Annotated in this window: 96 protein-coding genes, 1 pseudogene and 2 riboswitches (2 of these 99 only partly in view); of the genes and pseudogenes, 44 read left to right on the top strand and 53 right to left on the bottom strand. The window is 35.4% G+C overall.

Annotated elements, in window-relative coordinates; genetic code table 11:
- The 13 genes from metF to ACAM30_RS10540 form a co-directional block, all read right to left on the bottom strand.
- Positions 1-186 carry the 5' end (the start) of a methylenetetrahydrofolate reductase [NAD(P)H] gene (gene metF, locus ACAM30_RS10600; protein ID WP_369618460.1) on the bottom strand. It extends 771 nt beyond the left edge of the window, so the window shows 186 of its 957 coding nt (coding positions 1-186); it begins with the start codon at positions 184-186; its stop codon lies off the left edge, out of view.
- A 69-nt stretch (positions 187-255) separates the two neighbouring features.
- On the bottom strand, positions 256-612 hold the full coding sequence (locus tag ACAM30_RS10595) for a four helix bundle protein (RefSeq protein WP_369618459.1): 357 nt from the start codon (positions 610-612) through the stop codon (positions 256-258).
- 155 nt (positions 613-767) lie between these two features.
- A complete protein-coding gene (gene metH, locus ACAM30_RS10590) occupies positions 768-3,443 on the bottom strand; it encodes a methionine synthase (protein ID WP_369618458.1) in 2,676 nt (891 codons plus the stop codon).
- Between the two features lie 440 nt (positions 3,444-3,883).
- Positions 3,884-4,888 (bottom strand): homocysteine S-methyltransferase family protein, encoded by a 1,005-nt coding sequence (locus ACAM30_RS10585; RefSeq protein WP_369618457.1) that lies wholly within the window; start codon positions 4,886-4,888, stop codon positions 3,884-3,886.
- 239 nt (positions 4,889-5,127) lie between these two features.
- Positions 5,128-5,242, bottom strand: a riboswitch (SAM riboswitch).
- A gap of 628 nt (positions 5,243-5,870) precedes the next feature.
- Entirely contained in the window at positions 5,871-6,923 is a 1,053-nt protein-coding gene (locus ACAM30_RS10580; RefSeq protein ID WP_017497280.1) for an NAD(P)/FAD-dependent oxidoreductase, read from the bottom strand.
- A gap of 96 nt (positions 6,924-7,019) precedes the next feature.
- Positions 7,020-7,601, bottom strand: coding sequence for a bifunctional precorrin-2 dehydrogenase/sirohydrochlorin ferrochelatase (locus tag ACAM30_RS10575; RefSeq protein WP_369618456.1), 582 nt, complete (start codon positions 7,599-7,601; stop codon positions 7,020-7,022).
- Between the two features lie 130 nt (positions 7,602-7,731).
- The gene (cobA, locus tag ACAM30_RS10570) at positions 7,732-8,505 is read right to left on the bottom strand and encodes a uroporphyrinogen-III C-methyltransferase (RefSeq protein ID WP_369618455.1); all 774 of its coding nucleotides are present in this window, start codon (positions 8,503-8,505) and stop codon (positions 7,732-7,734) included.
- The gene (locus ACAM30_RS10565; RefSeq protein ID WP_369618454.1) at positions 8,498-10,588 is read right to left on the bottom strand and encodes a nitrite reductase; all 2,091 of its coding nucleotides are present in this window, start codon (positions 10,586-10,588) and stop codon (positions 8,498-8,500) included. Before ACAM30_RS10565 ends, cobA begins: the two co-directional genes overlap by 8 nt.
- A gap of 111 nt (positions 10,589-10,699) precedes the next feature.
- Positions 10,700-11,944, bottom strand: a complete 1,245-nt coding sequence (locus ACAM30_RS10560; RefSeq protein WP_369618453.1) for a sulfate adenylyltransferase subunit 1 — start codon at positions 11,942-11,944, stop codon at positions 10,700-10,702.
- A 137-nt stretch (positions 11,945-12,081) separates the two neighbouring features.
- Entirely contained in the window at positions 12,082-12,999 is a 918-nt protein-coding gene (cysD, locus tag ACAM30_RS10555; RefSeq protein WP_369618452.1) for a sulfate adenylyltransferase subunit CysD, read from the bottom strand.
- Between the two features lie 36 nt (positions 13,000-13,035).
- On the bottom strand, positions 13,036-13,209 hold the full coding sequence (locus tag ACAM30_RS10550) for a hypothetical protein (protein ID WP_369618451.1): 174 nt from the start codon (positions 13,207-13,209) through the stop codon (positions 13,036-13,038).
- A gap of 76 nt (positions 13,210-13,285) precedes the next feature.
- The gene (locus ACAM30_RS10545) at positions 13,286-13,996 is read right to left on the bottom strand and encodes a phosphoadenylyl-sulfate reductase (protein ID WP_369618450.1); all 711 of its coding nucleotides are present in this window, start codon (positions 13,994-13,996) and stop codon (positions 13,286-13,288) included.
- A 27-nt stretch (positions 13,997-14,023) separates the two neighbouring features.
- Positions 14,024-14,926 (bottom strand): sulfite exporter TauE/SafE family protein, encoded by a 903-nt coding sequence (locus ACAM30_RS10540; protein WP_369618449.1) that lies wholly within the window; start codon positions 14,924-14,926, stop codon positions 14,024-14,026.
- Between the two features lie 309 nt (positions 14,927-15,235).
- On the opposite strand from ACAM30_RS10540, the gene ACAM30_RS10535 reads away from it, so the two are divergent.
- On the top strand, positions 15,236-16,018 hold the full coding sequence (locus ACAM30_RS10535; protein WP_369618448.1) for a sulfite exporter TauE/SafE family protein: 783 nt from the start codon (positions 15,236-15,238) through the stop codon (positions 16,016-16,018).
- A 107-nt stretch (positions 16,019-16,125) separates the two neighbouring features.
- Here the strand turns inward: ACAM30_RS10535 and ACAM30_RS10530 are convergent, their stop codons facing one another.
- The 11 genes from ACAM30_RS10530 to ACAM30_RS10480 form a co-directional block, all read right to left on the bottom strand.
- A complete protein-coding gene (locus ACAM30_RS10530; protein WP_008466594.1) occupies positions 16,126-16,536 on the bottom strand; it encodes an Rrf2 family transcriptional regulator in 411 nt (136 codons plus the stop codon).
- 207 nt (positions 16,537-16,743) lie between these two features.
- A complete protein-coding gene (locus ACAM30_RS10525; protein ID WP_369618447.1) occupies positions 16,744-17,274 on the bottom strand; it encodes an alpha/beta hydrolase in 531 nt (176 codons plus the stop codon).
- A 67-nt stretch (positions 17,275-17,341) separates the two neighbouring features.
- Positions 17,342-18,514: a PLP-dependent aspartate aminotransferase family protein gene (locus tag ACAM30_RS10520; protein WP_369618446.1), complete on the bottom strand. Its 1,173-nt coding sequence runs from the start codon at positions 18,512-18,514 to the stop codon at positions 17,342-17,344.
- Positions 18,515-18,651: 137 nt separating this feature from the next.
- On the bottom strand, positions 18,652-19,080 hold the full coding sequence (locus ACAM30_RS10515; protein ID WP_369618445.1) for an OsmC family protein: 429 nt from the start codon (positions 19,078-19,080) through the stop codon (positions 18,652-18,654).
- A 68-nt stretch (positions 19,081-19,148) separates the two neighbouring features.
- Entirely contained in the window at positions 19,149-21,563 is a 2,415-nt protein-coding gene (thrA, locus tag ACAM30_RS10510; protein ID WP_369618444.1) for a bifunctional aspartate kinase/homoserine dehydrogenase I, read from the bottom strand.
- Position 21,564: 1 nt separating this feature from the next.
- Positions 21,565-22,554, bottom strand: coding sequence for an alpha/beta fold hydrolase (locus tag ACAM30_RS10505; protein WP_369618443.1), 990 nt, complete (start codon positions 22,552-22,554; stop codon positions 21,565-21,567).
- A gap of 71 nt (positions 22,555-22,625) precedes the next feature.
- Positions 22,626-22,734: riboswitch (SAM riboswitch) on the bottom strand.
- A 188-nt stretch (positions 22,735-22,922) separates the two neighbouring features.
- Positions 22,923-23,123: a hypothetical protein gene (locus ACAM30_RS10500; protein ID WP_369618442.1), complete on the bottom strand. Its 201-nt coding sequence runs from the start codon at positions 23,121-23,123 to the stop codon at positions 22,923-22,925.
- A 602-nt stretch (positions 23,124-23,725) separates the two neighbouring features.
- Positions 23,726-24,814, bottom strand: coding sequence for an aspartate kinase (locus ACAM30_RS10495; RefSeq protein ID WP_369618441.1), 1,089 nt, complete (start codon positions 24,812-24,814; stop codon positions 23,726-23,728).
- Positions 24,815-24,992: 178 nt separating this feature from the next.
- On the bottom strand, positions 24,993-26,297 hold the full coding sequence (locus tag ACAM30_RS10490) for an O-acetylhomoserine aminocarboxypropyltransferase/cysteine synthase family protein (RefSeq protein ID WP_070905885.1): 1,305 nt from the start codon (positions 26,295-26,297) through the stop codon (positions 24,993-24,995).
- 68 nt (positions 26,298-26,365) lie between these two features.
- Positions 26,366-26,554, bottom strand: a complete 189-nt coding sequence (locus ACAM30_RS10485; RefSeq protein ID WP_369618440.1) for a hypothetical protein — start codon at positions 26,552-26,554, stop codon at positions 26,366-26,368.
- A gap of 417 nt (positions 26,555-26,971) precedes the next feature.
- Positions 26,972-29,818 carry a TonB-dependent receptor plug domain-containing protein gene (locus ACAM30_RS10480; protein ID WP_369618439.1) on the bottom strand — a complete coding sequence of 949 codons (2,847 nt, stop codon included), beginning with the start codon at positions 29,816-29,818 and terminating at the stop codon, positions 26,972-26,974.
- Positions 29,819-30,352: 534 nt separating this feature from the next.
- On the opposite strand from ACAM30_RS10480, the gene metK reads away from it, so the two are divergent.
- Positions 30,353-31,603: a methionine adenosyltransferase gene (metK, locus tag ACAM30_RS10475; RefSeq protein WP_369618438.1), complete on the top strand. Its 1,251-nt coding sequence runs from the start codon at positions 30,353-30,355 to the stop codon at positions 31,601-31,603.
- A gap of 342 nt (positions 31,604-31,945) precedes the next feature.
- Here metK and ACAM30_RS10470 read toward each other — a convergent pair whose 3' ends face one another.
- On the bottom strand, positions 31,946-33,412 hold the full coding sequence (locus ACAM30_RS10470; protein ID WP_369618437.1) for a M28 family metallopeptidase: 1,467 nt from the start codon (positions 33,410-33,412) through the stop codon (positions 31,946-31,948).
- 276 nt (positions 33,413-33,688) lie between these two features.
- Here ACAM30_RS10470 and ACAM30_RS10465 point away from each other — a divergent pair, with 276 nt between their 5' ends.
- Entirely contained in the window at positions 33,689-35,458 is a 1,770-nt protein-coding gene (locus tag ACAM30_RS10465) for a DUF4153 domain-containing protein (RefSeq protein ID WP_369618436.1), read from the top strand.
- A gap of 64 nt (positions 35,459-35,522) precedes the next feature.
- On the opposite strand, the gene ACAM30_RS10460 is transcribed toward ACAM30_RS10465, so the two are convergent.
- The 3 genes from ACAM30_RS10460 to ACAM30_RS10450 all read right to left on the bottom strand — a co-directional run bounded on the left by ACAM30_RS10460 (position 35,523) and on the right by ACAM30_RS10450 (position 41,469).
- The gene (locus ACAM30_RS10460) at positions 35,523-37,760 is read right to left on the bottom strand and encodes a hypothetical protein (RefSeq protein WP_369618435.1); all 2,238 of its coding nucleotides are present in this window, start codon (positions 37,758-37,760) and stop codon (positions 35,523-35,525) included.
- Positions 37,761-37,851: 91 nt separating this feature from the next.
- Positions 37,852-40,539: a carboxypeptidase-like regulatory domain-containing protein gene (locus ACAM30_RS10455; RefSeq protein WP_369618434.1), complete on the bottom strand. Its 2,688-nt coding sequence runs from the start codon at positions 40,537-40,539 to the stop codon at positions 37,852-37,854.
- A 30-nt stretch (positions 40,540-40,569) separates the two neighbouring features.
- On the bottom strand, positions 40,570-41,469 hold the full coding sequence (locus tag ACAM30_RS10450) for a GLPGLI family protein (RefSeq protein WP_369618433.1): 900 nt from the start codon (positions 41,467-41,469) through the stop codon (positions 40,570-40,572).
- A gap of 223 nt (positions 41,470-41,692) precedes the next feature.
- Between ACAM30_RS10450 and ACAM30_RS10445 the strand changes: the two genes are divergently transcribed.
- Together ACAM30_RS10445 and ACAM30_RS10440 are read left to right on the top strand one after the other, a co-directional pair.
- Positions 41,693-42,511 carry a hypothetical protein gene (locus tag ACAM30_RS10445; protein ID WP_369618432.1) on the top strand — a complete coding sequence of 273 codons (819 nt, stop codon included), beginning with the start codon at positions 41,693-41,695 and terminating at the stop codon, positions 42,509-42,511.
- Positions 42,511-43,125 carry a deoxynucleoside kinase gene (locus ACAM30_RS10440; protein WP_068845799.1) on the top strand — a complete coding sequence of 205 codons (615 nt, stop codon included), beginning with the start codon at positions 42,511-42,513 and terminating at the stop codon, positions 43,123-43,125. Before ACAM30_RS10445 ends, ACAM30_RS10440 begins: the two co-directional genes overlap by 1 nt.
- 108 nt (positions 43,126-43,233) lie before the next feature.
- Here the strand turns inward: ACAM30_RS10440 and ACAM30_RS10435 are convergent, their stop codons facing one another.
- The 6 genes from ACAM30_RS10435 to ACAM30_RS10410 all read right to left on the bottom strand — a co-directional run bounded on the left by ACAM30_RS10435 (position 43,234) and on the right by ACAM30_RS10410 (position 51,830).
- Positions 43,234-45,786 (bottom strand): sodium-translocating pyrophosphatase, encoded by a 2,553-nt coding sequence (locus tag ACAM30_RS10435; protein WP_369618431.1) that lies wholly within the window; start codon positions 45,784-45,786, stop codon positions 43,234-43,236.
- Between the two features lie 122 nt (positions 45,787-45,908).
- The gene (locus ACAM30_RS10430) at positions 45,909-46,439 is read right to left on the bottom strand and encodes an inorganic diphosphatase (RefSeq protein WP_017498356.1); all 531 of its coding nucleotides are present in this window, start codon (positions 46,437-46,439) and stop codon (positions 45,909-45,911) included.
- Positions 46,440-46,549: 110 nt separating this feature from the next.
- Positions 46,550-47,149: a DNA-3-methyladenine glycosylase gene (locus ACAM30_RS10425; RefSeq protein ID WP_369618430.1), complete on the bottom strand. Its 600-nt coding sequence runs from the start codon at positions 47,147-47,149 to the stop codon at positions 46,550-46,552.
- Positions 47,150-47,196: 47 nt separating this feature from the next.
- Positions 47,197-48,249 carry an acyltransferase gene (locus tag ACAM30_RS10420; protein WP_369618429.1) on the bottom strand — a complete coding sequence of 351 codons (1,053 nt, stop codon included), beginning with the start codon at positions 48,247-48,249 and terminating at the stop codon, positions 47,197-47,199.
- Between the two features lie 34 nt (positions 48,250-48,283).
- A complete protein-coding gene (locus ACAM30_RS10415; protein ID WP_369618428.1) occupies positions 48,284-50,785 on the bottom strand; it encodes a DUF5686 family protein in 2,502 nt (833 codons plus the stop codon).
- A gap of 67 nt (positions 50,786-50,852) precedes the next feature.
- The gene (locus ACAM30_RS10410) at positions 50,853-51,830 is read right to left on the bottom strand and encodes a pyruvate dehydrogenase complex E1 component subunit beta (RefSeq protein WP_017498360.1); all 978 of its coding nucleotides are present in this window, start codon (positions 51,828-51,830) and stop codon (positions 50,853-50,855) included.
- A gap of 493 nt (positions 51,831-52,323) precedes the next feature.
- Here ACAM30_RS10410 and ACAM30_RS10405 point away from each other — a divergent pair, with 493 nt between their 5' ends.
- The 4 genes from ACAM30_RS10405 to ACAM30_RS10390 all read left to right on the top strand — a co-directional run bounded on the left by ACAM30_RS10405 (position 52,324) and on the right by ACAM30_RS10390 (position 55,861).
- Complete coding sequence (locus ACAM30_RS10405; RefSeq protein ID WP_173966556.1) at positions 52,324-53,070, top strand: electron transfer flavoprotein subunit beta/FixA family protein; 747 nt, start codon at positions 52,324-52,326, stop codon at positions 53,068-53,070.
- 68 nt (positions 53,071-53,138) lie between these two features.
- Positions 53,139-54,107, top strand: coding sequence for an electron transfer flavoprotein subunit alpha/FixB family protein (locus tag ACAM30_RS10400; RefSeq protein WP_369618427.1), 969 nt, complete (start codon positions 53,139-53,141; stop codon positions 54,105-54,107).
- 165 nt (positions 54,108-54,272) lie between these two features.
- Complete coding sequence (locus ACAM30_RS10395) at positions 54,273-54,896, top strand: bifunctional nuclease family protein (protein ID WP_202700656.1); 624 nt, start codon at positions 54,273-54,275, stop codon at positions 54,894-54,896.
- A gap of 113 nt (positions 54,897-55,009) precedes the next feature.
- A complete protein-coding gene (locus tag ACAM30_RS10390; RefSeq protein WP_369618426.1) occupies positions 55,010-55,861 on the top strand; it encodes a thymidylate synthase in 852 nt (283 codons plus the stop codon).
- A 37-nt stretch (positions 55,862-55,898) separates the two neighbouring features.
- Here the strand turns inward: ACAM30_RS10390 and ACAM30_RS10385 are convergent, their stop codons facing one another.
- On the bottom strand, positions 55,899-56,195 hold the full coding sequence (locus ACAM30_RS10385; protein ID WP_369618425.1) for an isoamylase early set domain-containing protein: 297 nt from the start codon (positions 56,193-56,195) through the stop codon (positions 55,899-55,901).
- A gap of 236 nt (positions 56,196-56,431) precedes the next feature.
- On the opposite strand from ACAM30_RS10385, the gene ACAM30_RS10380 reads away from it, so the two are divergent.
- From ACAM30_RS10380 to ACAM30_RS10365, 4 genes are all read left to right on the top strand, one after another.
- A complete protein-coding gene (locus tag ACAM30_RS10380; protein ID WP_369618424.1) occupies positions 56,432-56,776 on the top strand; it encodes a 2TM domain-containing protein in 345 nt (114 codons plus the stop codon).
- An 11-nt stretch (positions 56,777-56,787) separates the two neighbouring features.
- On the top strand, positions 56,788-57,270 hold the full coding sequence (locus ACAM30_RS10375; protein ID WP_369618423.1) for a dihydrofolate reductase: 483 nt from the start codon (positions 56,788-56,790) through the stop codon (positions 57,268-57,270).
- A 569-nt stretch (positions 57,271-57,839) separates the two neighbouring features.
- Positions 57,840-58,571: a bifunctional demethylmenaquinone methyltransferase/2-methoxy-6-polyprenyl-1,4-benzoquinol methylase UbiE gene (gene ubiE, locus ACAM30_RS10370; protein WP_017498368.1), complete on the top strand. Its 732-nt coding sequence runs from the start codon at positions 57,840-57,842 to the stop codon at positions 58,569-58,571.
- Position 58,572: 1 nt separating this feature from the next.
- Positions 58,573-59,283, top strand: a complete 711-nt coding sequence (locus tag ACAM30_RS10365) for a porin family protein (protein ID WP_369618422.1) — start codon at positions 58,573-58,575, stop codon at positions 59,281-59,283.
- A 9-nt stretch (positions 59,284-59,292) separates the two neighbouring features.
- Here the strand turns inward: ACAM30_RS10365 and ACAM30_RS10360 are convergent, their stop codons facing one another.
- On the bottom strand, positions 59,293-60,021 hold the full coding sequence (locus ACAM30_RS10360) for a TrmH family RNA methyltransferase (protein ID WP_369618421.1): 729 nt from the start codon (positions 60,019-60,021) through the stop codon (positions 59,293-59,295).
- A 37-nt stretch (positions 60,022-60,058) separates the two neighbouring features.
- Here ACAM30_RS10360 and ACAM30_RS10355 point away from each other — a divergent pair, with 37 nt between their 5' ends.
- The 5 genes from ACAM30_RS10355 to ACAM30_RS10335 all read left to right on the top strand — a co-directional run bounded on the left by ACAM30_RS10355 (position 60,059) and on the right by ACAM30_RS10335 (position 65,941).
- A complete protein-coding gene (locus ACAM30_RS10355; RefSeq protein ID WP_369618420.1) occupies positions 60,059-62,620 on the top strand; it encodes a BamA/TamA family outer membrane protein in 2,562 nt (853 codons plus the stop codon).
- Positions 62,621-62,678: 58 nt separating this feature from the next.
- Positions 62,679-63,746: a class II fructose-bisphosphate aldolase gene (gene fbaA, locus ACAM30_RS10350; protein ID WP_369618419.1), complete on the top strand. Its 1,068-nt coding sequence runs from the start codon at positions 62,679-62,681 to the stop codon at positions 63,744-63,746.
- Between the two features lie 81 nt (positions 63,747-63,827).
- Positions 63,828-64,682, top strand: coding sequence for an acetyl-CoA carboxylase, carboxyltransferase subunit beta (accD, locus tag ACAM30_RS10345; RefSeq protein WP_070905905.1), 855 nt, complete (start codon positions 63,828-63,830; stop codon positions 64,680-64,682).
- Positions 64,683-65,112: 430 nt separating this feature from the next.
- On the top strand, positions 65,113-65,514 hold the full coding sequence (locus ACAM30_RS10340; RefSeq protein WP_369618418.1) for a helix-turn-helix transcriptional regulator: 402 nt from the start codon (positions 65,113-65,115) through the stop codon (positions 65,512-65,514).
- Between the two features lie 58 nt (positions 65,515-65,572).
- A complete protein-coding gene (locus ACAM30_RS10335; protein WP_369618417.1) occupies positions 65,573-65,941 on the top strand; it encodes a lipocalin family protein in 369 nt (122 codons plus the stop codon).
- A 248-nt stretch (positions 65,942-66,189) separates the two neighbouring features.
- Here ACAM30_RS10335 and ACAM30_RS10330 read toward each other — a convergent pair whose 3' ends face one another.
- Together ACAM30_RS10330 and ACAM30_RS10325 are read right to left on the bottom strand one after the other, a co-directional pair.
- A complete protein-coding gene (locus ACAM30_RS10330; protein WP_369618416.1) occupies positions 66,190-67,236 on the bottom strand; it encodes an NAD(P)-dependent alcohol dehydrogenase in 1,047 nt (348 codons plus the stop codon).
- Positions 67,237-67,337: 101 nt separating this feature from the next.
- Positions 67,338-68,585 (bottom strand): ABC transporter permease, encoded by a 1,248-nt coding sequence (locus ACAM30_RS10325; protein WP_369618415.1) that lies wholly within the window; start codon positions 68,583-68,585, stop codon positions 67,338-67,340.
- Positions 68,586-68,751: 166 nt separating this feature from the next.
- Here ACAM30_RS10325 and purH point away from each other — a divergent pair, with 166 nt between their 5' ends.
- The 6 genes from purH (at position 68,752) to rodA (ending at position 76,005) form a co-directional block, all read left to right on the top strand.
- Positions 68,752-70,278, top strand: coding sequence for a bifunctional phosphoribosylaminoimidazolecarboxamide formyltransferase/IMP cyclohydrolase (purH, locus tag ACAM30_RS10320; protein WP_369618414.1), 1,527 nt, complete (start codon positions 68,752-68,754; stop codon positions 70,276-70,278).
- Positions 70,279-70,332: 54 nt separating this feature from the next.
- Positions 70,333-71,361 (top strand): rod shape-determining protein, encoded by a 1,029-nt coding sequence (locus ACAM30_RS10315; RefSeq protein WP_017498379.1) that lies wholly within the window; start codon positions 70,333-70,335, stop codon positions 71,359-71,361.
- Between the two features lie 108 nt (positions 71,362-71,469).
- On the top strand, positions 71,470-72,294 hold the full coding sequence (gene mreC / locus ACAM30_RS10310; protein ID WP_369618413.1) for a rod shape-determining protein MreC: 825 nt from the start codon (positions 71,470-71,472) through the stop codon (positions 72,292-72,294).
- Positions 72,287-72,793: a hypothetical protein gene (locus ACAM30_RS10305; RefSeq protein ID WP_026110182.1), complete on the top strand. Its 507-nt coding sequence runs from the start codon at positions 72,287-72,289 to the stop codon at positions 72,791-72,793. Before mreC ends, ACAM30_RS10305 begins: the two co-directional genes overlap by 8 nt.
- On the top strand, positions 72,790-74,754 hold the full coding sequence (gene mrdA / locus ACAM30_RS10300) for a penicillin-binding protein 2 (protein ID WP_369618412.1): 1,965 nt from the start codon (positions 72,790-72,792) through the stop codon (positions 74,752-74,754). Before ACAM30_RS10305 ends, mrdA begins: the two co-directional genes overlap by 4 nt.
- 15 nt (positions 74,755-74,769) lie before the next feature.
- Complete coding sequence (rodA, locus tag ACAM30_RS10295) at positions 74,770-76,005, top strand: rod shape-determining protein RodA (RefSeq protein ID WP_369618411.1); 1,236 nt, start codon at positions 74,770-74,772, stop codon at positions 76,003-76,005.
- A gap of 210 nt (positions 76,006-76,215) precedes the next feature.
- On the opposite strand, the gene ACAM30_RS10290 is transcribed toward rodA, so the two are convergent.
- From ACAM30_RS10290 to xrtF, 6 genes and pseudogenes are all read right to left on the bottom strand, one after another.
- Positions 76,216-76,896 carry a DedA family protein gene (locus ACAM30_RS10290; protein ID WP_369618410.1) on the bottom strand — a complete coding sequence of 227 codons (681 nt, stop codon included), beginning with the start codon at positions 76,894-76,896 and terminating at the stop codon, positions 76,216-76,218.
- A 129-nt stretch (positions 76,897-77,025) separates the two neighbouring features.
- Positions 77,026-77,367, bottom strand: coding sequence for a heavy-metal-associated domain-containing protein (locus tag ACAM30_RS10285; protein WP_369618409.1), 342 nt, complete (start codon positions 77,365-77,367; stop codon positions 77,026-77,028).
- A gap of 164 nt (positions 77,368-77,531) precedes the next feature.
- Positions 77,532-78,898, bottom strand: a pseudogene (locus tag ACAM30_RS10280) (TonB-dependent receptor).
- 111 nt (positions 78,899-79,009) lie between these two features.
- The gene (locus ACAM30_RS10275; protein WP_369618408.1) at positions 79,010-79,408 is read right to left on the bottom strand and encodes a hypothetical protein; all 399 of its coding nucleotides are present in this window, start codon (positions 79,406-79,408) and stop codon (positions 79,010-79,012) included.
- A gap of 45 nt (positions 79,409-79,453) precedes the next feature.
- Positions 79,454-79,900 carry an exosortase F system-associated protein gene (locus ACAM30_RS10270; protein ID WP_369618407.1) on the bottom strand — a complete coding sequence of 149 codons (447 nt, stop codon included), beginning with the start codon at positions 79,898-79,900 and terminating at the stop codon, positions 79,454-79,456.
- Complete coding sequence (gene xrtF, locus ACAM30_RS10265; protein ID WP_369618406.1) at positions 79,890-80,426, bottom strand: exosortase family protein XrtF; 537 nt, start codon at positions 80,424-80,426, stop codon at positions 79,890-79,892. The genes ACAM30_RS10270 and xrtF overlap by 11 nt, the downstream gene beginning before the upstream one ends.
- A 71-nt stretch (positions 80,427-80,497) precedes the next feature.
- Here xrtF and ACAM30_RS10260 point away from each other — a divergent pair, with 71 nt between their 5' ends.
- The 13 genes from ACAM30_RS10260 to rpe all read left to right on the top strand — a co-directional run bounded on the left by ACAM30_RS10260 (position 80,498) and on the right by rpe (position 95,963).
- Positions 80,498-80,953, top strand: a complete 456-nt coding sequence (locus ACAM30_RS10260; protein ID WP_369618405.1) for a GAF domain-containing protein — start codon at positions 80,498-80,500, stop codon at positions 80,951-80,953.
- Positions 80,954-81,109: 156 nt separating this feature from the next.
- Positions 81,110-81,376 carry a 30S ribosomal protein S15 gene (rpsO, locus tag ACAM30_RS10255; protein WP_007804772.1) on the top strand — a complete coding sequence of 89 codons (267 nt, stop codon included), beginning with the start codon at positions 81,110-81,112 and terminating at the stop codon, positions 81,374-81,376.
- Between the two features lie 163 nt (positions 81,377-81,539).
- A complete protein-coding gene (locus tag ACAM30_RS10250) occupies positions 81,540-83,675 on the top strand; it encodes a polyribonucleotide nucleotidyltransferase (protein WP_369618404.1) in 2,136 nt (711 codons plus the stop codon).
- A gap of 212 nt (positions 83,676-83,887) precedes the next feature.
- A complete protein-coding gene (locus ACAM30_RS10245; RefSeq protein ID WP_369618403.1) occupies positions 83,888-84,280 on the top strand; it encodes a hypothetical protein in 393 nt (130 codons plus the stop codon).
- A gap of 293 nt (positions 84,281-84,573) precedes the next feature.
- Positions 84,574-86,115 carry an ATP-binding protein gene (locus tag ACAM30_RS10240; protein WP_369618402.1) on the top strand — a complete coding sequence of 514 codons (1,542 nt, stop codon included), beginning with the start codon at positions 84,574-84,576 and terminating at the stop codon, positions 86,113-86,115.
- Positions 86,108-86,854, top strand: coding sequence for a LytTR family DNA-binding domain-containing protein (locus ACAM30_RS10235; RefSeq protein ID WP_264532082.1), 747 nt, complete (start codon positions 86,108-86,110; stop codon positions 86,852-86,854). The genes ACAM30_RS10240 and ACAM30_RS10235 overlap by 8 nt, the downstream gene beginning before the upstream one ends.
- Before the next feature lie 199 nt (positions 86,855-87,053).
- Entirely contained in the window at positions 87,054-87,305 is a 252-nt protein-coding gene (locus ACAM30_RS10230; protein WP_264532081.1) for a hypothetical protein, read from the top strand.
- A gap of 237 nt (positions 87,306-87,542) precedes the next feature.
- A complete protein-coding gene (locus ACAM30_RS10225; RefSeq protein ID WP_369618401.1) occupies positions 87,543-88,262 on the top strand; it encodes a hypothetical protein in 720 nt (239 codons plus the stop codon).
- A 20-nt stretch (positions 88,263-88,282) separates the two neighbouring features.
- The gene (locus ACAM30_RS10220) at positions 88,283-91,018 is read left to right on the top strand and encodes a TonB-dependent receptor plug domain-containing protein (RefSeq protein WP_369618400.1); all 2,736 of its coding nucleotides are present in this window, start codon (positions 88,283-88,285) and stop codon (positions 91,016-91,018) included.
- A gap of 5 nt (positions 91,019-91,023) precedes the next feature.
- Positions 91,024-92,256: a DUF4249 domain-containing protein gene (locus ACAM30_RS10215; RefSeq protein WP_369618399.1), complete on the top strand. Its 1,233-nt coding sequence runs from the start codon at positions 91,024-91,026 to the stop codon at positions 92,254-92,256.
- Complete coding sequence (locus ACAM30_RS10210; protein WP_369618398.1) at positions 92,244-93,980, top strand: hypothetical protein; 1,737 nt, start codon at positions 92,244-92,246, stop codon at positions 93,978-93,980. Before ACAM30_RS10215 ends, ACAM30_RS10210 begins: the two co-directional genes overlap by 13 nt.
- Positions 93,981-94,101: 121 nt before the next feature.
- The gene (locus ACAM30_RS10205; RefSeq protein WP_007804760.1) at positions 94,102-94,965 is read left to right on the top strand and encodes an RNA polymerase sigma factor RpoD/SigA; all 864 of its coding nucleotides are present in this window, start codon (positions 94,102-94,104) and stop codon (positions 94,963-94,965) included.
- Positions 94,966-95,300: 335 nt separating this feature from the next.
- Entirely contained in the window at positions 95,301-95,963 is a 663-nt protein-coding gene (gene rpe, locus ACAM30_RS10200; RefSeq protein WP_369618397.1) for a ribulose-phosphate 3-epimerase, read from the top strand.
- Here rpe and ACAM30_RS10195 read toward each other — a convergent pair.
- Entirely contained in the window at positions 95,940-96,725 is a 786-nt protein-coding gene (locus tag ACAM30_RS10195; protein ID WP_369618396.1) for a DNA/RNA non-specific endonuclease, read from the bottom strand. The genes rpe and ACAM30_RS10195 overlap by 24 nt on opposite strands.
- A 121-nt stretch (positions 96,726-96,846) precedes the next feature.
- Positions 96,847-99,030, bottom strand: a complete 2,184-nt coding sequence (locus ACAM30_RS10190; protein ID WP_369618395.1) for a carboxy terminal-processing peptidase — start codon at positions 99,028-99,030, stop codon at positions 96,847-96,849.
- 365 nt (positions 99,031-99,395) lie between these two features.
- Between ACAM30_RS10190 and surE the strand changes: the two genes are divergently transcribed.
- From surE to ACAM30_RS10165, 5 genes are all read left to right on the top strand, one after another.
- A complete protein-coding gene (gene surE / locus ACAM30_RS10185) occupies positions 99,396-100,175 on the top strand; it encodes a 5'/3'-nucleotidase SurE (protein ID WP_369618394.1) in 780 nt (259 codons plus the stop codon).
- Entirely contained in the window at positions 100,168-100,440 is a 273-nt protein-coding gene (locus ACAM30_RS10180; RefSeq protein ID WP_369618393.1) for a hypothetical protein, read from the top strand. Before surE ends, ACAM30_RS10180 begins: the two co-directional genes overlap by 8 nt.
- 68 nt (positions 100,441-100,508) lie before the next feature.
- Positions 100,509-101,627, top strand: coding sequence for a lipid-A-disaccharide synthase (gene lpxB, locus ACAM30_RS10175; RefSeq protein WP_369618392.1), 1,119 nt, complete (start codon positions 100,509-100,511; stop codon positions 101,625-101,627).
- 12 nt (positions 101,628-101,639) lie between these two features.
- Positions 101,640-102,125 (top strand): C40 family peptidase, encoded by a 486-nt coding sequence (locus tag ACAM30_RS10170; protein WP_369618391.1) that lies wholly within the window; start codon positions 101,640-101,642, stop codon positions 102,123-102,125.
- Between the two features lie 157 nt (positions 102,126-102,282).
- Positions 102,283-104,319, top strand: a complete 2,037-nt coding sequence (locus ACAM30_RS10165) for a ComEC/Rec2 family competence protein (protein WP_369618390.1) — start codon at positions 102,283-102,285, stop codon at positions 104,317-104,319.
- 50 nt (positions 104,320-104,369) lie between these two features.
- Here ACAM30_RS10165 and ACAM30_RS10160 read toward each other — a convergent pair whose 3' ends face one another.
- The 7 genes from ACAM30_RS10160 to ACAM30_RS10130 form a co-directional block, all read right to left on the bottom strand.
- A complete protein-coding gene (locus tag ACAM30_RS10160) occupies positions 104,370-104,816 on the bottom strand; it encodes a thioredoxin family protein (RefSeq protein ID WP_369618389.1) in 447 nt (148 codons plus the stop codon).
- A gap of 272 nt (positions 104,817-105,088) precedes the next feature.
- The gene (locus tag ACAM30_RS10155) at positions 105,089-105,541 is read right to left on the bottom strand and encodes a thioredoxin family protein (protein ID WP_369618388.1); all 453 of its coding nucleotides are present in this window, start codon (positions 105,539-105,541) and stop codon (positions 105,089-105,091) included.
- A gap of 227 nt (positions 105,542-105,768) precedes the next feature.
- A complete protein-coding gene (locus ACAM30_RS10150; RefSeq protein WP_369618387.1) occupies positions 105,769-106,236 on the bottom strand; it encodes a thioredoxin family protein in 468 nt (155 codons plus the stop codon).
- Positions 106,237-106,289: 53 nt separating this feature from the next.
- Positions 106,290-107,774 carry a peptide MFS transporter gene (locus ACAM30_RS10145; RefSeq protein ID WP_369618386.1) on the bottom strand — a complete coding sequence of 495 codons (1,485 nt, stop codon included), beginning with the start codon at positions 107,772-107,774 and terminating at the stop codon, positions 106,290-106,292.
- Positions 107,775-107,788: 14 nt separating this feature from the next.
- Positions 107,789-109,447, bottom strand: a complete 1,659-nt coding sequence (locus ACAM30_RS10140) for a peptide MFS transporter (protein ID WP_369618385.1) — start codon at positions 109,445-109,447, stop codon at positions 107,789-107,791.
- A 79-nt stretch (positions 109,448-109,526) separates the two neighbouring features.
- Entirely contained in the window at positions 109,527-111,203 is a 1,677-nt protein-coding gene (locus ACAM30_RS10135) for a peptide MFS transporter (protein WP_369618384.1), read from the bottom strand.
- Between the two features lie 47 nt (positions 111,204-111,250).
- Positions 111,251-113,422, bottom strand: a complete 2,172-nt coding sequence (locus ACAM30_RS10130) for a S9 family peptidase (RefSeq protein WP_369618383.1) — start codon at positions 113,420-113,422, stop codon at positions 111,251-111,253.
- A 183-nt stretch (positions 113,423-113,605) separates the two neighbouring features.
- On the opposite strand from ACAM30_RS10130, the gene ACAM30_RS10125 reads away from it, so the two are divergent.
- Entirely contained in the window at positions 113,606-114,919 is a 1,314-nt protein-coding gene (locus tag ACAM30_RS10125; RefSeq protein WP_369618382.1) for a hydroxymethylglutaryl-CoA reductase, degradative, read from the top strand.
- A 184-nt stretch (positions 114,920-115,103) separates the two neighbouring features.
- Positions 115,104-115,343, top strand: partial view of a GYDIA family GHMP kinase gene (locus ACAM30_RS10120; RefSeq protein WP_369618381.1) — the 5' portion only. Its footprint extends 675 nt past the window's final position; 240 of the gene's 915 nt are visible here — the first part of the coding sequence; it begins with the start codon at positions 115,104-115,106; its stop codon lies off the right edge, out of view.

Genomic DNA, 115,343 nt, shown 5'->3' with positions numbered 1-115,343 from the left:
TCCTTTATCAATATAGATATATTCTTCACGCGAAGTGGTTACGTCAATAAATGGTGGTTTAAACTCCATCAACGGATCAATATTATCATACAATTCCTGAATGCTCTTCCCTTTTTGAGGCGGAATAAGTTCAAACGAGAATAATGTATTTCCTTTCGCGTTTTCTATATGTTCTGTTACTTTCATTCTTTTTTAGTTGATAGTTAATGGTTGATGGTTGATGGTTCTTTCCGGAACTCAACAACTACACCTCAACTATATTATTTTTTTATAGTAGTTAATAAACCCATTTAATAGCTTTTTACAAGTCTGAATCTGATCAAGCGCAATGTTAAAGCTGTTTTCTTCAATATATTGTTGATCAAACGCTAAATAAAATTGAGTTTCTAATTCAAATAGCGATCCTCTGGATATGTGAAGAAAATGTATCGTTTCTTTTGAAGTTTGTCTTCCACAACCTTCTGCTATATTGGAAGGAATTGAGATTGCTGCCCTTCTCATTTGATTCGTCAATCCAAACAATTCTTCTTTTGGAAATAATTTCGAAAAATCATACAATAAATTCACTAATTTCCTTGCTTCCAACCACACCTCTAACTTACTGTACTCCATTTTATTAATTATTTATTCATGGTTAATAATTTATTGGTTCTTGCATAAATATTTTAACATCAAAACCATTAACTATTTGATCTGCTTTAATCGGTTCTAATTAAAAGTTACAGACTTAAAATCTATCAACCAAAAACCATCAACCATCAACTAAATTAATCTGCTATATTAGGGTTCAGCCATTTCATTGCATAGTCAGTTGAAACATTGCGTCGTTTGGCATAGTCAACTACCTGATCTTCTTTTATTTTCCCCAGTCCGAAATATTTACTTTCCGGATTTCCAAAATAGTATCCGGAAACAGATGAAGCCGGCCACATTGCCATGCTTTCAGTTAATGTTACGCCTATTTCTTTTTCTACATTTAAAAGTTTCCAGATCGTTGGTTTCTCCAAATGGTCAGGACATGCCGGATAACCCGGAGCAGGACGGATTCCTTTGTACTCTTCAGAAATCATTTCTTCATTCGTTAAGTTCTCATCTGATGAATACCCCCAGATTTCTTTACGTATTCTTTCATGAAGATATTCAGCGAAAGCCTCGGCAAAACGATCGGCTAGTGCTTTCACCATAATCGAATTGTAATCGTCCAGATCTTTTTCAAATTCAGCTGCCCATTCGTCAACACCAAAACCGGTTGTTACGCAAAAAGCTCCCATATAATCCACTTTCCCACTTTCTTTCGGAGCGATAAAATCGGCTAATGCAATATTGGGTGCGCCTTTTGTTTTTTGAGACTGCTGGCGTAAAGTCAAAAATGTCTGTAACGGTTTTCCGTTTTCGTCTGTCAATTCGATATCATCATCATTGATCTGATTCGCAGGAAATATTCCGTAAATTCCTTTTGCAGATAATTTCTTCTCTTCTAAAATTACTTTAAGCATTGCCTGAGCATCTTTATAAACAGAAGTCGCTTCTTTCCCTACAACCTCATCGGTTAAAATTGCCGGAAACTTCCCGAACAATTCCCAGGTTCTGAAAAACGGAGTCCAGTCGATATACGGAACCAAAACGTCTAATTCTACCTCAACAATTTGTTCTCCAATTATATTTGGCTTCACCGGATTGAAATTTTCCCAATCCAATTGTAATTTGTTCTTACGGGCGTCTTCAATGCTTAAGAAATTCTTATCTCTGGAACGATTCAAAAATGTTTCTCTAAAAGAATCGTACTCTGCACGAATATCGCTTGCATATATTTTACGGTTATGATCTAACAGATTTCCGGCAACAGTAACGGCTCTCGAAGCATCGTTTACGTGAATAACTGTTTCTCTGTATTGTGGTGCAATTTTCACAGCGGTATGCGCTCGCGAAGTCGTTGCTCCACCAATCATAATCGGAATTTTAATTCCTTGTTTGTCCAGTTCTTTGGCCAGATACACCATTTCGTCAAGCGAAGGCGTGATCAATCCGCTTAGACCAATAATATCTACATTGTGTTCTATCGCAGCGGCAATAATTTTTTCCGGAGGCACCATAACTCCAAGATCTACAATCTCGTAGTTGTTACAGGCCAAAACTACCGAAACAATGTTTTTACCAATATCGTGAACGTCTCCCTTTACGGTAGCCATTAGGATTTTTCCATTTCCTTGTTTATCTCCGGCTTGTTTACTCGCTTCGATAAAAGGCAATAAATAGGCTACGGCTTTTTTCATTACACGTGCCGATTTTACTACCTGTGGCAGGAACATTTTTCCGCTTCCGAACAAATCTCCTACTACGTTCATTCCGGTCATCAAATTGATTTCGATTACCTCAATTGGTTTTGTAGCAGCCAAACGTGCTTCCTCTACATCTTCTTCAATAAAAGCATCTATTCCCTTAACCAATGAATGTGTAATACGCTCCTGAACGGTTCCTAAACGCCATTCCTGAACTGCTTTCTCATCTGTTTTAGCTTCTCCTTTTACGCTCTCGGCAAAATCCAGCAATCGTTCAGTTGCATCATCACGTCTGTCCAGAATTACGTCTTCAACATACTCCAAAAGATCTTTCGGAATATCATCGTAAATCGTCAACATCTCCGGATTCACAATTCCCATCGTCATTCCGTTCTTGATCGCATGGTACAAAAATACCGAGTGCATCGCCTCACGAACGGTATCATTTCCTCTAAAAGAAAACGAAACATTACTTACTCCGCCACTGATGTGTGCATGAGGCAAATTATCACGAACCCATTTTGTCCCTCTGAAAAAATCCAGAGCATTCAAACGGTGCTCTTCCATTCCGGTCGCAACAGGGAAAATATTCAAATCAAAAATGATATCCTGCGGAGGGAAATCAACTTTGTTGACTAAGATATCATAGGAACGCTGACAGATTTCAATTCTTCGGTCATAATTATCAGCCTGTCCCACTTCGTCAAAAGCCATAATGATGGCCGCAGCTCCGTAACGCTTGATTAATTTGGCATGGTGAATAAAAGCTTCCTCTCCTTCTTTTAATGAAATCGAGTTTACGACGCTTTTTCCCTGTACTACTTTAAGACCCGCTTCGATGATTTCCCATTTCGAACTGTCGATCATGATGGGCACTCTCGAAATGTCCGGTTCTGATGCTATTAAATTCAAAAACTTAGTCATTGCAGTAACACCGTCAAGCATACCCTCATCCATATTAATATCGATGATTTGTGCTCCTCCTTCTACCTGCTGCCTTGCAATATCAAGTGCCTCGTCATATTTCTCTTCCTTGATTAAACGCAGGAATTTTCTAGAACCGGTAACGTTTGTACGTTCTCCAACGTTAACAAAAACACTGGTAGGTGTAATAATTAACGGTTCTAATCCTGATAATACAAGGTCTCTTCTATTTTCTGCCATTTTTCTTTAAGTTACTGAGATTCTAAGATGCTTAGATTCTAAGTTTTTTTATTCTATCTTTTTACCTGTAAGTCTTTTAAAAACTTTTTCGGCATTTATATTTATTAATTTGGGCGTGTTCGCTAAGACGAACCGGGCTATCCGTTACAAGTCCTCGACCAATTTCGTTATCACTGCATTGGTCTGTGGGCTTTTCACTTTTATCCCTCACGCGGATTTGGTTTTACGACTCCCTTGCATTCTTCACGATTTCAATTATCGTTTATAAAACCTATATATGTCGTTCCTTCGGAACTCTTCTTTTTCAATGATACCTTTTTCAACGGAATAAATTCCGTTGCACAAAATATATCGTTCCTTCGGAACTTTTTAAGAGCCTTAGGCTCGGTCCATTTTGTAGGGATGGATTTTAATCCATTCCCAAAATCAATAAGATGATATTATACAAAAACCGGTGCCACTCTAGGTTTATAATCCTTCGCCACCTCAGCAATTAATCGAATATGATCCGGAGTGGTTCCGCAACAGCCTCCAATAATATTGATTAAATTATCATCTAAATATTCTTTAATTAAGGCCTGTGTCTGCTCCGGAGTTTCGTCGTATTGTCCGAAAGCGTTTGGCAAACCTGCATTTGGATGTGCCGAAACATTAAACTGTGTATGCTGTGATAAGGTTTTAAGGTATGGTTTTAGCAAATCGGCTCCTAAAGCACAATTGAACCCTACACTCAATAACGGAATGTGCGAAACCGAAATCAGGAATGCTTCAACCGTCTGTCCTGAAAGTGTTCTTCCTGAAGCATCTGTAATCGTTCCTGAAACCATGATTGGAATATCCAGATTGCGTTCTTCTTTTACCTCTTCAATGGCAAAAAGTGCTGCTTTAGCATTTAAGGTGTCGAAAATGGTTTCTACTAATAACAGATCACATCCACCGTCCATTAAAGCTTCTGCCTGTTGTTTGTAGGCAATTCGCAGATCATCAAACGTTACAGCTCTGTAACCAGGATCGTTTACATCCGGTGACATACTTGCCGTACGGTTTGTTGGTCCGATTGACCCCGCTACGAAACGTGGTTTGTCCGGATTTTTAGCGGTGAATTCATCCGCTACTTCACGGGCAATTTTAGCCGATTCATAGTTTAGTTCATAAACCAAATCTTCCAGGAAATAGTCGGCCATACTGATCGTAGTTCCTGAAAAAGTATTGGTTTCTACGATGTCCGCACCAGCTTCAAAATAAGCGGCATGAACATCGCGGATTGCTTGTGGTTGTGTTATGGATAGTAAATCGTTGTTTCCTTTTAACGGATGCGGAAAATCTTTGAAACGCTCTCCTCTGAAGTCTTCTTCTGAGAAATTATAGCGCTGCAACATCGTTCCCATTGCTCCGTCAAGGATTAGGATATTTTTTTTTATTGCTTCCTGAATTGTTATTGACATATCTTTATTCTTTTAGCTGCTAAGACTCTAAGGTACTAAGAGGCTAAGTTTTTATTAATTATACCTTTTTTAAATCCGACAAGTTTTAAAAACCTGTCGGATTTAAAAGTTTGTAACAAAAAGCGGGAAAGATTAAGCACAAAAAAATGCGTTAATAATTCGCTCATGATACTGAATTCAGTAAAATAAGATTGTAAGGTTGTCAGGAAAAGTTTTTGAGAAATACGTGTCATGTATTTGTGTTATCTATCTTGAATACAAAGATGTTGTATTAAGTAGAATGTAGCACCTTCTTTATGATAAAGGGTTGCTAAGGTTTCATTGGGTCTTTCCCTCCGCCTTTCGTGATAACTTTCAATAATTTTAAGAACAGTGCAAAGTAAAGACATAGTCTCAACAATTGCAAGTGTTTTTTAAAGTTTCTGAAAAGCTGAGATTCTGAGGTTTTAAGTTTCTTTTTTAAGGACCTAAGAAGCTGAGATACTGAGAGACTAAGTTTGAAATTACTTTGTGCTTTTCTAATATCTTATCAAATGGCTTTAAGCTCCAACGAACAACATTGCTATTCTGGTTTTGAATTATATGTCGCCCCGTTGGGGCTTTTTTACAAATACCATCAATTCTATAAAGATGGCATCCCTTCGGGATTAATAAAAAATTCAAAATAGCTTAGCTCCGGAGGAGCGTAATATCTTTAGCTAAATAATCATCTTTCCAAGTAAAAGCTCCAGCGGAGCGATATTATCTTTCCTTTAGCAATATTGTATGTCGCCCGTTAGGGCTTTTTTACAAACACCATCAATTCCATAAATGCATCAGCTATAAATATATCATCCCTTTGGAATTAAAAAATGTTTAAAATAGTTTAGCTCCGGAGGAGCATAATATTTATATCAAAAAAAAAGCCCAAACTAAAAAAGTTTGAGCTTTCTCTATATAAAATCTTAGAACCTTAGCACCTTAGTACCTCAGCCCCTTAAAATTAAACTATCGCTTTAACAACTGCTTTTGGAGCTTCTTTACGAGTTCCGTCGAAACCGTCTACACCAGAAACAGTAGTATATTTTAAAACGTATTTTTTACCAGGATTAATGATCTGATAAGCAGCCTGACACATTAAAGTAGCTTCGTGAAATCCACAAAGAATCAGTTTTAATTTTCCCGGGTAAGTGTTTACGTCTCCAATAGCGAAGATTCCCGGAATATTAGTTTGATAATCCAATGCATTATTTACTTTAATAGCATTTTTCTCTATTTCTAATCCCCAGTCACCGATTGGCCCTAATTTAGGTGTTAATCCGAAAAGCGGAATAAAATAGTCTGTTTCGATTTTACGGTGTGCTCCGTTTTCTTCGATATCTAATGATTCAACATGCTCAGCACCATTGATTCCGATTACCTCTGCCGGTGTGATTAATTTAATTTTTCCGGCTGTCTTCAATTCCTGTACTTTTTCTACAGAATCTAAAGCTCCTCTAAATTCGTTTCTACGGTGAATCAACGTAACTTCTGAAGCTACATTCGCTAAAAAGATACTCCAGTCTAAAGCTGAATCTCCTCCTCCGGCGATTACCACTTTTTTATTTCTGAATTTCTCCGGATTTTTGATGAAATATTTTACTCCTTTATCTTCGTAAAACTCGATATCTTCAATAAGTGGTTTACGTGGCTCAAAACTTCCCAAACCTCCTGCAATAGCAATAACCGGTGCATGAAATTTAGTTCCCTTATTTGAAGTCACAATAAAACTTCCGTCTTCTTGTTTCTCAATCGTTTCTGCACGCTCTCCTAAGGTAAAACCAGGCTCGAATTGTTTGATTTGCTCCATCAACCCATCGATTAAATCTCCTGCCAATACTTCAGGGAATCCAGGAATGTCATAAATAGGTTTTTTTGGGTACAATTCTGAAAGTTGTCCTCCTGCTTGTGGTAAAGCATCTAAAATATGGCATTTTAATTTTAATAATCCTGCCTCGAAAACGGCAAATAATCCTGTTGGGCCTGCTCCAATTATAAGTATATCTGTTTTAATCATTATGTTGTTGTTTATAATCATTCTTAATAATGCAAAGGAACGAATAATTTATTCTAATTTCAATGATTTTTGTCATTGATTTCCTTGCGGAATTTTTTACTCTTTATTTTTTAATGAAGCGGTTATTTCGTTCATCTTTCTAACCTTGTCTTCAAAATTACCTTTCAATGTCTTTCGATATTCATTAAGGTTTTCGACCATTTTATTGATATCCTCCGGAATTACCTCTTCAAAAAACTCACGAAGTCTTTTGGCTGTTGTTGGCGATTTTCCGTTGGTCGAAATGGCAATTTTCACATTGCCTTTAGTTACGATTCCTCCTAAATAATAATCACATAAATCCGGTGTGTCTGCAATATTGCAAATCAAATAACGCTTTCGGGATAATTCATAGACCTTTTTATTGACTTTTAAATCATCCGTACAGGCGATTACCATGTGACGTCTTTTAAGCATTCTCTTTTTAAACTTCGATTGGGTTAAGGTAATCGAAGGATGTTTCTCAGCCAAAACCTTTATTTCCAGATGAAAATTTGGGGCTACTACCTCAACATTTGCATTGGGGCTCGACTTTAGTAAAAAAGAGAGCTTTTCTAACCCTACATTTCCAGCGCCAACAATCAGAACATTTAAATTGTGAAGCTTCAGGAATACGGGATATAATTCGTTTTGTTCCATTTTAATTCAGTTTCATCCAATCAAAATTAGATGATTTTTTGCTTGCATCAGGTTAAAAACCCAATTTTATACCCGAGACATTTTACGGATTGAAAATCAACATTATGATAGAGTCCATTATTACTGCTCTCTACCTCACCATTTCTTTGGACAGAAATTCTTCGTAAAATCCTTTTAGTTTATTGCTTTCGCGGACAACTTCTCCAAGCACAATAATTGCCGGTGAGCTCAGTTTCTTCTCTTTTACAATTTCCAAAATCGAATTTACAGTTCCTACACCCACTTTTTCATCGGGCATTGTTCCGTTCTGAATGATCGCAACGGGCAAATTTCCTTTGTTTTCTTTTTGAAACAAATCAATAATCTGAGACAATTTATGCATCCCCATCAAAATTACGACGGTTGCAGAGGACCGTGCGGCCAAAGCAACGTCTGAAGATAATTTCCTGTCGGAAGTTGTACCGGTAATAGCCCAAAAACTTTCGGAAACACCTCTTTTGGTGATTGATATTCCCTGACTTGCCGGAACTGCCACTACCGAAGATATTCCGGGAACTACGAACGTCTCGATTCCAAAACTTTCGATGAATTCAATTTCTTCACTTCCACGTCCGAAAATAAACGGATCACCACCTTTTAAGCGGACTACATTTCCGTAGGTCAAAGCATTATCCACTATCAGCTGATTGATCTGATCCTGCGTATAAGCGTGATTGCCTATTTTTTTCCCGACAAAAATCCGAATCGCATTTTTAGGAGCATACGCTAATATTTCTTCATTGGCCAATGCATCATACAAAACCACATTCGCTCCAGCAAGTGCTTTTACAGCTTTCAGCGTAAGCAAATCCGGATCGCCGGGACCCGCACCAACTAAAGTTACTTTTGGTTTGATATTAAGCATTTTCTAATTGTTGAGTTCTATATTTTTCGATCGTATCAAAAAATGCAATTCCTTCCTGAATGTATTGTTTTGCAAATGCTTCTGAAGGTTGTATTGCATTGATTTGATACACTAATTCTCTGAATGATGTTTCTAATTTAATTTTACCTGCTGCAATAAAAACCGTGTCAAACAAATCAACAATTCCTGCGTGATTGTTTGTTTTTTCGTTTTCAGAAAGCAATAAAGCTTTTGCACCATTTACAAATCCGGCGTACGCATGGTAAATAGCATCTGACCATTTGCTTTCGTCAAAAGATTCCTGTGCGAATACTAACTTTTCTTTGGCTTCCAACAATAAAGTCGCCACCAAATCAATTACTACTCCGGCACATTCTCCCACTCCAACTGCTTTTACGTAGTTGTCGGCATTACCCCAATCTACAAAATCAGCTTCGGTTAAATTGGTTACATCAGCAAAAGGTTTTAAGATTTCATAGAAATACTTCTCTCCTTTTGAATCATAATAATCCAAAAACTTTTGTCCGCTTCCATTGGCATCAAAATCATTTAAGATGGTACGCAACGCATCCGGCCCTCTACGGCTAGGCACTTTAATTACCTTATCGGCAAAACGACCTGCTCCGTTTCCTAATCTTCCTCCACCTAACAGAACCTGTAAAGCCGGAGCGACCAATTTTCCGGAATTAATTGACATTCCCTGGAAACCAATTGCCGACATATTATGCTGTCCGCAAGCATTCATACAGCCACTAATTTTGATTTCAATTTCGCGGTTGTTCAAATACTGAGGATACTCAGCACTTAATACTTTTTCTAATTCTTCTGCAATTCCGGTACTACTTGCAATCCCCAAATTGCAAGTATCTGTACCCGGACAAGCTGTAATATCTGCCGTTGAATTATATCCTAAATGAACAAAGTTCAGTTTAGCCAATTCCTGATAGAAGAAAGGTAAACTCGCTTCTTTCACATGACGTATTACAATATTTTGACGCAATGAAAAACGAAGTTCATTTGCAGCGTAATTTTTAATTAAATCGGCTAATAATCGGGCTTTATCGGTGTAAAAATCTCCTAATAAAACTTTGATTCCGATAGCATAATAACCTTCTTGCTTTTGAGCAATTACATTTGATTTTTTCCAAGCTTCGTATGCTTCTGTATCTTCAATTGTAACTTGTGGCACTTCTAACAACGGTTCCGGAATTGGTCCGTCAAAAGCCGTAGTGTCAATTTCGTATGTTTCAAAAGCGATGGCTTTTTTCTCTTTTTCAACCAAATCAAGGAAAACATCTCTTCCCATTTCTTTGATTAAGAATTTCATACGAGCTTTCATTCTCTTTGCACGTTCACCGTATCGGTCAAAAATACGAATGATTCCTTCTGCTGTTGGAATGATCTGATTTGCCGGAACGAATTCAGAAAGTAATTCAGCATGAGCCGGTTGAGAACCTAAACCTCCACCAAACATGATTTTGAAACCACGCTCACCATTTACAATTTTTGGAATAAATCCTAGGTCATGCAAATAACTCAAAGCGGTATCTTCATCAGAGGACGAGAACGAAATTTTGAATTTACGTCCCATTTCCTGACAGATAGGATTTCTTAAAAGATATTGAAACAGCGCATGTGCATAAGGCGAAACGTCAAACGGTTCGTTTACATCTACACCTGCCAATTCGCTTCCTGTAATGTTTCGAACAGTGTTACCACAAGCTTCACGCAAAGTAACATCGTCTTTGGCCAGATTTGCCCAAAGCTCCGGAGTTCTGTCCAGACTTACATAATGAATCTGAATGTCCTGACGTGTCGTAATGTGCAGACGTCCTGTAGAATATTCATCAGAAACTTTTGTAATACGAATCAATTGTTCGCTGGTCACTTTACCATAAGGCAGTTTAATACGAATCATCTGAACACCTTCCTGACGTTGTCCATAGATCCCACGTGCTAAACGAAGACTACGAAAACGCTCATCGTCAATTTTTCCTCCACGGAACAAATGAATCTTTTTTTCTAACTCGATAATCTCTTTCTGAACTACCGGATTTTCTATTTCTGTTCTAAAACTTTCCATTTTTTTTTTTGATGCTTTAGGCTTTAAGCAATAAGCTTTAGGCTTCGTTGCTTACCTTGTTAAACATTTTGCAAAAAGCTTAAAGCCTATAGCCTAAAGCTTACAGCAGTTTTAACGAATGAATCCTACTCCTGCTGTTGTATTCGTTGCAGTATCAATTAAGATGAATGCACCGTTTGATTTATTATCATTATAGGCATCAAAATATAAAGGCTTGCTTAATTTAATGCTTACTTCTCCTATCTCGTTAATTGCTAACTGTGATGCCGGTGTTGTTCCTGAGTAATCTGTTGCAATTGTATTTTTGATACTTTCTACTTTTGCCAAAACCGAATTGGTGTTGTGCTGCACAATATATTTTGTACCCGGAACCAGTTTTTTACTGTCCATCCAACATACAGTTGTGTGTATTTCTTTTTCAATTTTTGGAAGTTCTGACGATTTTACAATCATATCACCTCTCGTCACATTGATGTCATTTTCTAATTCGATGGTGATCGAAGAACCTGCAACGGCTTCATCAAATTGCTTGTCGAAAAAATGAATTTTAGTCACTTTTGATTCTGTCAATGAAGGAAGTACAGTTACAGCATCCCCTACTTTTAAAGAATTCCCATACAACTTTCCGGCATAACCTCTAAAGTCATGATACTCTTCTGTTTTAGGACGAATAACAGTCTGAACTGGAAAACGCGCTTTCCCTGGCTCATACACATCATGAGAATGTAATCCTTCTAAATGCTCCAGAACCGTTTGTCCATCATACCACTTCATGTTTTCTGATTTGTCTACAACATTTCCTCCATTGATAGCACTTAACGGAATGTAACTTACGTTTTGCTCTTTGAAAGTACTTTTGGCATTTAAAGCCTGGAAATCGGCTTTGATTTTATTGAAAACTTCTTCTGAATAATCCACTAAGTCCATTTTATTGATCGCCACAATCACCTCTTTTACCCTCAATAAATTATTGATAAAAAAGTGACGGTACGTTTGTTCGATTACTCCTTTTCTGGCATCAATTAAAATAATGGAAACCTGAGAAGTTGAAGCCCCCGTAACCATGTTCCTGGTATATTCAACGTGCCCCGGAGTATCGGCAATAATGTAACTTTTCTTTGCTGTCGAGAAATAAATGTGCGCCACATCAATTGTAATTCCCTGCTCTCTCTCCGCTACTAATCCGTCAGTTGCCAGTGAAAAATCAAGATAATCATATCCTTTTTGTTTACTGCTTTTCTCTATTGCTTCGATTTTATCTGTGGTCAATGATTTTGTATCGTACAGCAATCTCCCGATCAAAGTACTTTTTCCGTCATCTACACTTCCTGCTGTTGCTATTTTTAAAACGTCCATCTTATATTTTGTTTCAAGTTTTAAAAGTTTCAGGTTTCAACCCTACTTTTAAAAATTTTGTTTTTTTGAATCTTTGATTTTTACTTTTACTGCTCCCTTATTACAGCTCACATCTTACATCTAACTTTTTACAAGAATTAAAAATACCCTTGTTGTTTTCTCTTTTCCATTGCGGCTTCAGAACGTTTGTCGTCAATTCTAGCTCCTCTTTCAGAAATCGTGGAGCTTCTGATTTCTCCAACTACTTCTTCGATGGTTGCTGCATAAGATTCGACAGCTGCTGTACAGCTCATATCTCCAACGGTTCTAAAACGAACAATTCTTTCTTCGATTTGTTCGTCTTCTTCCTGGTACACAAAAGGAGAATGTGACCAGATCAAACCGTCTCTCAAAAAAACTTTTCTTTTATGTGAGAAATAGATCGATGGAATTTCGATTTGTTCCTTCTCGATATAACTCCATACATCTAATTCTGTCCAGTTTGAAATTGGGAAAACACGAACGTTTTGACCATTCTCTATTTTTCCGTTCAAAATGTCAAATAATTCCGGACGCTGATTTTTTTCATCCCATTGACCAAAATCGTCACGAACTGAAAAAATACGCTCTTTAGCTCTTGCCTTCTCCTCATCACGACGTGCTCCTCCGATACAGGCATCAAACTTAAATTCTTCAATTGCGTCTAAAAGTGTAGTTGTCTGCAAACTGTTTCTGCTGGAATATTTACCGGTTTCTTCTACGACTTTTCCTTCGTCGATAGCATCCTGAACATTACGCACAATTAACTCTAACCCTAACTCTTCTACCAGTTTGTCTCTGAAAGCAATAGTCTCCGGAAAATTATGTCCGGTATCAACATGTAAAAGAGGAAACGGAATTTTTGCAGGGAAGAATGCTTTTTGTGCCAAACGCACCAATGTTATTGAATCTTTTCCTCCGGAAAAAAGTAAAACCGGTTTATCAAACTGTGAAATTACTTCTCTGAAAATATATATTGCTTCGCTCTCTAAAGCGTTTGTTTTTAATACTGAACTCATTTTGTTTTTTTGTTTCAAGTTTAAAGTTTCAGGTTGTTGTTTTTTGTGAGTTGCCTAAAACTTTCTACTATTTATTTTACTTTCTTTACTCTCCATCGGGTCAAATTCCGACGATATATTACAAATTCCTTCTTCCATTCCCATCGGATTAAAATCCGACACTACAATATAGACCGTTCTTCCGGAACTTAAATCTATATTCTTTGTTCTATTTTCTTTACTCTCCATCGGGTTAAAACCCGACGCTACAATATAAAACGTTCCTCCGGAACTTAAAATCTATATTCTATTCTCTTTACTCTGGCTACTCTTTCTTCGCGCTATGCAAACCACATTCTTTATGACTGGATTCCCACCACCATCTTCCGGCTCTGATATCTTCTCCCGGGAAAATTGCTCTGGTACAGGGTGCACATCCGATGCTTACAAAACCTTGTTTGTGTAAAGCGTTTTGAGGAACATTGTTTTCGAACAAATACGTTTCAACCTCTTCTAATGTCCATTTCAATAATGGATTGAACTTTATGATTTCGAAACCTCCGTCGTATTCAAACAATTGTAAATCGTTTCTATTCTCAGATTGTTCTGCTCTTAAACCTGTAATCCAAACCGAATTTCCTGCCAAAGCTTTTCGTAACGGAACTACTTTTCGAATAAAACAGCATTCTTTTCTGTTCTCAACCGAATCATAAAAACTATTCGGTCCTTTTGACTGAAGCAAGCTCTCTACTGCTGCTGCTTCCGGAAAGTAAACCTCAATTGGCTTTTTGTATTTTTTTAATGTTTTATGAAAAACATCATACGTTTCCTGAAACAACCTTCCTGTATCTAGTGTAAAAATGGCTATATCCTGATTGCTTTTTGCTATGAAATCAGTGATAACCTGATCTTCCTGTCCAAAAGATGTCGAGAAGATTACTTTTCCCGGATATTCATTTGCTAAAAAAGCCAATGTTTCGTCTAGTGAAAAATCTTTCGTTTTATCTAATAATGATTGTATAATCGTCGCACTCATATTCTCTCTCTTTCCTTCTAAAAAATGTTACAATAATTTAGATAATGTTTTTAAACTTAATACTATAATTAAAATACCAACCGCAATCATCATTGGTTTTCTCTTTATTTTATTGACCAGATAAGCTCCCAATGGTGCTGCGATCACACCTCCTAAAATCAAACCTATGATAACCTGCCAGCCATGAATTCCTCCAAAAAGCATAAAAGTTATACCGCTTGCAAACGAAATTGCAAACTCAGCTGCATTTACAGAACCTATTGTGTATCTTGGATTTCTGCCTCTTCCTAATAAGGTTGAAGTTACAATCGGTCCCCAGCCTCCACCTCCAACGGAATCCATAAAACCTCCAAAAACAGCCAAAGCTCCAAGTTTTTTAGTTTTCTTCTTGATGATCTTTTTAACTAAAGCTTTTCGAATAATTATAATAGCCAAAACAATCATATAAACGGCAATAAAAGGCTTTATAACATCTCCATTAATCACATCCGATAGTAAATAAGCACCTGTAATAGAACCTAAAATCCCAGGAATCAATAAATGTTTTACCAGTTTTTTATTGATATTTCCAAATCGGTGATGAGAAAGTGCCGATGCTCCCGTGGTAAACATCTCAGACACGTGAACTGCTGTACTGCTAATAACCGGCGGAACTCCATATGCCAGTAAAAATGATGTAGAAGTTGCTCCGTATCCCATTCCTAAAGTTCCGTCTACCAATTGTGCAAAAACACCAATTGCAAAAAACACTAAAAATTCCTGATTAAAACCGTCAACAAATGCATCCCATGAAAACTCCGCATGATGATTGTATATCAAAGTCGTCAATAAACCTATCAGTAAAGCAGCCGGTACCAAAACCCACAATCTTTCTTTAATCGTGACATCAGCCTTAACTGCTGCGGTATTTATTTTAAGTTCCTTTTCCATTCCTGTGACTTGTTTTAGCTTTAAAATCCATTACCCTATCGGGTTAGTAGATTGAATGACAAAATTACTACTTATTTCTAAATATCAAAACAATATTTGATTTTTTTACACCCTCCTCATTTTAATAGCAACGAAAAGGAATACGTAACAATTTTTACTAATCATCAAACAGCTTAAAAAACATATCAAACTGTATTCCAATACTATAACAATAAAAATTTCATCATTTTCAAAATAACATTTTTAAAGTCTACCATTTCCATAGGATAATTATAAAAATGTTGCTATTTTTACGGCAAATATTTATCCATGGATTTCCAAATAGGTCTTATAATTGCAGGTTTAGCAGTAGGTTTTATAGTGGGGTTAACAGGTGTTGGAGGCGGTTCTTTGATGACTCCAATTTTATTATGGTTCGGTATTCCGCCAACAACAGCGGTTGGAACAGATTTACTTTATGCCGCCTTTACTAAAGCCGGAGGAGTATTCGTTCACAACAAAAAAGGCAACATCAACTGGAAAATTACAGGCTGGCTGACTCTTGGAAGTGTTCCTGCCGCTTTGGCCACCCTTTGGATTCTGAACAGTATCAAAACCGACATTGAAACTATAAATCATGTTATCAAATACAGTTTAGGCTGGGCCTTGTTATTCACTTCGGTTGCTATTATCTTTAAAAAGAGACTTTTAAAATTCTCTCAAAAACATGCCGGAGATAAATTTCACAGCGAAAGTACCACTCAAAATACACTAACTATTGCCATAGGTGTTCTGTTAGGTGCTACCGTAACGCTAACTTCAATTGGCGCAGGAGCTCTGGGAACTGTCACTTTATTTTTTCTTTATCCGCTATTGCCAACCCCTCGTTTAGTCGGGACTGAAATTGCACATGCCGTTCCTTTGACATTAGTTGCCGGAATCGGACACGCCTCAATGGGAAATTTAGATCTTGGTTTATTAGGACAATTATTGATGGGTTCGCTTCCGGGAATTTACATGGGAAGTATGTTAAGTGGAAAAGTTCCGGATCAATTCCTGAGAAATGCGATTGCTGTAATGCTTTTTATGGCCGGATACAAATTGATTTCCTAACGCATTTATATCCTTCAAAATATAATTTGAATCTAAAAAGAAAAGACCATTTCATTAAAATATTGAAATGGTCTTTTTTTATATGAAATCTCAGAATGGAGATCTGATTAAAAGGCAATATCCGCCAATGAATTACTCTCCAGAATTTTAAGTGTATTGTCTCTCACTTCGGTCATTAATCGACGTGCGGCACAGGTAGATTCATCATCACAATCGTCGCATCTTTCATAAAAGTTATGACTAGCACAAGGAAGCAGTGCGATAGGCCCTTCGAGGATGCGGTACACCTTAGCCATACTAATGTCTTTAGGGTCTTTTATCAGGTAATACCCTCCGCCCTTTCCTTTTTTAGCCCCAAGAAATCCTGAGTTTCTAAGCAATAGCAAAATACTTTCTAAAAATTTAATTGAAATATGTTCACTTTTCGCAATTTCGGCAATTTGTACCGGCTCATTGTTTTCACGTCTGGCCAGATAAGTTAAAGCTTTAATTCCGTATTTAGTTTTCTTTGAAAGCACGTTTTATATATTTTAATTGCTGATTGCCTATTTTAGACTTCCAATCCAAAATAACAACCGTCTTATTTTCTGCAACAAAAATAAACTTTTTAAATGAGAATAGTAACACTATGAAAAACTATATTCTACTAAATTAGTATAGTTTAAATAAAACCAAATAAAAAACGATTTTTTAACCGTACTTATTTCCAGTCAAAAATCGTTATTCTATACCATTTTTATGATATCGTCACAAACTAAAAATGCGATATTTTTTATTTTATAAAGTTGATGATCATGATTCTCCATAATTTCACCGATCAAATTCAATTCAAAAAACCATTGTAAATCAGGCCTGTTTGAATCTTCTTCTCCAAAATATAATTTTACATCACAGTTTGGAACCTCAACTTCATATCTTAACCTTGTTGATGATACGGCAAATAAATGTGTACTGTTCAATCCCTGCAAAGAAGCTTTCCAGGCAATTGTTCCTCCAATACTAAATCCTAAAACAACTATTTTTTCCGTTTCTAATTGAAGCAATTTAGTGACTGCACGATCAATACCGCCGTTTAAAAATTGATTATGAATATCACTTTCAAGAAGACTGGTAGAATGAATCCCTGCCAGTTCAGACACATCATAATATTGAATTTCGAATTTAGGTTCTAATATTTCCTGATACTCTTTTACCCATTTTGAATTTCTATCTCCAAACAGATCTGATAAAATTATTAGTCTTAGTTTAGTCATCATTTATAAAAGATACGATTTTAGATATCAGTTTTCAAAAATCTAATATCTAAAATCATCAATCTAAAATTTAGCTAAGCGCCTGCTTCAAATCAGCAATCACATCTTCTACCGTTTCTAAACCTACTGAAACACGCACAAGACCTTGTGTAATTCCAACTGCCAATTGATCTTCTTCCGACAACTTACTGTGTGTGGTTGAGGCAGGATGCGTCACAATCGATCTTGTATCGCCAATATTGGCCGATAGCGAACAGAGTTTTATTTTATCTAAAAATTTTCTTCCGGCTTCAATGCCGCCTTTAATTTCAAAAGCTATAATATTTCCTCCCAATCTCATTTGCTTTTTGGCAATCTCATATTGTGGATGTGACTTCAAAAACGGATATTTTATACTATTCACATTTGGATGTGCCTCTAAAAACTCTGCTACTTTTAAAGCATTTTCACAGTGTTTCTCCACGCGAACAGCCAGTGTCTCTAAGCTTTTCGACAAAACCCATGCATTAAACGGAGACAAAGCCGGTCCTGTATTTCTTGAAAATAAGTAAATCTGTCTGATTAAATCTTCGCTTCCAACCGTAACTCCGCCTAAAACTCTTCCCTGACCGTCAATCAATTTGGTCGCTGAATGCACTACCAGATGCGCTCCAAATTTTATAGGCTGCTGAAGGTAAGGCGTCGCAAAACAGTTATCGATAATTAAAATCAGGTTGTGTTTTTTAGCAAGATCACCTAACAATTGTAAATCGATCACATCAACACCCGGATTTGTAGGTGACTCTGCGTATAAAATTTTTGTATTTGGTTTAATGAACTCTTCAATGGTTTCCGGCTTGCTAATATCAAAATAAGAGGTTTCGATATTCCATTTTGGAAAATAAGTCATAAACAAAGCGTGTGTCGAACCAAAAACACTGCTCGCAGACACAATATGATCTCCTGAATTTAATAATGCTGCAAAAGTAGAATATACCGCTGCCATTCCGGTTGCAAAAGCATAACCCGCCTCTGCGCCTTCCATTTTACAAATTTTGTCCACAAACTCTGTGGTATTCGGATTGCTGAAACGGCTGTAAATGTTTCTTTCTTTTTCTTCTGTAAAAGAAGCTCTCATGTCTTCAGCATCTTCAAATACAAAACTTGATGATAAGTATAATGGCACCGAATGCTCTAGATACTGGCTTCTTTCTAACTGTGTTCTAATGGCTTGTGTTTCAAAACCAAATTCTTCTGTGTTCATTTTTTTTGTTTTTCTTGTTTCAAGTTTCAAGTTTTCAGGGTCGTTTAAAACAAAAACTTAAAATTTAAACGGTATAGCGTTATTAATTAATATCCTTTTTGAAAATTATCTAATTCTCAAATTGACTCATTATCTAATTATTTCAATTCTTCGTTGTTCAGGACCACTTTGTATTTTATAGTAGCTGTAGGCTCTATTGTTTTTGAAACCGAGCAATATTTCTCAAAAGAAAGCTGGGCTGCGCGTTGTGCTTTTTCAGGGATAATATCGCCTTCTAAATAAAAAATCACATTGATTTCTTTAAAAGGTTTTGCTTCGCCAACTTGTACACGCTCTCCTTCTACCTCAGCATTAAATGAAGTGATTTCCTGACGTTGCTTTTTTAAGATCGAAATCATATCAATGGCACTGCATCCCGCAACCCCCATCAATACTAATTCCATAGGACTTGCGCCTAAATCGCTTCCGCCAAATTCGGCTCTGCTGTCAACATCCACTACATGACCACGTTCGTTTTTAAGTTTAAAATGAAACGCGTCATTTACTCTGTTCAAAGTTACTTTCATGTTATTTTTCTTTTTTTTATTCTTCTCAATCTAAAATCTGCAATCTGAATTCTAAAATCTTAAATCGTTTACCCTTTATCTGACAATCTCAAAATATCACCAAATACTCCTCTCGCTGTTACCGCAGAACCTGCACCGGCTCCCTGGATTACGATTGGACGGTCTCCGTAAGACTCTGTATAAATTTCAAAGAAAGAATCGGATCCTTTTAATCCGCCCAAAGCGGTGTCTGAAGGCACTGAAACTAACTTTACTTCCAAAATTCCTTTGTCGTTTTGCAAATCTCCGGACAATTCACCAATGTATCTCAATACGTGGCTTGGCTTCTGATTGGCTTTGATTTTTTCATAGATTGGATCGAACTCTTTCAATTTCGTTAAGAAATCTCCAACGTTGCCTTCACGTAAATGTTCCGGAATTAAATTCTGAATCGAGATTTCTTCAAATTCGTTCTGCAAGTCTAATTCTCTTGCCAGAATCAATAATTTTCTACCCACATCATTTCCGCACAAATCCTCACGCGGATCCGGCTCTGTATATCCGTTATCAATCGCTTCTTGTAGAATCTCACTGAAAGGAACGTCTTTTGCCGAAAAATTATTAAACAAATAACTTAATGTTCCGGAGAACACCCCTTTTATTTTTGTGATGTTTTCTCCCGAAAGGTGTAACAATTTAATGGTGTCAATTAATGGTAATCCGGCGCCAACATTGGTTTCGTACAAATAATTCTTCTGATTTTCGGCTAAAGATTTTCTCAATTCTTTGTAAAAGCCGTAACTCAGTGTATTGGCTACTTTGTTAGAAGAGATCAAATCGAAACTGCTCTCCACCAACGGAATGTAATTCTCCACAAATTTCGCACTGGCTGTATTGTCAATCGCAATCAGGTTTTCTAAATGATGTTGATTCGCGTAAGCAATAATATCCTCAATAGTGTAAGCAAGTCCGTCTTTTTCGATGTCTGTTTTCCAGTTCGAACTTACTCCGTTTTTATCTAAAAGTACTTTTTTGGAATTCGCAATTGCAAAAACATTTAGCCTCACGTCTTTTCTCTTTTCGATAGCGTCAGTCGATTCTAAAATCTGATTGATTAAAGTTCCCCCCACTAATCCATGACCAATAATGGCAATATTGATTTTTTTGGAAACTCCGAAAATCTCACCGTGAATTACATTTAAGGCTTTATGCAGTTCTGATTTTTTAACCACCAAACTCACGTTTTTACCCGTAACGGTGTTATTGAACAAAATCGGAACAATTTTATTTTTAATTAATGCCGTGTAGGGTTTATGGAAAGTACTCAAATCCTGACCGATAATCGAAATTACCGAAACATTATCGGTTACTGTAATCTGATTTACATCTTTAGAATAGAAGTCATTTTCAAATTCTTTTTCTAATTCGACCATCGCCAATGTAGCCTTATCGGTTGCCACCACAAGGCCAATACCTCGCTCTGAAGAACCTTGCGAAATAATACTCACACTGATGTTGTGATCGCCCATTACTTTAAAGATTCGAGCATCTACACCTGCTTTCCCCAATAATCCACGGCCTTCCAGATTCACCAGAGAAACATTCTCTAAAACAGAAAGCGTTTTAATTCCTTCTTTTGCAGAATCAGAGGTAATTAAAGTCCCGCGATTTTCGTGATTAAAGGTATTTAAAATACGAAGCGGAATATTTTTTTCCAATAATGGAATAATTGTTTTCGCATGTAGAATTGTAGCCCCAAAATTGGCTAATTCATTGGCTTCATTAAACGACAGGAATTCAATTTTTTTCGCATCGGCCACCAAATCAGGATTTGCCGTGTAAATTCCGTCAACGTGTGTAAAATTCTGCAATTCCTCGGCATTCAGATAATTCGCAATTAGCGATGCGGTATAATTACTGCCGTTTCTGCCTAAAGTGGTGGTATCGTTATTATTGTTAGATCCAATGAAACCGGTCACAATATTAACCGTTGAGCCGTTGTGTTCTTTAAAATAATTGATCACATTTTTCTTAGAAAGCTGCTCCAAAGGCTGTGCATCTCCAAATTTAGAATCGGTTTTCAACAATTCTCTTGAATCCACAAAGTTTGCCGGAACTCCTTTTTCAATTAAAATAGCGGTCAGCAATTTAGCCGAAAGTAATTCTCCTTTTGATAAAATCTGATCTTTGATTTTATTGCTGTAATCACCAATCAGACTTACTCCTTCAAAAAGCTTTTCGAGTACATTAAATTCTTCAGACAAATCAACCTGAGGATAATCTGAAACCTGATAGGCTTTAAAATTCTCAAATAGAGGTTTGTAGTTGCCATTCTTGGCAGCAATTTTTAAAATATATTCTAACTCATCTGTAGCATCTCCACGAGCCGAAACTACAACAGCTATTTTTTCATTCTGCTGTACTTTGTCTGTAATAATTGAAACTACTTTGTTAAGTCCTTCTCCGTTTGATAACGATTTACCGCCAAATTTTAATATTTTCATTTTATTTTTCTATTGTTTCTGCCTTAAAAATATCGGCAAGTAAATGATCTAATTGTTTGTACTCGATTAAAAAAGCGTCATGTCCGTGAACCGAATCTATTTCGCTGTAAGAAACATTGTCTTTAAACTTTTTCAATTCCTGAAAAGTTTCCCGATTTTCTTTGGGTATAAAAAACAAATCTGAATTGATTCCGACAATGTGAATTGCAGCAGTTGTTCTGGATAACAAAGTTTCAAAATCTTCTCTGTTTCTGGTAATATCTATGGTTTTAAGCAATTGGTTCATCAATTTATACGAAGCCAATTGGTATCTTTTCTGTAGTTTTTCACCATGATGTGCCAACCAGCTTTCAATATTGAAAACAGGGCGACTGGCATTGATGGTGCGTTGAAATTTTTCTTTGAATGATTCAGGAGATCTGTAACACAACATAGCATGAATTCTGGCATCTTCAACAGGTTTTGAAGAATTGTTCAAAATTTGCTCTTGTAAATAGCAATTGGCGATCATCCAGTCGGTCGATTTCCAATCTGTTGCGATGGGAATTAGATTTTGAGTAATGTTGGGTTCTAATGCAAGAATCTCCCAGGCAATACCTCCTCCGACAGAACCTCCAATAATGGTATGTAGTTGGCTAACATTTAGGAATTCTAAACCTTTTACAAAAATGCGGGCAATATCTCTTGCTGTGAAATCCTGGTAATTTTCGATAATAAAAGAATCATTACCATTTCCCGGCACATTAAAAGCCAGTACGGTAAATTTATAAGTATCGATTGTTTTATTTTCACCGATAAGGTCATTCCACCAGCCGTTGGCTCCGGTGACCTCTGCATTTCCTGTCAAAGCATGATTAACGAGTACAATGGGCGCACTATGCAATGGTAAACCGGAAAGTGTAAAACTTAAGGGTAATGATGAGTAGGACACACCACTTTCGGTGATGAATTCCTGAATTATAATGGGACTTGGTATATTTTCCAATTTCAAATCTTTTTAATTTTGATTTGTATGTGGAAATATTAGAAAGAAAGTCTAGAGTGAAACCAGAAAATTTCTTGTTGTTATCTTTCCACGTTTAGGCGTGGTAGAATGCAGCACCTTCTTCGATTTAACGAAGGGTTGCTAAGGATTCATCGGGTCTAATCCCTCCTCCTTTCTTTATAACATTTCAATACGTTTTTGAACTTAAAGGTGCAAATTAACTACTAATTTCTCAAACAAACAAATTTTATCGAAACTGATTCCTCAATTTCTTAAACATAATTCAAACAAAAACTAGTGTACGCAAAAAATTACCGAACAAATTGCCCAGTAAAATTAAGCAGGTTTCCCTCTATTTTATGATGCTTTTAGATTTAAATAAAAAGCGTTTCATTTTCTTTTGAATACATCAAAAACAATAATGAATCCGGATTTTTTTTCTCCGCTTTTTTATTTGTTTCAGTCACCCCGAATCTTGAATCGGTCAATTCATTTGTTGGCGGTGCATTGTTTCTTTTAGCTCTGATGTTTTTCAATGCTGAAAAAGTCTTTGTTAGGTAGTTTATTGTGCTCATGACATTTAAGTTTATGTTAGTTTGCGTGTTATTATCTTTATTTTATGTTTATTTCTTTGTTATCGTAACCAAATGGAATAAAAAAACCCTTTTGGATTTTTAATACCAAAAGGGTTCAAGTTTTTTACAACTTATATATACTTTTAGTATCAACAGACGCATACACAAATACGTGCGACGTTAAACATCTTGTTCATCTGTAGGGACTTATTCATCTGGGACTTAATTGCTATTTTAAAAAATTCTTGCATTTTTTCTATTTTAATAAACTTCTTTAAACTTTAGAAATATTTCTAATCTACTCTTTTTTAAATCTACTGAGGACAAAACTTTTGCTCCCATCGATGTAACTTTCATTCAGAATACTAAATTATTTCTTCTTTAGCTTTGAAGTCTTACAAATTTGCGAATATTTTATCAATTATGCAAGTGAGACTCAATAAATTAATCCCAAAAAACGTTAAAAAGCGCCCTTTTTAGGTTAAAAAACATCTTACAAAATTAACATATCAACATTTAAAAGATAAATCTTACAAAAAATAACTTAAAAACTTTTCTGTTTCATTATATCAAAGAACCACTTACTAGTATTTCAAAACCACTTACAACCAGACTGCTTCTTTGTTTTTGATCTTTTCGGCTACTTTTAAAATATCTGTAATCACTCCTCTGGAAATAGCTTGTTTACAAGCCGAAGCACTTTGAATTACAATTGGAACCGCAGCATAAGATTGTGTATAAATTTCGAAAATGGTATCTGATCCTTTCAACTGACCTATTGCTGAAGTAACAGGTTCTGAGACCAGTTTGACTTCTAATGTATTTTTTACCACATCAAATTCTCCTACGTATCGCAGTACATGATCATCTGCCTGACTAATTTTAGCAATCTTAAACGATCGGTCAATTGCCTCTTTATTCAGAATGCCGTTTTGCTCCAGATGCTCTTCATTAATAAGGGAATTAATTTTTATATCTGACAGCTCAAAATCTTTTCCAATTTCCCTCGTGAGAATCAGTAGCTTTCTGGCTGTATCATTTCCGGATAAATCTTCTTTAAAGGTGGAACGCATTAATCCGAGTAAACTCGCATCTTTTAATAAGGAAGAGAAGGTTGTTTCTTCGGCAGCAAAACGATTAAAAACATAACTCAGATTATCTGAAAAAACACCTCGAATCTTTGTGATCTTTTCGCCTGAATAATACAAGTCTCTTAAAGTCTGTAAAACCGGGAATCCGGTATCTACTGAGGTTTCATACAAAAACTCTTTGTCGTACTTTTTAAGATTTGATCTGATCTCTTTGTATAAATCAATCGGCAGTGTATTGGCTTTTTTATTTACCGCTACAATATTAAATCCGTTTTCGATTAATGTGTTGTAGTGATGTATTAACTCATCGCTCGCGGTGGCATCAACAGCGATTAAATTTTCAAATTCATTTTCTTTGGCAAATTCAATAATATCCTGCACCTTAAAAGGAACAGCCAATTCGAGGAAATTGGTCTCCCAGGCATATCCTACCCCTTCTTTCTCGAAAAAGGCTACAGTTGAATTAGTGATAATCGGAAAGTGAAAATCGATATTTTTACTTTTAAGGAAAAACTCCTGACTTTCAATAATTTGATTGATCAAAGTACTTCCTATATTTCCAATTCCAAAAAGGATGATATTTATTTTAAGCTTTGACATAATTTTATTTTTTAATTTTTAAACCTTATACCCATTTTAAGTACACTGTAGCACTCTACATTAAACCTCAATACCTATAAGGTTTAAAATTTTTATATTGGTTTGCTTTTCATAAAAAATCACCTCTAGCAGAACTCACGCTGCTAAAGGCAATTTTTCAAACAAAAAACAAAAAAACCTAGTTTTTATTAATGCTGTATTGTGACTCGGTCACGCTTGCAAAAACAGTCTGCAAGTCAGCAATTAAATCTTCTATATCTTCTAATCCAACGGAAAGTCGAACCAGATCTTTTGAAACTCCCGTTTCTAATTGTTCCGCATCAGACAATTGCTGGTGCGTTGTACTGGCCGGATGAATGATTAATGATTTTGTATCACCAATGTTAGCCAGAAGTGAGAATAATTTCGTTTCATCGACTACTTTTTTAGCTGCTTCAAAACCTCCTTTTAATCCGAAGGTAACGACACCACTTTGACCTTTTGGCAAGTACTGTTGCGACAGATCGTAGTATTTATTGTTTTTTAAACCCGGATAATTTACCCAGGCTACTTCTTCCTGTTTTTCTAACCAGGAAGCCAAAGCCAAAGCATTTTCGCTATGTTTTTGAATTCGGATTGGCAGGGTTTCTAATCCCTGAATGATCTGAAAAGCATTAAACGGACTCAAAGCTGCTCCAAAATCACGCAGGCCTTCGATTCTGGCTTTTGCTATGAAAGCTGCATTTCCTAAAGCTTCATGATACACTAAACCATGATATCCCGGTGAAGGTTCTGTGAATTCAGGAAATTTACCATTCGCCCAGTCAAAAGTTCCGGCGTCGATAATGGCTCCTCCTAATGAGGTTCCGTTACCTGAAATATATTTAGTAAGGGAGTGAATGACAATATCTGCTCCGTAAGCAATCGGGTTTAATAAATAAGGAGTAGCTACTGTATTATCTACAATAAAAGGAACTTTAAATTTTTTGGCCTCCGCTGAAATCGCTTTCAGGTCAAGCACATCTAATTTTGGGTTTCCTAAAGATTCCACAAAAAATGCCCGTGTGTTTTCTTTGGCAGCTTTAGTAAAATTTTCAGGTTTTGACGGATCTACAAAGGTAGTTGTGATCCCTAAACGCGGTAAAGTTACGCTCAATAAATTGTATGTTCCTCCATACAAACTATTAGAAGCTACAATATGATCTCCTGCTTTTAGTAAAGTCAATAAAGATGTGGAAATTGCGGAAGCTCCTGAGGCTGTAACTACTGCCCCAATTCCACCCTCAAGTGCTGCAAGACGCTGCTCCAAAACATCATTTGTAGGGTTATTTAATCGGGTGTAAATGAATCCGGCTTCGGCAAGACCAAATAAGTTGGCTGCATGATCTGAATTGTTAAAAACATACGATGATGTCTGGTAAATTGGAACTGCTCTGGTTCCTGCATTTTTAGTAACATCGTGTCCTGCGTGTAGCGCATTTGTGGCAAATTTTTGTGTGCTCATAATTTCTTAGTTTTAGGTGTTGTTTATAGCTTTTGGTTTATTATTATATTTTAGAGTTGTTTTTTATCTCAAATAAAAAGGTCTTCTTCTTCGTGCAGGTACATTTGGAAAAGCAGAGAATTTGATTCACTCGAATAAAGCTCTCCTTTTATTTTAGCTGTATTCGCTTTTCTATTTTTAACTGCATCTGCAAATCGTTTGTAATCGGTTTTCAATCGGTATAAAATCTCTCTTAATACTATATGTAGTGTTTTCATAATACTTGTTTTAGTTTCGAAATTAAAAAAGCCCTTTCGGATGGCGACCAAAAGGGCTTATAGTTCTAACTATAACAAAGATTTACTCTTTCACTTTTGGTAATAGCAATTTGGGATGCACATTTGCATCATCTCACAACACATCATCATACTATTTGCTATTGTTTTCATTTTTATTTTATTTAAAATTAATTGCTTTTTTTAATTCGACTAATTCTATAGAGTAAATGTAATAAGTATTTTCTTAACTGCCAAATTAAAAAATGACTTTTTGCATAAAAATTTTCTCACCCCTTGTAAATACAAGCATTATACTCGTGAAAAAATAAAAAATAGCCACAGATTAAGGGATTTAAATGATTATTTTGGCAACAAGAATTTGTTTAATCCTTATAATCTGTGGCTGGTATTATGGTCTTAGAACTTAAAACTCAATCTGGCAAAACCAAATCTTCCGTTTAATCCAAATTGTGATACAGCTCTGGAATAAGCAAACTGATTAGCGTTGCTTAAATCTGTACTTGGCGCAGGCGATAAAGTTGGTGTTGTATTGGTAAAGGCAGGTGTTGCTGGATTGTTTCGGTCCGGATAAACATCACCAATATTATTGAATCCAACTGTAAATCTGAATTTCTCATTAATTTGGTATCCGAAAGACAAATCGGTAACCAATTTAGCACTGTATTCCGGATGCTCGTAAACAGAAGATGATCCGTCTAAATTTACATCCGTTGCTCCCGGATCAGTAACCGCTCCGAAATAACTGTTTCTTAAATAAATATCCAGTTTTTTAATACTAAACGTAGTCGTCAAATTTGCTTTCAATTTTGGAATGGCTTCTTCTAAATAGATTCTGCTTGACTCCGGAAAAAACGAATATTTATAAGGCTCTCCACCCGCATTAATAATAGATTGAGGAACATTTAATTCTCCAACTCTTTTGGTTGTATTATAGCTCAACGCAAAATCATTTCTGATTGTGAAATCAGGAATAACATTGTATTTATGTGAAATTACAACATCGATCCCTTTGGTTTCTGAGTTGATTCCGTTTGTCCAAAACGAAGCTCTTTCCACACCTTTTAAGTCAAATGCCTGTTGAAATAGAGTTAACGCATCTTTTTGTTCCGGCGATGTTGCTGCATTGATCTGTGCATCTGTTGGTCTTGCATATTGTCCGGTTAACACCACTCTGTCGTCGATTCTGGTAAAATAAGCATCTGTTGCAATAGTGATATTAGCTTCCGGAATCTTGAATGTAAATCCAGTACTGATACTTTTTGATTTCTCCGCTTTTAAGTTTTCAACTCCAATACTTTTGGCTGCCTGTGAATCATTTGTAAAGTATCCAACCTGATATGGTGAACCGTTTATGAACTGAGTTGAACTGCTTTCAAAATATTTTTGCTGTAATGAAGGTGCTCTAAAACCTGTTTGCCCTGAAATTCTCCAGTTGATATTGTCAGTTAATTTCAAAAGTGACGCCAGTTTAAAGGTAACGGTACTTCCGAAATCAGAATAGTTCTCGTAACGCGCTGCTCCGTTCAGAAGCCAGTTCTCTGTTGCATTCAATTCTAAATCTACATAAGCTGCACCACTTTTTCTGTCTTTTACTTTAGCATCTGAAGGCTGAAATCCTGAAAATCCCTGTGCTCCGGCTCCTCTTTTATTTCCAAAAAAGTCGGTTACAATTAAAGGTGAATTACTTGGCAAAATTCCATTAACCAAATTTCCATTGGTATCATACAATCCATAAGAAGCTTCTTCCCCTTTTTGAATCTCGTAATTTTCGTATCTGAATTCCCCACCAAAAGCAACATTCAGTCCGTTTAAAACATCGTATTTTTTACTTAAATCTAAATTGGTTGTACTTTGCAAAAACGAAACTTTACCGGCATAAAAACTCGAAGCCGAATTGGTTCCCAAAGTAGCATTAATAGTATTGTTTACATCATATTTAAAAGAGTTTGTCCCGAGGTTTGTACTGATATCGGTATCAAAACCGAATAATTGTGTCGTAGCTCCAACTGCTGCAGAAGCATCTAAGATTGAAGATTCTATTTCCGGTAAAAATCCATTTTCATATACTTGTGTGAAAGTTCCTGAACCGTTTGGAAGTCTGTTAAAAGCATACGATTTACCATTTCTATAAGATAAACCTCCAAATGAATATAAAGAAGTTGTTTCGGTTAACGGATACTTTGTATTATAGTACAATTGCCCAGATGCCAATTCGGACTGACCTACACTCATGTTGTAATCGCTTCTTTCCTGTCCTCTGTACGCAAGTTCATTATTAGTTACGTCAAAATTCAAAGCAGTTTGCATTTGAGCAATAGTGCTCGCCGAAGCAATAGCATTTTGCTGTGCCGGTGTAAAATAACCTACCTGTGGCGCATACTGTTTCAGCGAATTCAGAATTTGCGTTGAATTTGGAGTGCTATTAATATTACTGAAGAATGAATTAATATTCACACCGTTCTGAGCCGCTCTGTTCTCAACGGCATTGTAAGCATTAAAAATAGGATTGCTTCTAATTCCTGCACGGCTTGTTGCCTGTCTGGTTACAGCACTACCGGTAACATTAAGGAAACTCCCTGCTTTACCTAAAGAAGTTCCGTAATTTAAATCAACCTGCAGATTCTGACCATCAGCCCCTCCTTTGAAATTATTGGATCCCGATGATAAGTTAGTCCCATACTGTATCCCTCCTGAAAGATAGTTGGCATTTTTTTTCAATACGATATTAATAACTCCTGCAATAGCATCTGAACCGTACTGAGCTGCTGCACCGTCACGCAAAACCTCAATTCTTTCAATAGCAAATGAAGGTATCGCATTTAAATCTGTTCCTACAGATCCTCTTCCCGGTGAACCGTTAATATTTACTAATGAACTTGTATGTCTTCGTTTTCCGTTTACCAAAATCAAAACCTGATCCGGTCCTAAACCTCTTAACTGTGCCGGATCAACGTGATCTGTTGCATCTGCTGTAGAAGTTGCGTTACTGGTAAAAGAAGGGGCAACATAATTTAAAATTTGAGTTACGCTGGTTTGCGGCGCTCCTTTTGTTATTTCCGAAATATTAAAAACATCGACCGGTACCGGCACATCTGTTTTTACTCTGTTTTTACTACGCGACCCTACAATGGTCACTTCAGTCAATTCATTATTCTTTAAACTGTCTTGTTCTTTTTTATTCTCCTGTGCATAAATGCCCGAAAAGGTCAAAAGACTTAAAGCTACTACTACATTCTTTTTCATTACTTTTTTCTGGTTTTATATTGTTTTCTGACTTAAAAAGTGATTTACAATCCGGTTCCTTTTTGAAACAAAAAAAACCCCTGCGAGCGGCAGAGGTTCTTTATGTATATTTCTTAAAAAAAACTACAACAGTGTCTCTGCGGAAGGCTCCGGCATCATACATGACATATTGCAAATCGTTAATTTCATCTTTTGTTTTATTTTGATGGGGCAAATTTGCGAACTATTTTTTAATCGACCAAACAAAAACCGAAATAATTTCTATTACCCTATCAAAATAGTATGATATGTTAAATTTCTGCTTCTAAAATCAAAAAAATGAAAAGTTTAATTTGCAAATCAAAATGGTTTTATACCTTTGCACGCGAATACAGAGGAAAAATTTGAACTGATTGCAACCTCTTCATAATGAAACGGTTCGTTATGAGTACTGAAACATTTATTTCGGTAGTAAAAAATGCTAAAGCAGAAATTCTCCTTTAGCCCTTTTTAGCAATTATTTTTTCTCGCTTAATTTTAATTTAATACATTATTATGGCTTATTTATTTACGTCAGAATCTGTTAGTGAAGGGCATCCAGACAAAGTTGCAGATCAAATTTCGGATGCATTAATTGATAATTTTTTGGCATTTGATGCTGACTCAAAAGTAGCTTGTGAAACTCTGGTTACTACAGGTCAGGTAATTTTAGCTGGTGAAGTAAAATCGAATACTTATCTTGATGTGCAGCAAATTGCCCGCGAAGTAATCCGTAAAATTGGATATACTAAAAGCGAATATATGTTTGAGGCAAATTCTTGCGGGATTCTTTCAGCAATTCATGAGCAATCAGCAGATATTAATCAAGGGGTTGACAGAGCTAAGCCGGAAGAGCAAGGTGCCGGAGACCAGGGAATGATGTTTGGTTATGCAACTAACGAAACTGAAAACTTCATGCCATTGGCACTTGACCTGTCTCATAAATTATTACAGGAGTTAGCTATTCTAAGACGTGAAAATAAGGAAATCACTTATTTACGCCCTGATGCAAAATCACAGGTAACTTTAGAGTACAGTGACGATAATAAACCAACTCGTATTGATGCCATTGTAATCTCAACCCAACACGATGATTTTGATGAAGAAGCGGCTATGCTTGCTAAAATCAAAAAAGATATTATCGAAATTTTGATCCCTAGAATCATTGCTAAAAACCCAGAGCACGCGCATTTATTCAACGATAAAATCAACTACCATATCAATCCAACAGGGAAATTCGTTATTGGAGGACCTCACGGAGATACCGGTTTAACAGGAAGAAAAATTATTGTTGATACTTACGGTGGAAAAGGTGCTCACGGTGGTGGTGCATTCTCAGGAAAAGATCCAAGTAAAGTAGACAGAAGTGCGGCTTATGCAACACGTCATATCGCTAAAAACTTAGTAGCAGCTGGTATTGCTGATGAGATTTTAGTACAGGTTTCTTACGCAATTGGAGTTGCTGAGCCAATGGGAATTTTCATTGAAACTTACGGAACTTCTAAAGTAAACTTAACAAACGGTGAAATCGCTAAGAAAGTAGAAGCTATCTTTGATATGCGTCCTTACTTTATCGAGCAGCGTTTGAAATTAAGAAACCCTATTTACAGTGAAACGGCTGCTTACGGACACATGGGACGTAAACCGGAAACTGTAACTAAAACTTTCTCTGCTCCTGGTGGAAACGAAAAAACAGTTACTGTTGAATTGTTTACCTGGGAAAAACTTGATTTCGTTGATAAAGTAAAAGCGGAATTTGGATTGTAGATCTCTTAAGATCATTAGACAAACTTAGATCGTTAGATTGTTAGATTTTTGACAACTAATTATTCTCTATAAAAAAGACCGATTTCTAAATAGAAGTCGGTCTTTTTATTTTATTCCATCTCTTTAATTGTACACCTGATAATGTTTTATAACGAGAGACTTCATTTGAAAAATCAACGTTTTACTCCAAAACGGATGATAACGGATTTTTTTCTTTTTTTATCTCCTAAAACTTTTGCTTTCCATAAATCGATAACAATCTAGTTAAATCCGTTTTTTTCAGCGTTTTCGCGATAGCGAATCCGTGTCATCTGCATCTGAATTGATTAAGAATAAACATCCTTATCGTTCTAATTGTACGTTTGGTAATGTCTTAGGACGACCCGCATCATTCGATAGTATCCAGCCTGTACGGTAGATCCATTCGGTCATTTTGTGCAATTTTACGAAATCAATGTTTTCAGACTCGTCCATTGGTGTATGATATTGACTGTGCAAAACACTGGTATAAAAAACAGATGGAATTCCTCTTCTTGCATAAGGCAAATGGTCGGAACGAAAATAAAAGTACTCCGGATGTTCCGGTCTGTCCCAAAGTTTGTCCAAATCAAATTTAGGACCCTCGTCGTTTGCTTTTTTCGCAATTGCAACTAAATCGGATGAATTTTCATGAGGAGAACTTGAGCCTAAAAGAGCTGCCTGATTGACATTATTTCTTCCAATCATATCTCCGTTTAACACGGCAACAATATCTTTTTCAGGAACTGTAGTGTGCGACGCATACCATCTGGAACCTAACAAACCTCGCTCTTCCGAACCGTGAAAAACAAATAAGGAAGTTCTTTTTCCTGGTTGCTTTTTATACGCTCTTGCAATTGCTAACATGGCCACACAAGTACTGGCATTGTCATCGGCTCCGTTATAAATAGAGTCCTGTCCGTATTTTTGTCTTACACCATCATGATCCTGATGTCCGCTAAAAAGGACATATTCGTTTTTCAGTTTAGGATCTGTTCCTTCAATTTTACCTACAACGTTTACCGAAGGATATTTATACGTTTCTGAAATCACTTCGGTTGATAACAGATCTTTGGTGTTTTTCAAATATTCCAGTTGATCATTATGAACCCAAAAAACTGGCATTGTAGCCCCAATTTTATCGCGGAAACCTTCAATTCCATAAATTCCTCTTGTCATTTGCGGTTCAACCTGAGACCAGCTTTGTTCTGCTAATTCATCGGCAACCATAATCAGAGCTGTTGCGCCTTTTTTTACCACAAGATCGTAATATTTGTTTCGAACCAAACCCGGATAACGTCTGTCGAAAAGCGAAATATCATCCGCTATTCCTTCTTTGGATGCCAGTAGTACAACTGCTTTTCCTTTAATATCCGCTTTTTCAATTGCTTCTTTTGTGGCTGCACCTAAATAAACCAATGGTGCGTCAACTTTAATATTGGTGGTTTCTGCTACCAGAACATCTTTCCACAGTTTATATTCTTTTTGTCCAATTTTAAACTTTGTATTAGGTGTCACCTGATGCCTGTACAAATCAAAAAACTGAAAATAAGTTCCATCATCACCTGCCGGAGCCATTCCGGCTTCTTTGGCTTTATTGGCGAGCCACATTGAGACTTTTAATTCGTCTAAAGTTCCTGCTTCACGACCGTTAAAATGATCACCGGCCATCTGATACATATCGGTTTTTAAATCTTTAGCCGCAATTGCCGAAACTAAAGGTTTCTTAACTGCCTGCGAAAAAACTACTCCTCCGCAAGCAATCAAAACGAGCATCATTTTATTTTTCATACGTTTAAATTTAGTATTCCAAACTTAGTGATTTATAGAGAATAAAAAGCGGCTCAGGCTCTTAAACATTACCGAAATGCAAAATCAGCAAAATGGCAGTATTCTTTTTTTAGCATTACTATTTTTATTTGTTTATCTCTCGCATTTTACCTTCCTTAGTACAAAATAATACCGATTATGTATTCAATATAGTCTAACTATTTTCATACTATATCGGTATTATACCAGAAAATAACAGTAGAAATAAAATTACAATTGGTATAACTGATAAAAAAAATGAGTAAACTTCCATCGTTACAGAACGTCCTGAACGCAACACTGAAGACCGTTCTTCGATTTCCATTAGAAATAGGAACCGCCATTTTAGGAACCGTTTTTGCCATCATACTTAGTGAGGCAAATTATAGCAGTCCCAACAAAGAAATCTATGAAAAAGCTTTAATGAGCTGCTCCCTGAGTCTGGTTTTATTCCTCTCTGTCAGTTTGTTTTTTTTAGCTTTCAAAAAAAGTAATCTCCTTCGTTTTTCCATTAGTCTTGGTCTGGGGGTACTTGTCTTTCTTTTCGTTAATACTTTCCACAAGTATACCACAGATGTCGAAATACAGCAGTTTTTTGTCCTTAATATTGTGTTTCATTTGTTGGTTTCGTTTGCAGGGTTCCTGCCCAGAGCTTACAATCAGGATGAGTTTTGGGAATTCAACAAACAGCTTTTCCTAAGAATTTTAACAGCAGGTTTATACAGTATTGTGCTTTTTTCTGGTTTGGCATTGGCTATTTTAGCAATTGACAAGCTTTTTAATATTGACTTTTACGATCGCATTTACATACACGTCTTTTTTGTGATTGCCGGGATTTTCAATACCACTTTCTTTTTAAGCGGTGTTCCGGATACTAACGATAGTCAGATTCCTTTGGTTCTGAATTACCCGAAAGGACTTAAAAACTTCACTCAATTTGTGTTGCTGCCTTTAATCAGTCTTTATTTGGTGATTTTAATCTGTTATGAAGCAAAAATTCTGCTGACGCTTTCACTACCTGTCGGCTGGGTTTCCTATCTTGTTTTAGTGTTTGCTGTTTTCGGAATTCTATCCTTTTTATTGGTTCACCCTATTGCTGCCGAAACGGGAAATCTTTGGATGCGAACTTTTAATCGATGGTTCTATTTTCTGCTAATTCCGTTATTAGGATTGCTTTTTTGGGCTATTTTGTACCGAATCGATCTATATGGTTTCACACATGAACGCTATTATGTACTGCTAATGTCTGTATGGTTATCTGTTGTTGTAGCCTATTTTCTAATTCAAAAACATCCCAAAATAAAATTCATCCCGATAAGTTTGTGTCTGGCAGGATTGTTTTCTATAGCAGGACCACAAAGCGCTAATTCGATTTCAAAACACAGTCAGTTAGCTCGTTTTGAAAGTTATATGCAAAAAACAACGGATAAGAAACTGAATTTTGACCAACAGCAAGACCTCAGCAGTATTGTTTCTTTTCTGGAAACTAATTATGGAGTTGAAATTATGATTCCGTATGCCAAAACCAAACTGGAAGCACTGCTTAAAAAAGATAAAAATCCAAGTGAATATAAAATCATGGAGGCTCTGGGGTACGAATATCTATCCCAATACGCCCGTGAAGAAGACGATGACAATAATGAATTTTCTTTTTATTACCAGCAAGACAAACTACTGAACATTCATGGATATGACATTTCTATTGATCTCTGGAGCGACAACCCTTATGAATGTCATGATTGTATCAAAATCGACAACAAAAGTTATTCGGTTTCCTCTACTGTAGAAGAGTATGGACTAAACTTACAAATCAATCAGGACATTATTCCATTAAAGATTATTGATTTTATTAATAGCAATGCGGATTTCAAGAAAAAGGATGTTTACGATAAGAAAATAACGCAGGAGGTCGAAACGCCAAAGTACAAAATACTGATTACTTATTTAAGCGCCAATGGCAAAATTAACGACCACAAAATAACGCTAAATCGTTATGCAATAAACGTACTGGTAAAAATTAAAAACTAAAAAAAAACAACCCCGACAGTTTTCTAAAATCTGTCGGGGTTGTTACTATTAAGAAGTATTTATTTTAATACGTTCCGTTTTGCATTTTAGTTAATGTCTCTCTGATTTCAGCTGCTGTCTGCTCTTCAACCTCACTGTTCAGATATTTAGCGGCCAAAATTTGCGTCTCAATTGCTTTGTTTTTCTGTCCGTCTTTATAGTACAACTGCGCCAGGGTATCCAAATAATAAGGATTGTTCTTTGTAACGGCAAGGCTGTACTCAGACCATCCAATTGCTGATTTTAAAAAATCGGTATTTCCGGGTTTTGATACTACTGTCCATGCTGCCGAATTACACAGGTTAGAGTGATATTCCTTAAACCAGTTCCACCCATTGAAACCATATTCAGATTCAGTCCCTAATGCTCCAAACATCTGATCCAGTCTTTCAATTACATTTCCTTTATCTCCCAGATTTGCATTAAAATAAGCATTGAATTCTTTCAAATAGGTTCCATTAGAGCCATCGCTTTCAGCTGTTTCGGCTAAATAAGCTAAATAGTTCTGATAGGTCTCAAAATTTCCTTTTCCGGCTGTAATTAGTTTTTTGTAAACCGAGATTGCTTTGTCCTGATTACCTGTAGCCGGGGTTTCATTTGTTGCAATATTTTTATTTTGCTGTAAAGCCCCTGAGATTTCCTGATTTAAACTTCCTATACTGTGTTTTTCTCCTTCTTTTTCATTGTACACCAAACGCTCTGCATCAATAGCATCATAATGTTTGATTAAATAATCAATCGAAAGAAAATCAGTATCGTTTAAAACTTTATCAACTTTTGAAACTTGTCTGGAGAATCCCTGATTTTTGATTTCTTTCAAAATTGTCTCTACAAGATACAGATTAGGTTTTGCATCTTTTTGATGCTGTTCAATTAATTTTTTCCACGCTTGTGTTGCTTCTTTTATATCCAGCTTGGTACTGGCATACTTAAAGTCTCCCTCGTTAGGTTCATTAGTTTGAGCATACGTTACATCATAAGTCCCAAAATCATAAGACACTACTGATTTTCGAAATGCAGAAATCAGCTCTCCGTCTGTTACCTTTTTATTTTTTAATGCTTTACCAAGTGAAGAGAAAGTATCAACGCTTTTTAATTCTCTCGCAAAATCCGAATAAACATCAAAAAGTGCTTCTTTCTCCGACAATGTAGATTTCGCACTTGCTAAAACATCTCCATTCTCATTTAAGACAATCAGACTTTTATCATCTGTAATTTTAACTGACTTCAGCCATTTTTTATCATTGGCATTGGCCAGATAAAAATTAAAAGAATCATTTTCTGCGTCATAAGCAGTAGCCATATGAACGCCCAAAAGGGACTCCTGTTTTTCAATAAAAGTATCAAAATCCTTTTTTGCAGAAGGGTTTTTAGTATCAACTGCCACAACCAAAAATTTAGTTTTATCGGCTGCAGTTGCCGCGAGAGCACTTTTAAGATTGTCTTGAATTTTGAATTTAAAATCATATTTTTCAACAACATAAGCAGAATCAGGAGCTGTAGCAACTGTATCAACGGCCATATTAAAATCTTCATCCACTACAGGATCTTTCCCCGGATAAGTCCAGTTAGGAATATTCAGACTTTCAAGAGGGGTAACTTTTACTTCTTTGTCTTCCGGCTTCTGTTCTTTTTCACTTACAAAAGTCAACGGATTCTTCCCTCCCTTATCTGAAATTCGGAGTTGATTGGTCTTCTTGTCCCAGAGACCGGAAATTTTTAAATCACCCTCAGTAAGCGAATTGTATTTAATAATTACTTCGGCAACATCCTTTGGCAAAGCATACTTATAAAGTTTAGTTTCGGTATCATAACCTTCTAAAGCCAAATACAAAAAATCACATTTATCAATATCAAATGCTGTATCTGCATCCTTCCATTCCGGATCTGTTTCAATCTTGATATCGGAAAGCTTTTTATATTGAATTGCTTCACTTCCTTTTTGTGTTCCTACATAAAAGGGATAAAAAGAAGGATCTACAAACTTTATTTTAATTTTTTTTGCCTTTTTATCGTTTTTAAAGGCAAGATCAAAACCTTCTTCTACACTTTTATTTTGAGAGAATACTAATGAATCTCCCTTTACATTGTAATCACCGTAATACAATATAAATTCATACTTACCATTTTCTAATAAATTTAATTTAACTTTTTGTCCTCGGTTCGTCGAAAAATAAGTCCCTTTTTCAATACTTTTTGTTTGAGAAAAAGAAGTAAAAACTAAACAAAAAAACATTAAAAAACTCCATGTAAAATTGCGCATGTTTAAAATTTTGGTTGTTAATATCGCGCGCAAAGATACCGTATTGTAATTGAAATCGAGTACTAAAAATATAACATTTGTACCTAAAATACTATAAATTATATTTCATTGAAAAGATGATATAACGGGGCTGTACAGTGTATTGTGAAACCCGGGTAGAGAACTGCGAGAAGCTGTCATCGTTAAGGTATTTTGTATTCAACAGGTTGGTAGCTGCGATTTTATACTCCCATTTGCTGTCTTTTTTTTGATAAATTAAGCTGGCACTCAAAAAATCATACTCGTTGTCCACCGTTTTGTCACCGTTGTAATAATGGTAAAATTCATATTCCGAAACAAATGAAAAGCTTTTAAGGAAGTAATAATCCAGTCTGGCAAAAGGCTTATCCGTATAAAATGTTGATCCGCTGTATTTATTAATTAGTGCATTATATCCAAATTCTATGTTCGGGAAGTTTTTATAATTTGTTGAAGCTTTTACGGTATAACTTTGACTAAAACTCTCTGTTGTTGCCAGAATATTGTTCTGAATGTTATTGAATTTTGACCAGTTGAAAGTTGCATTGGCAGAAGCTTTATAATTTTTAAGGAAAGAACGTCCGTAATTCCCCATTCCGGTAAAAGTTTCATCGGCCAGGTTCGAGTTATATGGTGATGAAGACTGGTTTATCCCTTCAAAATTTGCTTTTGTTTTGATGGCATCTACTTTTTTAGTGTAAGTCGCGTTGGCAAAAATATTCTCAAAATTGAACATATTGTATTTGAAATAACGCAAAGAGTGCACCTGCGATGTGGCATTCTCCAGATAGCGATTCCCTCTGAACAAACTGCTGTAATCGGACAAAACATAACCCGAAGCCAACTGATTGATGTCGGTAAAATCATTCGACAAAGAGAAATTATACGTTAATGATTCTGATTTTTTGATTTGGTACAAGGCAAAAAAATCGGGCAGTACTTTTATGAAATTTTGCGAATAGTCGGTTCCTGATTGAGTATTTTTCATATTGTAAGTATGCACACTGACTCCCGGTGTCAACGTAAATTTGCCCGCCAGTATTTTATAGTGAAACCCCAGAAATGCATCATTAAAATTGTACTGTACCTGATTGTTATTCGTCGGATCATTCAGATCGTTCTTGGTTCCATTGTCCAAAATCTGAAAAATATGGGAATTAAAATCCTGATACGAAAATGTATTTCCGAGCGTAATATTAATATTGCTTTTTGGCGTTACCATATAGTAGTAATCCAGTTTAGCATCGACTTTATTGGTTTTTACAAACCGTTCCTGATTGAGGTCATTTCTGTTTTGCCCGGAAGTATAACCGGCCAGATCAAAAGGCTGCGTACGTAAATTGGCATTGTAAAACGGATTTTCATCCTGATACAAGTGCTGCATTTCAAAAGCAAAGATATTTTTGTCGCTCTGGGTATAATACAAACTCAAATCCTGATTTACCGAAGTCGGATCCTGCTTTTTATTGGTTAAAATAGTTTCTAAAGCTGAAATATTACCCAGAACCGATTCACGCAGCAGATTGCTATCTTCATTTTGTCTGGATAATTTGGTTAAGATATCGTAATCAAACTGAAACTTTTCGCTGGGTTTATAGCTCGAACTGAGTTTAAAAAGTCCTAAATTATTCTTTTGATGCGTTAGTTCGTCCCTTTTTTGTTCATTTCCGGAATCTAAAATAGTCGTTTTCGATTTGGTTTCGAGATCTGTTTTTGAAGTAGATAATATTCCGAAACCGCTGATATTCCATTTTTTGGTAATGGTATAAGCAAAGTTTGTTGCCCCGAATTTTGTTTCAATTTCTTTAGCACGATTGTTTCTCAAAATCGAAATTCCCAAATCATTAGACGAAACATTAAAATTGCTTCCTCCTTTTTTCATCATGTTTTTAAACCCTCCTGTGAACTTAAAATAATCCTGTGCCGTGAGAGGTAATTCACCTATATTATTAAAATTGGTAATCAGATTGATGCTGTATTCCGGACTGTAGTAAAACAATTTCGGGTTGATGATATAACGGCTGTCAAGCTCTGCCACACCAACTCCGGCAGTCACATCGCCAAACCAAAAGTTCTTCTTACCTTCTTTTAGTTTAATATTCATCGCCACATTATCCTGATCGTTCTCCAGACCTTTTAATGCTTTAACTTCATTGTAATTTCTCAGAACCTGAACTTTATCAATAGCATCGGCCGGAATATTTTTAACCCCAAGTTTGGTATCTCCATCAAAAAAGTCTTTTCCTTCAACCATCAGCTTACTGACTTTCTTGCCTTCGACTTCAATTTCTCCATCGGCATTTACCTCAACTCCCGGCAGTTTTTTCAATACATCTTCCAGCTTTTTTTCGGTTCCGGATTTAAAAGAATCTGCATTATAAACGATGGTGTCGCCTTTAATCGACACCGGCATTTCACGAACAATCTCAACACCTTCCAATTCAATTTCGGCACCGTCCATAACAATGTTCTGAGCGATGTTAGCCGTTTGAGTTGAAATCGCAATTTCTTTTGATTTCATCCCAAGGTAACTTATCTTGATTGAATAAGAAGTGTTAGGCTTCAATGTCAATTGAAACTTCCCTTTGTCGTTGGTAATCCCGTACGAATCCATAGCTTTTGTAGCTGTGTTAACTGCCATCACATTGGCCATTTCCAATGGATTCTTTTTCTCGTCCTGAATAAAACCATCAAAACGTACGGTTTGGGCAACACAAAGAGACGTCATTAAAAAAATAACGAAGACAAGTATATTTTTCATTGGAAAAAACTAAAAATGATGTGCTCTAAATTAACGTCTTATCAGTATCGGACCTCCACCCGGACCACCTTCGCGACCGCGGTTCATTTCTCTCAATTCCTCCATCTTTTTAATGACCGTTTCGTCATAATCTTTCTGAGAAATTACTTTCCCCTTTTTTGAAGGTTTAATTTCTATTTTTTCTTTCGCATTCAATACTATTTTCGAACATAGAATAGTCGTTCTTCCATCATTTACTTCAAGTATTAAACCCGGTAGTCCCCAATAATTCTCAGGTCCCTGATTTACCGGAATCTCCGGCGAGTACCAGGCCGTGATAATAATCTCTTTAGGGATTTCGAAATTATCCGCAAAATTGGTCTTCGTTTCTCCTGAAGTTTTCCCGGTATCGTCTTTTTTCTCCTCTTTATTTTTAGGTCTGAAATTCCTAAAATCTGTTTTGCTGGCTTCTTTTACTGCTGTTGCTTTGTAGCAGGTGTACCCTCCAATTTGTTTTGTTTCAGATTCCATTTTCCAGTTTAGCTTCGGCAGAGAATCTATTACCAGAAACTCTTTCCCCATAAATTCCTTATCTACGGTGTATGTTTTGGCTTTAACATCTTTATAAAAAGTTCCGCCACCACCCATAAACGAATTCACCATAACGCGCATTCCTCCACCTTGTTGCCCCGGAGTTTCGAGCTTTTCTTCTTCCTTATAAATAGAAGCCGATTTGTCAAAATTCAGAATGAATGTCTTTTCGAGCATTTTCTTCATTCGCTCTTCCATGTTCTTTTGCATTTCGGGTGTAATTTCACGATTCGTACGTATTTCTCCCATTTTCGGAGCCTGTGTTTTCGATTCGTAAACCGCCATTCCCTGAAAATCTTTCTGAGCCTGCATCTGTGTGATTACAAGCATCAATGTCATATAATAGATTGCATTTTTCATTGTGGTATTTTTAAATAGTGAATTTGGTCTAATAAACTTATACTCAAATGTATTGTTTATTTTAAAATACAGAAAATTAAATAGATCAACTCCCTCAAGATATAGACAAAATCACTAATTAGTCATACCATTCCAATTTCTGAAAGGGCAATTCTAAATCTTATCATTTTGCGCCATTTCTACTGTAGTTTTTTGTAATTTGGCAGTTAGAAACGTAAACATCATGAACAGAACGACACATCCTTTTCTTTTATCCTTTCTTTTTGTGGTCTGTTCTTTCCCAATGTTGTTTTCGCAAAACCTAAAAATAAAGGTAACCCTAGTCTCTCATTTTACTAATAATGTCGATCAGTTTTTAGGTTATGATTCGTTTGGATACTACTACCAGATCAAAAATAATGTCTTCTCCAAAATCAAAGAAAAAGAGGTTTTCGAATATAAAAATGTTTCTCTCGGAACCATTACGAAAGTCGATTTGCAAAATCCGCTTAAAATAGTTCTGTTTTACGAAGACTTCAATACAGTGGTTTTACTCGACAATCAGCTGAATAAAATTACTGAGATTAATTTTTCATTCAACAACACCCCAATTATCGTTTCGGCAATTGGAATGTCAGCGCAAAATCAATTATGGATTTACAATTCTTTAAATCAGCAAATTGGTCTCTTTGATTATCTGAATAACGAATATAAAACGGTTTCTACACCATTAACAGAACCTATAAAATATTACCTGACCGATTTCAATACTTTTTATTGGATTGACAAAAAAAACAATTGGTTCTCCTGTACTATTTTTGGCAAAATAACGGCTTTAGGCAAAATACCCGATTTTGATGCTGTCGAAATCATGAATCCTCATCAATATCTTTTCAGCAAGGCTAATTTGTTGTATTTTAAAGATATTACAAGTCCGGATTCCAATGCATTTTCTGAAATTGAGATTTTAGAAAAATCCTTCGACAAATTCTATTACAAAGACCAAATTTTATCTATTTTTACAGCTAAAGAAATCACAAATTATAAAATCGTAACACCGTAATGCACATAGCAATAGCAGGAAATATAGGAGCCGGAAAAACTACTTTAACTAAATTGTTGGCGAAACATTTTAAATGGGAGCCTCATTACGAAGACGTAGTTGACAATCCGTATTTAGATGATTTTTACCATCAAATGGAGCGTTGGTCGTTCAATCTTCAGATTTATTTCCTAAACAGCCGTTTCCGTCAGGTATTACAAATTCGCGAAAGCGGAAAGAAAATTATTCAGGACAGAACCATTTACGAAGATGCTCATATTTTCGCTCCCAACCTGTATTCTATGGGATTGATGACAAGTCGTGACTTCGAAAATTACACTTCTCTTTTTGAATTAATGGAGTCATTAGTAAAAGCTCCAGATTTATTAATTTACCTGAGAAGCTCTATCCCCAATCTGGTAGGACAGATTCACAAACGCGGACGTGATTACGAAAATTCGATTTCAATCGACTATTTAAGCCGTCTGAACGAAAGATATGAAGCATGGATTCAGACGTATACCAAAGGGAAATTATTGATTATTGATGTTGACAATATTAACTTCGTAGATAATCCGGAAGACTTAGGAAACATCATTAACAGAATTGATGCTGAGCTAAACGGATTGTTTTAGAAACACGAATTTCACGAATTTACACTAATAAAAATGCCTCTGAGAATTTCAGAGGCATTTTACTTTTAAAAGTTTTGTCAACGTTTAAAACCTGACAATTTTATTTCTTTATTTCACAGCTTCAATTTTTGCTTTTACTTCGGCTTCTGTTCCTTCAAAAACTTCTGTAGTCGTTTTACCGTTTTCGGTTTTGGTTACGGTTCCCACTGTAACCCCATTAACCGTAGACAAATTAACTTCTACTCTTTTTTTACTGTATTGGGTAGTATCAAAACAATCTGTTTTTTGATGAACGTATTTTCCGTTAGCATCATAGTGTGCGAGACATTTTGCCGTTTCTTCTGCAGAACATCCTTTTTCTTTGCACATTTTGGCGCATTCTTCTTTAGTCATCTTTGAGAAATCTCCACATTTAGAATCTCCTCCAAGGTGTATTTCCATTTTTTTACAACAAGAACCTTTTTCTGTCATTCCTGAAGCTGAGTGACCTTCTCCTAAAATAGGTGCAATAACTAAACCAATCAAACATGTCAGTTTAATCAGGATATTCATAGAAGGCCCTGAAGTATCTTTAAACGGATCTCCAACAGTATCTCCTGTTACTGCTGCTTTGTGCGCATCCGATCCTTTGTACGTCATTTCTCCATTGATTAAAACTCCGGCTTCAAATGATTTTTTAGCATTATCCCAGGCACCACCGGCATTATTTTGAAAAACGGCCCAAAGTACTCCGGAAACCGTTACTCCGGCCATATAGCCTCCTAACATCTCCGCAATTAACTGATTGTTGCCTGCATAAACTAATTTACCAATTAACACAATTGCAATTGGAAAGCCAATCGTTAAAATCCCCGGCAGCATCATTTCGCGTAAAGCGGCTTTCGTTGAAATTTCAACACATTTACCATATTCAGGTTTTCCGGTTCCCTCCATAATTCCCGGAATCTCTTTAAACTGACGGCGTACTTCATATACCATATCCATAGCTGCTTTTCCAACGGAATTCATCGCTAAAGCTGAGAAAACAACCGGAATCATTCCTCCAACAAATAACATGGCTAAAACTGGTGCTTTAAAAATATTGATTCCGTCAATTCCGGTAAAAGTTACATAAGCTGCAAACAGTGCCAAAGATGTCAAAGCTGCTGAGGCAATTGCAAAACCTTTTCCGGTTGCAGCAGTAGTATTTCCTACTGAATCCAAAATATCGGTTCTGGTACGTACTTCTTTAGGTAATTCACTCATTTCAGCTATACCTCCGGCATTGTCAGAGATTGGACCAAAAGCATCGATCGCCAATTGCATGGCTGTTGTAGCCATCATTGCCGAAGCCGCCAAAGCTACCCCGTAAAATCCTGCCAAAGCATAAGAAATCCAAATGGCTACTGCAAATAATAAAACGGTTGGAAAAGTTGAGATCATTCCGGTCGCCAAACCGGCAATTACATTTGTTCCCGCTCCTGTTGATGATTTTTGCACAATGGCCAAAACCGGTTTTGTTCCTAATCCTGTATAATATTCCGTAACAGATGAAATGGCTCCACCAACTACTAAACCTACCAAAGTAGCGTAAAAAACTCGCATAGAAGATATCTGTTGCGATCCTTCTCCGAAGAATTCCATTGTCATCACTTCCGGTAACATGTGCTGAACTAAAAAGAAACAGGCAATTGCCGTAAGGACAATAGAAACCCAGTTTCCTATATTTAATGCTTTTTGTACCTGCGCTTCTTTCGCATTATCATCTGTTATTTTTACCAGTGTGGTTCCGATAATCGAGAATAAAATCCCGAAACCGGCAATTGCCATTGGAAGCAAAATTGGACCGATTCCTCCAAAAATATCCTGAATATTGCCTCCCATATCTTTAATCACGTAATTTCCTAAAACCATTGCGGCCAGAACAGTTGCTACATACGACCCAAACAAATCGGCTCCCATACCGGCAACGTCACCTACATTATCCCCAACGTTATCGGCAATTGTAGCCGGGTTACGTGGATCATCTTCCGGAATTCCGGCTTCTACTTTACCTACTAAATCAGCACCCACATCGGCAGCTTTGGTATAAATTCCTCCGCCTACTCTGGCAAATAAAGCAATAGATTCGGCACCAAGTGAAAACCCTGCCAGCGTTTCCAGAACAACCGTCATCGTTTCGGTATCTTTCCATACCCCTCCTGATAAAATATTAAAGAAGATAATAAAGAACCCCGTAAGTCCTAACACTGCTAAACCTGCAACCCCAAGTCCCATTACGGTTCCGCCGCCAAACGAAACTTTTAAAGCCTGCGGTAAACTCGTGCGGGCAGCCTGCGTCGTTCTAACATTCGTTTTTGTCGCTATTTTCATCCCGATATTACCGGCATAAGCTGAAAATAAGGCTCCAAATATAAAAGCAACTACTATTAATAAATGCGTTTTAACTCCCGGAATAAAAGTAATTCCGGCCAATGCAATACTGGCAATAATTACAAAAATGGTCAATAATTTATATTCGGCTTTTAAAAAGGCGAGGGCTCCCTCGTAAATGTGTTCTGAAATCTCTTTCATCTTTCCGTCGCCCGCATCTTGTTTTAAAACCCAAGCCCTTTTTATTCCCATGAAAAGTAATCCTAAAATTGCCATAACGATTGGCAAATAAATCATAAATGCATTCATAATCTAGTAATGGTTTTTTGGTTAATAGTTAAAAGTCAATAAACTAACTCAAACGAATTTAAACAAAAAAGCAATACTCCTGACGGTAGTATTGCTTTTTTTATAATTGGGCGGGTTATAAATTATTTAATGCTAAATAATCCTTCCGGTTTGTTTTCAATATCATCAAAACGTTTTGTACACTCTGCAATAATAGCATAAGCTTCGTTTACGTCTCCCCATCCTTCTACATCTACTTTTTTGTTTTCAAGGTCTTTGTATACCTGGAAGAAGTGCTCGATTTCTTTTACTAAGTGTCCGTTGATATCAGAAAGATCATTTAATGAATTCCAGATTGGGTCAGAAACTGGTACACAAATAATTTTTTCGTCCGGTCCTTTATCATCTGCCATGTGGAAAACACCAATTGGTTTTACTTCCATAACACATCCAGGGAAAGTTGGTTCGTTTACTAAAACCAATACATCAAGAGGGTCACCATCAAGAGCTAAAGTTTCAGGAATAAATCCGTAATCAGCCGGGTACATCATTGAAGAGAACAACATTCTGTCGAAACGCATTCTTTTAATTTCAAAATCATACTCGTATTTATTTCTGCTTCCTCTTGGTATTTCGATTAACACATCGAAAGTTGTTAGTTTGTCTGCGGTCATTTTTGTTTTTTATTGTTTCTATAATTTCGACTGCAAAAGTAACTAAAGAATCCCTTTTTACAATAAAAAACTGCATTTATCTCCGCACTTTTCTTTTAAAAAACAGGGAGTTAATACGTAATCTTTCGATTTCTTTTGTTTAGATAATAATGCCAAAGCAGATAGGTGGCATAAGACCGATACGGACTCCATTGTTCCGCATGAATTTCCATTTCCTTTTTGTCGTGAATATCCAATAATTCTTTAATAGTGTTAACTACTGCAATATCTCCCAACGGAATCAAATCGGGTTCCTGAAGACAGAACATCAGATAAATATCAATGGTCCAGTTTCCAATTCCTTTCAGTTTAATAAGCTCTTCACGAACTTCTTTTGCCGATTTTGTGGCCAGACTTTCAATGTCCAATTCTTTACTCAAAACGGCTTCTGCCAATATTTTAATGTATTTCGTCTTTTGACGGCTCACTCCTAAATTTCGAAACTCTTCCTCCGATAATTCTATCATATTTTCAGGACTACAGGTCGTATAAGCCTTTATCTTTAAAAACGTAGCTTTTGCCGAATCTATTGAAACTTGCTGCTCCAAAATAAGCAATACCAAAGTCTCAAAACCTTGCGGGCGTTTTGGAATGGGCGGCAATCCGTATTTGTCGATAATTTCCAGAAAAACAGGGTTCCTGGCGGATAGAAAATCGATAGCTTCCTGCATGACTTTGTTTTAAGATTACTCAAAATTAAACAAAATTACTGCAATAATTATCCTGAAATGTACTCACCATATGGAAGTTTATTCACTCCGTAAATTATGAAAGAAGATATAACCAAACACAATAAAGTAGTAATCGGAATAGCCAAAATCGGATTTATAAAATCATAATCAATTCCTGAAAAGACCAGAAAGCGAAGTACCAGAATATGGACCAGATAGATTCCGTAGCTGTATTTATTGATAAAATTAATAACCCGAATGAGGGTTGGATTTGAAATTTTTGAATTTTTGAAATAGATAAACAATCCAATAGAAACGATCATGACATTAAAAGTCAGGTAACCATAAAAATATTCATTAAAACGATCTTCCGATATCGACAGAAAATAAGTTCCGAAAATTGTAATAATAGCTCCAAAAGAAAGTAAGAGTACAGAAATCTGTTTCAATCTCCTGGCATCATATTGAAATGACTTGACTGACAAATAATAACCCAAAACCAGATATCCTAAAAAACCAGTAAAATAAGTCAGATCAACATTGATTCGAAACTTAGAAAAAATGGGCTGATTAATCATTAAAGCAAAAATCCAAATGGCCAGAAAATACAATATCTCCTTTTCATTGGCATTCTGAATCCACTTGCTGAGAATCGGGATAAAAAGATAAATCCCAATAACCATATAAATGTACCATAGATGAAAGGAGCTCCCTCCGATAATGAGTATAAAGGCACGCTTAAAAATATCGACAAATGCTTTTTCAGATTCTAACAAAAATTCGCTTCTGACTGTTAACAGAACATAAAAAAGACTCCAGAATAAGAAAGGTAAAATAATTCTCGAGAACTTTTTTTTCAAAAAATCATTCAGTTCGTATTTTTTGTTCAGCATTAATGCTCCGGTAAGCATCAAAAAAACCGGTACACAAAAACGAACAAGACCATCGTAAACATTACCTGTCCACCAGGTAAAATTGGATATATGACCGTACTGATACAGAATATCGCAGGCTACATGCACTACGATCACACTGATAGTGGCTAAAACTCTAAGATTATTTGTCCAATTTAGATTCTTACTTTCTATAGTTATACTCATAGAAACTAAATTAAGAAAAAATCTGACAATTTATCTAAAAATAAAAACCAAATGATCCTTTTATTGCAAATTTGCTTGCATCCGGCATATTGAGGTAATTTCCTCTCCAAGAGAAGTCAAGACGGAATACTTTGAATATATTTCCAATTCCGGCATTGTATTCCCAGTACACATTTTCGGGTGCATTATAAGGTAACCCCGAAGCATTAATGGCACGATTGGCATCCGAAATAGTTCCATGTACAGCTCTGATTCCTACAAATTCTCTCCAGTTTAATTTTCTCATGAAAGGAATTCTTGCAAACAGCCTTCCGCCAAAATCATGATTCCATTGTAAAGTAGTATACTGATCGGTTACAAACTCGTAGAAATTTAAGTTACTGAAGGTATTTTCAATCGTAAAATAAGTCTGGTTTCCGGGTATTACACTCATTAATCCCAGCGGAATTGTACCAAAGGTTTTTCCGGTTTCAATAATAATATTAGATCTTCCTAATGGCCCAATAATAATAGGCTGCTTGTAAAACAACTGCACTTTTTGATAAGCAAAATCACTATTCATGACCCCTTTTAAACCATAACTAAAGTTCACAAAGAAATGACTGAACGGACTGTCAACAATATTTCGCTCTACTCCAAAACCTATCGTTTTACGATTAGGCATAAACTCAAACTGAATGTTCGCCTCTGACTGCGTTACTTTATTAGCTATTACACCCGCCGGATTTGCCGCCGTTGGTAAAGTAGTATAATAATCTAAACTAAAAGTAGGAGAAGCCGATTGTAATGTTCTGTATGAAATTCCTGCCTGAACAACAAAATTCTTAAGAGGTTCCATTTCAAGGGAAACATTGCTCAGATTAATGTTTGTCAATTTTCCATTACTTCCAGTAGTAAATAAGGCGGAAGAAGCAAAACTTCGTCCTAAAATATCGTTTGTAGTTGTTAAGCTCGCACCTATTTGTTCGATATCGCGTCTGTTTCCTCCGGAGATAATGATACGGTTTTTCTTGTCCACCATCCATTTTCCGGAAACTCCGTATTTGAATTTATTATCATCAAAACCATAAGCAGTATAAGCTTGTATACGCCAAGGATCGTTCGGACCAAAATAAGTCCTTCCTCCTGCACGCAATCGCAACCCTTCAACTTCATTATAACCAAATGTTGAAAAGATAGGTCCAAAATCAAAATTCCTAAACTCGACATAACCACTGCCCAGAATAGAAACTAAGCTATAGAGTTGCTTGAATCTTTTGACAGTTTGCAGCGTGTCAAGCATTTTATAAATACCCGCTTCATCTTTGTTGAGTTTTTCAAAACGGTTTTCATTCCAAAACTCATCCGATTTGGTATAAACGGAATTATCGATAAAATTAACTTCCTGCTTGTAGAAACTTTCCGGTTTTTGAAGATTGAATTTATGATCTTTATATAATGTAGTACGTTTTCCGTAAACCCCTTTTGATTTTTCTTTTTTGTTTAAAGCAAAATCAGACATCATATAATCTCGGGTTAAGAGAAATACAGAATCATTCTCTACCTCAAACTCCTGTTCGATATAAATGTCCTTTACCCAGTTAATATTGGCACTTTTCGTAACGGCCATATTAATTTTTTTGATCGCAAAAGTGGTATCGTTTACCCAAAAATCCCCTTTAAAAGTCAGTTCGTTTTTACGTCTTGGATAAAAAACAATATTATAACACCATTTTTTATCGACATAAGCACTGTCTTTTAAAACATAATTATAAACATCAATTCCGGTTCTGGAAAGCGGACTTGTAAAGCTCTTATCGAAAAATTTAAGGTGATTGTCGTAAATATTATAATCGGAGTAAAGATCTTTTACAAAAGACAAAATCTGCTGATTACCATTAAACCCGGAAGTTTTATTTCCGGTCAGGTTCTCTTTAGTTTTCTTTAATTTATTATCTCCGTATACATCATAAAGTGATTCACTTATGAAAATGGGCAGATACGTTTTTCCGGTGACTTCAGATGTATCAACATGCTGGAACACAAATTCCATTCCTTTGAAGAGTTTATTCTTCATAAAAGCACTATCAATCGTGTTCATATCAAACTCGACTTTTTCATACTTCTGCATTTGATACTGACTAAACTGGTACAATCCGTTCTTCCGTTTACGTTCCCAGATTTTTCTCAGAATATCCAGTGCCGGATTATTTTTCTTAGATGTTTTTCCGGTAAAAATAACGACTTCGTTTAGCGCTTCAGCTTCACTTAAAACTATTTTAAAATCATAGTTTACCGCTTTTTCCAACGTAACTTCCCGGTCAGAGAATCCCGCTGAGCTCACAACTAAAGTGGTATAGGTATTAGGCGATTCGAGATAAAAACGTCCGTCTTCATTCGAAACGATTCCTGTATTCGACCCTTTAAAAACAACATTTGCAAACGGAATCGGCTGGTTCGATTTGTCCAAAACAATTCCACTCACTTTAGTTTGTGCAGCAACGCCACCCACTAGTGCGAGTACAAAAAATAAGCTGAGTAAAATTATTCTTTTCATAATCCTGCAAAAAAAAACTTCATCAATTAATATGACTGATGAAGTTTTATAAGTATCGTTTAATTTACTATTTGTACATTACTTTCTTTACTGCTTTTACTACATCACCAGCGTTTGGCAACCAATCTTTTAGTAAAACAGGAGAATATGGTGCAGGTGCATCGGCAGTCGTAATACGCTGAATTGGCGCATCTAGGAAATCGAATGCTTGTTCCTGAACGATATAAGTGATTTCAGATGAAATACTTGCAAATGGCCAAGCTTCTTCTAAAACTACTAAACGGTTTGTTTTTCTTACAGAAGCAAGAATAGTTTCTTTATCCATTGGACGAACTGTTCTTAAATCGATAATCTCACAAGAGATTCCTTCTTTAGCCAATTCATCAGCAGCAATAAAAGCTTCTTTGATAATTTTACCAAAAGAAACAATTGTAACATCTTTTCCTTCACGTTTAACATCGGCAACTCCTAATGGAATTGTGTATTCTCCGTCCGGCACCTCACCTTTGTCACCATACATTTGCTCAGATTCCATAAAAATTACCGGATCATTATCACGAATAGCAGATTTCAAAAGTCCTTTTGCATCGTAAGGAGTTGAAGGTACAACTACTTTAAGTCCCGGAGTATTAGCAAACCAGTTTTCTAAAGCTTGAGAGTGAGTTGCTCCTAATTGACCTGCAGAAGCAGTTGGTCCGCGAAAAACGATAGGCACGTTAAATTGTCCACCTGTCATTTGACGCATTTTAGCAGCATTATTTATAATTTGATCAATACCTACTAAACAGAAGTTGAAAGTCATATACTCAACAATAGGACGACAGCCATTCATTGCAGATCCTACTGCAATTCCTGTAAAACCAAGCTCAGCAATTGGAGTATCGATTACTCTTTTTTCACCAAACTCAGCAAGCATTCCTTTTGAAGCTTTATAAGCTCCGTTGTATTCTGCAACTTCTTCTCCCATTAAATATATGGATTCATCGTGACGCATTTCTTCGCTCATCGCTTCACAAATGGCCTCTCTAAATTGTATTGTTCTCATATTTATATTGTATGTTGAATTTTCTGAAGAGCAAAAATAAATATTTTAAATCACTTAAAAGCATAAATTGAATTTAAAATCACACGAACTTCCGTCTCTCCTGCGCTTTTAACTTTTTAAAATTAATTGTAATAATTACGAAATCGATGTAATTAACACTTTATCACTTAAAAACTTTTTTTCAGCTCGATTTCGCTCTTTAATCTTTAGGCTCTCCTTCGGTAAAATTCTTACTATCTAACGCAACAACCAAAATTATAGTATAAATCGACCCAAAATTTAACAGTTCAATCAACCCCTGTTTTGCAAAATCCCTAAGAATCAGGAAACATCAATGTATTATCAATATTCAATAACGATGAACGACTTTCCTTATTCCATAATCTGCGAAAACGTAATAGTTTTTAAAAAATATTATGCATGCATAGTATATTATTTCAATTTTAATTTCTAAATTTGTGGAAGCATATTATAAATATCAAAATATATACTTATGAAAATATTAGTTTGCATCAGCCACGTGCCTGATACTACTTCAAAAATTAACTTCTCCAATGGTGACTCAGAATTCGATACCAATGGTGTTCAATATGTAATTAATCCTAATGACGAGTTTGGTCTTACACGTGCAATCTGGTTTCAGGAGCAACAAGGTGCAACGGTAACCGTTGTAAATGTTGGAGGACCTGACACTGAGCCTACTTTACGTAAAGCTTTGGCAATTGGTGCAAACGAAGCAATTCGTGTAAATGCTAACCCAACTGATGGTTTTTTTGTTGCAAAACAATTGGCCGAAGTAATCAAAAATGGTGGTTATGATTTAGTAATTGCCGGAAAAGAATCTTTAGATTATAATGGCGGAATGGTTCCTGGAATGATTGCAGGAATTTTAGGTTCTAACTTTTTAAATTCTTGTACTGCTATCACTGTTGAAGGCAACAATGTAAAAGCTGTTCGTGAAATCGATGGTGGAAAAGAAACTGTAAGCACTACTTTACCTTTAATCATTGGTGGTCAAAAAGGTCTTGTTGAAGAAAAAGATCTACGTATTCCAAACATGAGAGGAATCATGACAGCAAGAACAAAAGCATTAACGATTCTTGAGCCGGTTGATGCTCCTGTAAATACAAAAGCAGTAAAATTTGAAAAACCAGCTCCTAAATCAGCAGTGAAATTAGTTTCTCCTGATAATTTAGATGAATTAATCAATTTATTACACAACGAGGCTAAAGTAATCTAGTAATCAGTATTCAGTTGCAGTTTTCATAAACTTGAAACCTGAAACTTTAAACTTCTAAACAAAAAATTATGTCAATATTAATATATGCAGAATCTGCAGAAGGAAAATTTAAAAAAGTTGCTTTCGAACTAGCTTCTTACGCTAAAAAAGTAGCCGAAACTTTAGGGACAACTGTTACCGCTTTAACCGTAAACATTAGTGATGTTAGCGAATTATCAAAATACGGAGTTGATAAAGTATTAAAAGTAAACAACGATAAATTAACTGGTTTTACTGCTAAGGCTTATGCTGATGTGATCAAGCAAGCTGCTGAAAAAGAAGCTACAAAAGTAGTTTTACTTTCTTCTACAACCGACAGTATTTACCTTTCTTCATTAGTAGCGGTAGCTTTAAACGCTGGTTTTGCTTCAAATGTAGTTGGATTACCGGTTAGCACTTCTCCTTTTCAGGTAAAAAGAAATGCTTTCTCTAACAAAGCTTTCAACATTACTGAAATCACTACAGATGTAAAAGTTCTTGGTCTTGCTAAAAACTCTTACGGAATTTTCGAAAGTGCAGGATCTGCAACTGAAGAAGATTTCAACCCAACTATTGGAGACAATGATTTTGGAGTAAAAGTAGAATCTGTAGAAAAAGTAACCGGAAAAGTTTCTATCGCCGATGCTGACATCGTAGTTTCTGGTGGACGTGGATTAAAAGGCCCTGAAAACTGGGGATTAGTTGAAGATCTTGCTGCTGTATTAGGTGCAGCGACAGCTTGTTCTAAACCGGTTTCAGACTTAGGATGGAGACCTCACAGCGAGCACGTTGGACAAACCGGAAAACCGGTTGCCACCAATTTATACATTGCAATAGGAATTTCAGGTGCTATTCAGCACATTGCAGGTATCAACTCATCAAAAGTAAAAGTTGTAATCAACAATGATCCTGAGGCTCCTTTCTTCAAAGTAGCTGATTACGGAGTAGTTGGAGATGCTTTCGAAATTGTACCACAATTAATTGAGAAATTAAAGGCTTTTAAAGCACAACATTCTTAATTTAAAAATTCTCTTTAAAAATATAGCTACCTAAAAACAAGATAATCGTATCTTTGTTTTAGGTAGCTTTTTTGTTCCATATTTTTTGATTAAAATTGCACCTTTATTTTTCAATCAAAAAAAGTATCAAAATGAGGCAATAATTGCCCTTTTTTATCCATATATATGAGTCTAGTAAAATTATCCATAAAAGGAATTTCATACAGTCAAACTCAAAATGGCGCTTATGCCTTAATTTTGAATGAGGTTGATGGCGAAAGAAAATTGCCTATCGTTATTGGTGCTTTTGAAGCACAATCGATTGCTATTGCTCTGGAAAAAGAAATTAAACCTCCGCGTCCGTTAACGCACGATTTGTTCAGAAACTTCGCTGAAAGGTTTGATATAGTCGTAAAACAGGTAATTATTCACAAGCTTGTGGATGGTGTTTTTTATTCCAGTTTAATCTGCGAAAGAGACAAAATTGAAGAAATTATCGACGCCAGAACTTCTGATGCTATTGCATTGGCTTTACGATTTAATGCTCCGATCTTTACTTACAAAAACATTCTGGACAAAGCGGGAATTTATTTAAAATCAAATACCGCAGAAACCGATCAGGGATCTCAGGAAATTGATGATGTACTTTCAAATCCCGAAACTTTTGGACGTGAAGAGGAAAGCAATCAATCCGGAGATATTTATTCAAAACACAGCTTACAGGAACTAAACGAACTTTTAGACCAGGCTGTTTCTCAGGAAGATTACGAAAAAGCAGCTAAAATTCGAGACGAAATTTCGAAAAGATAATTCTAAGACTGTAAGCCGTAAGCTTTAGGCTATAAGCTTAAAGCGCAAAACATAAAAAAACTTTAAGCATTAGGAAAAAGCCTAAAGCTTAGAGCCTAAAGCTTAAAGCAATTATGAAACAATACTTAGATTTGGTACGACACGTTTTAGACAACGGCTGCCAAAAAGGAGACAGAACAGGAACGGGAACCAAAAGTGTTTTTGGCTACCAAATGCGATTTGATTTAAGTGAAGGTTTCCCAATGGTTACTACCAAAAAACTACACCTAAAATCAATCATATATGAATTGCTTTGGTTCTTAAAAGGAGACACTAATATTAAATACCTTCAGGAAAACGGTGTAAAAATCTGGGATGCCTGGGCAGACGCTAATGGCGATTTAGGCCCCGTATACGGACATCAATGGCGCAACTGGAATAGCGAAGAAATTGATCAGATCTCTGAATTGATTACTGAGCTAAAAACAAATCCAAACAGCCGAAGAATGCTGGTCTCAGCATGGAATCCTTCAGTCTTGCCGGACACTTCGAAATCATTTGAAGAGAATGTAGCCAACAACAAAGCGGCTTTACCTCCTTGTCATGCTTTCTTTCAATTTTATGTCACAAGCCCTGATACTGAAAAAGGAGAAACAAAAGGAAAACTTTCCTGTCAACTGTACCAGCGAAGTGCCGATATATTTTTGGGAGTTCCTTTTAATATCGCATCCTACGCTTTATTAACCTTGATGATTGCACAAGTTTGCGACTTGGAACCGGGGGAATTCATTCATACTTTTGGAGACGCACACATTTACAACAATCATTTTGAGCAATTAGAACTGCAACTTACACGTGAGCCAAAACCATTACCTAAAATGGTTTTAAATCCGGAGATTAAAAACATTTTTGACTTTGATTACAACGACTTCACACTTTTAGATTACGAACCGCATGCCGGTATAAAAGGAAGTGTTGCTGTATAAAACATAAAAAATCCGCTTAAAGTTTAAGCGGATTTTTTTATACTACCAGTACGCTATTTTCGCTTCCGGCATAATCATTCCACTTATACGAATCTGCCTCAGGATCGTTTTCATACACTCCGTCGACTACGTATTTAAATTCGTAAATCGCGTCTTTCACTAAATCGTAAGTAGCTTTAAAAGTTCCATTTTTCAATTTACTTAAAGTTCCTTCTTCGGGATTCCAATTGTTAAAATCCCCAACAACTGCAGCCGAATTTGCATCTTTTGCATCTATTGTAAAGGTAACTTTACACACTGGCCTTGTTTTTACAAACTGTTTCTTCAAAGACATAACTATTTAATTTTTAGATTCATAGACTAAATTACACAAAATCATCTGAACTCCCCGCACCTCTCCAATCGTTTTGTGATTATATCAAAAACACTTTGCATTTTTTTTACTTTCCACAAATTAAACCGTGTAAAATTTTGGATTTCAAATCATTAAATCACTTTAAGAGAAATATTCTTCGATCTAAATGGGTCATTTCAAAATAAATTTTAACTTTATGACCTCATTTATATCTTATGGAAAAAGAAGTACACGAACAATACGAGTATGCCAGAAGAAGAATCAGACAAAAGAAGGTGCTTTATTTTCATTTTGTGCTTTTTATTCTAGGAAGTTTATTTTTATTTATCGCCAATAAATTCTTTGGTCTGGGAGCTACCAGTGGGCAAGATTGGTGTATTTGGGTTATAACCATCTGGCTTTTTGTCTTTATTCTGCATTTTATAAAAGTATATATCACAGACCGATTTATGAACAAAAAATGGGAAAGAGAACAAATCGATCGACTTGTTGCTTTGCAACAAAAGAGAATTAGTCAGTTAGAATCAAAAGTAAATGAAGATTCTGAAAATAAAATTTAGTTTAGAATACCATGATTATAATGATAGCGGCTGTTGCCGAAAATAACGCACTGGGAAAAAACAATGATTTAGTTTGGCATTTACCAAATGATTTTAAAAGATTTAAATCGCTCACTACCAACCATCATATTATTATGGGAAGAAAAACCTTTGAGAGCTTCCCTAAACCTTTACCAAACAGAGTACACGTTGTAATAACACGTCAGAATGATTATCAACCGGAAGGTTGTATTGTTGTTGATTCTATCGAAAAAGCAATAGCCATATGCCCTGAAAATGAAGATTCTTATATTATTGGAGGCGGTGAAATCTACAATCTTGGTTTGCCATATACCGATATTATTGAAGTGACCAAAGTACATCATACTTTTGAAGCTGACACTTTCTTTCCTAAAATCAATGAAACAGAATGGCAGCTTGTAGAGTCAGAAGAAAACTTTAAAGACGAAAAACATCTTTACGATTATACCTATGAAACTTATATTAGAAAATAAAAAACATCCTCTTTTGGAGGATGTCTTTCAAAAATAATTGGCCTTCTAAATGGACTCACTCAGGAAATAGTTCTGATAAAATAACAAATATTAAGAATAACATTTGAAATAATTAAATAACACTGTTTGTTGAGATATAATCTCAAGGGACGCCTTTAACAACAAATACCACTAAGATATTAAAGGCAAATTTCCAAAAACAAATTTAATCCTAAGAACGTATTTCACACTTTTAAAAATATAGAGTATTGACCCCAAAACAATACTTCTTTAACTTCTTTCCTGACAAACTTAAGTACAAGTGCAAAAAAAATACTCAGCTACTTTGAGCCATTTATAACGATCAATATTTTAAACTTCATCATTATTACTATGACAAAAGTGCACATAAATCCATCACTCCACAATACCCACTTTTAGTGATTTTTTTAAAGTAACCATTTTTGGTGATGCTCAAAATTTTGACATTCAACATCAATTAAACCCTTACTTTTAAAACATTTAAAGCACAAAATAAAAAACCCAATACAGTTAAGACAGATTGTACTATATTTGCGTAAATTAAAATAATGTCTGAAAAAATAACTCCATATAAAGACTCTTCTTTAGGTAAAAAAGAGCAAGTTGCCCAAATGTTTGACAACATCTCCGGTAACTATGATAATTTAAATCGTGTGATCTCATTTGGAATTGACACCAAGTGGCGAAAAAAAGTACTCAAAATTGTTTCGGATACAAAACCAAAAATCATTCTTGATATTGCAACCGGAACCGGTGACCTTGCTATATTAATGTCTCAGACCAATGCTGAAAAAATTATTGGCTTAGATATTTCAGCTGGTATGCTTGAAGTAGGAAAGAAAAAAGTTCAGGCAAAAGGATTATCCAATACTATAGATTTAGTTTTGGGGGATTCTGAAAAAATTCCTTTTGAAGACAATTATTTCGATGCCATAACGGTTGGATTTGGAGTTCGAAATTTTGAAAATCTGGAAAAAGGATTTGCAGAAATTCTAAGAGTTTTAAAACCAAATGGTGTTTTTGTTATTTTAGAAACCTCAGTTCCGGATAAAACACCATACAAACAAGGTTATAAATTTTACAGCAAAAATATCCTTCCCATTATAGGAAAACTCTTTTCTAAAGACAATTCAGCCTATGGTTATTTATCTGAATCTGCTGCAGTTTTTCCTTATGGAGAAGCTCTGAACAATATTTTAAGAAAAATTGGGTTTATAGATGTTGTAGCAATGCCTCAAACTTTTGGTGTTGCAACCATTTATTCTGCATCTAAAAAATAGTATGAAAAAAACTGTAGTCTTACTTCTATTAGTCTTATCGACGCAAGGATATTCGCAATTTGCTAAAAGCATGTTCAGCAAAGATCCTATCATTAATCTTGAAAACTGGCAAAAGCAACGCCTATATTTCGGTTATTACCTTGGATTTAACAGTTTTGACTTTAAGTTTGACTACAAATCACCAGGTCCTGATGTTCAGACCAAAAAGACTACCGGATTCAATGTTGGTGTTGTAGCTGATTTAAGATTACAGGAATACATCAATCTCCGTTTTGAACCGGGATTGTACTATACCAAACGTGACTTATATTTCCCAAATTTGCCTTTGCAAAAAGACTACCTTAGGGAAGTAAACAGTACGTATATCCACTTCCCTTTACTCTTAAAATTCTCCGCATTGCGTACCGGAAACATTCGACCTTATTTAGTTGGCGGAATGTCTTCGACACTTAACCTATCCAGCAATGCTAAATCAAAAGACGATAACTTTGAAGGGAAATTTAGAGTAAAGCAATGGACTGCCGCTTATGAGCTAGGTTTTGGAATAGACATTTTCTCTGAGTATTTTATCTTCTCTCCTTCTATTCGAGGAATGTTTGGAATTTCAGATGAGTTAATTCGTGATAATCCGGCAAAAGGACCTAGCCCCTGGACTGACAATATCGACTCTATGAAATCAAGAGCTATTTTAATAAATTTTACTTTTCATTAAAACAAATACTTAACTATTTCGTTTAAATTCACTAAGAATAATTGCTGTTGCGGTAGCTACATTTAAACTTTCTGTTTTTTGCAGCTCTCCAAATCTTGGAATGGTAAGTCGGCTTGTAACCATTTTTTCAATTTCTGATGAAATCCCATTGGCTTCATTACCCATGATAATGATTCCATCCTGAGGAAGATCGGTTTTATAGATGTTTTCGCCATCCATAAAAGTTCCAAATACAGCTAATTTTGTTTGAGCTATAAACGTTTCGAGGTCAACGTAATTAACGTTTACTCTGGTAATAGAACCCATGGTTGCCTGCACCACTTTTGGATTATAAATATCAACGGTTTCTTTTGAGCAAACAATTTGTTTGATCCCGAACCAGTCACAAAGGCGTAAAATGGTTCCTAAATTTCCGGGATCACGAATATCGTCTAAGGCCAAAATCAAACCCGAGTCGATTATTTTATTTTCGACTGGAATCTTAAAAACAGCCAAACAGGAATTAGGAGTAGACAAAGCACTTATTTTTTTAAGTTCCTGCTCATAAATTAAAGTTCGCTTTGAAGAATGAACCTCTTCAAAATCATTTAGAGTCGTGTATAAATGCTCTAGTTCAAAATTGGATTGCAACAATTCTTGAATTACTTTTACTCCCTCGGCGAAAAACAATTGATTTGCAAAACGTTGCTTTTTTTGATGTAACCCTGAGATAAGTTTTATTTGGTTTTTACTAACCATAAAATAATGTACTTTTGAATTAAATATTTAAGAACACTTGAAAAAGAATTCCACAAAAATAATAGCATTTATCCTAATAGCAATATTTATTTGCGCTTGTAATGCTGTAAAAAGAGTTCCTGATGGAAAAAACCTTCTTGTTAAAAATACCATTCTTGTAAATGGCAAGTCAACTAATGATGAAACTGCCTTCAATCAAATGTACCAAAAACCGAATGGTACCCTATTGGGATATCGTCTTCGTTTGAATTTATATAATCTTGCCAATTTAAATCCGGATTCAACCTATAAAGCTAAATTCAAAAACAATCCGGGTTTGTACGAACGCCAGTCAAAACTTTTATCTGCAAAACAAGTGGATCGCCTGGGACAATCCTTTATGTACAAAGGTATTCATGAATTTCTGAAAAGCACCGGTGAAGCTCCGGTAATTATTGATACTGCGAAAACAAAGAAAACACTCCTTCGTCTGAAATATTATTATTTCAACAGTGGTTATTTTAAAGTTGCAACAGATTATAGTATTGACAGTGTTGGAAGAAAAAAAGCCAAGATAAACTACAATATTACAACCGGACCTGCTTATACTTTAGACACTATCAAAACGAAAATAATGACTCCTGCATTAGACTCGTTATACAAAGTTAATCCTGACCCTTCGGTTTTAAAATCAGGAAAACAATACAAAACCGTAGATTTTGAAGAAGAAAAAAATCGCCTTACGACCTATTTCAGAAACCACGGAGCCTATTATTTTCAGCCTACTTACGTGACTTTTGACATTGATACTATTGGTAAAAAGGACAAAGCCAATGTAACTTTGATTGTAAATAACAATAACATTCAGGGAAGAGATTCAAGCAGAACAGAGCCCTTTAAACTGTACAAAATTAGTGATGTAAATATCTACACTGATTATTCTGCAACAAATGCAAAAAATAAAATCACAGACAGTACCACCTACAACAACTTTAATCTATACAGTTATAAAAAACTAAAATACAAACCACGGGCCATTACCGATGCGGTTTTTATCACTAAAGGAAGTACTTTTTCAGACACCAGAACTACTCTTTCTTCAAGATATCTGAACAATCTGAAGATTTTCAATTATCCGTCTATTCAGTATACCGTTGACAAACGCGACTCAACTGCTCAGTCTTTAATTGCTAATATTTACCTCACCCCAAGAAAGAAATACAGCTTTGGAGCTAGTTTTGACGTTACACATTCTAATATTCAGGATTTTGGTATTGGAGCAAGTATTTCCGAAACTATTCGTAACGTTTTTAACAGAGCCGAAACTTTAGAAATTTCTACGCGATTAAACTTAGGGTCATCCAGAGATATGGCGAACCCTAACAACAATTTCTTCAATGTTTCGGAATATGGTGTCGATTTAAAGCTGAATTTCCCAAGGATTTTACTTCCTTTTGGAACTGAAAAAATTATTCCAAAAAGAATGATTCCTTCCACCAGCGTTGCTGCAGGTTTCTCTAAACAAAGAAATATTGGACTGGACAAAGAAAATTTCACAGGAGGAATCGCTTACAACTGGTCTCCTAAACGAGGGAATACGGCAAAATTTGAGCTGCTTAATGCACAATTCGTACGAAATTTAAATCCGGACAACTATTTTAACGTTTATACATCATCTTATAGAGAATTAAACAATATTGGTAATAAATACAATAAAAATGAGAGTTATTATAACAGCCCAGAGGACACAAGACTATCCATTCCCAAAGGGACTACAGGGTTTACCAATGACGTATTATCCGGCAACACCACTCTAACTCCTTCAGATCCTGAATATAGAAATGTTGAAAGCATTGAAGAAAGAAGAGTTCGTCTAACTGAGAATGACTTTATTCTGGCCACAAGCTATACTTTTACCAAAACCACAAAAAAGGATCTTGCCGATAATACGTTCTACCAATTTAAAACCAAAATAGAATCAGCCGGTACTTTGTTGTCAGCTATTTCAAACATTGGTAGATTTCAAAAAAATGACAAAGGCAATTACGAAATTTTTAATCTGGAATATTCAGAATATATCAAAACTGAATTTGATTATATCAAACACTGGGATTTTGGAAAAGAAAAAGTACTGGCCGTAAGAACCTTTTTCGGAATTGCGGTTCCATTTGGAAATTCAAACTACATCCCGTTTTCACGAAGTTATTATGCAGGAGGTTCAAACGACAACCGCGCCTGGCAGCCCTATGCTTTGGGTCCCGGAAGCACAAATGCCGCAAATGATTTCAACGAGGCCAATATGAAAATTGCAATGAGTGCCGAGCTTCGTTTTAAAATTTTTGGCGCTGTTAAAGGAGCCATCTTTGCAGATGCCGGAAATATCTGGAATGTGCTCGATAATGTGATTGATGAGAAAGCAAAATTCTCTGGCGTAAACGATTTAGCTGAAATTGCATTGGGTACAGGATTTGGTTTACGTTACGATTTAAGCTTTTTTGTTATCCGTTTAGATATGGGCTTTAAGACCTATAACCCAGCGCATGAGAAGGGAGATCGCTGGTTTAAAGAATACAATTTTGGGCACTCGGTTTTAAATTTTGGAATAAATTATCCATTCTAATGCTAATTAATTCTTATTTTTGCAACCTAAAAACTAAAAACAACTAAAAAAAATTACAATGGCACACAATATTAAACCGGGAGTAGCTACGGGAGATCAGGTTCAGGAGATCTTTAATTATGCGAAAGAAAAAGGATTTGCATTACCTGCAGTAAATGTTACTGGTTCAAGCACAATCAATGGAGTTCTTGAAACTGCAGCAAAATTAAACGCACCGGTTATCATTCAATTTTCAAACGGAGGAGCACAGTTTAACGCTGGAAAAGGATTATCTAATGCAGGTGAAAAAGCAGCAATCGCTGGTGGAATCGCCGGAGCAAAACACATTCATACTTTGGCAGAAGCTTACGGAGCAACTGTAATTCTTCATACTGACCACTGTGCAAAAAAATTATTACCTTGGATTGATGGTTTATTAGATGCTTCTGAAAAACATTTTGCAGAAACAGGAAAACCATTATACAGTTCTCACATGATTGACTTATCTGAGGAGCCAATCGAAGAAAACATCGAAATCTGCAAAGAATATTTGGCAAGAATGAGCAAAATGGGAATGACATTAGAGATCGAGCTTGGTATTACAGGTGGTGAAGAAGATGGTGTTGACAACTCTGATGTAGACAGTTCAAAATTATATACTCAACCGGAAGAAGTTGCTTATGCTTATGAAGAATTATCTAAAATAAGCCCAAAATTTACAATTGCAGCTGCTTTTGGAAACGTTCACGGTGTTTACAAACCAGGAAACGTAAAATTAACTCCGAAAATCTTAAAAAACTCTCAGGATTTCGTTCAAAACAAATTCAACACTGGTCATAATCCGGTAGATTTTGTTTTCCACGGAGGTTCAGGTTCTACACTTGAAGAAATCAGAGAAGCAATTGGATACGGAGTAATCAAAATGAATATCGATACCGATTTACAATTTGCATACACAGAAGGAATTCGTGATTATATGATCAAAAACATCGATTATTTAAAAACACAAATTGGTAACCCTGAAGGTGCTGATGTTCCGAACAAAAAATATTATGACCCAAGAAAATGGGTACGTGAAAGCGAAGTAACGTTCAATACAAGACTTGAACAAGCTTTTGCAGACTTAAATAACGTAAATACATTATAATAAAAAGTTGAAAGTTTCAGGTTTCAGGTTTCAGGTTTCGCAACTTAAAACTTGAAACCTGAAACAAAAAAAATACTCAATATGGCTTGGTTTAAAAGACAGGAAAAAGGGATTACGACCGCTACAGAAGACAAGATGGACGTTCCGAAAGGATTGTGGTACAAATCTCCAACAGGAAAAATTATTGATGCTGACGAATTAGCCCGAAACTTATTTGTAAGCCCTGAAGATGATTTTCATGTTCGAATTGGAAGCGCAACCTATTTTGAAATTTTATTTGACAATAATGAGTTTGTTGAATTAGATAAAAACATGACTTCTAAAGATCCTCTGCATTTTGTGGATACAAAAAAATATGCAGAACGACTGAAAGACGTTATGGAAAAAACTCACCTAAAAGACGCTGTGCGTACCGGAGTGGGAAAATCTAAAGGAAAAGAACTTGTAATTTGCTGTATGGATTTCGCCTTTATTGGAGGATCTATGGGAGCTGTTGTAGGTGAAAAAATTGCCAGAGGTATTGATCACGCTATCAAAAACAAACTGCCTTTTGTAATGATTTCTAAATCTGGAGGAGCACGTATGATGGAAGCAGCTTATTCGTTAATGCAGTTGGCTAAAACATCTGTAAAATTAGCGCAATTAGCAGAAGCCAAATTACCTTACATCTCTCTTTGTACAGATCCAACAACCGGAGGAACAACTGCATCATATGCCATGCTTGGAGACATCAACATTTCTGAGCCGGGTGCATTGATTGGTTTCGCTGGTCCGCGTGTAGTTCGTGACACAACTGGTAAAGATTTACCGGAAGGTTTCCAAACTGCCGAGTTCTTATTAGAGCACGGTTTCCTTGACTTTATCACGCCAAGAAAAGAATTGAAAGACAAAATCAACTTGTATATCGATTTGATTCAAAATAACGAAATTAGATAGTTTTTAACTTCTATAAAATATTAAATCCCAAGAAAAATTATTTCTTGGGATTTTTTTATTGTGACTGACAAGATATGTCGTTCCTCCGGAACTCATAAATGCTTAATTCATCATGATCAACGGAATAAATTCCGTTGCTATAAATATTTCATTCCTACGGAATTCTTATAACTGTTCGAACTTAATCTTAACTTCAACGGAATAAATTCCGTTGCTACAAAATAGGTCATTCCTTCGGAATTTTTATTGGTGTTTGATTTTTATCTGAACTCGTTCGTACTTGTCTGAAAAATTGTATTTTTGCTCTACATACATCAATCTATTATAATAGCTTTAACCCAAACGAACTATTAAAAATGTATCTCACAATAATTGATGTGTTTTTTACCAAATGCCATTTTTATTAAAGCTTTATAAATATCTTTGAACCATGAGCACAGCAACAAAATCTAACCATATAGGACGAAAAATTAGTCGTATTCGCGAACTAAGAGACATGAAGCAGGAAGCCTTGGCTCAGGCTTTAGGAACCTCCCAGCAAACTGTATCCACAATAGAGAATAGCGAAACCATAGACGATGCAAAACTCGCAGAAGTAGCAAAAGCACTTGGCGTAAGTGTTGAGGCTATAAAAAACTTTAACGAAGAAAACATGATCAGTTATTTTAATAATTTTTATGATAATAGCACTAGCAATGGCGTAAATGGAATATTCAGCCCAAGCCATTGTTCCTTTAATCCAATAGACAAAGTAGTGGAGCTTTTTGAGCGTTTAGTTCAAGCCGAAAAAGAAAAAGTTGAATATCTGGAAAAATTATTAAAAGAAAAATAATACCCCTCTTAAAACCATTTTAATTCTAGCAGAAAATTAATCTATAAAATTAACCTACATGAAAAAAATTGTTTTTTTAGCGCTAATTGCATTAGCTTCGTTTACAATCCAGGCACAAACTTCAAAAGAACTTATTGGAAAATGGCAACTGGTAAAACTTACCAAAAATGGAAAAGAGAAGGATATAAAAGAAAAATTCAAAACCGATCAGGTTTTTCAGGTCTTTAACGAAGATGGAAAATTTACCGGAATTAATGGAGACAAAAGCACCAACGGTAAATGGAAACTTTCAAAAAACAATGATGTCTTAACTGTTACAGTTGATTTAATACCTGTGAAATTTCAAATTGAATACTTCGACAGCCAAAAACGTGTTATTACACAAGAGCAGCTTGGAACACTGGAATACAAAAAGGTAGACAACTAACAAAGTAAAATCCTTACCTAAACCATACACGATATTAACAAAGACAAAAGTCTGTAAAGCTCTAAAACAAGCTTTACAGACTTTTCTTTTATACGATTAAACTCCAAAGGAGCATTATATCTATAGCCAAGAACATTCAATCCAGGCAAAAGCTCCAACGGAGCGACATGTATAAACAATCGGATAGCGCAATTTAAAAATCAGACCAAAAAACCTTTGAATCTTTGCCTCTCTGAACCTTAAAGAAGCTACTTCAAAGAAGCCATATCAATCACAAAACGATATTTCACATCGCTTTTATTCATTCGGTCGTAAGCTTCATTAATGTACCCCATATCGATGATCTCAACATCAGAAGTAATATTATGCTCGGCGCAGTAATCCAGCATTTCCTGAGTTTCTCTGATTCCTCCAATTAAACTTCCTATGATACTTCTTCTTTTCATGATTAAAGTAAAAACAGGAATCTCAGCAGGTGCTGGCGGAGCACCTACTACAATCATGGTTCCGTTTGTGGTTAACAAATTCAGATATGCATTATGATCGTGTTTGGCAGAAACTGTATTCAGAATAAAATCGAAACTATTAGCAAGCGACTCCATTGTTTCCGGATTTGAGGTTAAAGCAAAATGATGCGCACCTAACTTTTTAGCATCGGCTTCTTTTGAAGGAGAGTGACTCAACATCGTAACTTCGGCACCAAAAGCAACTGCAAATTTTACAGCCATATGACCTAATCCGCCAAGTCCTAGAACTCCAACTTTATGCCCTTTGCCCACTTTTAAATAACGCAAAGGCGAATAAGTGGTAATTCCGGCGCACAATAACGGAGCAACTCCTTTAATATCGAGTTTCTCAGAAACGTGAAGTGTATAACTTTCATCTACAATAATACTGGTTGAATATCCTCCTTTAGTCGGAATATCCGTTCCTCTTTCAACACCATTATAAGTTCCGGTCATTCCTTCATCACAAAATTGCTCTTCACCGGACAGACAGCTTGGACACACTCTGCATGAATCTACAAAGCATCCCACTCCTGCCAACTCTCCAATTTTAAACTTAGAAACTTCGCTTCCAACAGCTACGATTCGGCCTACAATTTCGTGCCCGGGAACTAAAGGGTAATTTACAGGCCCCCAATCCCCTTTTGCGGTATGAATATCAGAATGGCATACACCACTGTACAAAATTTCTATCTGAACCTGATGGGCACCCACCTCTTTTCTTTCAAACGTGTAGGGTTTTAACGGATTAACAGCATCATAGGCTGCATAAGCTTTAACTGGTATCATATAGTATCGCTTTTTAAGTTAGGGTATTAAAATTACGATAAAATTCAACAGCAAAGCCAAAATAATAAGGGTTAAAAATTGATTTTTTTTTAGCAGAATGCCTACATCCCAGTTCGAATGGCTTCAACCGGATCCAAATTTGCCGCAGAGATTGCCGGCAATATTCCTGAAATCAGACCGATAAGCGCAGCAAGTCCGGTTCCTAAAATTATATTCCCGAAACTAAGAACAAATTCAAAATCAAGCACTTTTGTTAAGACCAGTGCAATTCCCCATACCATCACCAAACCTATTATTCCACCAATAACAGAAAGAATTACTGCTTCGAACAAAAACTGAAACAAAATAAATCGGTTTTTAGCCCCCAATGATTTCTGAATTCCGATCAGGTTAGTTCTTTCTTTTACGGATACAAACATAATATTGGCAATTCCAAAACCACCCACCAAAAGAGAAAATCCACTGATGATCCATCCAACAACATTCATCTGTCCTAAAATTCCATCTATAAAATCGGTAAATCCGGAAAGTACATTAATAAAAAAATTATCTATTTCCCCAGCTTTCATCCCACGAATAGCTCTTAATTTTTGTGCCACCTGTGCCTTATAAGCATCCATATCTATCCCTTTTACAGGTTTCACCACAATTACAGGTGTCATGGCATCACTATCACCATACATTCGGCGTAAAAAATTAGCCGGCAAATAAACTGATGTATCATTACTGTCTCCAAAAAAACCGGCTCCCTGTTTTGCAATTACACCAATTACATTAAAACGCTGTCCGTACAAACGAATGCTTTTCCCAATAGGATCACTTGTACCGAAAAGCCCTTCAGCAATTTCATAACCCAAAACAATAACGGCCGAACCGGAATTCGACTCAGATTCGGTATAGAACCTCCCTTTATCAAAACTTATTCCTTCAATATCAACAATTTCATTCGACGAAGGAACAATATTTACATCACTTACTGTTTTTGAATCGTATTTTAAACTTTCGTGTTTTACAAAAAGCTGATACGCCACCTGATCTGTATTGGTCAGTGCATTCTTCAGCCCTACATATTCATCGTATTTTACGTTTGGAAACTGATCTCTTTTCCATTGTGGAATTTCTGATGGTCCAAAACTAAACTTCATTAAATAAATCGTATTTTTATCTAAGCTGCTCAAATCTTTAGAAATTTTACGATCTAAAGAATCGACTGCCGCCAAAACAGCAATAATCGAAAAAATCCCGATTGTAACACCTAATAACGACAACAACGTTCGCAGTTTATTATTTCGCAGCGCATTTACAGCAAAACCCAAACTTTCTTTTAATAATCTTAGATAAACAAGCATATAGTCGTATTTTTCAATAAAGTAAAATTCAATAATTTAAAATCAAAAACCTAATAAAAGTTAACTTACTCATCAGTAGATTTTTTTAGCATAATGTTACATTAATTTTCTTTAAAATAATATATAAAAAAACTACTTTTGCAGTCTCAAAAATCATAACTACACGATGAGCACAACTAAAACAATACAATCGGCATTAATATCTGTTTTTTCAAAAGACGGTTTAGAGCCAATCGTTAGAAAATTACACGAACAAAACGTTACACTTTACTCGACCGGAGGAACCGAAGATTTTATAAAAAACCTTGGTATTCCTGTAGTTCCTGTTGAAGACATTACTTCTTTCCCTGAAATTCTTGGAGGAAGAGTAAAAACACTTCACCCGAAAATCTTTGGTGGAATTTTGAACCGTCAGGATAACGAAAGTGACGTTCAGCAAATGAAAGAATTTGATATCCCTCAGATTGATTTAGTAATTGTTGATTTGTATCCGTTTGAAAAAACAGTTGCCTCAGGTGCAGGTGAACAAGATATTATTGAAAAAATTGACATTGGCGGAATTTCATTGATCCGTGCCGGTGCAAAAAACTTCAAAGACACTGTAATTGTTGCTTCGGTAAATGAATACAGCTTGCTTTTAGATTTGATTACAGAACAAAATGGAGCCACTACTCTTGAAAACAGAAGATTGTTTGCTACTAAAGCATTCCACGTTTCATCTCACTACGACGGAGCTATTTTTAACTATTTCAACACTGACGAAACCATTTACAAAGAAAGTATTGCAGATGGTCAGGTTTTAAGATATGGTGAAAATCCTCATCAAAAAGGATTCTTCTTTGGTGATTTTGACGCTATGTTCAAAAAAGTTCACGGAAAAGAATTATCATACAACAACTTACTGGATGTTGATGCTGCAGTAAACCTAATTAATGAGTTTAAAACTAACGGTCCAACATTTGCCATTTTAAAACACAATAATGCATGTGGTTTAGCTTCAAGAAAAACAATTAGCGAAGCGTATTTAGCAGCGCTTGCTTGTGATCCAACATCTGCTTTTGGTGGAGTTTTGATTGCAAACACTAAAATTGATGTAGCAACAGCAGAAGAAATCAACAAACTATTCTGCGAAGTGGTAATCGCTCCAAGTTATGACGAAGAGGCAATTACAATACTACAAGAAAAGAAAAACAGAATCATTTTAATTCAAAATGAAGTTGAATTACCGGCAAGACAAGTAAGAACATGTCTTAACGGATTGTTAATTCAGGACAGAAATAATATTACAGATACTAAAGAGCATTTAAAAACCGTTACTATTACTGAGCCTACAGCTGAAGAAATAGAAGATTTGATATTTGCTTCAAAAATTTGTAAAAACACCAAATCAAATACAATCGTATTTGCTAAAAACGGAACTTTAATTTCGTCAGGAACAGGTCAGACTTCAAGAGTTGACGCTTTAGTTCAGGCAGTTGACAAAGCAAAAGCTTTTGGATTTGATTTAACCGGTGCTTCGATGGCAAGTGATGCATTTTTCCCATTTCCGGATTGTGTAGAATTAGCCAAAAAAGCAGGAATAACTGCTGTTATTCAGCCAGGAGGCTCAATAAAAGACGAATTAAGCATAAATTATTGCAATGAAAACAATCTTGCAATGGTATTTACGGGAACACGTCATTTTAAACATTAATTTGTTTAACTTTGTTCAAAATAATTTATAACATTTTAAACCCCTAAAAAACTTATGGGATTTTTTGATTTCATGACCGAGGATATTGCGATAGACCTTGGTACCGCAAACACTTTAATCATTCATAATGATAAAGTTGTTATTGATAGTCCGTCGATCGTTGCACGTGATAGAATATCAGGCAAAATCATTGCTGTTGGTAAGGAAGCCAATATGATGCAAGGTAAAACACATGAAAACATAAAGACCATAAGGCCTTTGAAAGACGGTGTAATTGCTGATTTTGATGCTTCGGAAAAGATGATCAACATGTTCATCAAAAGCATTCCTGCATTAAAAAAACGCATGTTTACTCCGGCTTTAAGAATGGTGGTTTGTATTCCTTCAGGTATTACCGAAGTGGAGATGAGAGCGGTAAAAGAATCTTGTGAAAGAGTAAACGGAAAAGAAGTTTACTTAATTCACGAGCCAATGGCAGCAGCGATTGGTATCGGTATCGATATCATGCAGCCAAAAGGAAACATGATTGTTGATATTGGAGGTGGTACGACAGAAATTGCCGTTATTGCATTAGGTGGAATTGTATGTGACAAATCTGTAAAAATTGCAGGTGACGTTTTCACAAACGATATTGTTTATTACATGCGTACACAACACAACCTTTTTGTTGGAGAAAGTACTGCAGAGAAAATAAAAATTCAAATTGGTGCCGCAATCGAAGATTTAGACGGACCACCGGAAGACATGTCAGTTCAGGGTAGAGACTTACTTACGGGGAAACCAAAACAAGTAGATGTTTCTTACCGTGAAATTGCAAAAGCATTAGACAAATCGATTCAGCGTATTGAAGATGCGGTAATGGAGACATTATCTCAGACTCCGCCGGAATTAGCAGCTGATATTTACAACACAGGTATTTATTTAGCTGGTGGTGGATCGATGTTAAGAGGTCTTGACAAACGTATTTCGCAAAAAACAGATTTACCTGTTTACATTGCTGAAGATCCGTTAAGAGCTGTTGTTCGTGGAACCGGAATGGCACTTAAAAACATTACAAAGTTCAAAAGTATCTTAATCAAATAAGATTCGTAATAACAATCCATATATTTTATCAGAGCCAAATTGAAACGTTTGGCTCTGATTAAATTTGAAACCAAAAGCATATCCTGAAACAAAATAACCACACAAGAAATGCAGCAAATTTTTAATTTCATTATAAGAAACAGTAATCGATTGCTGTTTTTGCTGCTTTTAGGTATTTCGTTGGCACTCACAGTTCAGTCTCATTCTTACCACAGAAGCAAAATAATCAGTTCAGCTAATTTTCTAAGCGGAGGTGTTTATGAAAGAATCAATCGCGTAAATGAATATTTGAATTTAAGAACTGAAAATGACGAACTTGTACTTGAAAACGCAAGATTAAAAAGTCTATTATTCAACAAACAAGACACCACAAAACTACCTTTGGCAGACAGCGTAAAAGGAGTTAAACCTGCGGATATCATTGTTTCAAAAGTAATTCACAACTCTTATAACACACACGAAAATTTCATCACGCTTAACTCAGGGGCAAACGATGGCGTTAAACCGGATATGGGAGTAATCAATAGTTTAGGAATTATTGGTATTATTGATGATACTTCACCAAGATATGCGACTGTAGTAAGTATTTTGAATACAAAATCTCAAATCAATGCCAAGATTAAAAAATCCAATCATTTCGGATCATTGACCTGGGATGGTAAAAGCACCGGATTTGCACAGTTAAGAGATGTTCCAAGATTAGCCTCTATCAGAAAAGGAGATACCATCGTAACTGGAGGGCAATCTGTGATCTTCCCTGAAGGAATCAACATTGGAACTGTTGACAAGATTTATATTGAGAAAAACACAAGTTACTACGTTATAAATGTTAAGCTGTTTAACGATATGACCAACTTGGGACACGTATACATCATCAAGAGCAAGGACAGAGAAGAACTTATTAATTTAGAAAACAAGGAGAAAAATGAATAGCGCTTTGTTACTCAATATTTTTCGATTTATTATGTTACTAGCAATTCAGGTTGTTATTTTCAATAATATGAATTTTTTAGGGTACATAAGTCCCTTCCCATATATCTTGTACATTATTTTGTATCCGGTAAACAGCAACCGAACAGGCTTGATTGTATCCAGCTTCCTACTTGGAATTATCATGGACATGTTTTGCAATTCGGGCGGAATTCATGCAGCAGCGTGCCTGGTACTTGCTTATTACAGGCCTTATATTTTTAAATTCTCTTTTGGACTTAGCTACGAATATCAGACTATTAAACTAAATGATTCCTTAACTCCCGAACGATTTTCGTTTATTTTAGTTTCTGTTGTACTACACCACATCGTGTTGTTTATTCTTGAAGCTTTTCAGTTTAAATTTATTCTGGACGTTTTGCTTCGAACTTTATTTAGTTCGATTTTTACCATAATCACCTCAATTATCATAATTTACCTTATTAAGCCTAATAAACGATGAGAAAAGTTTTGCTGCCCTCTTTAATTATTATTGCAGCATCCTTGCTAGTGATCAGGATCTTTTATTTGCAAATTATCGATGATTCGTTTAAGTTAAAATCCGAAAATAATGCCATAAAGAAAAAGTATGACTATCCGGAAAGAGGTTATATTTATGATCGACATGGAAAATTATTAGTTGCCAATCAGGCTTCTTACGATATCATGGTAATTCCGAGAGAAATCAAAGAAGACCTTAACGTTGGTGAATTTTGCACCTTATTAAACATTACCAGAGAAGAATACGACAAAAGAATTGCTAAGGCCAAGGTATACAGCCCAAGACTGCCTTCGGTATTTTTAGCACAGCTGAACAAAAACGAGTTTGCTGCTTTTCAGGAAAAGATTAGAAAATATGAAGGCTTTTATTTCCAAAAGCGTTCTCTTCGTGACTACGAAGTAGATTACGGTGCCAACATCTTCGGTTTTATCACACAGGTAAACGAACGATTGATTGCTAAAAACCCATATTACAATAGTGGAGATTTAATTGGAATGCAAGGTGTTGAACAAAGTTACGAGGAAATTCTACGCGGTATAAAAGGTGTAAAATACATCCAAAAAGACAAATACAACAGAGAAATCGGCTCTTACAAAGAAGGTAAATACGACACCATTGCTGTAGCAGGAGAAGATATCAACTTAACAATTGATGCTGAACTTCAAAAATACGGAGAAGAGTTAATGATCAATAAAAGAGGAGGAATTGTCGCTATCGAGCCTAAAAGTGGTGAGATTTTGGCATTGGTAACTGCTCCTTCTTATGATCCCGGAATTTTAGTTGGAAGACAACGCTCTAAAAACTATACGCTTTTATATCACGATTCAATCGCAAAACCGCTGTACGACAGAGGGCTTCTCGCTGAGTACCCACCTGGTTCTCCGTTTAAAATCCTAACGGGTCTGGTTGCTTTACAGGAAGGTGTTATCAACGAGCAGACTACTTTTATGTGCCACCATGGATTTAGCTATGGTAGAGGACGTTTTATGAAATGTCACGGATTTGGCCCACATCAATTGCACAATGGGATTTACAACTCCTGCAATACCTATTTTGCACAATCTTACATGTTAACCATTAACAAATATAACAATCCTGCAAAGGCAGTAGATGTGTGGAGCGATCACATTAAAAGTTTCGGTTTGGGACAATTTATGGGCTATGACTTGCCAACAGGTAAGAGAGGAAATATCCCAACATCAAAAACATATAAAAGAATTTACCCGAACGGAGGCTGGAGAAGCACAACCATCGTATCGAATGCTATCGGTCAGGGAGAAGTCCTAATGACCCCTATTCAATTAGCCAATATGATGGCAACTGTAGCCAATCAGGGATACTATTATACTCCTCACATCATTAAAAAGATCGAAGGAAAGAAAATTGATGCTAAGTTCACCACCAAACACGTCACCACAATTGACCAAAAATATTTCCCACCGGTCATAAGCGGTTTATTTGATGTTTACAACAAAGGAACAGCTTACGCACTTAGAGTTGAAGGTATTGATATTTGTGGAAAAACGGGTACTGCAGAAAATTTTGCAAAAATTAACGGTAAAAGAACACAGCTGAAAGATCACTCCATATTTGTGGCTTTTGCACCAAAGGATAATCCAAAAATTGCAATTGCAGTAATGATTGAAAATGGAGGATTTGGAGCAACAGTTGCCGGTCCGATTGCCAGTTTAATGATCGAAAAATATCTGAGACATAAAATTACAAGAACCGATTTAGAAACACGGGTTTTAAACAGAAGCTTAGCCAGTGAATATGCGAAACTGGGCGGTATGAACGAAGCCAGCGCCATTGAATCGACGCCAAAAGATTCTACTTTAAAAGCTAAAATTGTTCCCGTTAAACCGGTGACACCTAAAGCAGAAGTTAAGAAAACAGTATCAGACACCACTAAAAAGAACTAACAAAGATTATTTCAAATGAAAAATCAAAGTGTAAAAAATAACATTGACTGGATAAGCGTTTTTATCTACATTTCGTTGGTGATATTAGGGTGGCTCAATATCTATTCTTCCTCTTTATTATCAACCGAAGGAACTTACCAAAAGCAATTGATCTTTATTGGATGTACCATTCCTTTGATTTTTGTGGTGCTTTTTGTAGATGGAAAGTTTTACGAGAAATATGCGACTATTATTTTTGGAGTTTCGCTATTGTCATTGGCCGGTTTGTTCTTATTCGGAAAAACTATCGCAGGACAAAGATGCTGGTACGCCATTGGAAGTTTTACTTTGCAGCCGTCTGAGTTTGCCAAAGCAGCTACTTCATTGGCATTGGCCAAATATTTAAGTGATACTCAGATCAATCTGAAAGACACTAACAGGCAGCTTCAGGCTTTGGCTATTGTATTTTCACCTGTATTATTAATTTTACCTCAACCCGACCCGGGAAGTGCCTTAATTTATAGCATTTTTATCATAGTTCTGTATAGAGAAGGACTACCATCCTGGTACGTATGGACCGGATTCATTACAATTCTATTATTTGTATTGACACTCGTTCTGGAACCTTATGTTGTTATTTTATTGGCCTTGGGAGTACTAACAATCATACATTTCAAAGGAAGAGTAGTTGACCGAAATATTATTTTAAGCGGTATTCTTTTAGCCGTCATTTCAGCTTTTGTTTTCTCTGTCGATTATGTTTTCGACCACGTTTTCAAACAGCACCACCGTGACCGTTTTAATATCTTATTAGGAAAAACTGTAGACATGAAAGGTATTGGATACAACACCAATCAGTCTGAAATTGCTATTGGATCCGGAGGGTGGATTGGAAAAGGTTTCCTTGAAGGAACTCAAACCAAAGGAGGATTCGTTCCTGAACAGCATACCGATTATATCTTCACAACGGTTGGCGAAGAATGGGGGTTTGCAGGATCTTTAGCCGTAATTTTACTTTTTGCCGGTTTACTTCTAAGAATTATTTACTTAGCCGAAAGACAGAAAACAAAATTCAGCAGAGTATACGGGTATTGTGTTGCCGGAATTTTGTTTATACACTTCTTTGTTAACATTGCCATGGTTATTGGAATTTTCCCAACAATTGGGGTTCCTCTGCCTTTCTTTTCTTATGGAGGTTCCGGACTCTGGGGATTCACAATTTTGCTGTTTATCTTCTTAAAAATGGATGCCAATAAGGTGAATGAATGGTAGTTTTTTTAAAGTGGCTAAGACTCTGAGACGCTAAGGGGCTAAGTTTTTTTTTGGGGTCAAGGTAGACAATCTCACTTACCACCTCTTACAACTCACCTTTTACATCTTACAGCTCACATTTCACGAGAAACATTTCACGAGAAAAACATAACATATAAAAAAAGTCCGAAACTTAACTGTTTCGGACTTTTTTATAGATTTATATTTGAATTATACTTTTTCGCTTGGTCTCTTTTTAAAGAGTTTGATCAATACCGGAAATGTAGATATGATTACAATTATGATAATAATGTATTCGATGTGATGTTTTAAATCTATTCCTTCTTTCAAAAACACTCCATATAAGTAATGTCCTGCAAAGATTAATATAAACGACCATAAGAAAGAACTTAGCACGTTAAAGAACATAAATTTCTTTTTATCCATTGAAACTATTCCTGCAACAATTGGCGCGAAAGTTCTGAAAATTGGAAGAAAACGTGCGTAGATAATTGCTTTTCCGCCGTATTTCTCAAAGAAGTCTTTTGATTGTAATAAATATTTCTTCTTAAACCAGAAAGAGTCTTCTTTTTTAAACAAATAATAACCGCTTTTGGCTCCAAACCAATATCCGGTCATATTTCCTAAAACTCCCATTATAGCAACCAGAGTTGAAAGTATAAATACGTTAAGGAAATCCGTCGGAATATCAACAACATTCTGCATTAAGTCACGACTGTAAATACCTGCTAAGAAAAGTAAACTGTCTCCCGGAAGAAAAAAACCTGCAAAAAGTCCGGTTTCAGCAAAAACTATAAAGAGAACAATAAATAAACCAATTTGAACCCCTCCAATGCTTAATGTTATATAAAATTCAGGGTTGATTAATTGAGTCCAATCAAAATTATTCATAAATGCGTTTGGTTATATTTATAAGGTGGTGAAATTAACAATAATTTGCTTCAACCACAATTAAAAGCCATATTTTAAAGATAAATTAACTATTAAAAGCCCGGATATAAACCCGGGCTCTTCTGTTTTTTATTCTCTTACATACTTGCAGCAGGAATGTAAGTTATCATAATCTGCATCCGTAGCTTTAACATCTTTAGTATCATGTCCCACCTTAGCGATAGCGGCATTTAAATCTGCCGGAGATGATTTTTCTTCGTTCAAAATCACCGCAAGCTGATGCGTGTCAATATCCCAGATCGCCGATTTTACACCCGGAACACTAAAAGCGGCTTTTTCAATACGTTTTTTGCATTGCTCACAAGTACCATTGACTTCCGTTGTATACTTTAAATTTTTATTCTTTTTAGTTTGAGCCTGAGCCGAGAATCCTAAAAAAGTTATTAGTGCAATTAAAATTATTCTATTCATCTTATTTATTGTTTAGTGTTATTTTTTTCTTGTGAAATGTTATCTGTAAAATGTGAAAAGTGAAAAGTGAGAAACCTACAATCAATAACATGAGCAAGATAATTTAATAAAACTTCCCATCCCCACATCTTACATCTCACTAATCACATCTCACATTTTTACAATTATTTTATTCTAAATCGCAATCCCGCGTAATACATTTGTCCAAAAATAGGAGCATACGCAACAGAAGCATCAAAATTAGGACCAAATGGATCTGATGCTCCCAAAATAGCTTTTTCCTGCTTATAATTCCCAATATTTTCTCCTCCTACATATACTTCAAAAACAGGAGAAAAAATTCGTGTTACCTGAACATTCATCACCGCATACGAAGGTGAGAAATCAGGGAATTGATCTGTAGCAGGATTTGATGCCGTATAAGGCAATTGTTGTTTTCCTGACCAGTTAAATGTGTAATCAAACTTCCATTGTTTATCATCATTTACTTTGGTTTCGTATTCAAGATTCCCCAAAAAGCGATGCTTCGCCTGTAAAGGTCGCTGAAAAGTCCCTCGCAGATAATCCGTTTGTATATCGTAATACTTATAAGCTGTTCTTAAATTCAGATTATGAATCAATTCGAAATTAAACTCTGCCTGAAAGCTATTGGCAAACGAACTTCCTTTTAAATTATAAAACAAAACATCCTGCGGACTCTGCATCAAATCTACAACTGCCTGATTTTGAAAATCGGTACGATAAAAATCAAATCCAATTTCAGCATTTTTATTGAAAACACGGAACTTCTGAGAAAAACTTACCCCATAATTCCATGCAATCTCAGGATTCAATCCGTAAATTTTTCCACCTTGATCTAAAATTGAAAAAGTTCTCGAGCTTGCAAAAAGCTGCTGATTTTCGGCAAAAATATTAGCCGAACGTTTCCCTCTTCCAGCCGAAACACGAAGCACTCCATATTTCCAGGGATTGTATCGCAGGTGTAAACGCGGCGTAACAAAAACTCCCAATCGATTGTGATTGTCTACTCTTCCACCTAAAATCAAACTAAAATTATCGGTATTATCATAAGTGTACTCAAAAAAAGCTCCGTATTAATTTGTCCGGAAATACTCTCATAACCATTAATAACACTCCCCGCTCCTTTTGTAATCTGAACACTTTCGATCCATGTTCCCGGAGTAAACGATAATCCGTAAGCTTGTGAAGCTCCGCGTACAGAAGGCAGATTCTCTTCGGTGATTAGTAAATAAGGGCTTGTTAAGCCAAGCATTTTAATTTGTTTCGTTCCGGTTAAAGCATCCGAAAAATTCACATCAATGGAGGGATTTGTTTCGAAACTTTCCGCCAGGTTACAGCAGGCTGCTTTTAGTAACTCCTTGCTGGTGATAACAGTAGTATTGGATGTAAGCGTATAGGATTTTTTTATTCCTTTTTGCTTTTTTGTGATTTTTACTTCCTGCAGATCTTCTTGTGAAAACACAGATACAGACAGCAAAAATGCAACAAAAAGCAGTATACTTTTTTGCATAAAAATTGATTTAATGTTAAATAGAAAGCTGTTTCTATGGAATTTCTTCAGAAGGAGAAATAAACCAACAGCATAGCGCAAGCCAAACTGGCCTGGATCTAAACATTAAAATCAGGAATAAAAGATATACTGGTGGTATAATTTAAATAAGGGAGGTGCATTCGCATCAGAATAATACGAGATAACCTGATTGCTTTTGAAATTTGCAATTCCAAGGAAAACAATTGGTTGATATTCCTGAATTGCCATAGGAAAAGCAAACTGGAAGAAAAAAAACTTTAAGGTAGCATCATCCGATTTCTTTTCAAAATGAACTACTTTGTCTTTACAGCAAGATGATTTTTTTTCAGAGGTTCCGCAACAACTCTTTGCCGGAGCTGCCTCAGCAGTCGTATTTAATGAAACCGAAGCAATCTCTCCACCACAATAGTGCACATCAAAAGCAAACCCAATATTGGAAACCAATAATAGGAAAGCTAAAAATAATCCCGTGCACTTCTTTAATTTCATACTGCAAAATTATTTAAAAGACTCCAGAAAAGACTGAATAAACTGTTATTTTTTTAAATTTTGCTGCTGATAATAAAATGCCGGAATAAATAACAACACAAATATGGGCTGAATAATGAACCTTCGCACATAAAAAAGAAGCCAGTTTCCTTCTGCAAAGCACTCGAGAATCACAAAAAACATCCCCAAAAGTATCACAGCAAAAAACACATACAAAAACAAACTAAATTGAAGCATATCCCGATCCTGAAACAAAACATAGATCAATGTCAAAGACAAAATGGTATTCAGGACATAACGGAGTAACAAATTCAGAAAAAGAGTAAAAGTTTTTACCTCGGGAAAAGGGAGATTCTTAAAATCACCGTCAAAATAATCCAAAAAGGGATCATAGAACAGCTGATTTTCAAAAGCTCTGATAACTGCAAAACACAATACAATCGCAATTGCAATTATTAATTTGGACTTATGTTCGAGGATTCTATTTAGCATACTTCGAAAATTTGTTTACCCAAATAATCCACAAAAGAAAAACGAAACCATAAATAATCAAAGGAAACAAAGTTCCGTGCAGGAAATGATCCTGTTCCGGAAAACGAAACAATAAAACCACCAATATTGCAATTCTCGCTACATTTAAAACATAGATAGAGAAAATCCCAAATATTATAAATAACAAAGTGACTTTGAAATTTCCGGAAAAAGCAAGCACAAAAGCGACAAATAAAATCATAACGCTTACCGCATTACAGCCTTCAACAATCCGAACAGAATAGTGCTTATTGTACCAAACCTCCATCCAGGAGTCGGTGAGGCTCTTATGAATCTTAATATCACAACTAAAAGTCTGCATCAATTGTTCGACATTTCGCCCTGCAGTATTGGTTATTTCATCGACTTCATTAGGTCCAAAACCGTTCAAATAAAACTTATATAGCAAAGTGAGTACAATATAGACTGCAAAAAAAGTGCCTATAAAAATGAGGAAGGGTTTAAACTGTACGAGATATTTTTTCAACGAAATTTTTTTTCAAATTTATGTATTTTTTGAGTTTAGCTTTAAATACTTTTGTATAAAATCTTAACATCATGACATTTCAAGAATTACAACCAAAAATAAGCACTATAGTTTCTGACACCGTATTAGTTAGAGACGAAAAATTATTAGCAATTTGCCAGTTATTAAATGAGAATATCGAATACTATAATTGGGTTGGTTTTTATTTTGCTAATCACGAAAACAAAACCTTGCACTTAGGCCCGTATGTGGGAGCAGAAACCGATCATACTGTTATTCCTTTTGGAAAAGGAATCTGCGGTCAGGTAGCCGAAAGTAATGCCAATTTTGTAGTGCCGGATGTTGCGGCTCAGGACAATTATATTGCGTGCAGCTTTACTGTTAAATCTGAAATTGTAGTTCCATTGTTTGTTGACGGAGTAAACATTGGCCAAATTGATATCGACAGTCATGTTATAGATCCGTTTACAGAAGCTGACGAACGATTTTTAGAATTTGTAAATCAGGAAGTAGCTAGATTATTTTAATCAAAATCTTATTCCAAAGAGTTAAATATTACTCTTATATACCAAATGTTTAATTTTTTCAGTATTAAAATTTATTTTTTCGGAAAAAAGTTCTAATTTTGCACCCGTCTTACAAAAGTTGTATGACATACATAAAAATCATTAAATAATATTGGAATGTATTTAACTAAAGAAAAGAAAGAAGAGATTTTCGCACAACACGGTGGTGCAACAAACACTGGAAGCGCAGAAGGTCAGATTGCATTGTTCACTTACAGAATTTCACACTTAACTGAACACTTGAAAAAAAATCGTCACGATTACAACACTGAGCGTTCACTTGTACTATTAGTAGGTAAGAGAAGAGCTTTGTTGGACTACTTGAAAAAGAAAGAGATCAACAGATATCGTGAGATTATCAAAGTATTGAATATCAGAAAATAATCAATATAGAAAAGAGGTGCGAGAGTGCCTCTTTTTGTTTTTACATTACACGCATTTTATAAGAGAAAAAGTTTGGTTTTTCATTGGGTTTTAGAACAATAACTACACACAACAACAACTACAACACAACTAAAACCCATTGTATAATCAAAAAGGAAAAATTATGATTCCACAATTATTTGTAGAAAAAATCGATTTAGGTGATGGCAGAAGCATCACAATCGAGACGGGACGTTTGGCCAAACAAGCAGACGGTTCTGTAGTAGTAAGAATGGGCGACACTATGATTCTTGCAACAGCAGTTTCAGCTCGCACTTCAAACCCGGGCGTTGATTTTTTACCCTTAACGGTAGATTATCGCGAAAAATTTGCAGCAGCAGGTCGTTTTCCAGGTGGTTTCTTTAAAAGAGAAGCCCGTCCAAGTGATAGCGAAGTATTGACAATGAGATTAGTTGACCGTGTTTTACGTCCGCTTTTCCCAGACGATTACCATGCTGAAACTCAGGTTATGATTCAATTAATGTCTCATGACGAAGAGGTTATGCCGGACGCTTTAGCTGGTTTAGCGGCATCTGCAGCGTTAGCAGTTTCAGATATCCCTTTTTATAACTTAATTTCTGAAGTACGTGTTGCACGTATCGACGGGAAATTAGTAATCAACCCAAGCAGAGAAGAATTAGAAAAATCTGATATCGACATGATGATTGGAGCTTCTATGGATTCTGTAGCAATGGTTGAAGGTGAGATGAAAGAAATTTCAGAAGCCGAAATGATCGAAGCTATTAAATTTGCTCACGAAGCTATCAAAGTTCAAATTCAGGCACAATACCGTTTACAGGAAGCTTTTGGTAAAAAAGAAATTCGTACTTACGAAGGTGAGAAAGAAAACGAAGAAATTTACAAAAAAGTAAAAGAAGCGGCTTACGATAAAATTTATGCTATTGCAAAAGTTGGTTCTGCTAAACATGAAAGAGGTGCTGCATTTGCTGAAGTAAAAGAAGAAGTAAAAGCTTTATTTACAGAAGAAGAATTAGCTGAAGACGGAGATTTAGTTTCTAAATATTTCTACAAAACAAACAAAGAAGCCGTTCGTAATGTAGTTCTAGAATTAGGTGTTCGTTTAGACGGAAGAAAAACAACAGATATCAGACCAATCTGGTGTGAGACTGACTACTTACCAAGAGTTCACGGATCTTCATTGTTTACACGTGGAGAAACTCAGGCATTAGCAACTGTAACTTTAGGAACTTCAAGAGAAGCAAACCAAATTGATTCTCCATCTGAACAAGGTGAAGAGAAATTCTATTTACACTATAACTTCCCTCCTTTCTCTACTGGTGAAGCAAAACCTCTAAGAGGAACTTCAAGAAGAGAAGTAGGTCACGGTAACTTAGCTCAGAGAGCTTTGAAAAACATGATTCCGGCAGATTGTCCTTACACGATTCGTATTGTTTCTGAAGTATTAGAATCTAACGGTTCTTCTTCTATGGCAACCGTTTGTGCCGGAACAATGGCTTTGATGGATGCAGGAGTTCAAATGGTAAAACCGGTTTCCGGAATTGCTATGGGATTAATTACTGACGGTGAGAAATTTGCTGTATTGTCAGATATTTTAGGAGATGAAGATCACTTAGGAGATATGGACTTTAAAGTAACCGGAACTGCTGATGGTATTACTGCTTGCCAAATGGACATCAAAATTGACGGTTTACGTTACGACATTATGGAGCAGGCTTTAAGTCAGGCTCGTGATGGACGTTTACATATCCTTGGCAAATTAACTGAAACTATTGCTGCACCAAGAGCTGACGTAAAAGCACATGCACCAAAAATCATTACCAAAACTATTCCTGGAAACTTTATTGGAGCATTGATCGGACCTGGTGGAAAAGTAATTCAGGAATTACAAAAAGCTACCGGAACTACTATTGTAATCAACGAAGTTGACGAACAAGGTGTAATCGAGATCTTAGGTACAGATCCTGCCGGAATTGAAACGGTATTGGCAAAAATTGCTTCTATTACTTTCAAACCACAAATGGGAGAAGCTTACGAAGTAAAAGTAATTAAGATGTTAGATTTTGGAGCTGTTGTAGAATATACAGCTGCACCAGGAAACGAAGTTTTATTACACGTATCTGAACTAGCTTGGGAACGTACTGAAAATGTTGCAGACGTAGTTAAAATGGGAGACGTATTCCAAGTGAAATACTTAGGAGTTGATCCTAAAACTAAAAAAGAAAAAGTGTCTAAAAAAGCACTTGTTCCAAGACCTCCACGCGAGGAGAAAAAAGAGTAATCAGATCTTAGTTTACTAAAGGTTTATTCATAGAAAACCCCAATTCATGTATTTGAATTGGGGTTTTTCGTTTCTATGGCATTTTCTAACTAAAATTTAGCCTGGTTACTAGAAAAATCACAAAAAAACACGACAAACCTTACATTTATATGTGAAAATAAAATATCTTTAACACACCAAAAAAACAAATTAATAATCCTTAAAACACCACTATGAACTTCAACGTTACCCAAATCACAAGAATTAATCAGCAAGATTTTGTATTTACAGACAAAAGCAATCTTACTTTCCCAATCCCTCCTTTAGCCTCGGCACAATTTTACAGAAATCAGGGAGTCCTTACCTTAAAAATTTGTGCTACCGTTTACATCAACTCTAAAGATTCAGCTGCCCCATCAGTTGGCACACTAATAGAAAACGACACTAATATCGAAATCTATTTTGATTACAATTGGGACGAAAGCACACCAGACACCTATGATGTTTGGTATATTGAAGTTGATTATATCTCTGATACAGTTAACAATATCAAAACTGTTACATCGTATTTAAGAAATCTCGATCCTGAAACTTCTAGAGGAACTACAACAGGTGTTAACGGATAGTTAGTAAGTACACTTAGTAAATAACATATGGTTTAATTAATTGCATGTCTTTAAATTAAACCATATACCCTGTTTAATGGAAAAGAAAACTAATAAAAATGCAAACAATTAAATCATTTGTTTTCTTGCTAATTTTTCATAGTTCTTTATTTCTTTTTTCTCAAGTAAAACAGACTAATGATATAGGTGAGATATTTTATAAAAAAAGCATAGAATTTAAATCTGAAATAAATTTCAGTAAAGCACAATATTTTTTCAGTAAAAAAAACTGGGATTCTACACTAGTGTATTCTATGAAACAATTAAGTCTTGGCAATAAGCCGGAACTAAATGATTATTGTCATTATTTTAGAGGATATAGCTTAAGAGAATTAAAACTTTTACAAGAAGCAAGAACTGAACTAAATTTAATTTCAAAAAAATTTGTACTATATCAATTAGTCAACTATAAACTAGGAGCGATTTCTTTAGAATTAAAAGAATTTGAAAAAGCGATAAAATTTTTCCAACAAGCCGAGTCTTCATACATAGACAAACAAAAAGATTACAAAATAAGTTCAATTTATGCCAATTTAGGCACTTGTTATTTACATCTAAACAAATTCAAACAAGCAGAATTGTATCTTTTTAAAAGTATTGATCTACAAGAAAAAGAAAAAGATTCACTTACAATCATAAACTCCTATTTAAACATTGCCAATCTTTATTACCTGCAATATAAAGACCAGCAAGCCATTCCATATTTTGAAAAAGCTTATTTTTTATCCAAAAAAGTAAACGATTTTAATAAAAAAAGAGACGCGGCCTTAAATATGGCTGTAGTGGAAGAAAACAGAGGCGATTTTAAAAAAGCTCTGATCTACAGAAAAGAGTTAGGACAATGGAAAGACTCCCTCAACAATCAAAACAAAATCTGGGCTGTTGCTGATTTTGAGAAGAAATTTGCTGTAGCACAGAAACAAAAACAAATAAAAGTACTCGAAGTCGAAAACAAACTTAAAAATGCACAGCGTAACGGTTTATTTTTTGCTGCTGTTGGTCTATTATTAATCTTAACTGCCGGAGTTTATCTCTACGCTCAAAAAGTAAAAAATGGTAAGACCATTTTACGCCAAAAAAATAAACTTGACGAATTAAACGCTACCAAAGATCAATTATTTTCAATTGTAAGTCATGATTTACGTTCGTCTGTAAATGCTTTGAAGACCAGTAACACTAAATTATCTTCCACACTGGAAACCAAAAACTACGATGAATTAAATCACCTCATCATTCAAAACAGTACTATTGCCAATGGCGCTTACACTTTACTGGACAATTTACTGCATTGGGCGATGTTACAAACCAAGCAATTGTACTTTCAAAAAGAATCGATTCACTTGTATTCTATCGTTCAACAAATTGAACACAACTACAAACCATTGCTTCTTGACAAAGCCATTACTTTTGAAAATTCAGTCTCAAAAAATAGTTTTATCTTTGCAGACCTCGATTCGTTAAAAATTGTACTTCGAAATTTATTAGACAATGCTATTAAATTCTCGAATGAAAACAGCAAAATTAGCTTTTACACTCAGGAAACTAGTGCTGATTTTTGTGAACTCGTTATTCAGGACAATGGTATAGGAATGAGCGAAAGCACCATTCAGGAATTACTCGCTGACAATGCTTTACTTGCCAAAAAGAACAACTCAGAAATTATAGGTACTGGTTTAGGTTTGCAGCTATGCAAACAAATGATCAAAAAAAATGGCGGAACACTAGCCATAGAAAGCGAACTCCATACAGGAACTAAAATGATTTTGACTTTCCCAAAAACAAAAAACAATGGATAATATTCATGTATTAATTATAGAAGACACTCCTGAACAAAGCGATGCTCTGTGTAAAGTACTGCTTCAAAACAATTATAAAGTTGTAGGCGTAGCAACTAATTTTGCTGATGCGTTAAAACTCTTTTACGAAAATACCATCGACATTATTATTATTGATATTTTCTTAGACGGAAAACCGGAAGGAATCACATTTGCCGAATCGATCAACATTATTCCAAATGCAGCAAAACCGTTTGTGTTTTTAACCAGCTCGCAAGACCGTCAGATTTTTGAAAAAGCAAAGCTCACAAAACCTTTCAGCTTTTTACTAAAACCTTTCAATGAATTGGAAATTCTTTACGCCATAGAAATGGCTGTAGAAAAGTTTTATGCTCAAACCGAAGTTTTTCAGACGGAAGAACAAGATACTGTGATTAGCAACGACTACTTATTTATAAAAAAGAAGAATTCCTTAAAAAAAGTAGCACTAAATGATATTCTTTACATTGACGTCGAAGAACGCTATTGCAACATCATAACTGAGAAAGAAAAATTTGTAATTCTGATCTCTTTGACAAAAATCAGCAATCTGTTGGATAAAAACAGATTTATAAAAACGCATCGAAACACCATTGTAAACACGAATAAAATTGAAGAAATTATTCTGGCCGATAATCTCATTATTTTAAAAGGGGATCACAAAATAAATCTAAGCGATACCTACAAAGATTTTATAAAAAAGATGAATATTTTGTCATAACAACAGTAAGATTAAGAAATAAAAACGCAGCAAATCCTCTCTATCCGGGAGGATTTTTTTTGTTTTAAAACAAGAATACCCTCCCACAGGGTTAGTGAAAAATTTCATGACAAAGAATTCTGCTTTCATGACATTTTTAATTTCCCTCCCGCAAATCGAAATTACTTTTACACCAAGAAATCCAAATTATAAAATCTAAATGAGAATTGAATTAAACAGACCATCGGACATGAAGCTTTTATCTATATTAAAAAAAATAAAAAACAACCCCTGGGTTGGCGTAACTGTCTCTCTTCTCTTTATCATTCCTTGTTTATATAAAATTCTGGACGATATTACGGTTTTCAGAATTGAATATCTTTTGTTAGCCATCGCATTTCCCGTCTACATCAAATCGCTTAAAAAAATATTTGATGACATTTTAGATACTTCAGACGATTTTTCAGATTAAAAAATAAATTTTGCCCCAATTTTATCGAGACACTTTGGCTTAATTCTTTTAAGCCTGAGTGTTTTTTTTATTTTAAAACCGAATAAATTTCCAAACTCAATAATACCACATAAATCATTCGTTTTTTAAGTCAAAAAATAACAACATGACTGAAATTTAACAAAAACACCATTGTTGTTAATATTTTTTTGATATTTTTGAAGAGCTATAAACCAAAAACTCAAAACCACCAATCCTTTGAAGAAAAACCAAATAAAAGGTCAATATGTAATTTTATTGGTCTTATTCTTAAATGCATACCTAACTTGCGGGCAAACCAACAACGAAATCTTAGTATACAACTGGTTTGACAAAAATCTGGGTGTGGAATCATTAGAATTTGAAAATGGCCCTGCCCATTTGAACTTCGACAAAACAATCAACAACGAAAATCGGTATTACATTTCCGAAGACTTCAGAAAAGGAAGTATGCAGTATCACGATCAAAATTATTCTGATCTGTTACTCAACTACGATACTTATACCGACGAACTGGTTATAAAACCGTACGGTGAGCTTAACACCACTAAAATTAACCTCTTTACCGAAAACATCAGTTCCTTTAAAATAGGCAATGATCAATTTGTTCATTTAAAATTCCCAAATTTAACCACTTTCAGTAAAGGATACTATGAAGAAGTCCCGGTCGGAAACAATATTATTCTTTACATAAAACACTCTAAAGAGAAGAAAAAAATTAATAAAGCCGAAGTTGATTTAATAGGATATACAGACCGAAAAGAGTTCATCCTTTTAAAGCAGAACAATTTTTATCCCGTAAACGATAAAAAAGAGATCATATCCCTATTTCAGGAGAATAAAAGAAAAATAAATGATTTTTATCTACTGTATAGAAATCTAAGAAAAGAAGATGCTGTATTATTTATGAAAAACCTCCTCAAGTACATAAATAACTAAAATCTGTAGCCATTATCCCAATGAGAATATTTACCCTTCTTTTATTATTTTTCGGTTTTAATCAATGTATTTATTCACAAGATCAAAAGATTAGCATCAATTACAACAACATCAATCGGGTTGAAGTTTTAAAAAAAATAGAAGCTTCAACAAATTATAAATTCTACTTTCAAAATGAATGGATAGACAATAACGTATTAATATCCGGAGATTACTCTAATAAAACCATACAGGATATACTGAACAAAGTCTTTCAAGACACCGATCTGAATTTCTTTATCACCAAAAACAAAGTCATTCTGACCAAGAACAGTATCATCTATGACAAATTTCAAAATGATAAAGTTAAGGCTGGCAATATTCCCGTCTTTTTTCAACAGTACGATTCTGTAAAGAAGAACAAAGCAGATCAGGCTGCTCCTATTGCATTAATTGGAAAGGAAACTATCGATTCTGAAATTGACTTTTACACCATTTCCGGCCACATAACGAATTTAAAAGACGGTAAACCTCTTGCTGACATAACGGTAAAAGCAAAAAATACCACCGTTACAACCGTTACAAATGCTCAGGGATTTTACAGTTTAAAACTGCCTGTTGGATTGGCAACAATCGAAATCGAATCGCTATTGTACAACAACACTGCCCGTAAAATAATGATTTACAGTGATGGTACTTTGGATTTTCCGATAATTGAGAAAATAAATCAATTGAAAGAGGTTTTGGTAAAAGGAAAAAACAGTCAAAACATCAGAACTGCAATAACGGGAGTTACGACAATTGAAGCCGAAGGTGTAAAGACTGTTCCTCTGGTTCTTGGAGAAAGAGACGTCTTAAAAATTGCGCTAACCATTCCCGGAATAAAAACTGCCGGAGAAGGCTCTTCAGGATTTAATGTCAGAGGTGGAAAAGAAGATCAAAACCTAATGCTACTGGACAACGGAACAATATATAATCCTGCTCATCTTTTTGGCTTTTTCTCTTCCTTAAACCCCTACACCATCAATAAAGTTGATATTTACAAAGGAGGTATTCCTTCAGAATTTGGCGGCAGATTGTCATCGGTTTTTGACATTACTTCTAAGAACGGAAACACGGAGAAATTTTCAGGAGAGGGAGGTATTGGCCCGGTTACGAGTAACCTTACTGCTTCGATTCCTGTTGTAAAAGGAAAAGCAAGTTTATTACTGGGAGGAAGAGCGACTTACTCAGATTGGATTCTAAAAACCTTAGATGATGAAAATCTAAAAAACAGTCAGGCATCTTTTTATGATTTGTTTGCAAAATACAGTCATAAAATAAATAAAAACAATACTGTTGAAGGTACCGCCTATTACAGCAAAGACAAATACACTATTACTCCTGACTCGTTGTATCATTACAGCAATCGTTTGATTTCTTTGAAATGGAAACATGCATTTAATGAAAAAAACAACAGCGAATTTAATGTCTCTAATAGCGAGTACAAATTCAGTATCGATTATGAATCTGTTAATCCTGAATCATTTATTTTTAAATACAGAATAAATGAAACTCAGGCGAGTCTTAAATTCAATAGCGAATTGAGCAGCAAACATAAATTTACTTACGGAATATCGAGTAAATTATACAATGTTAACCCTGGCGAACTTAATCCAAATGGAGAAACTTCGATAGTGACTCCTATAAAAGTTGATGACGAAAAAGGACTGGAATCGGCATTGTTTTTCTCTGATAAGTTTAAAATTACCGAGAAACTATTGTTAGATGTTGGAGCACGATATTCCTATTACGCAGCTTTAGGAGCCTCTACACAGAAAATTTACAAAGAAGACGTACCTAAGACTCCTTCAACAGTTGTAGAAGAAAAAACGTATGGTAATAATAAAGTAATCACAACTTATGGAGGTTTTGAACCAAGACTTGCTTTACGCTATATATTCGATGAGAGTCTATTTGTAAAAGCCGGTTTCGATAAAAACTACCAATACATCCATTTACTAACCAATAACACAACCCAGTCGCCTACTGACACCTGGAAGTTATCTGATTTGAATGTAAAACCTCAAAGCGGGCTACAGTATTCTCTTGGAATTTTCAAGAAACTGGATTATAAAGATATCGAGTTAAGCCTGGAAGGCTATTACAAAACCTCTAAAAACATACTCGATTACAAAGTTGGAGCCAACTTACTTTTAAACAAGGATCTTGAAACGGAATTACTTCAAGGTAATGGAAAAGCTTACGGTGTAGAGTTTTTACTAAAAAAATCAACCGGAAGACTTAATGGCTGGCTTGGTTACACTTATTCCAGAACCTTTATAAAATTAGACAGCAAGTTTAACGATGAAAAAGTAAACAATGGTGCCTACTTTCCAACTAATTTTGACAAACCGCATGATGTAAGCATCGTAATGAACTACAAGTTTACACACCGCTACAGTTTTTCTTCCAATTTCGTATATCAAACTGGTAGACCTATAACCTATCCTATCGGAAAGTACAATTACAATGGTGCAGAATACACGTTATATAGCGATCGTAACAAATACAGAATACCGGATTATTACAGACTAGACATAGGATTGAATATTGAAGGTAATCATAAGATAAAAAAATTAGCACACAGTTTCTGGAACATCTCCATTTACAATGTACTAGGGCGTAATAACCCTTATTCTATCTTTTTCGTAACAAAAGAAGGCCAGGTAAAAGCCTATCAAACCTCTATTTTCTCTGTTCCGATACCAACAATTACCTATAATTTTAAATTTTAAAAGTTATGAAAAAGATCTTACGCTACGGATTTCTTATAACGATACTTCTTTCAATTGTATTGGGATGTACGACACCCTATTCGTACCAAACCAATGGTTTCGAAGATGCTCTGGTAATAGAAGCGACCATGACTGACCAATATAAAAACCATCAAATTAAATTGTCCAGAACGTATAAACTTGACGGAAAAAAACCAACCTTTGAAAGTAAAGCAGTGGTATATGTTACCGATGATCTGGGCAATAAATACGATTTTCAGGAAAAAAATGAAGCCTATATTTCCGTAAACCAATTTCAGGCCAGTCCTGGCAGAGCCTATCAATTGCACATCCTTACAAAAAATGGAAGAACATATGTCTCTAACGAAGAAAAATTACCACAGCAAACTCAAATCGAAAAAGTAGAAGCAAAAGCCGTAACAAAAAAAGGGGAACTGGGAGTTGAGATTACTGTAAATAGCAATGATCCAACAAATAAATCCCGATACTACCGATACGAATACGACGAAACCTATCGAATTATTGCCCCTAAAGTCTATAATAAAAAAGCCGTTGCCGTTTTTTTTGCTCCGGGCTCCTACCCAAAAGGGAAAGTGGTATTTGAAGACAGAACAACAGAAGTCAGAGTTTGTTATTCGGATAAAAAATCAAATGAATTAATCCTAACCAATACGAACCAGCTAAGCGAAGACAGAGTTACTGATTTTCCAATTAAATTCATCAGCAGTAAAGACCCCATCATAAGAAGCAGATACAGTATTTTAGTCAAACAATATGTCCAGAATCTTGCTGCCCATACTTTCTATGAAACACTAAAAGAAATTTCTGACATAGGAAGCATATTGTCACAAACCCAACCTGGTTTTTTTTACGGGAACATAAATCCTGTTGACAATCCAGGCGAAAAAGTGATCGGTTTTTTTAATGTATCTTCTTATTCTGAAAAAAGGATCTTTTTTAATTTTACAGATCTTTTTCCTAAAGAACCAATTCCTCCATATCAATATTACTGTCCCTCTCCCGTTCCTGAAAATGAAATAAATGATTTTTATTTCGAATACTGCTTCAATCCTGACATTGAAATGTGCCGAGGGGATGACATTTTAGATTTACTTCAAAACGGAACAAGAACATATTTTCCTAATGAGTTACCTACTACTTACTTACTGTATCCCGTTGAATGCGGAGACTGCACTTCTTTCTCATCAAACATAAAACCATCATTTTGGATAGACTAAAACAGATAATAATCATCACTTTAGCAATGTGTTTTCAGCAAATATTGTTTGCTCAGAAAAACAATGCCATAACTGAACTGAATGCAATAGACCAAACCCTTAATGAATCCATTTACATCAGTACAAATGCTAATTCCTATATAACCGGGGAATCTTTATTTTACAAAATTTTCTGTGTCAATAAATCAACAAACGAAACAGCAAAATACAGCAAAATAGCTTACTTGCAACTCATCGACAGAAGCAAAACAACAGTCCTTACCCATAAATTGTTTCTGGAAAACGGAACCGCCAACAGCGACTTTTTCATTCCCACAACTCTGGAAACCGGAAACTATAAAATAATTGGATACACCAACTGGATGCTAAATAAAGAGGCCTCAGAATACTGTACTCTTGACATTTACATCTTAAACCCTTACAAAGACAAACCTGTAAATACCGTTTCTCAAAAAGAAGTAACTTCAACAGAAACGATAACGAACAAAGACATCTTTTTTAATTTAAAAAGTAAAATCTACAAGAACAGAGATCTGGCAGAATTGCAAATCAATACTAATTCTGATGAGTTTAGAAAAGGGAATTATGTGCTTTCGGTGAGAAAAGCTGATGGTTTTATAACTCAAAAGAAAATCAATTTCGAAGAACTCATTGCAGGCAATACTTATAAAAATACTCAAACAGAAATAAAAAACTCTAATTTCCTATTGCCTGAATTACGTGGTGAACTCATTTCCGGAAAGATACGATCAACACATGCTGATATAAAAAATAAAAAAGTAGCTCTTTCTATCGTTGGTAAAAACTATACTTTGAAACTTGCCAAAACAGATAATGAAGGAAATTTTGTTTTTAATCTGGAAAAGCCTAATTCAAACTCCAATGTAATTGTTCAGATTCTCGAAGACAACAAACAAGATTACACGATTGAAATGGACAAACCAAAAAACATCGATTTTTCAAATTTAAGCTTTCCGGAATTCCAATTCAATTCAGACTTTAAGCAGAATATTTCAGAAAGATTAATTTCCACTCAAATAGAAAACGCTTATTACAATCTTAAAAAAGACAGCATATTAGCCTCAAATGATACCATTCCTTTTTACAACAATTTATCAAAAGAGTTTAAACTGGATGCTTTTACACGATTTCCTACTATGGAAGAAACGATAACCGAAGTGGTGAAAGGTGTCTATTTTTCAAAAGACAAAAACAACTATGCTATTCATGTTTACGACTACGATCCTAATTACGAATCTGCCTTACCCACTTTAATAATTGTAGACGGATTGATTATAGAAGACTTAAACGAACTATTCCATTATAACCCAAAAAACATTCATAAAATCAATGTTGTAAAAGGAATTTACAACTATGGCGCAAAATCTTTTAATGGTGTAGTCTTCTTTACAACTAAAAATGGTGATTACGAAACCAAACTAAAGGGCAGTTTTATTGTCAGACCCGAACTTCTAAGACCACAGTCTAAAAAAGAATATTTCAAACCTGATTATAACGGCACTAAAAACGAGAGAATTCCTGATTACAGACATCAGCTACTTTGGGTTCCTAAAGTAGATTTAAGTGATGCAAATTCGAAAATACAATTCTACACCTCAGATGTTTCCGGGAAGTTTGAAATCACACTGGAAGGATTTTCTGCTTCGGGAAAACCCGTTTTTATAAAAGAAACAATAGAAGTTAAAGACACACTTTCTAATTAGAGGAATGGATAAAAAACAGCCAAACCATTAATTTGTAAAAATAATTTAAATTAATTGTAACTTTTTTTGAACTCATTACGTATAACCATTTGTACACTTAAAAATTGAGGAGACAAAAAACATGAGACAACTTAAAATCACCAAGCAGGTAACCAATCGTGAAACTGCATCATTAGACAAATACCTACAAGAAATTGGAAAAGTTGACCTAATTACCGCCGATGAAGAGGTAGAATTAGCACAAAGAATAAAAGCCGGTGATCAAAGAGCATTAGAAAAACTAACAAAAGCTAACCTACGTTTCGTTGTATCGGTTGCTAAACAATATCAAAATCAAGGATTAACTCTTCCTGACTTAATTAATGAAGGAAACTTAGGTTTAATTAAAGCCGCTCAACGTTTTGATGAAACTCGTGGTTTCAAATTCATCTCTTATGCTGTATGGTGGATTCGTCAATCGATCCTGCAGGCCTTGGCAGAACAATCTCGTATTGTTCGTTTACCATTAAACAAAATCGGTTCTATCAATAAAATCAACAAAATGTATGCTTTATTAGAGCAATCTAACGAGCGTCCGCCTTCTGCTGAAGAAATTGCAAAAGAACTTGACATGACTGTAAATGACGTAAAAGAGTCTATGAAAAACTCCGGACGTCACCTATCAATGGATGCACCTCTTGTTGAAGGTGAAGATTCTAACCTTTATGACGTTTTACGTTCAGGAGAATCTCCAAACCCGGACAGAGAATTAATTCACGAATCATTACGTACTGAGATCGAGCGTTCATTAGAAACATTAACTCCAAGAGAAGCTGATGTTGTTCGTTTGTATTTTGGTCTTGGCGATCAGCACCCAATGACTTTAGAAGAAATTGGAGAAACTTTCGACCTGACTCGTGAGCGTGTTCGTCAGATTAAAGAAAAAGCAATCCGTAGATTAAAACATACTTCAAGAAGTAAAATTCTTAAAACTTATCTTGGATAAATTCCAAAGTTCCAAATATGGTAATTCCAAATTCCGATTATTTTACCGGAATTTGGAATTTATTTCAAAACTGCCTATATTGGACGACAAAGCAAACAACAGTTTGATTGACTGTTCGTTTTTTGATTGATGATTGAAACTCCGGCTGATTACCGGAGTTTTTTATTTTATTTTTTTTACCGCAACGTTTTTAAAAGATCAGACTTTTTAAAAACACAAAGCTCTCTGAATTTATTACTCCGCTCAAAACATAAAACTTTGCATAAATCTTTGCGAGCTTTGCGATTAAAAAAATTAACTTTGCAAAAAAAAACAACACAACACACAACTACACAATGAAGAATACACTTATTGCTCCTTCTGTTCTGGCAGCTGATTTTGCAAATTTGCAACACGATATCGAAATGATCAACAACAGTCAGGCCGACTGGTTTCATATTGATATTATGGACGGAGTTTTTGTTCCGAATATTTCTTTCGGAATGCCGGTTTTAGAAGCTATTTCAAGACATGCTAAAAAAACGATAGACGTACACCTGATGATTGTTGATCCGGACCGTTACATTAAAACTTTTGCCGATTTAGGTGCCAATATCTTAAGCGTACATTACGAAGCCTGTACACACTTACACAGAACGCTGCAAGCCATCAAAGCTGAAGGAATGAAAGCAGGAGTTGCAATTAATCCGCATACTAATATTGATTTATTAGAGGATGTAATCAACGATATTGATTTAGTATGTATTATGAGCGTAAATCCTGGCTTTGGAGGTCAGTCGTTCATCGAAAACACTTATGCTAAAGTAGAAAAACTAAAAGCCTTAATTACCCGTAAAAATGCTTCGACAATTATTGAAATTGACGGTGGTGTGACCAGCAAAAATGCCAAACAATTAGTAGAAGCCGGTGCTGATGTTCTGGTTGCCGGAAGCTTTGTATTTAAAGCTGAAAACCCAACTCAGACTATTGCTGAATTAAAAGCTTTGACTACTTTTTAAATTTTTCAAATTTGGAAAGAAATCAATTCCGGTCATTTTTTCCAAAGTTTCAATGGGAACTACAAAATCATAAAGCGACTTATCGCTATCCTTATTCGGAACTAAAAAAGCAATGGCTTTATGTTCTTTTCCGGTTTTGACTAAAATAATTTTATAAAAATATTTAGGAACAGCAACTTTTTCTGTTCCTATTTTTTTATCCGAATCTTTTAGAATTCCTCCTGTCACTACATAAATGTCATGATACTTTTCGGCCCAATAACGTGTTTTCTGTTCCAATCTGTTCCAAATTCCGCTGTTGAAATCATGATCCTGTGGTGAAATATTGGAAGTGTAAAAAGTATCGTTGTACGCGCTCTCGTTAAACTCCATATCTCCTGCAGGGCAAAGATGCCCCTTATCATAACCCGACTTTTTATAATTCCTCCAGTCCGCAGAACCTGTCGTTACTTTTGGATCTTCAATAAAATAAGGGCGTTTATAATCGGCATTTTTCAAATATTCTTTCTTTAGTTCATAAGCAACCCATTCTGCCTGTTCGAATTTTTCATTGTAAGACAATGTGTAATAGTTATGCTTTACAATTTGTCTGGTCGTAGAAGTCGGCAAATATGCTGCTGTAAATACTGAATCGGAACTGCTTTGATTCGAAACAAACGGAGTCTGTTTTTCCTGTTCTGGCAATTCTACACTTTTGTCATTTTCTTTTTTACAAGACAATAACACAAATCCCAGTAAACTCAAAAGGATATATTTTTTCATTTTTTCAGTTATTTTTTTTCTGGTTTCCAACATCTGTAGAGAGTACCGTTAAATCTACAAAAAAACGCTCCAAAAAATACATTTTGGAGCGTTTTCCTAACAAATTAATCCTTTTACAGCATTAAGACTTTACTAATTTATCTCTTTTAATTTTAGTGGTAGCACTGCTTCTTACCACACCTTTTACTTGTAAATCATCCAAAACATTTAATGCTTCTTCTACATAAACATCTTTAGATAATGCCTGATGCCAAGCCTCTCTTTTTTCTTTTAACGTAGCATCACTCTTCATTTCAAGCTCTTCATAAGGCAATGATTTGAAAACCAAATTATTTTTGTAATCTGAAATTGGTTTGTATTTTTTACCTTCGGTTTCTACTTGTTCCTGAGTTGCTTTGAAATTTTTGATGTTTAAACTATAAGTATTCTCCTTGTTCTTAACATCGATCCATTTAGCATTGTCTTCGATCAATTTAAACTGTGCATTTTGAGCAATTCTGTTTTTACTGCTTTCAATTGCTTTGGTAAAATTTGTATTCGAATGCCATGTGCTATAATCAGCCGGATCTATTTTGTCCCAAGGCATAGCATTGTCGATATCGCGTTCTCCCATCTTTAAGTAAGCATAACGATCCGGCATTACCACATCACTATGAACTCCTTCTAACTGAGTAGAACCTCCGTTAATTCTGTAGAACTTTTGTCCTGTAATCTTCAAGGCACCTAAATCTCCATAATTTGCATTACGAACAAATTGATTCAGATCCAGAACATTCTGAACTGTTCCTTTTCCGTAGGTTTGTTTACTGCCAATGATAACACCACGTTTGTAATCCTGAATGGCTGCTGCCAAAATCTCTGAAGCCGAAGCAGAAAAACTGTTTACCATAATTACTAATGGTCCGTCCCACTCTACTTTTTTATCTTTATCGTACAGTACTTCTTTCTTTTTTCCTGCAGATTTCACCTGAACAATTGGTCCTTCTTCGATAAATAAACCGGCAATATCAACAACAGTCGATAAAGATCCTCCTCCATCGTCACGCACATCAAGTACGATACCGTTTATATCTTCTTTTTTAAGTCTTTCTACTTCAAGAGCAATATCTTTTCCGGCATCACGACCGTCTTTGTTCTCAAAATCGATATAAAATTTAGGCAGGTAAATTACTCCGTATTTCAATCCGTTTCTTTCTACGATACTGGATTTTGCATAGGTTTCTTCAATTTCAACTACATCTCTGATGATTGAAATGATTTTGATGGTACCGTCTACTTTTTTAACGGTAAGTTTAACTTCTGTTCCTTTGTGCCCTTTGATTTTTTTCACAACATCGTCCAAACGCATGCCTACAACATCTACTGGCTCTTCATTTCCTTGTGCCACTTTCAGAATTAAATCTCCTGCTTCAAGTTGTTTTCCTTTCCATGCAGGACCTCCTGAAATTAACTCATCAATTTGAGTGAAATCATTTTTCTTGGTCAATCTCGCACCAATACCTTCTAATTTCCCACTAATATTAACATCAAAACGATCTTTATCTTCAGGCGCAAAATAGCTGGTATGAGGATCAAAACGAGTCATGATTGAGTTTACATATACTGAAAACCAATCTTCTTTATTCAAATCTTTAATCAAACTAAAATTGTCGTCTAAAGATTTTAATGAACTTTCACGCGTTTCTTTTTCCAGAGTTTCAAAAGTTTTTTCCTTGTAGTTAGGATCTGTTTTCTTTTTATCCTCTTCTAATTTTTGTTTGGTAACAAGCGAAGAAAGTGTAGATAACTTAATTTGTTTTCTCCATCTTTCATTGATCTCTGCTGTATTTTTGGCATACGGCAATTTGTCGTAATCCGCATTGAAAGTCTCATCAATATCGTAATTGAAAGGCTGTGCTAAAATTGTCTTATAACGTTTTTTGCTTTCTTCCATTCGTTTCATCAATCTGGTATAGGTAAGATTGAAGAACGTTAAGTCCTTATTCAAAAACTGATCGTCCAATTGCAATTCATATTGTTTGAATTCGTCAATATCCGATTGCAGGAAGAATCTCTTGGAAGGATCTAATGCTTCGATATAATCTTTAAAAATTCCCTTAGAGAATTCATCATTTATTTCTGCGGGACTGTAATGTCCTTTTTCAATGACAAATGCTAATAATTCTAAAAGTGTTTTATCTCTATTCGGGTCCGGATCCGCTGATTTGTCTGCATTTATCTTAAAAGCAAACAACGTCAATGACAAGCATAATACGGCTATAAGTATTTTATAATTTCTTTTCATAAACTTAATAATAGCATTCATCAAATTTTTTAATCTAAGTTACGGTAAAAACTGTGCCAACAAAGCCAAGCCCGCTATAATTTTTTGTTAAAGGTATAAAAATGTTTGACGCGCAAAAATCTTCTTGAAATTAGTTGACAAATTTTGCTCTTTTTGTTCGTTTTCTACCGAAATCTGTCACTACATTTGCTTAATACCCTTAGAGCCTGTTTAAAATTTATTTACTGGCTTTCTTATGATGATTTTCGGCTGCAACTTCGTTAAATTTTTATACAGTAGCACTGCTATTCTATAAAAATTTGCCTTGTTTCGCTCGAAAATCCTTTGATAATAAATCTCAAAAAATAAATTTTAAACAGGCTCTTACATAAAACTACAATTTTAGTATGAAAAATGAGAAACCTTTAATATTAGTTACGAATGATGATGGCATTTTAGCTCCCGGAATCAGAGCTTTAATCAGTGTAATGGAAACTATTGGCGAAGTCGTAGTGGTAGCACCGGACAAACCTCAGAGTGCCATGGGTCATGCTATTACCATAAATAATACTTTGTTTCTTGACAAAATCTCTAAGGAAGAAGACATTGTAACCGAATACAGCTGCTCAGGAACTCCTGTAGATTGTGTCAAACTGGCTGTTAATGAGATTTTAAAAAGAAAACCGGACTTGTGCGTTTCAGGGATTAATCACGGGTCAAATTCTTCTATAAATGTAATTTATTCCGGTACGATGAGTGCTGCTGTAGAAGCCGGTATAGAAGGAATTCAGGCCATTGGATTTTCTTTACTGGATTTTGACTGGAATGCCGATTTTGAACAAATTAAATCATTCGTTAAAAAAATTACCCTGGAAACTCTGGAAAACAAACTTCCTCCTGGTGTGGTTTTAAATGTAAATTTCCCAAAGCTAAAAGAAGAAGAAATCAAAGGAATAAAAATCTGCCGTCAGGCGAAGGCTTACTACTCTCAAAAGTTTGACAAAAGACAGACTCCTTTTGGCAAGGATTATTACTGGCTTACGGGAAAATTCACAAACGAAGATCAAGGTGAAGACACTGATGAATGGGCTTTAGAAAACGGATACATTTCAATTGTTCCGGTACAGTTTGATCTGACCGCACATCACACCATGCAGCAGCTTAACACCTGGAAATTAAATGAATAAAAAAGAGATTATTACAGGCTTTTTTATTGGAATTTTCACGGCTTTGCTCGGAAGTTTTTTGTTTGTTTCGTTTTTTACCAAATTTGATTTCTTTACCGGAATTCAAATCCTCAAACAGCAAGGATATCTTGGAAAAGTAATTACAATCGGTACCGTTTTAAATCTGGCCGTTTTCGGTATTTTTCTAAAAACGAACCGGGAATTGATGGCCAGAGGTGTTGTTTTAGCAGTCATTGTTCTGGCGATTTCAACTTTGTTTATTTAAATCTTATCTTTGTGCTGCAAAAATTATTTTGCGTTTAAAGTTGGAAACACACTTTCAAAAAAATCAATATGAAGTATTACATAATAGCTGGTGAAGCGTCAGGAGATTTACATGGTTCTAATTTAATGAAAGCCTTGTATGAGGAAGATCCTCAGGCGGAAATTAGATTTTGGGGCGGTGATTTAATGCAAAAAGTCGGCGGAACTCTGGTAAAACATTACCGCGAACTGGCTTTCATGGGTTTTGTTGAAGTTCTTTTCAATTTGAAAACTATATTGAACAATATTAAAATTTGTAAAAAGGATATCACAGCATTCCAACCTGATGTTTTGATTTTCATAGATTATCCAGGATTTAATATGCGTATTGCAAAATGGGCTAAAGCGCTACATTATAAAACGCATTATTATATTTCGCCACAAATCTGGGCCTGGAAGGAGAATCGTATCAAAGCAATCAAACATGATATCGATAAGATGTTTGTGATTTTACCTTTTGAAAAAGGTTTTTACGAAGACAAACATCATTTTCCTGTAGATTTTGTGGGGCATCCTTTAATTGATGCTATTCAGAATCAGCCTTCTTTTGATGAAACAACCTTCAGAAAAGAAAACCAACTGGGAGAGAAACCTATTATTGCGGTTCTACCTGGAAGCCGTCAGCAGGAAATCACAAAAATGCTGAGTGTGATGCTGAGTGTGGTGGATGATTTTCAGGATTATGAATTTGTAATTGCCGGTGCTCCGAGTCAGGATTTTGAGTTTTATCAGCAATTCATCAGTAATAAAAATATCAAATTTGTATCGAACAAAACGTATGATTTGTTGCGTTCTTCAACCGCAGCTTTGGTAACATCCGGAACCGCTACATTAGAAACGGCTCTTTTTAAAGTTCCTGAAGTAGTGTGCTACAAAGGAAGTGCTATTTCCTATCAAATCGCCAAGCGTATTATCACGCTAAAATACATTTCACTTGTCAATTTAATCATGGATGAAGAAGTGGTTACTGAATTAATTCAGAATGAATGTAATACGAAACGAATTAAAGAAGAATTACAAAAATTACTAACATCTGATTATCGTGAAAAATTACTGAAGAATTATAACATCTTAGAGCAAAAATTGGGAGGTGTCGGAGCCAGTAAAAAAACAGCAAAGCTTATTGTAGCTGATTTAAAACACGTTTAAAACTTTCTTGCTTTGAAAAGAATATATTATTTAATACTCATCACTGTCCTTTTTGCTTCCTGTAAATCGGCTTCAACAGCAGTGGGTAACAAAGAATCAAAGCGGGAAAACAGATATATTGTAACCCATTTAATCGAACACGCAACAGACAATATTGGGGCGCGGTACAAAGCCGGAGGTACCACAAAAAGCGGCTATGACTGCTCCGGACTAGTGTTTACCACTTTTGAGTCGGAAAATATAAAACTACCCCGAAACTCTTTTGAGCAGGCTAAGGTGGGAAGAATCATTAAATTTAATGATGCACAAAAAGGGGATTTGATTTTCTTTAAAACAAACAGAAGCAAACAGATCAATCATGTTGGACTTATTGTAGAAGTAAAACCAGATGAGATCAAATTTGTGCATTCTTCTACCTCAAAAGGAGTTATCATTTCATCCACCAAAGAAGCTTACTATCAAAATTCATTTGCTCAAATCAACAGAATACTTGAATAAACTGTTGGGCGTAATTATTTTAAACACATAGAAGCATAGATTTAATACTCTCAAAAAAGACGTTTCACTTCTTTAAAATACACAGAGGTTACTACACATAAGACCCTTAGCTGCATTTATATTCTTTTTCTTACAAATAATTTAATACTTTTGGTTCATGAAAGTATTAGATTTCCCTTTAACTAAAATTACCATTTGGTTTAGCTGCGGTATTTTGACTGCTTATTATTACCCGTCAAAATTTTCAGTCGTAACTTCCGTTTTTATTCTTGGTTTTATTGCTTTTTTACTTGTTTACTCTTCTCTTCAAAAGAAAAACAAGCGAAATATCTTTTTCGGAACAGGTATCTCTTTCATTTCTTTCCTTATTGGCATTGCGACGCTTTTACTTCATACGGAATCGCTCCAGGAATCCAACTATAGCCATTGCAAAGAAGTTTTTAGCTCTCCACAAACGATAACTTTTGTAGTACGCGAAAAACTAAAAAGCAACGCATACAGCGACCGCTATTATGCGCAGGTAAAGAAAATCAACAACAGAAATTACTCCGGAAAAATTCTTGTAAATATAGAAAAGGACAGCGCCAAAAATCCAATTATTATTGGAAGCATAATAAAAGTCAAAACCATTTTACAACACACTAGTTCAAATAGAAACCCAAATCAGTTTGACTACCAAAAATACCTTTCAGACAAGCAGATTTACGGACAGCTATATCTCAATAAAACAGAAATCAAGGTTAATAAAAAACTTCAAAAAGACATCTGGTATTACTCCGGACGTTTGCATTCACGAATTTACAACAATCTGAAGAAGGCAGGTTTTCGTCAAACGGAAATGAATGTTGCACTTGCTCTGATATTGGGACAGCGACAAGAAATTTCAAACGATCTGATTCAGGATTACCAGTTCTCCGGTGCCACACATATTCTGTCTGTTTCCGGCCTTCATGTTGGTTTTATCATGCTGTTCATTAGTTTTATTTTAAAACCTGTTCCCAATACGCGAAAGGGCTCTTTACTAAAACTGATTTCAATACTGTTGTCTCTTGCACTTTTTGCTGTAATCTCAGGATTATCTCCGTCAGTACTGCGTTCTGTTGTCATGTTTTCTTTTCTTGCTGTTGGCAGCCATCTTAGAAGAACAGGAAGTACGTATCATACTTTACTCGTCTCTTTGTTTTTAATTCTACTCTTCGAGCCTTACTTTTTGTTTGATGTTGGTTTTCAGTTAAGTTATCTTGCTTTGTTTTTCATTCTTTGGCTACAGCCTCTCCTGAACAGTTTCTGGCTTCCGAAGCTTAAAATTTCAAAACTCCTCTGGAACGCTCTAACCGTTTCTTTCGCTGCGCAAATAGGCACATTGCCTTTATGCTTGTACTACTTTCATCAGTTTCCGGGATTGTTTTTTGTGACCAATATCGTTGTGATTCCTATATTATCTTTCATCATGATTGCCGGAATTATAGTGCTGCTTATTGCCATTTTTTGTCCTCCACCCATTATTCTGACTGAAATATTTGAAAAAAGTATTTTCCTCTTAAACTATACCATCCATTACATTGCATCACTCGAGTGGTTTGTTATCCGTAACATTAGTTTCAACTTCTGTCTTTTGATCTCCTCTTACTTTCTAATTGTTTCTGCCATAATCTGGGGTAAGAAAAAGAATTATCAAACAACGTTAGCTGTATTGATTTCAGTTATAACATTTCAGATTTCTATGATCTATACCAAAAAAGAAACGGAGGTCAAACGTGAAATGATTGTTTTCCATACGAAAAGCAACACCATAATTTCTCAGAAAAGTGGAAGTCATATCAAAGTGTTTTCAAATGACACTCTTTTACTTCAATCCCCGAAAGCGACTCTTCTAAGTTCTTATTTGTCGAATGATTTTAGCGAATTAAGTACTACTGTCAGCATCAAAAACCTGTTGTATTTTAATGGCCAAAAGATCTTAGTGATTGACAGTTCCGGAGTTTATACAATCAGCTCCCAACCTGACATATTGTTATTGATTCAATCTCCGAAGATCAATTTAGACCGTGTTTTGCAAGAACTGCATCCTAAAATTATAATTGCAGATGCATCGAATTCCTACTCTATTCAAAAAATATGGAAAAGCAGTTGTCATAAAAAAAACATCCCTTTTCATGCCACAGCCGAAAAGGGATTCTATTCTTTAAATTAATCAGCATTTATCCTTAAGAAGACAAAATAACTGATCTTATTTTACAAGGCTTACGGATTCAAAATTAAATTTGCATCTGCAATCCAGGCTTTCGCACCTCCTTGCTTGTAAGGAACCAATCCTAAATTATTAAAAGTGGTTTTACCTTTTCGAACGGAAGCCATTAAAAGACACACTTGTGGAAGTTCCTGAATCCCTAAGGCATTTTTTAACTTGACATTTTGCTCTTTTACCATGTCAGAAGCTTCCGGGTCTGACATATCCAGTTTTACCAAAATGACATTATCACGTGACCATACTGCAAAATCAGGTGTAACAAAAATTTCACTCTGGATTCTCTGCGAAACTCCGGCAGCAGTGAAAAAAATTAATAAGGGCCGTTTTTGTGAATCACTCGCCATTATGGCATCATTCATATCTGTCTTCCAAATCAAATTTTGCGAATGCAGGCCAAACGAACCTAAAAAAAGTAATAAAATAAGTAGTTTTCGGTTCATACTAAATTGTTTTTTTAAGTAGGTTAATGCGACTAAATTAACATAATATCTTCACCAAACAAGTGAAAATCAAATAAAATGAGTTAAAAAACCAACAAAAACCCAAATTCACTAATAAAGTCTTGAATTTTTAAGAAAATAAAAAAATATATCCTTTTAAATGACAAAACCACTGATTATCCGGGTAAACCGTTCAAAAGAAAAAATCCCTTCTCACCCGAGGGCAAAAAGGGAATCTACAAATTAAACTAAGTAACTTAATTTAAATCTTACTACTCACCTGAATGCAAAATTGCATTTGACTCCGCAATCCAGGCTTTGGCACCACCCGGTTTATACGCAATTTTTCCCAAGGCGCTAAATGTGGTTTTATTTTTTCTAATTGAAGCGCTTGCAAAACAAACTTCAGGCAAGTCCTCAACTCCAAAAGCACTTTTCAATCTCAGTTTTTGTTCTTTATCACTCTCGTCAGCTGTGCTGTCAGACAAATCAAGTTTTACAAGAATAACGTTGTCACGGGACCAAACGGCAAAATCAGGGGTTTTAAAAATTTCATTCTGAAGATTTTCCGGTACACCTGAGGCAGTGAATAAAATTAGCATTGGTTTTTTCTGTTCATTACTAAGCGCAATAGCATCGGTCATGTTTGTTTTCCAAACTAAATTCTGCGCCTGCATAAAAATTGAACCTAAAAAAAACAGCAGGATAAGTATTTTTTTGGTCATATTAAATTGGTTTTTGGTTAGAATATTAAGACGAAATTAACATAATATTTTAATTTTCCAATTTTTATTAATACAAAAAATGTATTATGTATTTTTTTAACCAAATTAAATTACAAAATAAACAATAAGTGTAAAATTTAGCTATTGCTTTTTCTTACGAAACAAAAAAAACTCCTTACCAGAAGGCAAGGAGTTTTTTAAACTATAATTGTAATTTAATGTTTGTTCTATGATTTTTTAGGATGCACAATTCCTTCAGCAACTGTTAGCCAAGCCGTTGGACCACCAGCAACATATCCTGTCTGACCCAATCCTTTAAAATTCACTTTTCCGTCTTTTGCCTCAGCATTTGTGAAATAAATAGTCGGGAATCCCTGAATTCCAAATGCTTGCTGCAATTCATTATTTTGGTTTTTAAGCTCCGGTGTCTGAGGTGTTCTTCTTGGATAATCAAGTTCTACTAACACTACATTGTCGGTCGCCCATTTTTTGAATTCAGCCGTTTTTAAAACTTCATTCTGCAAACGAATACACCAACCACACCAGTCACTTCCGGTAAAAAACATTAATAAAGGTTTTTTCTCTTTATTACTAACCGTGATCGCTTCTTTAACATCCGTATACCATTTTAACTCTTGTGCCTGCGTTACAAATGCTCCCGCTAAAAAAAGCGTTATTAAAAATATTTTTTTCATATCCTTCTATTTTACACACAAATTTAAACAAAAAAAGAATCGCAAAATGTCGTCTATTTTACTTCTTGCATTAATTTTTTTATAATTGGTGAAATTGCGATTAATATAACTCCTGCAACAACAGAGTAAATGGCCAACTGATAATATCCTTCGGTATAAGACTGCAGTTTAGAGAGCAAAGTATCACCTGTATTTGATCTTGAAATTTCAGCACCTAACTTTCCTGCAAATAACTGCCCGAATGCACTGGCCAGGAACCACAATCCCATCATCATTCCGAATAATCTTTTTGGAGATAATTTGGTAATGATTGACATTCCGATTGGCCCTAAACAAAGCTCTCCGATAGTGGTTATCAGGTAAGCGAGAGTAAAGACATTCAGAGACGCTATACCTTCTACGGTTGCAAAAAACTTGGTCAAATAAAAGATATAAAAGGAAGCTCCCAGAAATAAAAATCCAATTCCAAATTTAATCAGGGTGTTAGGCTCTATTTTACGTTTTCCAAGCCAAATCCACAACAAACCAATTAGCGGACTTAAAACTACCACAAAAAAGGTATTGGAACTATTGTTTACTACGTTTGGATCTATAGTAAAGAATAACAGCTGATTACTCAGATTGTCTTTTGCAAAAAGAGACAATGAGCCTCCACTTTGCTCATAAATGGAATTAAACAACAAATAGAAAAATACAAACAAAAAGGCTGCAAATAGCTTTTTCTGCATTTTTACATCTCCCAGCTTTATCAGCTCATAAACAAAATACAGTACTGCAGCTATACCAATTGTATACATGAAGTAATCGGTATAATCTGTATTTTTTACCATTACAAAAATGAATGGCAAACTTAATATGGACACTACGTATACCATTATTTCACGGATTTTTCTTTTACCTGCATCCAGGTGTAAAAGAGGAGAATCGCCAATTGGTCCTAAATATTTTTTTGTAAATAAGAATGTTAGCAACCCTAAAAACATTACAACGGCAGCCGACAAAAAGCACAATTGCCATGAATAATATTTCCCAAGGTAAACACATAAGGCTCCGCCAAAAAGTCCGCCAACATTTATACCGGCATAAAACATCCCGTAACCCGCATCTCTTCGGCCATCATCTTCATGATACAATTCTCCGACCATCGAAGAAACATTGGGCTTAAAAAAACCTGTCCCGATAATAGAAAAAGCAATCCCGTAATAAAAGAAATCATGAGGAGAAACTGCAATTAAAAGATTCCCAAGAATCATAACGATTCCTCCAAAAAACAAGGATTTCTTAAACCCTAATACTTTATCGGCAAAAATACCTCCAATAAAAGTAAAGGCATATACAAAAGCCTGAATAGCACCATATTGCTCGCTGGCATGATCTTCTTTCAAGAAAAGCTGATCTACCATAAAAATAACCAAAACCCCACGCATTCCGTAAAAGCAAAAGCGCTCCCACATTTCGACAAAAAACAAATACCATAATTGTTTCGGATAATTGCCCTTAAAATTTTGAATTTCTTCTAAAGTGACTTTTTGCTCCATTTATTTATAAATAATTAATTAATTCCTCTTTCTTTCATCACTTTATTAAGCTGCTTTAATAAAACAAACATCAACACTGTTGCAAACATCAGCAGTGCAAAATTTACCCAAAAAAAGTTGACTTTATTGTCGTAGCTATCCCACATACTGGCTAAAACTCCACTTAATTTATTTCCTATAAAAGTAGACAGGAACCAGCCTCCCATCATTAAGGAAGTGATATTAACGGGGCTTAACTTAGAAACTACCGATAAGCCCATAGGACTCAAAAACAATTCTCCAATGGTTATGATACCATAATTTGCCACTAACCACCACGCACTGACTTTCTCTGTTCCGTTATCTCCCATTTTTACAGCGGCTATCATGACCAAAACAGACAGAGCCGAAATCAGTAAACCGAAAGCAATTTTTGTAGGTGTTGAAGGTTCTTTTTTACGCATTCGTAAAAAAGAGAAAAAGGCAACAACCAAAGGGGTTAATATAACAACCCAGGCCGGGTTAATAGACTGACTTAAATTTGTAGCCCAAAGATGAACCTTAGCACCTTCTTCCGGCAATTTATCCGAAGCAACATTTCTAAAATATAGAGGATAATTTACTTCTTTTTTAACCACTCCATTTACCTTTTGTAAACGAAACTGATCGTCGTACAGTTCAGTAGTGTCCTTTTTATACTCTACTTCTTTTGCCAGTTTTAGTTTAGCAATCACCTTACCGGTAGTTCCGGTTACTTCTCTGTCAGTATATCGGTCTGCCCAGGTAGTAAGTGCCGAGCCATTAAGCTTAAAAACTGCCCAAAATAAAATCACTACTCCAAAAATAGCCAGCAAAGCCCCTATTGATCGCTTGTCTTCTGTTTTTGCTTTAAAATAAAGCGAACCATAAAAGATAACTATTGGAATACACGCAAAAATAAAAGCGTCTGTACTGTCGGAACCAAATATAGAACTGTTTGCATTAGCATCTGAAGCGACTCCTTTTATCAACCAGCCAATTGCTCCAAAAACAAAGGAAGGCAATAAAATAAACAGTATAATTTTATAAAAAGGCATATCTCCTTCCTGTACTCCTTTTTTCTGGTCGTATCCCACATAATGTTTCGTACCTAACAAAAATACAATAACACCTATAAACATTCCGACACCCGCTGCCATAAAAGCCCAATGCCATCCTAAAAGGATTTGCAAAGCAGCTCCAAAGAAATTACAGATAAAGCCTCCAACATTAATTCCCATATAGAAAATATTATAGCCTTCATCTTTTTTATCTCTATACTCTTCTTTAGAGTAAAAACTCCCGAGTAACGTAGAAATATTGGGTTTAAAGAACCCATTCCCAACAATGATCAAAGTCATGGCGATATAAAGCATGGTCAGATCGTGTACTCCAATTAAGAAGTAACCGACTCCCATTAAAATTCCGCCAAGAACGATCGATTTTCTATATCCCAAATATCGATCGGCAATCAGTCCGCCAATAAACGGAGTCAGAAAGACTAATGCTATAAAAGTTCCGTATAAATCAGATGCCTCTTTCTCGGTCATAGCAAAACCGGTCTTTACATCTTTCAGATATAAAGTAAAAATTCCGATCATTAAATAATAACCAAAACGTTCCCACATTTCAGACAGAAACAAGAATGACAATGCTTTTGGGTGTTTTTTCCACATAACTATAAAGTCTTTAAAATTAAAATTACCTACAAGCCTAAACCTGTAGGTAATTTTTTATATATGATTACGATTTATGTTATCTAACACCATGCATCATTCTTTTCAGAAATGGAGTCAAAGCAAATAAGATAATTGCAGCAATACCGGTCAAAACAACAAATACCATGAAGAATTCGTATAAGTTATGAATTTCAAATCCGGCAAAGAAGTGATTGTGCGCGCTAATCTGATGTTTTTCCAACAAAGCCAATTGTTCAGCTGTTGGTGTAATTTTGTTATCTAAAACTGCCTGAAGGTCAATTCCTAATTCTTTTGCTTTTGCAAATTTATCTCCGGTTGCCGGCAAGATTGAACCTAAAGTTCCTCCTAAAGCATAACCTGAAGCATTTGACAAGAAGAATACCCCGTACAATAACGAAGCAAAACGTTTTGGAGAAAGTTTACCTACCAATGACAAACCAATTGGAGACAAACATAATTCGGCACATGTATTTAAGAAATATAATAAAATAAGCCATTTTACCAATAACAACCCTGATGTTCCGATATAAGAAACCTGAGTAGCGATCATGAAGAAACTAACTGAAATTACCACTAACCCAACGGCTAATTTTACCGGTGAGATTGGCTCTTTACCTTTAGCTCTCAAAGTATCCCATAAAATACTAAACGGCACTGCTAATAATACTACAAATAATCCGTTAAAAATCTGAACCATTGACGGAGGCATTTGCCATCCGAAGAAGTTTCTATCGGTTTGATTGTCTGCAATAAAAGTTAATGACGAACCTGCCTGCTCGAAAGCTGCCCAGAAGAAAATAATAAAGAAAGAAACGATGTAAATTACAATAATTCTATCTCTCTCTACTTTTGTCAAAGAAGTATCCGAAATAATTAATCCGGCCAATGACAGACCACTAGAATAAATCAAAGTATAAATTAAGTTCTGACCTACCACATAATGGAAAAAGAATCCTAAAGCCACAAAAGCGATTCCGGCTACAGTTAACGCTTTAGCAGAGAAATTAGCTTTTTGTGCTTCTCCTTCTTCGAAATCAGAAGCATCATTTTTAGAAGGCAAACCTCCTAATGGTTTTCCTTCAGGAGAAACCACATATTTATTTTTAAGAAAGTAAAAAAGAATTGTTCCAATAAACATTGCGGCAGAGGCAGCAAGGAATCCCCATCTAAACGCGTGAATATCTCTAATTCCGCCGGCATCTTTAACATCTCCTAATAACGGGCAAATAGACTGACCTAAAAAAGCTCCGATATTGATTCCCATATAGAAAATAGTAAAAGCACTATCTAATTTTGTTTTTTCCTGTTTCGGATATAAACTTCCTACCATACTTGAAATGTTAGGTTTGAAGAATCCGTTACCGAATACAATAACTCCTAATGCAGTGTACATAATGATCGTAGCAAATGCTCTGTTACCCTCAAAAATACTACCACTGGTAAACAACAGAAGCTGTCCGATTGCCATTAATAATCCGCCTAATAAAATACAGTTTCTGTTTCCTAAAAAACGATCGGCAACAAAACCGCCTAACATTGGTGTTAAATAACAAAGTCCAAGAAAACCTCCATAAATCAAAGAAGCTTCTTCTTCTTTCATTAATAATGAGTTTACAAGAAATAAAGTTAATAAAGCTCGCATTCCATAAAAGTTGAACCGCTCCCACATCTCCGTTCCAAATAATACCCAAAGTCCTTTTGGATGCGCTGATTTTACCTGAGTTTCTCCCATATTCTTTATTATTTATTTATGTTTAAGGTTTTAGTTTTGTTTTATAATTATAAATTTTCTTTGATGAAGTTAGTCATTTTGTTGTATAGCTGAATTCTGGTCTTTCCTCCATAAATACCGTGATTTTTATCCGGATAGATCTGAGAATCAAATTGTTTGTTCGCCTGAATGAGTGCTTCCATCATTTGCATGGAGTTTTGCACGTGTACGTTATCATCTGCTGATCCGTGAATCAATAAAAACTTCCCTTTTAGTTTGTCAACGTGGTTAATTGGAGAGTTCTGGTCGTATCCGCTCGCATTTTCCTGAGGAGTCTGCATGTATCTTTCGGTATAAACGCTATCATAAAAACGCCAGTTGGTTACCGGAGCAACAGCAATCGCCATTTTGAAAACATCATTCCCCTGGAAAATACAATTTGAAGCCATAAATCCTCCAAAACTCCAGCCGAAGATTCCAATTCTTGAAGCATCCACATAAGGATATGCTCCGATTACTTTTGCAGCATCAATCTGATCTTCTACTTCGTATTTTCCTAATTCTTTTTGAGTTACTTTTTTGAAATCAGCACCTTTAAAACCAGTTCCTCTTCCATCCACACAAGCTACAATATACCCTTGCTGTGTTAAGGATGCAAACCAATAATCGTCTGAATTGTTCCAATCGTTATTTACCTGCTGAGAGCCCGGACCAGAATACTGGTACATGAAAACAGGATATTTTTTTGAAGGATCAAAGTCTTTTGGTTTCAAAATCCATGCATTAAGCTCATTGCCTTTAGCTGTTTTTAAAACAAAAAATTCTTTTGTCGGTAAATTGTAAGCTTTTAATTTAGCAGAAAGTGCCTGATTGTTTTCGATAACCTGAATTTCTTTTCCTGTTTTCGCCTCATTTAAAGTATAAGTAGTCGGCTGTGTACTGTTTGAGAAAGTATTAATGAAGAACTGAAAGTTTGGACTAAAAGTTGCCGCACTTGTCCCTGTATTTTTAGACAGACGAATTTTATTCTTTCCATCTAAAGCAATACGATAAATATCTCTGTTGATTGAACCATTTTCTGTAGACTGATAGAAAATTGTTTTATTCTTTTCGTCGAAACCGTAGTAAGAAACTACTTCCCAGTTTCCTTTTGTAACCTGATTTTTAAGTTTTCCGTTTTTATCATATAAGTAAATATGATTAAATCCGTCTTTTTCACTTGTCCAGATAAAGCTATTATCTTTTAAGAAGGTCAAATTGTCGGTAACATCCACATAAGCTTTGTCTTTTTCATTCAAAACCACTTTTGCTGCAGCAGTAGTTCCATCTACAAACAATAAATCCAAATTATCCTGATGACGGTTTAAAACCTGAGCTGATAATACATTGCTATCATTTGTCCACTGTAATCTTGCAATATAGAAGTCATTGTAGTTTCCTAAATCCACTTTTTTACCTGTATTACTTACTGCGTCATAAATGTGTAAAGACACTACAGAGTTCTTTTCTCCTGCCTTAGGATATTTAAACGTTTCAATGGTTGGATACAAATCTTTTTGAAAGATTGACATCGAGAATTCCGGAACGGCACTTTCATCAAAACGGATGTAAGCTAATTTTTTACTGTCTTTACTCCAGTCAAATGCTCTAACAAAGGAGAATTCTTCTTCATAAACCCAATCCGTAATACCATTGATCACTGCATTTTTCTTTCCATCGGTAGTAACAGCTGTTGATTTTTTAGAAGTCAGATCATACACATATAAGTTATTCTCTTTTGCATAGGCGATTTTAGTTCCGTCCGGAGAAAAAGTTGGCTCCTGAATCTGAAAATCAAATAATTTAGTAAGCGTTTTTGTAGTGATATCGTATAAGAAATAATCTGCGGTAAACGAGTGACGGAAAATCTGTTTGGTATTACAGGCAATTAAAATCTTTTTTTCTGAAGCATCAAAAGTATAACTGTCAATTCCTTCAGCAAGAGCCGCATGATTCTTTGTGTCGATTAAATTGGCTACTTTTTTTAGTGTTGCAAAATCGTATAAATCTATCTGCATGCTGCGGCTGGCCTGATCTACATTTAGTACCGTATATTGGTCTGTTTTTTTTAACGATTGCAGTTCATCCATTCCTTTTGCCCGAAATGCTCCGCTATAAATATTCTCGACAGTAATTTTTTGCTGACCGAAAACAGTGGCCACTAAAAATAAAAGTATTACAGTAATTTTCCCCGTATTCATTAGATTTATTTTAAATATAAAAAAAGAGCCCAATTTTAATAAAAAAAATGAACATAATACCCATTTTAATTGTTAAATGTTAAAAAAAATAACGATTGCGTAGTTTTCAATTTTCAAATACATTGCAAACAAAAGTCTTAAAATAGTATCTTTGCCGCAACTTTATTATTTAAAACACTGAGAATGAACAACGCCGTTGCCGGATTTTCGAAATTATCCAAAAAAGAAAAAATAAACTGGATTGCCAATACCTATTTTTCAAGCCCTGAAGAAGCCCTTTCTATTATAAGAAATTACTGGAATACAGACGAAAAGCTGCAGCAATTGCACGATGAATTCATCGAAAACACCATCACAAACCTCTATATCCCGCTTGGAGTAGCGCCAAATTTCCTGATCAACGGAAAATATACCACAATTCCGATGGCAATTGAGGAAAGTTCGGTGGTAGCCGCAGCATCAAAAGCAGCAAAATACTGGTCGACCAGAGGCGGTTTTAAAGCAACGGTTATGGCTACCGAAAAAATAGGACAGGTACATTTTACTTTCAGTGGAGATGCTGAAAAACTGCAGTCCTTTTTCAATCAGATTAAACCTAAATTCTTCTCCGATACGCAAAGCATTACTAAAAACATGCAGCAACGCGGCGGCGGAATTTTAGACATAAAACTAAAAGACAAAAGAAGTCTTTTGGAAAATTATTTTCAGCTTCATGTTACTTTTGAAACCAAAGACAGTATGGGAGCGAATTTTATCAATTCGTGTCTGGAGCAATTTGCGACAACCTTAAAAGATGAATTCCACAATTCTGATTTGTTTTCGGAAGATGAAACGCTTAAAGTAATTATGAGCATTTTGTCTAATTATGTACCAAATTGTATTGTTAGAGCCGAAGTTTCCTGCCCTATCGAAGATTTAACAGAAAAACACATTCCGAATCCACAGGAGTTTGCCGAGCGTTTTGTACAGGCAGTTCAGATTGCCGAAGTTGAACCTTTCAGAGCTGTTACTCACAACAAAGGAATCATGAACGGTATTGACGCTGTAATTCTGGCCACCGGAAATGATTTCAGAGCAGTAGAAGCCGGAGTTCACGCTTATGCTTCTAAAAACGGTCAATATTCAAGTTTATCTCATGCTAAAATAGAAGACGGCATTTTTACGTTCTGGCTTGAAATTCCTTTAGCGCTGGGAACGGTAGGCGGATTGACTTCTTTACATCCACTGGTAAAACTATGTTTTGATATTCTTGAAAAACCTTCTGCAAAAGAATTAATGGAAATCGTTGCAGTTGCCGGTCTCGCACAAAACTTTGCTGCCTTACGTTCCTTAACTACTACCGGAATCCAGGAGGGACACATGAAGATGCACCTGAACAATATTATCAATCAATTTGAAGCAACTGAAGAAGAACGTCATTTAATTAAAACTCATTTTAAGAAAAATGCTGTATCGCATAGTGCTGTGGTTGAATTTATTGAGAGTTTAAGGAAATAGTCTTTTTTTTGCGAAATGTCAGATGTAAAATGTCAAATGTGAAATGCGAGGGGTCCCTTTTTATATTTTGAACCTTGAGCATTTTTCATTAAAGATCGCTGATTTTTGAATCATTAAGGGGGCCTTTTCAAAACCCGAAACAATAAACAACAAGCAACAAGCAACAAACAATATACAACAAAGCATGAAAACAACTTTTTACAGTAACGGGAAATTGCTTATTTCCGGAGAATACCTTGTTTTAGACGGAGCTGACGCTTTTGCCTTACCTACCAAATTCGGTCAGAATCTGGTGGTTGAAAATGGCTCAAACCAGGAAATCAACTGGAAGAGTTATGATTTTGATGGACAGTTATGGTTTGAAGATTCGATTCCTTTTTCAGAGATCATCAACAATCCAAAGTCAGAAATCGAGACTGTAAAA

This window comes from Flavobacterium sp. CFS9 (genome assembly GCF_041154745.1).
Taxonomy (GTDB): Bacteria; Bacteroidota; Bacteroidia; order Flavobacteriales; family Flavobacteriaceae; genus Flavobacterium.
Note: the sequence above shows the minus strand (reverse complement) of the source record. Positions and strands in the feature narration are given on the sequence as shown.

Bases quoted from the DNA above. Each gene is read 5' to 3' on its own strand.
- ACAM30_RS10220 (WP_369618400.1), top strand. From the start codon at position 88,283: ATGAGAATATTTACCCTTCTTTTATTATTTTTCGGTTTTAATCAATGT.
- ACAM30_RS10540 (WP_369618449.1), bottom strand. From the start codon at position 14,926: ATGGAAAAGGAACTTAAAATAAATACCGCAGCAGTTAAGGCTGATGTC.
- rpsO (WP_007804772.1), top strand. From the start codon at position 81,110: ATGTATTTAACTAAAGAAAAGAAAGAAGAGATTTTCGCACAACACGGT.
- ACAM30_RS10180 (WP_369618393.1), top strand. From the start codon at position 100,168: ATGAATAAAAAAGAGATTATTACAGGCTTTTTTATTGGAATTTTCACG.
- ACAM30_RS10400 (WP_369618427.1), top strand. From the start codon at position 53,139: ATGTCAATATTAATATATGCAGAATCTGCAGAAGGAAAATTTAAAAAA.
- ACAM30_RS10285 (WP_369618409.1), bottom strand. From the start codon at position 77,367: ATGAATAGAATAATTTTAATTGCACTAATAACTTTTTTAGGATTCTCG.
- ACAM30_RS10360 (WP_369618421.1), bottom strand. From the start codon at position 60,021: ATGGTTAGTAAAAACCAAATAAAACTTATCTCAGGGTTACATCAAAAA.
- ACAM30_RS10565 (WP_369618454.1), bottom strand. From the start codon at position 10,588: ATGGAAAGTTTTAGAACAGAAATAGAAAATCCGGTAGTTCAGAAAGAG.
- ACAM30_RS10365 (WP_369618422.1), top strand. From the start codon at position 58,573: ATGAAAAAAACTGTAGTCTTACTTCTATTAGTCTTATCGACGCAAGGA.
- mreC (WP_369618413.1), top strand. From the start codon at position 71,470: ATGCAGCAAATTTTTAATTTCATTATAAGAAACAGTAATCGATTGCTG.
- ACAM30_RS10520 (WP_369618446.1), bottom strand. From the start codon at position 18,514: ATGAACACAGAAGAATTTGGTTTTGAAACACAAGCCATTAGAACACAG.
- ACAM30_RS10430 (WP_017498356.1), bottom strand. From the start codon at position 46,439: ATGACCGCAGACAAACTAACAACTTTCGATGTGTTAATCGAAATACCA.
- ACAM30_RS10445 (WP_369618432.1), top strand. From the start codon at position 41,693: ATGAACAGAACGACACATCCTTTTCTTTTATCCTTTCTTTTTGTGGTC.
- metK (WP_369618438.1), top strand. From the start codon at position 30,353: ATGGCTTATTTATTTACGTCAGAATCTGTTAGTGAAGGGCATCCAGAC.
- ACAM30_RS10580 (WP_017497280.1), bottom strand. From the start codon at position 6,923: ATGATTAAAACAGATATACTTATAATTGGAGCAGGCCCAACAGGATTA.
- ACAM30_RS10130 (WP_369618383.1), bottom strand. From the start codon at position 113,422: ATGAATACGGGGAAAATTACTGTAATACTTTTATTTTTAGTGGCCACT.
- ACAM30_RS10500 (WP_369618442.1), bottom strand. From the start codon at position 23,123: ATGAGCACAATAAACTACCTAACAAAGACTTTTTCAGCATTGAAAAAC.
- ACAM30_RS10165 (WP_369618390.1), top strand. From the start codon at position 102,283: ATGAAAGTATTAGATTTCCCTTTAACTAAAATTACCATTTGGTTTAGC.
- ACAM30_RS10290 (WP_369618410.1), bottom strand. From the start codon at position 76,896: ATGAATAATTTTGATTGGACTCAATTAATCAACCCTGAATTTTATATA.
- ACAM30_RS10575 (WP_369618456.1), bottom strand. From the start codon at position 7,601: ATGGAACAAAACGAATTATATCCCGTATTCCTGAAGCTTCACAATTTA.
- ACAM30_RS10390 (WP_369618426.1), top strand. From the start codon at position 55,010: ATGAAACAATACTTAGATTTGGTACGACACGTTTTAGACAACGGCTGC.
- ACAM30_RS10525 (WP_369618447.1), bottom strand. From the start codon at position 17,274: ATGATGACTAAACTAAGACTAATAATTTTATCAGATCTGTTTGGAGAT.
- ACAM30_RS10245 (WP_369618403.1), top strand. From the start codon at position 83,888: ATGAACTTCAACGTTACCCAAATCACAAGAATTAATCAGCAAGATTTT.
- ACAM30_RS10595 (WP_369618459.1), bottom strand. From the start codon at position 612: ATGGAGTACAGTAAGTTAGAGGTGTGGTTGGAAGCAAGGAAATTAGTG.
- ACAM30_RS10420 (WP_369618429.1), bottom strand. From the start codon at position 48,249: ATGAGTATAACTATAGAAAGTAAGAATCTAAATTGGACAAATAATCTT.
- ACAM30_RS10155 (WP_369618388.1), bottom strand. From the start codon at position 105,541: ATGACCAAAAAAATACTTATCCTGCTGTTTTTTTTAGGTTCAATTTTT.
- ACAM30_RS10305 (WP_026110182.1), top strand. From the start codon at position 72,287: ATGAATAGCGCTTTGTTACTCAATATTTTTCGATTTATTATGTTACTA.
- ACAM30_RS10205 (WP_007804760.1), top strand. From the start codon at position 94,102: ATGAGACAACTTAAAATCACCAAGCAGGTAACCAATCGTGAAACTGCA.
- ACAM30_RS10415 (WP_369618428.1), bottom strand. From the start codon at position 50,785: ATGAAAAGAATAATTTTACTCAGCTTATTTTTTGTACTCGCACTAGTG.
- accD (WP_070905905.1), top strand. From the start codon at position 63,828: ATGGCTTGGTTTAAAAGACAGGAAAAAGGGATTACGACCGCTACAGAA.
- rodA (WP_369618411.1), top strand. From the start codon at position 74,770: ATGAAAAATCAAAGTGTAAAAAATAACATTGACTGGATAAGCGTTTTT.
- ACAM30_RS10330 (WP_369618416.1), bottom strand. From the start codon at position 67,236: ATGATACCAGTTAAAGCTTATGCAGCCTATGATGCTGTTAATCCGTTA.
- ACAM30_RS10250 (WP_369618404.1), top strand. From the start codon at position 81,540: ATGATTCCACAATTATTTGTAGAAAAAATCGATTTAGGTGATGGCAGA.
- cobA (WP_369618455.1), bottom strand. From the start codon at position 8,505: ATGCTTAATATCAAACCAAAAGTAACTTTAGTTGGTGCGGGTCCCGGC.
- ACAM30_RS10535 (WP_369618448.1), top strand. From the start codon at position 15,236: ATGGATTTCCAAATAGGTCTTATAATTGCAGGTTTAGCAGTAGGTTTT.
- ACAM30_RS10275 (WP_369618408.1), bottom strand. From the start codon at position 79,408: ATGAAATTAAAGAAGTGCACGGGATTATTTTTAGCTTTCCTATTATTG.
- ACAM30_RS10560 (WP_369618453.1), bottom strand. From the start codon at position 11,944: ATGGACGTTTTAAAAATAGCAACAGCAGGAAGTGTAGATGACGGAAAA.
- ACAM30_RS10195 (WP_369618396.1), bottom strand. From the start codon at position 96,725: ATGAAAAAATATATCCTTTTGAGTTTACTGGGATTTGTGTTATTGTCT.
- ACAM30_RS10450 (WP_369618433.1), bottom strand. From the start codon at position 41,469: ATGAAAAATGCAATCTATTATATGACATTGATGCTTGTAATCACACAG.
- ACAM30_RS10380 (WP_369618424.1), top strand. From the start codon at position 56,432: ATGGAAAAAGAAGTACACGAACAATACGAGTATGCCAGAAGAAGAATC.
- ACAM30_RS10470 (WP_369618437.1), bottom strand. From the start codon at position 33,412: ATGAAAAATAAAATGATGCTCGTTTTGATTGCTTGCGGAGGAGTAGTT.
- ACAM30_RS10190 (WP_369618395.1), bottom strand. From the start codon at position 99,030: ATGAATGCTATTATTAAGTTTATGAAAAGAAATTATAAAATACTTATA.
- ACAM30_RS10585 (WP_369618457.1), bottom strand. From the start codon at position 4,888: ATGTCAATAACAATTCAGGAAGCAATAAAAAAAAATATCCTAATCCTT.
- ACAM30_RS10325 (WP_369618415.1), bottom strand. From the start codon at position 68,585: ATGCTTGTTTATCTAAGATTATTAAAAGAAAGTTTGGGTTTTGCTGTA.
- ACAM30_RS10260 (WP_369618405.1), top strand. From the start codon at position 80,498: ATGACATTTCAAGAATTACAACCAAAAATAAGCACTATAGTTTCTGAC.
- ACAM30_RS10125 (WP_369618382.1), top strand. From the start codon at position 113,606: ATGAACAACGCCGTTGCCGGATTTTCGAAATTATCCAAAAAAGAAAAA.
- ACAM30_RS10425 (WP_369618430.1), bottom strand. From the start codon at position 47,149: ATGCAGGAAGCTATCGATTTTCTATCCGCCAGGAACCCTGTTTTTCTG.
- ACAM30_RS10395 (WP_202700656.1), top strand. From the start codon at position 54,273: ATGAGTCTAGTAAAATTATCCATAAAAGGAATTTCATACAGTCAAACT.
- ACAM30_RS10495 (WP_369618441.1), bottom strand. From the start codon at position 24,814: ATGTCAAAGCTTAAAATAAATATCATCCTTTTTGGAATTGGAAATATA.
- ACAM30_RS10460 (WP_369618435.1), bottom strand. From the start codon at position 37,760: ATGCGCAATTTTACATGGAGTTTTTTAATGTTTTTTTGTTTAGTTTTT.
- ACAM30_RS10145 (WP_369618386.1), bottom strand. From the start codon at position 107,774: ATGGAGCAAAAAGTCACTTTAGAAGAAATTCAAAATTTTAAGGGCAAT.
- ACAM30_RS10490 (WP_070905885.1), bottom strand. From the start codon at position 26,297: ATGAGCACACAAAAATTTGCCACAAATGCGCTACACGCAGGACACGAT.
- ACAM30_RS10455 (WP_369618434.1), bottom strand. From the start codon at position 40,539: ATGAAAAATATACTTGTCTTCGTTATTTTTTTAATGACGTCTCTTTGT.
- ACAM30_RS10140 (WP_369618385.1), bottom strand. From the start codon at position 109,447: ATGTGGAAAAAACACCCAAAAGCATTGTCATTCTTGTTTCTGTCTGAA.
- ACAM30_RS10375 (WP_369618423.1), top strand. From the start codon at position 56,788: ATGATTATAATGATAGCGGCTGTTGCCGAAAATAACGCACTGGGAAAA.
- ACAM30_RS10340 (WP_369618418.1), top strand. From the start codon at position 65,113: ATGAGCACAGCAACAAAATCTAACCATATAGGACGAAAAATTAGTCGT.
- lpxB (WP_369618392.1), top strand. From the start codon at position 100,509: ATGAAGTATTACATAATAGCTGGTGAAGCGTCAGGAGATTTACATGGT.
- surE (WP_369618394.1), top strand. From the start codon at position 99,396: ATGAAAAATGAGAAACCTTTAATATTAGTTACGAATGATGATGGCATT.
- ACAM30_RS10230 (WP_264532081.1), top strand. From the start codon at position 87,054: ATGAGAATTGAATTAAACAGACCATCGGACATGAAGCTTTTATCTATA.
- metH (WP_369618458.1), bottom strand. From the start codon at position 3,443: ATGGCAGAAAATAGAAGAGACCTTGTATTATCAGGATTAGAACCGTTA.
- thrA (WP_369618444.1), bottom strand. From the start codon at position 21,563: ATGAAAATATTAAAATTTGGCGGTAAATCGTTATCAAACGGAGAAGGA.
- ubiE (WP_017498368.1), top strand. From the start codon at position 57,840: ATGTCTGAAAAAATAACTCCATATAAAGACTCTTCTTTAGGTAAAAAA.
- purH (WP_369618414.1), top strand. From the start codon at position 68,752: ATGAGCACAACTAAAACAATACAATCGGCATTAATATCTGTTTTTTCA.
- ACAM30_RS10465 (WP_369618436.1), top strand. From the start codon at position 33,689: ATGAGTAAACTTCCATCGTTACAGAACGTCCTGAACGCAACACTGAAG.
- ACAM30_RS10550 (WP_369618451.1), bottom strand. From the start codon at position 13,209: ATGGAGAGTAAAGAAAATAGAACAAAGAATATAGATTTAAGTTCCGGA.
- ACAM30_RS10405 (WP_173966556.1), top strand. From the start codon at position 52,324: ATGAAAATATTAGTTTGCATCAGCCACGTGCCTGATACTACTTCAAAA.
- ACAM30_RS10545 (WP_369618450.1), bottom strand. From the start codon at position 13,996: ATGAGTGCGACGATTATACAATCATTATTAGATAAAACGAAAGATTTT.
- ACAM30_RS10515 (WP_369618445.1), bottom strand. From the start codon at position 19,080: ATGAAAGTAACTTTGAACAGAGTAAATGACGCGTTTCATTTTAAACTT.
- ACAM30_RS10485 (WP_369618440.1), bottom strand. From the start codon at position 26,554: ATGAAAACACTACATATAGTATTAAGAGAGATTTTATACCGATTGAAA.
- ACAM30_RS10215 (WP_369618399.1), top strand. From the start codon at position 91,024: ATGAAAAAGATCTTACGCTACGGATTTCTTATAACGATACTTCTTTCA.
- rpe (WP_369618397.1), top strand. From the start codon at position 95,301: ATGAAGAATACACTTATTGCTCCTTCTGTTCTGGCAGCTGATTTTGCA.
- ACAM30_RS10160 (WP_369618389.1), bottom strand. From the start codon at position 104,816: ATGAACCGAAAACTACTTATTTTATTACTTTTTTTAGGTTCGTTTGGC.
- ACAM30_RS10135 (WP_369618384.1), bottom strand. From the start codon at position 111,203: ATGGGAGAAACTCAGGTAAAATCAGCGCATCCAAAAGGACTTTGGGTA.
- ACAM30_RS10150 (WP_369618387.1), bottom strand. From the start codon at position 106,236: ATGAAAAAAATATTTTTAATAACGCTTTTTTTAGCGGGAGCATTTGTA.
- mrdA (WP_369618412.1), top strand. From the start codon at position 72,790: ATGAGAAAAGTTTTGCTGCCCTCTTTAATTATTATTGCAGCATCCTTG.
- ACAM30_RS10240 (WP_369618402.1), top strand. From the start codon at position 84,574: ATGAAACAATTAAGTCTTGGCAATAAGCCGGAACTAAATGATTATTGT.
- ACAM30_RS10315 (WP_017498379.1), top strand. From the start codon at position 70,333: ATGGGATTTTTTGATTTCATGACCGAGGATATTGCGATAGACCTTGGT.
- ACAM30_RS10440 (WP_068845799.1), top strand. From the start codon at position 42,511: ATGCACATAGCAATAGCAGGAAATATAGGAGCCGGAAAAACTACTTTA.
- ACAM30_RS10385 (WP_369618425.1), bottom strand. From the start codon at position 56,195: ATGTCTTTGAAGAAACAGTTTGTAAAAACAAGGCCAGTGTGTAAAGTT.
- ACAM30_RS10410 (WP_017498360.1), bottom strand. From the start codon at position 51,830: ATGAGAACAATACAATTTAGAGAGGCCATTTGTGAAGCGATGAGCGAA.
- ACAM30_RS10235 (WP_264532082.1), top strand. From the start codon at position 86,108: ATGGATAATATTCATGTATTAATTATAGAAGACACTCCTGAACAAAGC.
- ACAM30_RS10435 (WP_369618431.1), bottom strand. From the start codon at position 45,786: ATGAATGCATTTATGATTTATTTGCCAATCGTTATGGCAATTTTAGGA.
- ACAM30_RS10270 (WP_369618407.1), bottom strand. From the start codon at position 79,900: ATGCTAAATAGAATCCTCGAACATAAGTCCAAATTAATAATTGCAATT.
- fbaA (WP_369618419.1), top strand. From the start codon at position 62,679: ATGGCACACAATATTAAACCGGGAGTAGCTACGGGAGATCAGGTTCAG.
- ACAM30_RS10335 (WP_369618417.1), top strand. From the start codon at position 65,573: ATGAAAAAAATTGTTTTTTTAGCGCTAATTGCATTAGCTTCGTTTACA.
- ACAM30_RS10480 (WP_369618439.1), bottom strand. From the start codon at position 29,818: ATGAAAAAGAATGTAGTAGTAGCTTTAAGTCTTTTGACCTTTTCGGGC.